The organism is Actinobacillus seminis (assembly GCF_002263215.1).
Classification (GTDB): domain Bacteria; phylum Pseudomonadota; class Gammaproteobacteria; order Enterobacterales; family Pasteurellaceae; genus Actinobacillus_B; species Actinobacillus_B seminis.
Genome location: NZ_NLFK01000003.1, coordinates 1 through 114,677, shown reverse-complemented (window position 1 = coordinate 114,677; position 114,677 = coordinate 1). Strand labels below are relative to the sequence as shown.

The window sequence follows — 114,677 nt, the reverse complement described above, 5'->3', positions numbered from 1 at the left end:
AAAATCTGCAACATCTACATAGTTCCAGTTAGAGCCGTTCCATTTCACCAATTGACGTTTCGGGTTCCAAGGATTGCCCGCTAAGTCAGCTGATGCACGGTTATAAATAATACGACGGTTCATTGGCCATGCGAATGCCCAGCCTAGGGTATTTCCTAAGTTTGACGGATCGGAATTATCACGGTTTACCATTTGGTTACCTTTTTCTGTCCATTGACCGGTATAAATCCAGCAAGAACCGGAAGTGGTACCATCAGCGCGCATTTGCGCAAAGCCGGAAAGTAATTGACCTTTTTTCAACACTACATTACCGTTGGCGTCAAGTAAATCTTCCAAGGCATAACCATTGATTTCTTTGGCAATTTCTTCCGCTTTCGGTTCAAGTGGATTTTTATAATTCCATGCCATTGCTTCTAACGGTTCAAGTGGCGCTTTGCCGCCTTCTTTGTGGTAAAGCTCAATTAATGCCGCACGAAGCTCGGAAAGAATTTCACCGTCGGTTTTCGCTTCACTGGGCGGCTCAGCGCCTTTCCAGTGCCATTGCAACCATCGACCGGAGTTCGCAATTGACCCCTCTTCTTCCACAAAGCAGGTGGTTGGTAAACGGAATACTTCGGTTTGAATTTCTTCCGATTTAACATCGTTATACTCACCGTGATTTTTCCAGAATTCGGAGGTATCCGTAATCAACGGATCGAAAATCACTAAGTATTTTAATTTACTTAATGCTTTGATAATTTTTTGTGAATTTGGATAAGAGGCAACGGGATTCATTCCTTGACAGAAGAAACCGTTAACTTTGCCTTGATACATATTTTCGATGTATGACAGCTGATCCATACCGCCTTTTGGTAATTTCGGCAGGAATTGATAGCCAAATTCATTGTCTTTCGTTGCTTTATCACCATAGAATGATTTCAACATACTGACCACAAACTTCGGTGTATTACCCCAATAGTTAACTTGGTCTTTCAGCATTTGTTTTGGTGTAATGCGCGCTAAGAAAGACTCTAATGAAGTATCATTTTCGCTTGGCAACGGAATATATGCGGGTAAACGATTAGGGAATAAACCTAGGTCGGTAATCCCTTGTACGTTAGAATGTCCACGTAATGCATTGACACCACCGCCAGAGACTCCAATGTTACCTAATAACAATTGGATCATTGCCATGGTGCGAATATTTTGTGAACCTACAGTATGTTGTGTCCAACCTAAGGCATATAAGAAGGTTGCCGCTTTTTCTGGCGCTGAAGTTTTTGCTACTTCTTCACAGAAAATTTGGAAATCTTTTTGCGGTGTACCGGTGATACGTTCTACCATTTCAGGGGTATAACGCTCCACGTGCACTCTTAACATATTCAATACGCAACGAGGATCTTGTAAGGTCATATCACGTTTCGGTTGACCTTCTTCGTCGAATTGGTAACTCCAAGTAGAACGATCGTAAGTTCGTTTTTCCGGATCATAGCCGGAGAACAACCCGTCTTCAAATTTGAAGTTTTCGTTTACCAAGAATGTTGCGTTGGTATAGTGTTTTACATATTCGTGTTGAATTTTATCGTTTTTCAATAAATAACGAATAACGCCGGAAAGAAAAGCAATATCCGTGCCTGAACGAATAGGCATATAATGATCCGCAACTGCCGCAGAACGATTAAAGCGCGGGTCAACAACCATTAATTTCGCACCGTTTTGTTTTTTCGCTTCAATTGCCCAACGGAAACCCACAGGGTGAGCTTCAGCGGCATTACCGCCCATTACAATAACTAAGTCGGAGTTTTTAATATCAACCCAGTGATTTGTCATAGCACCGCGACCAAATGATGGAGCAAGACTTGCTACCGTCGGTCCGTGTCAGATACTCGCTTGGTTATCGGTAAAAACAATGCCGAGCGCACGTACGAATTTTTGTGTTAAAAGTCCCGTTTCATTACTGCAGGCGGAACCCGCCAAGAAACCGGCAGTTAGCCATTGGTTGACTTCTGTACCTTGCTGATTGTGGGTAATAAAATTTGTATCACGGTCGTCTTTCATATGACGTGCGATACGCTCAATCGCTTCATGCCAAGAAATACGTTTCCATTCATTAGAACCCGCTTCTCGCACTTCCGGATAGCGGACTCGACGATCACTGTTGACATAATCCAAGGCGCCGGCGCCTTTAGGGCAGAGCGCACCGCGACTGACAGGATGATCCGGGTCACCCTCGATATGAATAAGTTTACCTTTTGAATTTAATGAACCGTCGCCTAGGCTATAAAGTAGCATACCACAGCCTACAGCACAGTAAGTACAGGTGTTGCGTGTTTCTTTGGCACGTAATAATTTATATTCGCGTGGTGCCGCTAATGCCGTTGCCGGAGAAAAACCCAACATCGCAGCAGAAGTTCCCGCCATACCGCCTGCACAGATCTTAAAGAATTTTCTTCTACTGACCTGCATAGAAATACTCCTTAAATCAACAACTATTTATTGTGTTGATCACATTGTAGTAGTAAATTTAGATTCGTTTATGTTTAGAAAAGTTAGTGTTGATAATATAGATTGTTATCAAATTGTATTACAATTCTCCCCTCTATAAATCCTGTATAGGATAAACTTTTTTAGGGGCTAAATCTATAACCAATATGAAAAATAAGGGGAAAGACTTTGATCTCTGTCATAAAAGCAGGAAGTTTTTTTTACAAAAAATTAACAGCCTTGCAAAATGAAAAAACGCCGGTATTGACACCGGTTGAAGAAATGTTGGCCTGCGAAATTCCGGTAGCGTTGGTGTATAACGGAATTGCGCATACTGTCATGATGTGTTCGCCGCAAGATTTAGAAGATTTTGCTCTCGGTTTTTCCTTGACCGAAGGGATTATTGAACATCCCAATGAAATTTATGGTGTGGATATTGTTGAAGTGTGTCATGGGATTGAGGTTCAAATCGAATTGGCAACCCGTTGTTTTGTCAAACTAAAAGAACGCCGACGAACCTTAACCGGTCGCACCGGTTGTGGGATTTGCGGATCGGAACAATTAGATCAAGTGACCCGAAATTTGCCAACTTTAGACCGCACTTTGCAGGTAAATTTGGATAAATTAAATGCTTGTTTGCAGAAATTGCAAGCGGCGCAAGTTTTGGGCAAACAAGTGGGTTCAACTCATGCCGCTGCCTTTTTTGATCCGCAAGGACAGCTACTCGCAATTCGAGAAGATGTCGGGCGACATGTGGCATTGGATAAATTATTAGGCTGGCACGCGCGACATGGTAAACCGCAAGGATTTGTGTATGTTACCAGCCGAGCCGGTTATGAAATGGTGCAAAAAACCGTCGGTTGTGGCATTGAAATGCTCGTGGCTATTTCTGCGGCGACAGATTTTGCAGTTAACATGGCAGCCAAACATCAATTAACCTTACTGGGTTTTGCTCGTCAAGATAAAGCCACGGTTTATTGCGGAAAAGAGCGGTTAATTTTTTAATCGTTTTCGGATAAATCGGTTGACTTTAATTTACGGTCAAGATGTAGACAAAAATTCGTTAAACCCTCCACTATCGCTTTGCTTATTCGGTTGCGGAAAAGAGGTATAAAAAACGCTATTTTCATCACGGATACCGTAGTGAGCAATGCCAATCGGTTGTTGAAATTTAAAGTAAATCAATAAATTAAAGTTCGTGTAGCATTTTTTCGATTTGTTTTAAACCGTTTAATCGGGTGCTACTTAAACGTTGTGCGATACCAAGTTGGCTAAAATAGGCGGTTAAGTCAAATTGGTGCAATTGTGCAACGTTTTTATTTTCAATTTCTTGCAGCAAAAGCCACAGCAGCCCGTTGATAATACGGGCTTCGCTATAAGCGGTAAAGTGAAAAGTGCGGTCGTTTTTGGCGTCGATTTTAAACCATACTTTTGCTTCGCAACCTTGTAATAAGGGCATTTGCGCCAATTGCGCATCACTCGGTACAGGTAGTTGTTTTCCGCACTGAATGATCAAACGATAGCGGTCTTCCCACTGTTTTGCTTGTTGTAAGCGGTTTTTGATGTCTTGCATATCCATTTTTATCAATCTATTTTTATTAGTCCGCTTGCAATAATGCCAGACTGTTGTCCAAGGCGGCAAAAAAGGCGGCTACATCTTGTTCCGTATTATAAGGCGCAAAGGATAAACGCAGGGTGGAGGATTGCCCTAAACGTGCCAAATAAGGTTGGGCACAATGTTCGCCGCTGCGCAGCGCAATATTTTGCTCCGCAAGCAAGGTCGCTAAATCGGAGGTGGCAATATCGCTAAAAATAAAACTGACAATGGAACTTGGCTGCGGCGATAAAAAAAGTTGGCAATTTGAGTAATTTTTTAACCGCACTTTGACTTGTTCGGCAAGTTGTACCGCGTGGCGTTCCGCTTGTGCTAAATCCCATTGTTGCAGCCATGCCAAGCAGGCGTTAAAGCCGATTACCGCGGCGATATTGGGTGTGCCGGCTTCTAAGCGATAAGGCAAGTCGGTGAAGGTAATTTGGTTTTTTGATACCCTATTAACCATTTTGCCGCCAAAAAACAGTGGGCGAAGTTGCGAAAGTGCGGTTATTTTTCCGCTTAAAATGCCCAATCCGTTGGGACCGTATAATTTATGGGCGGAAAAAGCGAGAAAATCGGCGTCCAGTTGGGAGAGATCAATGGCAATGTGGCTAATCGCTTGCGCCGCATCGACTAATACCAAGGCTTGACTATGTTGGCGGATCAGATGAATTAGGCGGGCGACGGGTTGTTCGGTACCGGTTACATTGGAGACAAAATTAAGCGCAACCAATTTAGTGTTGGCATTGAGGGTGTTTAATAAGGCTTGTGCATCAATTAACCAATCATCAGAGATTGGTAGTACATGAATTTTCGCGCCACGTTGACGGGCAATTTCGTGCCAAGTGACAAAATTGGCATGGTGATCCGCTTCGCTGATAATAATTTCATCTTGTGGGCTAAAAGATAATCCATGTGCGACAAGATTGATGCTGTGAGTGGTGCCGGCGGTCCAGATAATCGCTTGTGGTGAGGAGGCATGAATAAATTGCGCTGCCCGAACGCGCGCTTGTTCATAAAGTGCGGTCTGTTTTTCGTCATATTGACTGCGATGTACCGATCCTGCCGATTGATAAAAATCGCAAGTAGCTTCAATTAAGGCGGCAGGTTTTAAGGCGGTGGCGGCGCTGTCTAAATAGACCGCGGCGTCCGTTTGTTGAAAATAGGGAAATTGTTGACGAAATAAGAAGGCATTAAAGTCCATCATGTATGCTTTTCCTTGTTAAATCCACATAAGATTAATGTTTATGACGTTTTTGTTTACGCCAAAGGTGTGGGGCAATTGGATGCGGATCTTGCCAAAGACCTCTTTTTTGGCGCTGTGCTTGTTGTTGCGCTTGTAGGTAGCGAGGATCTTGCACATATTGTGCATACGCCCAAGCCATGCCCAGTTGTACCATCTGTAAATTAATATTGTGCCCAGATTTGTTATAAACAGTCGCTAACGCACGTTGATAGCGATCGTAACCGGAAATGGCGAGTAGCACCACTTTTTTATGCACCAGTGATGCCAAGGTTTGACGGGCACGTTGTCCGAAAGGTTGCATTTTTTCAGGCGCATCAATTTCGCTCAGGCGCACTTTAAGGGATTTATTTGTACGAAGCAGGCAGGTTAACGTGTCCCCATCTGTAATGGAGATAACCCGACAAGTGACTTTACGGACCGCCTTGTGCTCAGCTTTATGTTTGGTTTTATATCCTGTGGCGGTCGCTGTCGGTAAATATAAAAACAATAAGATCAATACTATGTAATATTTTTTTAACATTATGTTTAAGTTAAATGAAGTTTCATTTATTGTACCGAAAAAAACGCCACAACACGATCGAAATACGAGTAAAATAAACTCGCATTTTTTCAAAAATAATTGAGTGAACTGATGTTGCAAAAAACGGTTCAATTAGAAGGTTCATTCGCCATTCTTTATTCGAGACTTTATTGCCAAAATCCGTAACAATTCCGATTGCAATGGCAATATCGGATTATCTATGAGCGTAATGTCCCCTCGCTTTTTGGAACCGTAAGTTGCATGGAAAATGATCAACGCGCCGATAGTTACAGTTCAATTTCCTTGGTATTATATGGTATTATCAGTTCATTATTGACGCCTTTGGTATTTTATTTGGTGTATATGCTGATGAATTAGGAGGCAAAATTTAACGGACGGTGACAATGGTGCGCGCGAAAACTCAACTTAATCCTCTTCAAATTAATCCCTTATGGCAGGCTCGTTTTTTGGAAGATAAACCGCGAGAGAAAGATCATCGTCCACCATTTTCCCGTGATCGCGGTAGAATTTTGCATTCCGCCGCTTTTCGTTGCTTACAGGCAAAAACGCAAATTCATGCGGTAGGAGAGAATGATTTTTATCGCACGCGCTTAACTCATTCCTTGGAGGTCGCCCAAATTGGCAGCAGTTTAGTGTCGCAATTGCGTTTTATTGATGCCTTTGAGCATTTATCGCATCAATTGCAAATGGATAAAAGCGAATTACAAAAACAGCTAAAACCTTTGCTGCCAAGCAATGATTTGATTGAAAGCTTATGTTTTGCCCATGATATCGGACATCCGCCATTTGGACACGGTGGCGAGATTGCCTTAAATTATATGATGCGTCACCATGGCGGTTTTGAGGGGAATGCACAAACTTTTCGGCTGTTAACCAAACTGGAACCTTATACTCCGCAATCCGGCATGAATTTAACGCGCCGAACACTGCTCGGTATTGTTAAATATCCCACTATTTTAGATATTGCCTCTCCGCAGTATGGAGAATTCACTTTGGCGGGTAATGCCGATCCTCGTTATATAAAAATTGCCGATTGGAGACCGGGGAAAGGTTTATTTCGCGACGATTTGGCAATGTTTGATTGGTTATTATCACCATTAGATGACGCCGATCGCGCGCTATTCGGGCAATTTAAACAAGCACGCCAACAACCCGCAGACAGTTTAAAAACGCGCTTTAAATCCCTTGATTGCAGTATTATGGAGTTGGCGGATGATATTGCTTATGGTGTGCATGATTTAGAAGATGCTATTATGGTTGGCGTTGTGCATCAACAACAATGGCAGCAGGCATTACAAGAATTGAAAAACTGCCAATCGGAATGGATTCAAAAAAATATTGAGCTTATCAGCCAGAAATTATTTTCCGAATGGCATTACGAACGAAAAAATGCTATCGGCGCGCTGGTCAATTATTTTATCACTAATGTCCACTGGACGATTACCGCTGATTTTCACGAACCGCTCTTACGTTACAACGCGGAACTGCCAAGGGAAGTTATTGACGTTTTAACCGTATTTAAAAAATTTGTTTGGCAGTATGTGATTCGGGATGTGGATACGCAACGGATTGAATACAAAGGTCAACGCATTTTAACTGAAATGTTTCAAGTATTTGAAAGTGACCCGCAACGCCTCCTCCCTCGCAACACGGTCAAACGCTGGGAAAATGCTGCCCCGGAAGGAAAAAAACGTGTTATTTGTGACTATATCGCCGGAATGTCGGATGCTTATGCATTAAAGGTTTATCATCAGTTTTAATTCCTTCAAGTCGGCTCAGTTACTGATTAAAAGGAATAACTGATTGGATGGTATTATGTTGATTTATTGCCTTGTGAACAAAAATAACAACAGTGTGAATGATTTTTCTATTGAAGTAATTAAAGCGCGATATTTCATTATACCGGAAATTTCGCCTTTCACCGTTGCAATAAATTGTGATAAAAACAAATCAAGAGAAACCTAACCGTTGATTCTGCCTTATTTTTAGCGCTTTTTCATTTATGAACATAACGTACTTCAATGAAGTATAGAGATGTTAAAAAAGGGAGGAATAAAATCTAAATTGTTATTTAGATGATCTTGCTTTTCCGTCAAATTTTTCTTTGTATAAGGAATGATTAAAACTTCATTTTTAGGTATAATAATCGTTCTCATTTACTTTTATAAAATAGAGGAGGTTTATTTTGAAATTTAAATATTGCGTTATTACCAATCGATTATTCCTTTCGGGCTGTTTGATGTTTCCTACATTAAGTCTTGCGAATTCGGTTTCAACACAAGCAACGTCAAATAAAGTGACTGATTTGGGTGAAATTTCCGTTGTTGCAACGGATGTTCAGCCTATTTTTTCTTCTACCCAATCGTCAGAACAATTACGTAAAAATATGGTATCTAATGAGCGTGATTTATTTCGCCATGAGGTAGGAATTGGGGTGCCTGAAGCTGGTAGATCCGGCAGTAACGGGTTTGCTATCCGTGGTGTGGATAAAGATCGTGTGGCGGTCATCGTTGATGGAATACCGCAGGCGGAATCAACGATGTCAACTTCCGCACGGTATTCCACCGAACGTCATAATGGCAATATTAATAATATAGAGTACGAAAATATTAGTTCGGTAAGTGTGCAAAAAGGGGCGGATTCCGTGATGTACGGTAGTGGTGCCTTGGGGGGGGCTGTGGTGTTTACCACGAAAGAGATTGAGGATTTTGTCGATCCGGACCGCACTTTCGGCTTTTTATCCAAAACAGGCTATACCTCAAAAAACAGAGAATGGCGTGAAGTCATCGGGGGAGGGGTAAAAGGGGAACACTTCTTTGGCTTTGCTCAACTCACCAAACGCTGGGGACACGAAACCGTTAACAACGGTAAAGGTGCAGATATTCTTGGGGAACATCGCGGTAAACCTAATCCGCTCAATTATTATACTACATCGTGGTTAAGTAAAGTCGGTTATGATATTAATAACACGCATCGTTTTACGTTATTTTACGAAGATCGCAATGAAAAGAAATTTACTGAAGAAAAAACATTAGGGCTTAGTGATGCCGATCGTTTTGCCAATGATAGTACTCCTTATCGACGTTATGGCATTGAATATCGGTATAATGGATTATCTTGGTTGGAAACGGCTAAACTTTTTTTTGCAAGACAGAAAATCGAACAGCTTTCCGACCTTAACGAGTTTAACAAAAATAAACCCGAGAAGTTAGACGCATTTTTATCGCTTCGCTATTTACAAAGACAGGATATTGTTCAGGGGGATTTTTCAACGCGTCCTTTACAATTGGGACCGACTCATCATCGCTTATCTGCAAAGATTGAGTTTCGGGATAAGTTCCTAGAAAATACGAATAAACATATTACGTTTCGGGCGTGGCAAATAGAAAAATTTAAAAGAGAAGGGCGGGATAATTATACTGAAATTGTTCCGGTAAAATCCCGTGTGATGTCCATATCGTTGTTGGATGAAATTGCCTTAACCGATGCCTTGAAAGCTACTATCGGTGGGCGTTATGATCGCTATGATTATGATCCCCAAAGACAGGAAAAACAAAAAGTTAACGGTGCTATTGTCAACTTCCCTCAAAGAAAGTTATCCCATCTTTCGTGGCAACTGGGTGTAGAGTATCAGTTACACCCCTCTCATCAAATTGGGTATCGCCTCAGTACGGGTTTTCGCGTTCCTCGTGCTGAAGAGTTATATTTTGTAAGCCGCTCTGAAGGTGCCGATATTGAGTATATTCCGAATCCGCTTTTGCAACCGGAGACTGCGTTGAATCATGAGTTAAGTTACCGTTTCCAAAACCAATATGCCCATTTTAGCGTCGGGCTTTTCCGTACGCGTTATCATAACTTTATTCAAGAGCGTGAAAGATGCAAACCAAATCCATACTGGAATCCGGATCCTACGAAAAGTTATGGGAGCGAGTGTTTGCATAAGTCATTGGTTCAGTTTGTTAATGAACCTGAAGCCGTGATTAAAGGAATTGAGATAGGCGGCGCCATTAATGGTTCTGTATTCGGGCTTTCCGACGGTTTAACGTTCCGTCTCAAAGGAAGCTATAGCAAAGGGAAAAATCATGACGGCGATCCGTTAAAATCCATTCAACCTTGGACAGTGGTCGGGGGAATTGATTACGAAACCGAGCGATGGAGCGTGAGTTTAACCGGACGCTATAGTGCGGCTAAAAAAGCCAAAGATGCGATAGAAACGGAATACACATATGATAAAAAGTTTGTCAAACAATGGCCGCATTTAAGTCCTTCCTACTTCGTGGTAGATTTAACGGGGCAAGTCAATCTTAGCAAAAACGTTATTTTGAATCTGGGGGTGTTTAACCTGTTTAATCGTGATTATATGACGTGGGACAGTGCTTATAACTTGTTTACCCGAGGGTATACTTCCCGCTCTGTGAGTCGTAACAGCCCAGGTATTAATCGTTTTACTGCACCGAAACGTAATTTTGCCGCCTCGGTGGAAATTCGTTTTTAGTGTAACCTGATTTATTTTGTCAATACTGTGTTTTTTTATGGAAAGATAAAACGATCTGCGTAAAGCAGATCGTTTTTAATGTAAATTAATCAAATAAGGCATCAATTTGTGATTTTGCACTGTTTTGTGCGTTCAAAACGGCTTCTTCACCTAATCCAATTCTTTCGGTATAAACAAAATTGATGTGATTGACGATGTGCAATAATATCAGTTGAACTTGTCGGGATTGTACCGGTAACAGTAACTTTTTTATTATTGTTGGCAGCCTCGTTCTTTAGGTTGGAAGCTCTAATAAAGTAATCGCGTTTAAATCGGAATAGATGAAAAAAATACTAATAAAATAGGCGGTAAGATATTGGTGACGAATCCAAAACTGATAGCAAATGGGACAACTTCGATGCCGCCGGCGCGTTGAATAATCGGCAGCGTGCAATCTAAGGCGGTAGCGCCGGTGATACCTACTGCGGTGGAGCGGTGATTTAGCATAAAAAGCGGGATAATAAAGAGGCTGACAATTTCGCGCGAGAGATCGTTAAAAAAAGCAATACTGCCAAAAACTGCTCCCCAAGCTTCGTTGATGACGACGCTGGATAAAGAATACCAGCCGAACCCGGAAGAGATGGCAAGCCCTTGTGTGATCGGCAATTTGAGGATGAGAGCGCTTAAGATACCGCCGATTAATGATGTCAAAACAAAGATAACGCCCGTTGCGATACCGCGTTTGTTAAATAGCACTTCGCGTAAGGAAATACCGTTGTTGCGCAATTGTAAGCCGACCAAAAAAATTAAAATAACGAGGGCATATGTGCTGATTCCGAAGGGGAATGCCAGCCAACCTTTGGCGAAAAAGCCGACGATAAAACCGATAAATACCATAGAGCATAATTTGAAACTGTCTAATAACATTTTCCAACGCGGAGGAATATTTTGTCCGGTATTCGCTAAGGGCGCCGGTGAGAGACGATCGTAGGCGATTAAGCCGATAATATTTAAGCCTTGAGTGAGTAATGCAAATGTTAATGCAGAAGTTGCAATAACCGGCAGTTGGATTGCCAAATCATCAAGTTGTCCGAGGGAAAAACCCATGAGTAATAAAATCACATAAACTAGGAACATAGAAATTTTAGCGGCAATATGCAAAAGTGCGGTGTTTTTTGTCTTAATTAAATAACCGAGAAACATAGGACCTAAGATAGTCAATAATCCTTCCAACATGATCTGTTTTTTCGCTTTAAAGTTAATATTGTTATATGGTACTTTAGGATAGCACAAGTTGAAACTGAAAGGAAATCGCTATGTATTTACGTCAATTGGATATTGTTGGGTTTCGTGGAATTAACCGTTTGTCGTTGAATTTACAACCAAATATGATGTTGATTGGTGAGAATGCGTGGGGTAAATCCAGTTTGCTTGCGGCGTTAAGTTTAATTTTTAATGCGGAGCGGCAACTTTATCAATTTACTACCGTGGATTTTTATCAATTGCGCTATGAGCATGAAAAAAGTAGGGGGATTACGATCTTGTTTACTTTTTGTGAAAGTGACGGAAAAGATCAGTCAGTGCCTTATGACCACTTCTGTCAAGATGTATTCGTGGCACATCGCGACGGGCATGATCGTATTTATTTACGCGTTACCGGCGAAAAGCAAGGTGATCAAGTTGTGACCGAATATTCTTTTTTAGATGCTAAGGGCGACAAAATTTCGTTGTCGAATGCGGAAGATATTGTAAAAGTATTGATTTATCGCCATCCGGTTTATCGTTTCCGAGATGCTCGTTTGAGCCGACAACGTTGCGTGATTTCGCACTCCGCCATTTTACAAGCGAAAGCTAAAGAAAGCGAGGTGGAAAAAGATATCCAAGCGGTGACTATTTTGTTGCAATATTATTTTTTAAATCACCAAAATGGCTTTGAGATGGCGCAAGATACTTCTGTGTTGTGGGAGCGGGCAAAATCCTTGTGTTTGAAATTGAAACAAGATAAAGATCGCCTGTTACAACGGGAATTATTTCGCCAATTGTGCTCTTTATTTTTAACCCATGAAGAAATTCGGCAAAATAAATTTATTCGTCCGATTGTCTTGTTTGAAGATCCGGAGGCACGTTTGCATCCGCGTATGGTGGCGATTGCTTGGGAATTGGCGAGTTATTTGCCCATTCAACGTATTAGTACCACCAATTCCGTCGAGTTAATTTCGCAGGTACCTTTGCGTTCAATTTATCGCTTAGTGCGTTCCGTGGATCGGACAAAAAGTTTTCATTTAGGACACCGAGATCTCGGTAAAGAAGATCTGCGTCGTCTCACCTTTCATATTCATCATAACCGCAGTTCGGCTTTGTTTTCTCGAATGTGGCTATTGGTTGAGGGCGAAACGGAAGTTTGGATTTTAAACGAATTAGCGGAGTTACTCGGCATTGATTTGGCAATGGAAGGCATTCGTATCGTGGAGTTTGCCCAATGCGGATTACGTCCGCTGTTGAAATATGTCAAAGCCATGGGGATCGAATGGTATGTATTGACCGACGGTGATGAAGCCGGGCGTAAATATGCGGAAGTGGTAAAATTTTTACTGGGAGAAGATGACAATGTGGCAAATCGGTTAACGGTGTTGCCCAAACGGGATATTGAACACTTTTTTTATTTTTCCGGCTTTGAGCAGGTTTTTATTCGTTTATCACGTTGGCAAGTTGCGGGCAATCATTATCCCGCTTCAAAAATTATTCAACGCGCTATTCAACGCACCTCTAAACCGGATTTAGCAATTGCTTTATCATCCGAAATTGCCAAACAGGGTGTACAATCTATTCCGATTTTATTTAAGCGTTTATTTTCAAAGGTATTAAATTTAGCGCGCAGTTAAAAACACTGTTTATTTATCCAGTTTTATATGTTAAAGTGCGGTGAAATTTTCGCACTTTTTTATTTTTATGAACGCTTATTCTCGCAAAATTATTCATATTGATATGGACTGTTTTTATGCCTCCATTGAAATTCGCGACAATCCGAGTTTAGCGGATAAACCCGTGGCAGTGGGCGGCAGTGCGGCACGACGTGGCGTGTTGACTACGTGTAATTATGTTGCCCGCCAATTTGGTTTGCATAGCGCTATGCCGACTGCACAAGCCTTAAAACGTTGTCCGGATTTGGTGTTGTTGCCGGTGAATATGCCATTGTATAAGCAAGTATCGCAACAAATTCAGCGAATTTTTTATGATTATACGCACTTGGTGGAACCCTTATCGCTGGATGAAGCGTATTTGGATGTAACGGATTGCACGCAATGTCGAGGTTCGGCAACTTGGATTGCACAAGAAATTCGGCAAAAAATCCGCAAGGAAGTGCAATTAACCGCGTCGGCAGGTGTGGCGCCGTTGAAATTTTTAGCCAAAATTGCTTCCGACCAAAATAAACCGAATGGGCAATTTGTGATAAATCCGCATGAGGTCGCGTCCTTTATCCACGCATTACCTTTAAGTAAAATTCCCGGTGTTGGAAAGGTGACAACGCAACGTTTGTTACAAATGGGGCTGCATACTTGTGCTGATGTACAACGTCTGGAGCGGAGCGTTTTATTTCACCGGTTCGGCAAAATGGGACAGCGGATTTGGGCGTTTAGCTATGGTATTGACGAGCGAGAGGTGCAACCGTATCGCGAACGAAAATCCGTTAGTGTAGAACGTACTTTATTAAATGATATTCAAGCGTTGGACGAAGGAAAGGCGGTCGTTGCCCATTTGTATCCGGATTTGTTACGGCGTATTCGACAATCTGATCCAAAATTAAATATAGAAACATTGCGTAAAATTGGTGTGAAACTGAAATTTGACGATTTTCACGTAACGACCTTGGAAAAAAGTGCGATGCAATGTAGCGAAGAACAGTTTATGTATTTACTGGAAGCCATTTGGCAACGTCGTCAAGGTCGTCGCATTCGTTTAATTGGGTTACAGGTAAATTTACCGGCGCCTAAAGTACAGCAACAGATGAGTTTGTGGTGATAGAGGCGTATTGATGGGGTAGAGTGGCGAAGATTGGATAAAAGTGCGGTCAAAATAATAAAAATTTTTTGCCTTATCCCTTGATATTCCGCTTTTTATAACTATTATTAGGGAAGGATTTATCCTGTGATTATTTATTTTTGCGCGTAAGTTGAGGGACTTTATATGATGCGAATTTTATTATTTTTAGCCACGAATATGGCGGTTTTAGTTGTTTTTAATATTATTTTGAGTCTTACCGGCATTCAATCACAAGATGCAATGGGGTTGTTGATTATGGCGGCGTTATTCGGTTTTTCCGGATCGTTAATTTCGCTATTTTTATCTAAAACCATGGCATTACGTTCGGTTAACGGTCAAGTGATTGAACAACCGCGCAACGAAAGTGAACGTTGGTTGGTAGAGACAGTGCGTTCGCAAGCAGAACGTGCGGGGCTTGCAATGCCGCAAGTGGCGATTTACCATTCAGCGGATGTGAATGCGTTTGCAACCGGTCCGAGCAAAAATAATTCGTTGGTGGCGGTGAGTACCGGATTGTTAAATGCGATGACACGTGATGAAGCGGAAGCAGTATTGGCGCACGAAGTCAGCCATATTAAAAATGGTGATATGGTCACAATGACTTTATTGCAAGGTGTGTTAAATACGTTCGTGATTTTTATTTCTCGTATCATTGCCAAGGCGGTTGCGAGCAATCGTGATGGAGAAACCAGCCAAGGGATGTATTTTATAGTGTCCATGGTGTTGGAGATCGTTTTCGGTATTTTAGCCAGTATGATTGCTATGTGGTTCTCTCGTTATCGTGAATATCGTGCGGATGTGGGTGCGGCAAATTTAGCCGGTAAACAAAAAATGATTGCCGCGTTGCAACGTTTGCAAGCACTACATGAACCGCAAGAGATGGAAGGTCAATTAGCCGCTTTTGCGATTAATGGAAAACGTGGTGGACTTGCGGCGTTATTTATGAGTCATCCACCGTTGGAAAAACGTATTGATGCGTTAAGAAATGCGGATAGTTTGAAATAATAACAAAACTTTTTTAAAATAGAGGGGCTTACTTGCCCCTTTTTTTCTTTATCGTCATAACAATAGCACAAAATAACCGCCTAAAGTGCGGTACTTTTTTCAATATTTTTGGAGTAATCAATGGCTGAAATCGAACATCAATTGGAAGATATTATTTCCATTTTTAATCAATGTTTTGAACAAGAATATAATACCAAATTAATCAAAGGCGGTGACGAACCGATTTATTTGCCGGCAAATGAGGACTGTCCGTACAACGCTATTTATTTTGCACACGGTTTTTATAGTAGTGCGTTGCATGAAATTTCCCATTGGTTGGTTGCCGGGGAAGCGCGAAGAAAATTGGAGGATTTCGGTTATTGGTATGAGCCGGATGGGCGTTCGGAGCAACAACAGCGCGAGTTTGAAAAAGTGGAGGTTAAACCGCAGGCAATTGAGTGGATTTTAGCCACCGCCGCCGGTTTTCGCTATTTTGCCAGTGCAGACAATTTAAACGGTCAAGCGGGGGATACCAAGCCGTTTAAACTCGCTGTATATGAACAGGTTAATTACTATGCACAAAAAGGATTGCCAAAGCGGGCGGAAAAATTGCGTAAAGCCTTGGCAGATTTTTATGGTACGGAAGACAAAATTGACTTAGCAAAATTTGATGTTGAAAGAATTTAATATGAACGCATTAGAAATTAAAAACCTTACGAAAGCGTATAAAAATGGAGTAAAAGCCTTACATGGTATTGATTTGACTGTGCAAGAAGGGGATTTTTATGCCTTGTTGGGACATAATGGTGCGGGAAAATCGACTACGATCGGGATTATTTGTTCTTTGGTGAATAAAACCTCCGGTACAGTTAAGGTGTTCGGCGAAGATTTGGATCAAAATCCGGCACAATTAAAGCAATATATCGGCTTGGTACCGCAGGAATTTAATTTTAATAACTTTGAAAAAGTCATTGATATTTTAACCAATCAAGCGGGCTATTACGGGATTGACTACAAAGAAGCGGTAAAACGGGCGGAAGTTTGGTTAAAAAAATTAGATTTGTGGGATAAACGTGATCAGCAATCCCGTCGTTTATCCGGTGGGATGAAACGTCGGTTGATGATTGCGCGTGCCTTAATGCATCATCCGAAATTATTGATTTTAGATGAACCGACTGCCGGTGTGGATATTGATTTGCGTCGCGCCATGTGGCAGTTTTTGCAAGAATTAAATTTGCAAGGTACCACCATTATCTTGACCACTCATTATTTAGAAGAAGCGGAAATGCTTTGTCGTCATATTGGGATTATCCGGCAAGGACGCTTGGCGGTAAATATGACAATGAAAGATTTGTTGGCAAAATTGGAAACGGAAACGTTTATTCTTGATTTGGCGCCGAAAAGTCCGTTGCCTTGTATTCAAAATTATAAAATTTTACAGATTGACACCAATACGATTGAAGTAGAAGTGAGACGGGAACAGGGATTAAATCAACTTTTTACGCAATTATCCGTACAAGGTATTCATGTGTTGAGTATGCGAAATAAATCCAATCGCTTAGAAGAGTTGTTTGTGTCAATGTCGTTAAATAAACCAATGGATAACGGGAGTGAGAATTAATGTTAGCTTGGGTCTCTTTTAAAACTATTTTAGCTAAAGAAGTACGGCGATTTATGCGAATTTGGGTACAAACCTTAATTCCACCGGTGATTACCATGACCTTATATTTCGTAATTTTCGGGCAACTTATCGGCTTCAGAATCGGTGAGATGGGTGGTTTTACTTATATGCAATTTATCGTACCGGGATTGATTATGATGTCCACCATCACCAACTCTTTCGCGAATGTTGCCTCCTCTTTTTACGGTACCAAATTTGCGCGTAACGTGGAAGAATTGCTGATTTCGCCAACCTCGTCGCATATTATTATTCTTGGCTATGTTGCGGGCGGAATGGCGCGCGGGATTTTTGTCGGTGTGCTGGTGACGATAGTTTCCTTATTTTTTGTTTCATTCGAGATCTATTCTTGGTCAATTATTGTGTTGACCTTGTTGATGACGTCCGCTACCTTTGCATTGGGCGGGTTAATTAACGGGGTATTTGCTCGTTCTTTCGACGATATTAGCATTATTCCAACCTTTGTATTGACACCATTAACCTATCTGGGCGGTGTGTTTTATTCTATCGCATTATTGCCTGAATTCTGGCAAGCGGTGTCCAAATTAAACCCGATTGTTTATATGATCAATGGTTTCCGATACGGTTTTCTCGGCATCAGTGATGTGGGTTTAGTTCACACTTTCAGCGTGTTAGCTCTCTTTATCAGCGCGCTTTATTTATTAGCCTATTACCTGATTAGTCGCGGCGTTGGGTTGAGAAGTTAAATTACTTCAACGTGAAATGTTATGCGGGATGCCAATGGTGGCGTCCCTTATGATGGATTGACTTAAAGATAATGGAAAAAGTGCGGTGGTTTTATCTCTCGTTTTAACGATTTACTGTATTTAATCCATTACTCCTTTCCGCAATGACACTTCCCCCGCATTAAACCGCAGATATTGATCCTGTGCATTTTTAATTAATAAAAAGCCTTGTTCATCAATGCCTTGTGATATCCCGCAGAGGTTTTTTGGGGCAGTGATGATGTTGACGGGCTGTCCAAGAAAATGATCTAATGCCAGCCAGCGTTGGCGGAAAAATGCCATACCATATTGTTCAAATAAGGTTAAATTTTGCGTCAGATTGCTGACCAATCGTACAATAATGGCTTCCCTTGATACTTGAGGTAATGCCGCTGAAAGATCTGCCCAAGCTTGATCGATAGAGTTGGTAGATGGAATGGAAACATTTATCCCTATCCCAATGATAAGTTCAAGCAATTCTCGTCTTTTAGGCGCGATTTCAATTAAAATACCGGCAAGTTTTTTGCCATTTAATAAAATATCATTAGGCCATTTTAGGCTAATGTTGAGGATATTTTCAGCCATTAATGTTTCGGCGATCGTAATGCCGATCACTAAACTTAATCCGTGCAAGGGAATTTGTGCAGGGAGCGTCCAATATTGGCTAAGGATAATTTGTCCGGCGAAAGGCGATTGCCATTGTCGTCCGCGGCGTCCGCGACCGGCTAATTGATATTCGGCTAAGCAAAGATCGCCTTGTTGGCATTGTGCGATATTATCCAGTAAATATTGGTTGGTGGAGTGAATTACCGGTTGCAAAATAAGGCGATAAGGCGCCAGTTGCGCTTGTAATCTTGCTTGATCTAATAGCGGTAATTGCGGTTGTAATTGAATTTCTTGTGGCGTTTCAATTATCGGCAAACCTTGAGCAACGAATTGCCGAATTTCGCATTGTAGCGCGCCGGCATCAAGGGCGAAAAGGGCGGTCAATTTTTGGCGAGAATGCGCTTTTCCGTCGCTCAAATAGGAAAGAAGATCTGATGTCACAAAGGGTATCCTGTCCATGTTAAATTTTGTAGCGTTTATTTTACTCCGAATAAAATAGTTGTAAAAAGGGATTTTCAAGTTTGTATAAACTCTGTATAATCCCACCGCAATATTTTTTATCTAAAATTTCAACGAAGAGAGAATATTGCAATGCTACGAGTAATTAAAGAAGCCTTAACGTTTGACGACGTTCTTCTTGTCCCGGCACATTCTACTGTGCTTCCTAATACTGCCGATCTTTCTACCCAATTAACCAAAGATATTCGTTTAAATATTCCTATGCTTTCCGCCGCAATGGATACGGTGACGGAAACTAAATTGGCAATTTCTTTGGCACAAGAAGGCGGCATTGGATTTATTCATAAAAATATGAGTATCGAACGCCAAGCAGATCGTGTGCGTAAAGTGAAAAAATTCGAAAGCGGTCTAGTCTCCGACCCGATTACGGTTTCGCCGGAGTTAACCTTGGCGAAATTAAGCGAATTAGTTAAACAAAACGGATTTGCCAGCTATCCGGTGGTGGATAACGAGAACAATCTTGTGGGGATTATTACCGGTCGCGATATGCGTTTTGTGGACGATATGAGCAAAACGGTAGCGGAATTGATGACCCCGAAAGCGAGATTGGTTACCGTTAAACGTGATGCCAAACGGGAAGCTATTTTTGCATTGATGCACCAACACCGCGTGGAAAAGGTGTTGGTAGTGGATGATGAATTTAAATTAAAAGGCATGATCACCTTAAAAGACTACCAAAAAGCAGAAAGCAAACCTAATGCCTGTAAAGATGAATTTGGTCGTTTACGCGTTGGTGCGGCGGTTGGTGCCGGTCCGGGTAATGAAGAACGTATTGAAGCCTTAGTAAATGCCGGTGTGGACATTTTATTGATTGATTCATCACACGGACATTCCGAAGGCGTGTTGCAACGGGTACGTGAAACGCGTGCTAAATATCCGAATTTACCGATTATTGCGGGTAACGTAGCGACAGCCGAAGGAGCGATTGCTTTGGCAGATGCGGGAGCAAGTGCGGTCAAAATCGGGATTGGACCGGGATCAATTTGTACGACGCGTATTGTCACAGGGGTAGGCGTACCGCAAATTACGGCGATTGCCGATGCGGCAGAAGCGTTAAAAGATCGTGGTATCCCTGTTATTGCCGACGGCGGTATCCGTTATTCCGGCGATATTGCCAAAGCGATTGCGGCGGGGGCTTCTTGCGTAATGGTCGGTTCAATGTTTGCCGGTACGGAAGAAGCACCGGGTGAAATTGAACTTTATCAAGGTCGTGCATTTAAATCTTATCGCGGAATGGGATCTTTGGGCGCAATGTCAAAAGGATCTTCCGATCGTTATTTCCAATCCGACAATGCGGCGGATAAATTAGTGCCGGAAGGGATTGAAGGACGTATTCCGTACAAAGGCTTTCTAAAAGAGATTATCCACCAACAAATGGGCGGTCTGCGTTCTTGTATGGGATTAACCGGTTCAGCTACTATTGAGGATTTGCGTACCAAAGCGCAATTTGTTCGCATCAGTGGCGCCGGTATTAAAGAAAGCCATGTACATGATGTAACAATCACCAAAGAAGCGCCGAATTATCGTATGGGTTAATTTCGACACGAGGTAAGTTGAAAGTGCGGTGGAAAAATGCCGAGTTTTGCCGGATTGTCGCAAGGGTAAAACAGGCGGATTTTTGACCGCATTTATTATTTAGGAGAGTGAATATGATCAACTGTACGCATTATTTAAATCAACTCGGTATTGCTTCTCCGTTGTCGGTAAATTTAGTCATGCTGAAACAATTGCAAAAACTGTATTTGGAACGCAATACTTTCCAATGCCTTTCTTCGGTGTACACCATCCCATTTTTTTAGATGAAGATAAAAGGGCATTGTGGAGAAAAAGGGCGGTTATTGCTTTGAGCTGAATTTATTGTTGATGCATTTATTGCGTCATTTGGGCTTTGATGTGCAATTCCATAGTGCAAAATTTGTGCATAATAACGATCCTTTTACCAAACACGTTTATACCCATGGTTTTTTATTAGTGATCTTGCACGGGCAAGAATATGTTATTGGATATGGTGGCTTTAATTGATCTGCTCCCAAAAATTTACAACAGAAATCCGTATAAAGTGCGGTTAATTTTATTAAAGTTTTGATAGAATTGGACGATGACTATGGACATTCTGAATTTGTTGCTACAACGGGGCAACAAATTGAAAACAATACTAAAATCTTATCTAAGGAGTATAAAATGAAAAAATTAGGGGGTATTTCAGTATTATTATTGACGAGTTGTGGTATTTTGGGACCTGGTTATTCAGGACAAACTACAGCGGGCGCTTTATTAAAATCAGATACAGAAAGAAATATTAATTTTATTTTTAGAGCATTGCACCAATGCACCCCTGAAAAAATTCATACTCAAATTAATAGTGTAAAACCTGCTACGCCAAATTCTGTTGAACAAGCGCAAGAAACTTGGACGGTTACTGGGTGTGGAAAAACAGAAGTTTTCGACCTCAAATATGTTGGAGATGGCGTTGGTGGAACCTATATTAATATGACTAAGACTAAGAAAAATTAATCATTGATTGGAAACAAAATGACAAACATTCACAACCATAAAATTTTAATTTTAGACTTCGGTTCACAATATACGCAACTTATCGCACGTCGTGTACGTGAGATTGGGGTTTACTGTGAGCTTTGGGCTTGGGACGTCACGGAAGCTCAAATCCGTGAGTTTAACCCGACAGGGATTATTCTTTCGGGTGGTCCTGAAAGTACCACGGAAGAAAATAGCCCGCGTGCACCGGAATATGTGTTTAATGCCGGGGTGCCGGTATTAGGGATTTGCTATGGTATGCAAACCATGGCAATGCAACTCGGCGGTTTAACTGAAAATTCCGATCATCGTGAATTTGGTTATGCAGCGGTTTCTCTCAAAAATTCGACCGCACTTTTTGCAAATTTAAATGATGATCTGACTGCTTGCGATCCAAAATTGGACGTTTGGATGAGTCATGGCGATAAAGTCACAAAATTACCACCGCACTTTTCGGTAACCGGCGTAACGCCAACTTGTCCGATTGCAGCGATGTCTGATGAAACGCGTCGTTTTTATGGCGTGCAATTCCATCCGGAAGTGACACATACAAAAAGCGGCTTGGCATTATTGAAAAATTTCGTGGTTGGCGTTTGTGGCTGCGAAACGAAATGGACTGCCGAAAATATTATTGAAGATGCCGTCGCGCGTATTAAAGCGCAAGTAGGTGATGACGAAGTTATTTTAGGCTTATCGGGCGGCGTGGATTCTTCCGTGACTGCGTTACTTTTGCACCGCGCGATTGGCAAAAACTTGCATTGTGTATTTGTGGATAATGGCTTGTTACGCTTAAACGAAGGCGATCAAGTGATGGAAATGTTCGGCGATAAATTTGGCTTGAACATTATTCGTGTGAATGCGGAAGATCGTTTCTTAGATGCACTGAAAGGTGTTGATGAACCGGAAGCGAAACGTAAAATTATCGGCAAAGTGTTTGTTGACGTGTTTGATGAAGAATCACACAAACAAACCAGCGTAAAATGGTTAGCGCAAGGCACGATCTATCCTGATGTGATTGAGTCTGCGGCAAGCAAAACCGGTAAAGCTCATGTGATCAAATCGCACCACAACGTTGGCGGCTTGCCGGATTATATGAAATTAGGTTTAGTGGAGCCATTGCGTGAATTATTCAAAGACGAAGTGCGTAAAATCGGCTTGGCATTAGGCTTACCGGCGGAAATGCTCAATCGTCATCCATTCCCCGGTCCGGGATTAGGCGTGCGTGTATTAGGTGAAATCAAAAAAGAATACTGCGATCTGGTTCGTCGTGCGGATGCAATCTTTATGGAGGAACTCCACGCTTCAGGCTGGTATTACAAAGTTAGTCAAGCATTCACCGTATTCCTGCCGGTAAAATCCGTCGGTGTAATGGGGGATGGGCGTAAATATGATTGGGTAGTTTCGCTGCGTGCAGTGGAAACAATTGATTTTATGACCGCACATTGGGCGCACTTGCCATACGATTTACTCGGCAAAATCTCCAATCGAATCATCAACGAAGTGAATGGCATCTCGCGCGTGGTGTATGACGTTTCAGGAAAACCACCTGCAACCATTGAGTGGGAATAAAAATTTCACATTTCACTACGTTTCATAACGTTTCAAAAATCACTAAAAGCCTTGTTAATACAGGGCTTTTTCATTTCATAACGTTTCATAATATTTCAAGTTAGTTCATATTTTTGACGGTATAAATGACGGTATTAACTTGCATACTCTTTAAAAAAGAGTGAAAATACCGTTATGATGATGACGGTATTTTTGGCGGTATGATATGCTTACAGATACAAAGATTAAATCACTGAAACCAAAGGAAAAAATCTATAAAGTTGCCGATCGTGACGGACTTTATGTCGCTGTTTTGACATCTGGAACAATTATTTTCCGTTATGACTACAGAATTAATGGAAGACGAGAAACTTTGACCATTGGCAAATATGGAACGGATGGAATTAACTTAGTTGAAGCTCGTGAGCGTTTGATGATTGCGCGTAAGCAAGTGAGTGATGGCATTTCTCCGGCAAGTATAAAGCGTAATGAGCGGAATAAAATTCGTAATGCTGATCGTTTCTGTGCGTTTGCTGAAAAATATCTTGCTGATGTACAGCTTGCTGATAGCACCAAGGCTTTACGTGTTGCTACTTATGAGCGAGATATAAAAAATACATTCGGAAATCGGCTGATGACGGAAATCACAACAGATGAAATCCGTACTCATTGCGAAAAAATCAAAGATCGTGGCGCACCATCTACTGCTATTTTTGTGCGTGATTTAATCGCTAACGTTTATCGTTATGCTATTCAACGTGGACACAAGTTCGCAAATCCTGCTGATGATATTTCTAATTCATCTATTGCTACCTTTAAAAAGCGTGAACGTACCTTAACCCCAAGAGAAATTCACTTGTTCTTTAACGCTCTTGAAGAAACACAATCAGATTTTGGGTTAAAGAAAGCGGTAAAATTTATTTTACTTACTTTGGTTCGTAAAAGTGAATTAATTGATGCTAAATGGAATGAAATAGATTTTAAAAATAAAGTTTGGACCATTCCAGCGGAACGAATGAAAGCAGGGCGTGCGCATAATGTTTATTTATCTGAGCAAGCAATTGATTTAATCGTAGCATTTCAAATTTATTCCGAGGGGTCTCCATATTTATTACCAGGAAGAATAAATCGTCAACAGCCTATAGCAAGAAGTTCACTTAATAGGGTTATTGCAAATTGTATTAAATACATTAACCGTGATGGACAATTAATTGATGATTTTACGGTTCATGATTTGCGACGCACTGGCTCAACACTATTACATGAAATGGGATTTAATTCTGATTGGATTGAGAAAAGTCTTGCCCATGAACAGCAAGGTGTCCGCTCCATCTATAATAAAGCAGAATATTCAGAACAACGCCGAGAAATGTTGCAAACATGGGCAGATAAGATAGATGAATGGATAAATGGGGATTATAACTAACCGATATTACTAAATATGTTCAGCAAGCCATTTATCTATATCCTCTTTACGCCAAGCTACACGACGCATAGAGGCTTTCACGCTTTTAGGAAATGTACCTTGTTTCATCATACGCCATATTGTCGTTGAACTTAAACTTGTTATTTCGATTACTTGTGTTCTGCTCAATAATGTTGTTTGTCGTTCCATATTATATTTACCTCCAATAAAAAACCTAGCTTTAGCTAGGCTTGTTCGTTTTTTTCTAGCCAACAAAGGAATTTAATATCTTCATAGCCTAAGGTTGTACAAATTCCCTGAAGATGAGAGAGAATTTTGGCAAATTTTTCTGCTTCTAATCGCATAAATCTTCCTCTTTAACATACACACCATCTATCATTTTTCCCTTGCGGTCTTTGATTTGGCGGTAAGCATAAATAAGGGATGTATGTACGTCTGTTTTGTAAAATTTAGTAATAAGCTCAAGTTGATTTTCAAAGCCACTTAAGTAATCTTCTAATCGAGGTACATCACAGTTTTTAGCCAACTCATTTGCAATATTTCCTAAATCAATATTAGCCTGTACAATCTGAGCAGCGACTCCACAATTAAAATTGGTGTTATCACAATGACTAATACTAAATAGCTTTTCCATTTTGAGCTGTTTACGCATAATTGTACAAACAACAAGACAATCCCCAATACTATCTAAAACAGTTTCAAAGTCATTAGTTGATACTCCATAACAGAGTTCTCCAAACTCTTCCATCAGTTTAAGCATTTGTTTTTGTGGCGTTGAGCCTTTAATCAGGTTGCGAGCTTCCGCCCATTGTTCGATTTGTTGGATAAGTTGTTTCATTGTTTTTCTCCATAGTTAAATAATCTTGTAGTCTTAGCCCAATCCATTTCATGACCGGAACCGCCATTGAATTTCCGATAGCTTTATATCATGTGTTTCCCCTTTTTTCTTTTCGCGCTAAAGCGAGGGCGTTTTACGTTTTCATCCGCCATTTGCTTGCATTTAATCTTAAGGCGGATTATTTCCTCGTTCGTTTGTTTTAATTTTTCTTTTAAATCTTCGTGACGGTTTAATGCAGTGTTAAGTGCATTTTCCATTAATTCATTTTCTCGCGTTTGGTCACGGAGCTTTTCTTTTAATTGTTCAATTTCATTGAATAATTGGCGTTTGGTTTTAAAGTAATTAAGTATCATGATATTTCCTTTTGGTAATAAAAAACCGCCCATAAAGAGCGGTCGGTTTTGATTAAAAGTTTACTAAATAACTAATTTTTTGAATGTCGGGTCAAATTCTCGGACGTATTTTAATACGCGCCAGCTTGTCATCGGGTCGCAATCAAATTCTTTGGTAATCCGTTCAAGGATTTTGTGAGCTGATTGTGCAGTGTGGCTATATTCAAAACCCTGTCCGTAGATTTCGCCAGCCATATTTGAGCCGAGTTTTTGAAACATCGGGTAGATATAGCGGAAAGTGTGAATACCTCGCACGAAAGCGAACCAAGCCCATACGAGGCTTTGGAGTTCATCTTCGGTAAAGTCGAAGGTATATTTCTTTTCCGGCTCCGGTAGGGTAAGTTGTTTTGGTTGTTCAACTTGGTTTAAAAACGCACGCAAAACCACAAGATGAAACTGTGGGCTGATCCACGCTGCATAGGCAATTACGATTTCTTTGCAGGCGTATGTGCCAATGCCATTTTTGACAATTAAAACTGAGCTGTGAGATTTCTCACAGGTTGGATTTTCGCTTTCAATCTCTGCAATTAGAGCTTTTGTTTGATCATTTCGCAAAAAATAAGTAGGACGATGTTTTGGATCGTTTCCACTTGCCCTATGAAGATCTGCTAATGAATAAAGATTATTTAAAGTACGAATTGAGTTATTAAGAATTGCTAAATTAGTCATTTTGACTGCTCCTATTGGTTTTCTGAAATTGACCAGTTCTGACACTGGTGCCGAGAGGTTCAGAACCCTCCAATAGGTTAGGGTGGACGTATTCCCCGAAGGTATTGTATTAGTCGCCCTCTCGACGTTGCGAGATATCGGCATAAAAAAAGATCGCTTTTGGCGATCTGCTTACTACCGCCTATTGGAAAAGGTTCTGACACCTTGAGGCAGATAGTAAGATAAAAGGGTGGGGTTTGTCAATAAAAAAGCCTGTGTTGTAAACAGGCTTTTTAAGAATTTTTTAATGTTTAGCGGCTTGGTTGGCAAAATATGCCCAACCTATCATTACTACGGCGAATACCGCTAGTCCGAATGTTAATCCCATTATTGTATCTCCTCTTTCATTTTTCTGAATTTACGCCCAGCAAACAACCCACCATATACCCCAATACCAAGTAAAACGGCATTGATGATTTTGATTATTATCGGGTCTTTACCGTAAAGGATAACAGGAATTGCTAAGATTGCAACCTTTGCAACATCTACTGAAAGTTTTGCCCAGTCGTCTAAGGTTTCTTTCTCAAAAGGGCGTTTAGTGATGTTCCACATCAATTTGCTCCTTTAGTGTGTTAAGAATGGTTAAATTTGACATTTTACTGTCTCCGTTTGTTTAGTTAGTAATTTGATCACTTAGTGGGTGATCGGGCTTCAACTACCGCAAACGGGCGGCGGAACTTATTTCCGTGAGGTATTGTATTAGGTTCTCTCGACCCGACCTTAGATTTTCTAATTACCCAGATCTGGGCAATTAGCAAATTTTAGGTACAAAAAAACCGCTTGCTGTCGGGTGCGGATAACCGCCGTTTGTTTAGTAGTGCGGTTATCCTATCCGTTGTAAGTGGTGTTGTCAATAAGAACTTACTCTGTTTCTGAAATTTTAAATTGAACAGCAACGAGAGAATAATCGTCAGTAGGTGATTTCTCTATTCTTTTTTGTAATGCTGCCGAAAATTTCACAATGCTGTTTATTGTTTTTTCAGAGAAGCGTGGACGATGTTCCCAAAAATGATGAGCACCATCTGACATAATGTAGATGGAAACTTCATTATTCTCATCTTTAAGTTCGGACATCGGAATAAAGAATTCATCCGGTTTCATTTCGACTTGTGTTGAAATTGCGGTAGTGATGATATTTTTCCCCGAAAGTTCTTTTAATTCTTTCTTAGTATAAATTTTTTCATCCAGCAATTTTTGATGTGTCGTATGATCTTTGGTTTTTTGGATAAGTTTTTTCCCGGATTTAATATATAAGCGGCAATCACCAATATGACCTACATATAGACCTTCTTCGGTTAAATAACCAAAAGTTAAAGTGGTTGAGGCTTGATGATATTCCGGTGCAAGTTGCTTAATTTCAGCTAAGCTGGCAGAAAATACATTGTTGTGAGCAGTCTCTAAATTTTGGATTGCAATTTTAGAGGCTATCTCTCCGCCTTTATAGCCACCAACACCATCAGCAACGGCGAATAAATAGCCTTGATTGTATTTTGTGCAAGCGAGTATGCTATCTTGATTTTGTTTTTCCGGTATTTTAGAAAAGGAAAAAGAGGATGAGCTAAGTAAGTGAATCATTGTTCCTCCAATAGGATATTGAGGTGATTGATAATTAATTGATATTTCGAATAGTTTACAACCTTAAGGCTAGTATAACAATGTTCCTATACATTCAAAACGGAATATCATCATCAAAATCTCGTGATTCTGAATCTGTCATTACGTGGTTATATGGATTGGTTGGTGGTGGGTTTCCTGCCGGTTCGGTTGCCCAATTATTATTGCTGTTTCCGCTGTTTGAGCTACCGAGCATTTTTAGCCGGTCGGCGATGATTTCGGTCGTCCAGCGGTCTGTGCCGTCTTGGGCTTGCCATTTGCGAGTGCGTAGTTTGCCCTCAACATAGACTTGTGAGCCTTTTTTCAGATATTGACCGATGATGTCGGCTAATTTGCGAAAGGCGATAATAGTGTGCCATTCCGTATTTTGCTTTTTCTCGCCTGTATTCTTATCGGTCCATTCTTCCGATGTTGCAACGCTAATCTTAGCGACTGGATCGCCGTTTGGTAGTGTTCGCATTTCAGGATCGTTGCCTAAACGTCCGACGACGATAGCTTTGTTTACGCCTGCCATAATTAGCCCTCTTGATTATTGATATTGAGTTTACGCACTTCAATAGCTTGAATTAGCTCCGATAACAGTTGCGGATATTCAACGAATTTTTCATCCACATATTTACGCATTTCTTCAATACGCTCATTGGTGTCAGCTTCATTAATCTTTTCAAGCATTTTATCTTTGTGAGCCTCCGCTTTTTTCAAACGTTCCAGCTCCAAATCCACACCGCTCTCTAACCATTCCACGAGCTTTTGCCCTGTTTCAACGGATAGTCTGAACGGATTGCCGTTAGGTGGAAATAACCCTGTACGGTCCTTGCTTGGTTGAGCAAAATTACCGTCGTGGATTAAATCTAACACGGTAGTAAATTCATACTCAATACCGTCATTTTGTTCCGCTTTCATTCCCAGCTTTTGAACCTGTTTGCGACCGTTTACTTCTGCTTGAGTGGTTTCAGTTTTACTTCGCATTGTTACAATGATGTGAGCAGGGCAAGCAAGCAGATCATCAATTAAAGCACGATGGCGTGCTTTGGTTTCACTCCACGCACTCCACGTATTCCCTTTGAATTTTGCCTTGGCGATTTCGTCATTTAACTCTAAACAACCGCCAGCCCCCGACCATTCGTGCGTGATACTGTCGATAATAATCACGTTAAAGCCATTATTTACGGCAAGTTGCACCGCTTGGCGGTAGCGTTCAGGTGTATAAGGGGCGGAGAGTTCTAAGACATCAAAATCGACGATGTCAGAATAAAGGGAAGCACTCCCTTTTTCTGTGTCAATCACGGCAATTCTGCCGCCAATGCCTTTTGCAGTAAGCAATGCACCGTAAGTTTTCCCTGAACCGCTAGGACCGGTTAAAGCCAAGCGAAGTTTGGATTTTTTGCGTTCTGCTTTTTGGAATTGCATTGTGATTACTCCGTAAAAGTCATTCGTTTGTAGATTTGGCGGACACGCTCAACATCTTTCGCACAGTATTCTGCTACTTCGGCAATTTTGCCGTCTTGAACGTATTGCCATACTTTTGAACCGTCAATATCGCCTTTTTGCTCAACATCTAGCACTTTACATAATTTATCAAGTGATACTTTGTTACCGTATCCTGCCCATTCCGTCATTGTGTCGTAGATATTGTGACGACTGGCGGTGTAATAAGGTTTTACACCGTTAATTACCGAACGTTGGAAAAGAAAACGGTCATCAAATTTGGTAATGTTATGCCCGATGAATTGTGGAACGGTATTGCATTTATTCGCTTTTTCACGCAGGAAGTCGTTAAAACGTGCCAGAATATCTGCTTCACGGTCTGCTGATTGCCAATCTTCACGGTAGAATAGCACTGGCGGTTCGTCATTGATTGCTACACCAATTACAGCAATTTCGCCAAAAGTGCCGTCTAGTGCGGTTTTCGCCACCGCTTCGCCTTTGTTCTGCTCAAACCATTTCGCAATGGTATCTTCACTTTTGTAGTTTGCTGGTGGTTTCAGCGTTTCCGTTACATAGGCTTGGAAATCGGCGTTTTGAGTTGGGATTGTTTCAATGTCTAAATAGATTTTCATTTTGTTGCTCCTTGTTAGTTTTTTTTGATTTTAGTTTGCGTAAAAATCGGTTGATGTTATCGCAAGTTTTAAATTGAGAATGTGGACTGAATACGCCGTGTTTTGGGTTTTCCCATTCTGGTTGTTTGTCAACATCTAGCATTGTTAACCTCTCATTGTTTGTTTCCAGTAATCACTATCATCATTCTCTGCTTTCGCATAAAAAATTGTGCCTTGATCACTTTTTCTATAGCTTGTTGTCTTGTTTCGATAATATCCATCATCGCACCGCTCCCAAGTGCGATATGGTAATCTTCGCTATTGTCTAACTCATCATAAAATTGGCTGTAAATTTGGCTGTTTGGATCTTGTAGTTCCATCAAAACTTCGGTACGCACTCGTTTAAATTCCAAACTATCCTCAATGTCTTCACCAAAATATGCTTCTGCCATATGGTCAAAATGTCTATCTACCGCTTGAATTAATTGCATATCGTTCATTTTTTCTTTCCTTTTAAAAGTAGCGTTTTTAATTTTTCAATAGAGGCTAAGTCAAAGGTTAATACGCTGTGATGTCTTGTTTGGCGATCTAACTTAATAGATAAATTACCCTCTTCATCAAATTGACAATGTTGAACCTTGTGTATTGGTTTACCTCGCTCGCTCTTGATTACCGCACTTAACATTGGATTTTTCCATTCAATAGCCGGAACGCCCAGTTTCTCCTGAAGCATAGGTAGTTTCTTTATCCCTTTTAATTCTTTTGTCATGTTGATGATGTCGATTGCTTTGTTTGTCGCTTTAATGGCGATGATTTCGCTCATCATCGGATTGCAAGTGCAGTACTCTCTCACATCATCTATCCAAACTTCCCCATAAAATTTTTTACTGATTGGATTTTGTAAAATTTGGATTTTGTAGCTATTCATCTTCATTTCCTCTCCTTGTCATACTGTGCTTGTAGTTGTTCGGTGTATTTTTGCATGTAGTCTACATCGGCTTGGGTAGGCGGTGGCGGTATATCGCCCTTGCGTGAAATCCATTCAATTCTTGCCATTTCTTCATCGTAAGCAAGTTGTGCTTCGGGGGAGAGTTTTCCATATTGAGCAAACGCTGGGTGAAAATAGGCAAAGACAAGTAGAGTGCTAAGAAAAATAGCCACGATAAGAACGATAAAGCCAAGCCATCTGTAAAATGAGATTAATAATTTATTCATTTTTTGTTTCCTTTTTGGTCAATTTACTGAATTTAGGTTGAGTGTTGCCACCGCACTTGAGCTGTTGAAAAGTGCGGTGAGTTTTTAGTTAATTTTTAAAAACGAGGCAGAGCGAGTTGCTGGTGCTGTTTTAAAATTGCTTCACCTTGCTGTAGCCACGGATTAAACTCATGAGCAACGTCATAAGACAATGCTCCAATATCGTTTCGAATGTGGCGTTCAAGTCCGAGCATTAAAAAGAGTTGACGATGAAAGATTTCTGTTTGTTCAGCAAGCTTTTTAGCTAGTCGAGTATGTTTCATAATTGCTTCGAATAAGTCTACAGAAAGAATAACTTCATTTTGACTGACTGTGCGTGTTATGGTTAACGAGGTGATGTACGTCAATACTTCATTAAGTTGTGAGCGTTCGATTTGTTCATATTTAGCAACTTTGAATTTGTTTTTAGTTCTCGCCCAAATTTCGCCATAGCTTAAGCCTGTTTTTTCGTGTGTAGCTTTAACCGCATTTTGCACCATATATTGTTCCTCAGGTGTGAGGGTAGTTGGTGCAGGAAGTGCGGTTTGTTCAGTTTTTTGCGAATTTTCCAACTGGTTGAGGAAGGCTCGCAAAACCACAAGATGAAATTGTGGCGAAATCCACGCAGCGTAGGCGATGACGATTTCTTTGCAGGCGTATGTGCCAATGCCATTTTTTGAAAGAATTGCTTGATTATTCGGGTCTTGCTTTTGAATTTCTGCCACAAGATCTTTAGTTGTATCTAAGCGAATAAAAAATGTTGGTTGATGTTTGCTTTCACTGCCAGAAAGTTTGTGCAGTTCGTTTAAGCTGAATAAATTGTCAATTTGACGAATGGTTGTGTTTAGAATTGTTAAGTTTGACATTTTTATGCCCTTTCTATGTGATTTAAGTTAATCCGATCATTAAGTAGGTGATCGGGGTTCAACTTACCACACATAGTTGGCGGAGCTTATTCAGATGTATTGTATATCGCTCTCTCGCCCCGATCATAATTCGGATTTTCTAAGCTCTGCAGATCTGCAGAGGTAGATTTTAGGCATAAAAAAACCGCTATGCTATCGGGTGCGGATAACCGCTATGTGTAAGTAAGTGCGGTTATCTTAGCCGTTGTAGGCGGTGGTGTCAAATTATTTTTGCGTAATAGCTCGCCTAGATAGCGAGTTAGTTAAGAATTCTGCTTTTAGCAACCTCAATCAACAGTTTGTATTCATGATGAGTTTTGTCATCGTGGACTTCTTTTGATTTTAAGAGAAACTCGTCCATCGTACCTGTAAAGCAACCTCGAGTAACAATTAATCCATTTTTTCCATTAAATACGGTGAGCGTTCCATTTTCTGAGCCAATGTTGCTTGCCAAAAAAATCATTTTTCGTTCAGAGATAACCGCAAAAGATTTCACCCGAGCATCACCGAACACCTCAGCATCACCGTACACCTGAGCATCACCGAACACCTCAGCATTACCGTACACCTGAGCATCACCGAACACCTCAGCATCACCGTACACCTCAGCATTACCGTGCACCCAAGCATTACCGCACACCCGAGCATCACCGCACACCCGAGCATCATCGAACACCTCAGCATCACCGTACACCTCAGCATTACCGTACACCTGAGCATCACCGAACACCTCAGCATCACCGTACACCTCAGCATTACCGTGCACCCAAGCATTACCGCACACCCGAGCATCACCGTGCACCCAAGCATTACCGCACACCCGAGCATCACCGCACACCCGAGCATCACCGCACACCCGAGCATCATCGAACACCCAAGCATTGCCATCATGATCTAAATTTTTCTCTGTCTCGATATAACCACCTAATTCGCCTACAGAAACCACACCAAATGTAATAAGTGCTTTTATACGGTAGAGTGTTCTGCCTAGATACTTTATTTTGTATTCTTTGAGTAGTTCATATTTCTTTTGTGTTTGTTCTGTCATTTTGTTTCCTTATCTTGGATTAGATAAATTTGGGTTAAAAAGCCCTCACAAGGAGGGCAAAGGAGTACTATGTCAAGTACATAGTAGTAGCAAAATCATTCAGAACGGCATTCAGTTCTGGCTTGTTATCTTTAAATGGTAACCGTACGTGTTACCGGATCTTTGGCGGAACACTGAATGCTGTTTTGAATGAACAGTGATTTTATACCTGCCACTGTTCAAGCAAGTTACAAGAAACTTGCGTTCTTTTTCTCTCTTAATAAACCGCACTTAGCAAGGATGAAAAAACCACAATTCAAAACATAAGGATTAAATCGCTAAATGCGGTTTATTGAAATTCTTGTCTCTCCAAGTGTCACGCGTTTAGCTGCGTTTGCTGTTATACCTGCTTGCTTCCACTTTCGGCAACTGCACCGTTTTTCACTGGCTTCTGCTTCTACAGATATTCAAAACATGGCGTTACTAAGTAGGTTAGGGCTTTCAATCTAACGACCGCTTAGTACCGTTATGCGCCATGTTTTTTTAAATGAATTTTTAAAGAACGTTGAGCTATTGGGTAGCTCGTTTTGATGGGCTTATTATCACGTAAAGTGATTTAAATGTAAATAACAAAATGTGATATTTTTTTAGTGAAAATATCACTAATTGTGATAAATCATTGATTTCTAAAGGTTTAGGGGGGGGATTTAATCGCCTATTTTTTAAACGATCAAAGTATAATTATTGAGATTGCGAGCTTGATCACAGACCGAAAACCACGCTTTTGAGAAAATAAGAAAGGATTTCTATGGAGGTTATATGAAAAAACTACTGATGACTTTATGTTGTTTACCCGCTTTTGCTTTAGCTAACGAAACAGGGGAAAGTTGTACTAAGATTGAGGATAGTACAAAACGCTTGGAATGTTACGATAGTATCTTTGTAAAAAAAGATGCCGGTAAAGAGGAAGTTACCGCTGAAAAATCTAAGTGGGAATATGAGCAAGAGAAAGATGAACTGCGTAATGCTACAACTTATCTTGCGAGAATAAGATCGACTAATACAATAGATTTTGGTTTTCCGTATGATTCATCCGGACTGAATTTAATGCTACGCAAAGACCCTAAATATGGCAATGATATCATTTTCAGTATTCATGGGCAGTTTAATGGCTGTATGATTGATAGTTGTAAAATTACGGTGAAGTTTGATGATGGTAAATTGGAAAGTTATCGAATGGTTGGAGCAGATGGCGGCAGCAATGATGCACTTTTCATTGAAAATGCAAAAGCGATGAAAACTTTTGTAGATAAGCTGAAAAAATCTAAGAAGCTGATTGTAGAAGCGAGCTTTTACAATTATGGCAAAGGGCAATTTACCTTTGATACACAAGGTTTAGAATGGAAACATTTTTAATCGGGAAAAAGCTACGTAGATGCGTAGCTTTTTTGATTAGATATGTTGGGGCAAAATAACTATTTCAGCCTCAAAAATTTGTTGGTCGAAGAAAATTTGGCGTTGCCAAATAAGTGCTTGTGAAAGCTGACGAAACACAAATCGTTCAGGTGCTATTTTTTGTAGTGCTAACTCAAATTGCTTGTAAGTTTTTTCTAAATTCTCTAGTGCGTGCGTTGGTTTCTTAGCAATTCGCTTATTCCAAACCACTTCTTGATGATACAGCCGATTTCTAAAACGCATAATTTGCTTTAATGTATTGTATAAATCCTTAAAATTACTAAATCTATGTCCAAAAATAGGCTTTAATACACTTTGCCAGTAGGCAACATGTTGATTACGCTTTATATCATAATTAAACAGATTTACCCAAAATCCAAAAGAAATGTGAGAAATGATATCATTTTCATTGTAGTTACGCCCACATTCACTAATGGCTTTTTGTAGCTGGCGTTTAGATTCTGCATTAAGAGGAGCATTACTATCATTCGCTAGAAAATGAAAGAATTCGTATAAATTATGATTAGGTGCAGCAAGGCGTAACAACTGACTGACTTCATTTCTTAGTGCCACCTCTATTTCTTGAATCAATGAAAAATAAATTCCTGTTCGATGTTGCAAGGCAGTATAAATTGCAATCGCTTCTTTCTGTTTTGTGGGATCATTTCGGAAAAAGCAAAATAAATATGTACTCAGCCGACTTTCTGAAATGCTTATCACTTGTTTGGACAACATATTTTCCTTTACTCAAGTTTAGTTTAATGTAATAATGCTTGTACTGGCAACGGACCCGAAGCCCCAGACGTAGGAGCTGGATCGCTTTGTAAAGTGTGAGAATCGCTTGTTTGCGGTTCAGGAAAGGTAGGTTTTTTAAACCTACCTTTTCTTTATCTACACTGTTCTTCCAACCATTTCTTAAATGTTTCTTTTTTCCAACGAGCTTTCCCCAAAATATATAAATCAGGTTTAGGAAATGAAATATTCTTTTCTAATTCTTGATGGACTAACTCAATATGAGTCTCATACATTCTTCTTGTATTATACACAGTAGCACCTAGCCCTCCATTTATACGCAAATGATGGTTAGGCAAATTAACCAACTCTTGAAACTCATCTGCCCCAATACCTAACCTTTGGATAATATCATTTGCGGAAAGTAATTCGGCAGAACCTTTCATTATACTGTTGATCATTTTATCCTTTGGTGTTGATGCAAGTTGTGCCTCAACGATAGCCTGTTTTACATCTTTAAATTCTGTCATATTTATTTCCCCTTATCTCTTTCTGCGATAAATACGATGTTCTACCATTGTGCCGATAATTCTAATTTCTTGCTTTAGCGTTGATAATTTATGGTAATCCGGATTAAGAGCGATAAGCTCAAAATGTTGTCTTCCGTATTCGTTTAAGTCTTCTAACGGGCGGTATTTTTTGAAAGTAGCCTCATAATCACCATTAATTGCAGCCACAAACTCACCGGCGTGCGGTTGTACATCAGGATCAATAATTACTCGGTCTCCTTCAATAAAATCAGGCTCCATCGAGTCCCCTTTGATTTCTAGGGCAAAAGCATTTTCAGACACATCAAGATCAGTCAGGATATATTCATAATCGCCACAGGTTTCACGAAAATCATCAATACCCGTCCATTGTCCAGCTTGGATATAGCTAATGATAGGAACTTTAGTTGTTCCAATAGTAGCTGGAATAATATTACTCGAACCAAAAGCAAGATCGGAAGGTTCAATATTTAATACCGAAGAAATAATTCGGATATCTTCTAAATCAGGCATCCTTGTTCCTGTTTCATAATTACCAATCCTTGATTGCCCCCATTTACTTGCTTTTTCTCTAGTATCTAGCTTGCCACAAGCTTCAGCAAAGTCTTTCTGATTCAAGCCTAGAGCCATTCTAAACTTTTTAATACGTTCACCAAGTGTGTCCATAAAGCACCTCTCTTTGAGTTTTATCTAATAATATCACGCTACGTTATATCTATAAAACACAATTCGCAGTTTACATTTATCACAAAAAGTGATTTAATTGATAAAAAATTATCACAAAGAGAATTTATATGAATAAAATCGCAGATTTCAGAAAAGCACTGAATGTAACACAAGCCCAACTCGCTGAAAAAATTGGTTGGACTCAGCCAAGAATAGCTAACTATGAAACAGGTCTCCGAACACCAAGCCTACAAGATGGAAGAAAAATTGTTAGAGCTTTAAATGCTTTTGGTCTAAGCGTTAGCTTTGATGATGTATTTCCAGATGATAAACAATAAAAAAACACCGTTGCAGCGGTGGTTAATCAATAAGTAACGAAAGGTAATTCCGATGAATCAATTATTAAATATTTCAGAACAAAAATCAAGCATTACGATGAGTAGTCGTGAAATTGCTCTTCACGGCAAAGAACCGTTTTTTGCATATAAGCCTGTACTGCTGCGTAAAGGGGCGGCCAAACTTTACGAGTGGTACATCAAAGGCGAATTGCCAATGAAGAAGAACTGGAACGGCGAATTTACACAAGATAAGGTGGTAGGGTTATGAGTAAATTTATTCCTAATTCTTTTCAAGTGCCAAATGCGGTGGTTGATGAACTGATGGCAGAATTGTCAGGGGCTGAATTAAAGATCTACCTGTTTGTTTTACGCAAAACCAAAGGCTGGAACAAAGAAGCTGATGCTATTTCGGTTTCTCAATTTATGGAAGCCTGTAATTTATCCAACCGCAAGGTAATTGATGGCTGTAATCGTCTCGTTGAATTAGGACTTTTAGCACAAGGAACTGGCTCTCGCGGTACGAAGATTTTTAGTGTTAAAAATTACACCTGTGAAGAAAGTTCACTAGTGAACAAAGTTCATAGCACCTGTGAAGAAAGTTCACTAGTGACTAGTGAAGTAAGTTCACACACAAAATACCAAGTTAAAAACACTACTAAAAATACAAATATTAAGATCGATCCTGATGAACATCATCAGGCATTTGCTGAATTTTGGAAAGCAGGTTTACCTAAAATTGGAAAGGACAGAGCGTTTGGTTTTTTCCGCAAAGCTTGGGTTAAACATAATCAATCTTCGGAAACTAAACTTACTCTTGGTGAATTTGCATTAATGCTGATAGATGACATCAAGCAGCGGTTGCAGAGAGGACAATTTGGATTTGATAAATTGCATCCGTCCACTTACCTGAATCAACAACGCTGGCAGGATGAAAAGCCGTCCGTTAATTTACTCAACCATCAGGGAAATTCTCGACCAAATCAAACGGGCTTTGCTAATAAAAATTATGGTGAAACTATTCTGCCAGAATGGGCTAAGGACTTGCAATGAAACTTGATGAATTACTTGAGAAACGTAAGGCGCTTCAAGCCAGCCTTGAGAGTACTAAAGGCTTTCGTAAGCCCTTAGATGGAGCTGTGGATAGTGCCGAGTCTGCTCAATGTAACCAGCACGGTAGTTACACTAATTACAAGCGTGTGATTACTGTTTTAGGACAAGAGAAAATTTTTAATACTCCTTGCCCTGAATGCGTGAAGTTGCAATTGGAAGAGCTAGAACAACAGATTTCAGCGATTGAATTAGGTAAAAAAACCGAAAAATTAACCGCTTGCGTGCTAATTCTGGCATTCCTGCACGCTTTGTTGAAGCTAGTTTTAGCAATTTTGAGCAAACGACTTATAACAGTCTAGCCTTGAGAACTTGCCAGCGTTATGCGGACAAGTGGTTAGATAGAGCCAAAAGTGGCGGCGGCTTGGTGTTATGCGGTCGCCCCGGTACTGGTAAAAATCATTTGGCCTGTGCGATTGCCCACCAAATTATTGAGCAGCATCAGGCGGAAGTGTTTTTAACTACCGCAATGCGGATCTTGCGTAAGGTGAAATCTACTTGGAACAAGGCAAGTGAACAAAGCGAAGATGAAGTGATTCGGTTCTATTCTAAGCAGGATTTATTAATCATTGATGAAATTGGTGTGCAGTTCGGTAGTGAATCAGAACAGATGATTTTGTTTGAAATTATCAATAATCGATATGAGGAAATGCGTCCAACCATTCTAATTAGCAACTTGCCTGAAAGTGAACTAAGTGCATTTATTGGTGAACGAGTACTAGATCGTATGCGAGAAGGGCAAGGAGCGGTAGTTAATTTTACTTGGGAGAGCTATAGAAAATGACAGACCAACAATTTGACAAAGACACTTACCCTACATCGCTCTCGGTATTCAATCCAATCAATGATGAATTTGGTTTTACCGTTGATGGTGCGGCGTTACTACATAATGCCAAGTGTGAAAAGTTCATTACGCCAGAGATGAATTTTCTGACCTATCCTCTAGAAAACGAGCGTATTTTTATAAATCCACCATTTAGCGATCTGCTCAGTTTTATCAAGCGTGCAGTTGAGTTATTTGAAAATTATAACTGTTTGGTTGTGATGTTGCTACCAGTAGATATTAGCACCGAATGGTTCTATCTCATTACACAGAAAGCAACGGAAATTCGTTTTATTGTTGGCGGCCGTATTAAATTTTTAAGCCCTGATACCAACAAATGGACAGATGTGTGCCGTGGCAATCACTTGGCGATATTTGACCCTAAGCATCGCAATATGGGGCAAGTTATCCGCCACGTTCATATTGATGATTTCGGAGCATTGGAATGGCGAGCAAACAGCAGAAAAAGACAGTAATCCACGCTGTTAAGTATGCTAATGGTGCTGTAGTAGCTGAAACGGATTATGACCGCAATTTACTGAAAAATCTGCCGATTGGGAGTGCCGTCAAAATTACCCCGATTGGTAACAACCGAAATTATCAACATCACAAAAAATTTTTCGCCCTATTAGATGCAGGGTTTGAGTATTGGCAGCCTGAATTTAGTGTATTAACTCAAGCGGAAGAATGGATAGCACAAGCTGTCGCAAGAGAAATTGCCGTTGCTGCAAATGATGAAAATCTCTACCGGAATGTAACAAAGCCCATTGCAGAGCGTGTGTTAGCCAAAGTACGTTCAAATCGTGAAGCAAAATTGGATTATGAAGGAATGAAAACCCTTGAAGCCTATCTCGATCACGTTATGAAAAAAGCTGGCTTTTACGATATTAAACCTACACAAGATGGTGGCACAACGAAAGAGCGCTGGTCTATCTCATTTGCGAATATGCCCCAAGAAAAATTCAATGATGTTTATAAAACGGTGTACGGCGTAATTTGGAATGAAACACTTTGCAACATTTACAAGAATGAATGGGAATTAGATAACAAAATAAATCAATTAATAGGGTTTTACTGATGAATAACAATGCAAGTTTAGTTAAATGCCCCGAATGTGGAGCAGATATGAAAGATTGGCGGAGCTATTCAGCAAAAGATGAAATAGACAAAATCAAGCCGTTTGAATGTACAGGGCTACGTTGTGGGAAGCGTTGGAGTGAAGAAGAATTGGGAGTAAGTAATGAAAGTGAATTTGAGAAAAGAAGCTAAAGGTAGAGATTGTCAGGTGCGTTTACCGGGCATTTGTAATTTTAATCCTGAAACAACTGTATTGGCTCATTATCGTATGGATACAGGCATTGCGAAAAAGCCGAGCGATAAACGAGGTGCTTGGGCCTGCTCTGCTTGCCACGATGAAATTGATCGCCGTACTCGTATATTAGACTATGATTTCGTAAGACAAGCTCACGCTGATGCTGTTTTTAGAACGCAAGATATATTAGAGGCTGAAGGTAAGCTATGAGTGATTGGCTTGAAATTGCATTACCCTATCCACCAAGTGTAAACCATTATTGGCGACATACCCGAAACGGTAGACATTATATTTCAGAGAAAGGACAAGCATTTCGAGAGCAAGTAGTAGAAATTTGTAAACAGTTCGATCCATTTAAAGGTGCAGTACAAACAGTATTGCAGGTTTATTATCCAGATAAAAGACGAAGAGACCCAGATAATCTAGAAAAGGCTTTATGGGACGCATTAACCATTGGCGGTTTGATTGAAGAAGATCACAATCAGATTTTAGTCGATAAGAGAATGATTACAGCAGGATTTAAAAAGGGCGGAATGATTATTTTAAAAATTAGGGATTATGGAAATGCGTAAATTTAATGAATTAACACTAACAGATAAACAGGAAGAGTTTGTTGATGAATATATGTATAAATGGGGAGCTTGGATTCGTAGCGGTCGAATTGATAAACCCGGCTTAAACATTATTGCTAAATTGATGCAATCTGCTATTCCGTCAGAGCCAAGTGAGCCAATGTGCGATGATGAAACAGGTATGATGATTAGTCAGACCATTGAGCAATTCTTCAAGAAGAATGACAGTTTGTTGCATTTCATTGTATTTTCATATTACGTAAACAAGCGTACAGTAAATTTTATATCGGTTAAATTGCGTGAGAATTGCGGAGAAATAAAAATGCAACCGTGTTCAGGTAAGTCAAATATTCGGGTCCCTAGCTTAAAAACAGTTAAGCGTAATGTAGAAAAAGACTTAAAGTTAGCAAAAGCAATAATTCACGAACTGTTGGTAACTGGTTTCGTTCTTCTTCGAACAGGTAATGAAAAATCAAAAAATATCAAAATAATGTATTGACGAACTTGTCATCTTGTCCTATCATTTCAATATATGGTGGTCGTCGTGTAAGTGATGTTCACCGAGTGAATTTTATAGCCCTGATTGGTTTCCCAGTCGGGGCTTTTTTATTCCCCAAATTCCAGGGGTAAGGTAATAAATAAAATGTTTAAAGACCCTGGCAATCAAAGTTATTGGTGGGCTGGCATTGGTGGTTTCTTCTCGTTGATGTCTGCCCAAGAGTTACTGGCGTTAATCAGTTTAGTTATCGGTGCGGTAACAGCCGTTGTGAATTTAGTTGAGAAATATCATCTGCGTAAGATTAAAAAGCGTGAAGAAGAGCGAGCTGAGCAGATCCATCAATTAAAAGTGAAACGTTTAGAACAGGGGCTTAGTGATGAGTAGTAATAAATGGGGAACGCTTGGCAAAGTTGGTGGTGCTTGTTCAGTGTTAACAATAATCGCTATTATGATGGCTAATTATGGAGATGAATTTCGTACAAGTGTAGATGGGTTGGAAATTATCGGTAATGCAGAGGGGTGTCGTCGCGAACCATATAAATGCCCTGCTGATGTTTTAACGGTGGGGGTTGGTAGTACAGCGGTTAGCGGTGAAGCAATTGAAGCTGAGAAGATTTACTCAGATCTTGAAATTGCTCGTCGTTGGAAGAGTGACATTGTGATTGCTGAACGTTGTGTTAATCGCTTGGCGAATGGTAAGCAAATGCCGCAATCTGTATTTGATGCGACAGTATCAATTACTTTTAATGTGGGGTGCGGTAGGTTATTCAAATCAATCTTATTCCGTAAAGCGAACGTTCGTGATTGGCAAGGTGTGTGTAATGAATTACCACGATGGGTATATTCAGGCGGTCGTAAGTTGAAAGGCTTAATCATTCGCCGAGAAAAAGAAAAGGCATTGTGTTTGTCAGGTTTGTAGGATTAGTAGTGCGCTTATGTTTGGTAAAAATATTGGAGATGGCTTAACGTGGTTGTTTATGATGTGTTGCCTTGGTGTGGCTGTCGTTATCTTTGGGTTAGGTGGTTGGGCTTACTATCAGTCAAATAAGATTGATAACTTAAATGCCGAAATCGAAATGCACTTAAAAACGATTAATATACAGAGCAATACCATCACACAGCTCAAAGCAGATGTTGAATATAACAGACAGTTGACACTTGAACTAAGCAAAGCTGAATCAGATGTAAGGAGTAAGACAAATGAAATCGTTAAATCTATTTCAAGACAAGTCAAAGATAGTGAAGCTTTTAATGCTGATGCTCCTAACAGTGTTATTGAGTTCTTGCGTAAGTAATGAGCCTGAAGTAAAAGCTTGTCCACAATTACCGGTGGTATTAATTGCTAATTTAGACAAGACGCCATTTAATGGGCGTACATATGGTGATGTTACGCAATACGCAGTGATACTCAAACGTGAGCGTGATATGTGCTTGAACAGAATTGATAAGATTCGGGAATGGCAAACAGAAGATTTAAGCAAATAGGATTATGTATGATGGGTGGTGATGATAACTGTGGTTGATATTGCTGTTGGTTGTACGTGATACACCAATAGTAGCCATTACTTTATAAGGTGAGCAATGCTCACCTTTTTTATTTGGTACATATATGAGTCGTGATGATTGGCATTATTTATATAACCGTAAAGCGTGGAAACAATTACGCCTGGACCATTTATCGAAAGAACCTTTGTGTGTTTTTTGTCAGAAAGATGGAAAGCTCACCCCAGCAACTGTAGTGGATCATATCAAAGCGCATAAAGGCAACTTAAATTTATTCTTTGAGACTAATAATCTTCAATCGCTTTGCAAATTACACCACGACAGTACCAAGCAAAAAGCTGAATTAAAACAAGTTAATTATATTGGTTGCGATGAAAACGGTTTGCCTATTGACCCTGCACATCCTTTCAATTTGGGGAGGGGTGGGTAAAAAGTTCAGATTAAAAGCTCTGAATACCGCTTCGGGAACTCCATTTTATCGCTATTACAGTTTTTCTACCCTTTTTTAACACTTTTAGGAGGGCTTTTATGAGTAAACGAAAGTTACGTGCTGATAGCTCGACCGCTAAGATGTTAGCCTCTCAAGCTGCACAAAAAACTCTCGAACCGCCACAAAAATTAACAGCAAATGAGATGCGGTATTGGGAGAGTATTATCACAAGTCGAGCGTTAGATAGCTGGACACCCATTGATCAGCAGAGAGCAGTAAAACTTGCTAAGTTATATGTTGAAATTGATGACTACGAAAAAGAATTAACTACACAAGTACGTCGTTGGATAAAAACAGACACAGGCACAATGAAGATGCATCCATTGCATTACATTGTTGAAGATTTGTACAAGCGTGAGATTCAAATGTGTCGTAGTTTACAAATCCATAGTCGAGCAACAAATGGCGAAAGTCGTGATCAAGTTAAAACCAATCAAATTTACCAAGAAGCGCGTAATGCTATCAGTGATGATGACGATTTAATTGCAAGGATTATTAACTAATGACAACAGCAGAAAAAGTGATTGCATTTATTGAGCGTTACTGTTTTGTGCCTGAGGGGGCGTTAGTTGGTCAGCCGATTAAGTTAGAAGATTTCCAAAAAATTTATATCTATGATGTATACGACAATCCTAATGGTACAAGCCACGGTATTTTATCTATTGGTCGTAAGAATGGTAAAACAGCATTGATTGCATGCTTATTATTGGCTCACTTAGTTGGTCCCGTTGCTATTTTGAATAGTCAAATTGTAAGCGGGGCATTAAGTCGAGAGCAAGCGGCGCTCGTGTTTAATCTTGCAGTAAAAATGATTCAACTTAATCCTAAATTGAATGCACTGGTTGACATTAAACCGAGTGGTAAACGTTTAATTGGGAGACCAATGCATGTTGAATATAAGGCTTTAGCTGCTGATGGCAAAACAGCACAAGGTTTATCACCGGTATTAGCTATTCTTGATGAAGTTGGACAAGTTCAAGGGCCACAATCAGCGTTTGTTGATGCGATCACAACTGCACAGGGTGCTCATAAAAACCCATTGCTACTAACAATCAGCACTCAAGCAGCAAATGATGGCGATTTACTCTCAATTTGGATTGATGATGCAATAAATAGTCATGATCCACATACGGTTTGCCACGTTTATAGTGCTGACAAAGCGTTAGAAATTACTGACCCTAAAGCGTGGAAACAAGCAAATCCCGCATTAAGCATTTTCCGTAGCGAAGATGATATTCGTAAACTTGCTGAAAAGGCTAATCGTATGCCAAGTTTTGAAAATACTTTCCGTAACCTAAACCTTAATCAGCGAGTAAGTACAGTTTCAACCTTTGTCAGCCTTGATGTATGGAAAGAGAGTGGCAACGAACAACAAAGCCCTAATGGTTTAACGGTGTATGGTGGTTTGGACTTATCAGCTCGTACAGATTTAACCGCTTTAGTGCTGACTGCTAAAGGTTATGATGGCAAAGTCAATGTTTACTCATTTTTTTGGACGCCTGAAATAGGTTTGGAAGATAGAGCGAAACGAGATCGCGCTCCTTATGACGTTTGGGCAAAACAAGGTTTTATCCGAACAACACCGGGAGCAACCGTTGATTATGCCTATGTGGTACGTGATATAACGGAAATTTTAAGTGATTTTGATATTGCTGCAATCGCTTTTGACCGTTGGCGGATTGATATTTTCAAAAAAGAAATGGAACTACAAGGGATTAACTTACCTTTAGTACCATTTGGTCAAGGTTTTAAAGATATGTCCCCGGCAATAGATATTTTAGAAAGTGATTTGCTCAATGGTCAGCTATGTCATGGAATGAATCCTGTTTTAACAATGTGTGCGGCAAACACCGTATTAACTAAAGACCCGGCGGGGAATCGAAAATTTGAAAAGTGCAAAGCAACGGGACGAATTGACGGAATGGTTGCTTTAGCAATGGCTAGAGGTATCTCGGAAACAACCGAAACTCTACAAGATATTGATTTATTTTTACAGGATATGATTATCGGATGAATACATTAAATGATACAGGTTGGTGGTCACGTTTTTACGAGCGCTGGTTTGCAGGAAGTAAACGCTTAGATAAAGGTTCAATAACAGCCCCCTTTATTAGCCAATCAAGCGATTCCGGCAGTCAGGTAACCGCCGAAAATGCTTTAAAGTTAAGTGCAGTTTGGGCGTGCGTGCGCATACGTAGCCAAGCTATCTCATCTTTGCCATTACATTTAAGAGACAGTAATCGAAAAGCGGCAACGGAACATCCACTCTACAAAATTATTCATGATGCGCCCAATGCGGATATGTGTACGAGTGAGTTTTGGGAAGCGGTTATTTCTAACCTTGATTTATGGGGTAATGCCTACTGTCGAATTAACCGTATTGGTGAACGAGTGGTTTCGCTTGATTTATTCGATCCGCAGTATATGAGTGTGAGACGTGATGATAGCGGTGAGATTATCTATAAATACACCAAAAATAATGTGGATGGTGGCGAATATCTGGAAAGAGATATTTTACATTTCCGTGGTTTCACTCTTGACGGGTTGATTGGTCTATCGCCGATTGGTTATCAAGCGCAAGTAATGGGGCTACAAATGGCGGCAAATAATGCAGCATCAAAAGCTTTTAAAAATAATTTAAAAGCAGGTGGCTTTCTTAAAACGGGTGAACGAGTATTAAATGAAGATCAGCGTAAACGAGTTCGAGATGGACTAAATGAGTTTGGTAAACCTGAAAATGCGGGAAAATGGATGGTGCTGGAAGCGGGAATGGAACCGGCGAATATGTCAGGTGCCTGGATTAATCCACAAGATGCACAGCTCTTAGAAAGTCGTTATTTTGGCATTGATGAAATATGCCGAGCTTTCATTGTTCCACCGCAGTTAATTTATAGCACAAGTAAGGAATCTTCTTGGGCATCATCATCTGAGCAAATTAACCAAAACTTCTTAACTTACGGATTAACTCCAACGCTCAAACGAATTGAGCAAACCATCTCACGCAAATTATTAAAACCTGATGAACGAACAAAGTTCTATCCCCGTTTTAGTGTAGAAGGTCTACTTCGTGCTGATAGTGCTGGGCGTGCGAGTTTTTATACTGCAATGCTCCAAAATGGTGTAATGACTCGTAATGAAGTTCGAGCATTAGAAAATCTTCCACCTGTAACTGGTGCAGATCAGCTAACTGTTCAACTGAATTTAACGTCAATCGATAAAATTGGAAAGGAAACAGACAATGACAATTGAAGTTAAAGACCTACTTTTCAAAGCGGAAGCCGTCAAAGATGACGGCTTTTTTTCTGGCTATTGTAATGTTTTTGATGTGAAAGATGCTTATGACGAAATTGTTCGTCGAGGTGCATTCACGGAGTCCATTCAAGGTTGGAACGCACAAAACAAAATGCCACCTGTGCTTTGGAACCATGACCGAAATCAGCCTATCGGCGTGTGGACTAAGCTTGTTGAAGATGACCGTGGTTTATATGGCGAGGCTCGCTTGCTCATTAACGATGTAGCTCGTGCTAAAGAGATCCACTCGTTAATGCTTGCAGGTGCCATTGATGGGTTATCTATCGGGTATCGACTTAGTAAATGGGCATATAACGAAAAAGAAGATGCATTGGAATTACTGGCTATCGACCTAAAAGAAATTTCAGTCGTGACATTCCCCGCAAATGAAGAAAGTCGTGTTGATATTGTGAAGTCTGCTTTAGCTAAAGGCAGTTTACCAACTCTCGCAGAGTTTGAGAAAGCCTTGAGAGATTTAGGGTTTTCAAAAAGCCAAGCGGTGACTGTTGCTAGTCATGGCTTGAAAAAACTTATTCAGGGCGAGCCTGAAAAAAATCAAATTAGCAACGCATTAAATATTATCAAATCAATTACCGGAGAACATTAATATGTCAGAAGCAGAAAAAACAATTGAACAGCTCGCCAACGAGTTTAAAAAAGCGACCGACCAAGTAAAAGACTTAGGTGAAGAATTACAAGGAAAAATGGCGAATAACGAGAAAGGCTTAGAGGGCTTGAAAGAAAAAGTTGATGAAGCGCTTACTTCAATGGATGATGCTAAAAATCGCTTAGATGAGTTGGAGCAAAAAGCCGCACGTCGTGGTGGCGGCGAGCAAATGGAAAAAACTATTGCTCAGAAATTAATGGAAACGGAGAGTTTTAAATCCTTTGCCTCTGATCCTCGTAAAGGTAAATCAACTTACCTATCCATTAAGGCTACCATTACAAGTGCAACAAGTCACGCTGCGGGTTCCGCAGGTGCATTAATCACTGAACATCGCTTACCGGGTATTATTACGCCACCACAGACTATTTTAACCTTGCGTGATTTATTAGCGCCGGGTACAACCGCAAGCAATGCGATTACCTATGTGCGTGAAACAGGTTTTACGAATAATGCTGCACCACAAGTGAAAGAGGGTGATAAAAAGGCGCAATCTGATCTTCAATTCAGTGATGAAACCACACCGGTAAAAACCATTGCTCACTTTATCAAAGCCTCTCGTCAAATTTTAGATGATGCACCAATGCTTGAAAGTCATATCAATGGCCGCTTGATTTACGGTCTTAAATTAAAAGAAGATCGTATGCTGTTAAACGGTGATGGTTCTGCGGGCGGGTTAACAGGATTGATGACCAAAGCAACAGCTTTTGCCGATCCGGCAAGCTTAGCAAAATACACCATTATTGACCAATTACGCTTGGCGTTATTACAAGTCGTCCTTGCAGAATATCCATCTAACGGTTTTGTACTTAATCCGATTGATTGGGCAAAAATTGAGTTAGAAAAAGATGGTCAAGGTCGTAATATTATTGGCAATCCACAAAGTTTAGCCCAACCCACCTTGTGGGGTGTACCGGTGGTACAAACTCAAGCAATGACTGCAGGGCAATTCTTAACAGGTGCTTTCAGCCTTGGCGCACAAATTTTTGACCGCCAACAATCCGGCATTGCCGTATCAACAGAGAATGAAGATGACTTCGTGAAAAACTTAGTCACCATTCTTTGCGAAGAACGCTTAGCTCTTGCAATTTATCGCCCGGAGGCTTTCATCAAAGGAACATTAGTTGCTAAAACAGCCGGAAAATAATCACAAGCCCCTTAACGGGGGCTTTTAGGGGAAATATATGCTAGTCGATCTTGAGCTAATTAAACAGCATTGTCGCATTGATCATGAAGATGAAGATAAATTACTAAGCCAGTATGCACAAGCAGCTAAAGAATATATTGAGCAGAAAATTGACCGCACTTTGTATATCGATGCCTTGCCGGAAGATGAATCAAATGGGCTAATCGTCAACGCAGCAATCAAACAAGCTATGTTGATGACTATCGCACACTGGTATGAACATCGCGAAAGTGTTATCGTGGGAACTATAACTTCAACAGAAATTGAAGAAGGTGTTTGGCGGCTTATCCAGCCTTACCGAATTATGGGGGTATAAATGGAAATTGGAAAATTACGCCACCGTATCACATTGCAACAACAAATTAACGCCCCAAATGATTACGGAGCTTTTGTTACAACATGGCAGGATATAGCGACCGTATGGGCAGAAATCAAGCCGATTTCGGGGCGAGAATATTTTTCAGCTCAACAGGTACAGTCAGAAGTAACTACACAAATTTGGCTCAGATACCGTAAAGATATTAAGCCTACAATGCGAGTAGAACATAACGGCAAGTACTATGAAATTATCTCAGTGCTAAATTACCGAGGACTAAATAAAACACTTCAACTGATGTGTAAGGAAAAATCCAATGGTCAATTTAAGCGTTAAAGTAACCGGCTTGAAAGAGTTAAAGCAACGATTAAGTACTTTAGAACGTAAAGCAAAAAATCGAATTGCAGTGAAAGCAATGCGACGTGGTGGCATAATTATCCGAGATCAAGCAAGGGAAAATGCCCCGTTACTCAAAGAGAAAGTACCACATCGTAAACGTGGTACGCTGAGAAAGTCAATCGTAACTCGTACTAAACTACAAAAAGATGGCTCAGTTCGCACTGTTATTTTTGTTCGTACGCTTAAAAATAGCAAGATACTTGAGTTTAAGAGCAAAACAGGTAAAAGCGGAGCCTATAACCCTAACGATCCTTTTTATTGGCGTTTTCTTGAGTTTGGTACATCCAAAATGCCGGCACAGCCATTCTTACAACCGGCTTTTTCATCTAAAAAAGAGAAAGCCTTACAAGAAATCATTTCAACCTTAAGAGATGAAATATCAAAAGAGGCAAAAAGATGATTCAGCAACAACTCTTTAACGCCTTGAAGCCGTTGGTTTCAGGGCGTTGTTTTTATGAAGTCATTCCTGACACCAACAAGGAATACCCTGTTCTTGTTTATCAGTTTCCAACCATCACGCCTAATTCAGCCCTTGAAGATGGTGATCTTGATGATTTTACAGTACAGATTGACATTTACAGTCCCAATCCTGATGACATCTTCGCTTTACGTAAACCGATTTTTACTGTCTTAACAGAAAACTTTGATTTTGCTGAGCGTGTGAATGATTTCAGCGATTACGAACTCGATACAAAACTACATCGTCGAGTAATTACTTATCAAATTGCTTACGGAGAATAACCATATGGCAACACAAACCACCCCATTTCAGGGAACAAAATTCTATATTGGTACCGGTTTAACGACTGAAAAAGCCATTACAGCTTGTACAGTTTCGCCGGCTCCAACCATTACAGCAACAGGTCACGGAGCTAAGGTCGGTGATTTTGTAAAAATTACAGGCTTAGGCTCGCTTGATGGCTATTACCCTGTAAAAACAGTAGCAACAGATGTTTTGACATTTGCTGATGAAGTGAACTGGACAGCACAAGATAAACCTACTGATTTTTCTACTGCGAAAGTAGCCGTTGTGAAATGGTCATCAAACTTCTGTGCTATTAAGAACATTGAAGGCGATGGCGATACGTTAGGTGAGGAAGATATCACTACAATGTGTTCGGAGGGGACTGAAACAGAAGCGGGCGAAATTGAATATGGCTCAATTAAACTCACCTTTTTCTATGCTCCGGCTACCGCAATGCAGTCAGATCTTCGCAAAAAGTTCTTTGCTAAAGAAACTTTCCCTTGGATGATGATACTGAAAAACAAACAGGGTTCATTATATGGCACCGGTTTCATTCAAACCGGCCCAAACTTTAGCGGTGAAGTCAAAGGAAAATTTGAATCAGGCGTAACGATTAAAAAATCAAAACGCGATTACTTATTGCCGGTACAAAGTGCGGTGTAATTTTAAAATCTTCTGTAGTAAAAGTTATATCCCCCCCTATATAGGGGGGATATTTTTTTAGGGAGAATATATACCGCACATGGATATTTATACACAATTATAGGTTGGAAGACATAAATGAATTTACGTAAAAAACTCTTAAAAAATACCCCAAAATTAACCGCACTTGAAATCAACGGTGAGAAATATTTTATCCGCGAATTTACTGTTGGCGAACTTAATAAAGCCCTTTATGGTCAACAACAAGAGTTGATCCGCTTAGCACAAGCACAAGGTATTGAATTAAATTTCAATGATGAAGAAGAGTTAACCAAACAACTGGCGCAAATTTACGATCCTTATCGTATTGCTCGAAATATCGCTGCTCGTCTTTGTGATGAAAATGGCAATAACCTTTTTGATCCAAATAAAAAAGGAGATTTAGATGCGTTATCTAAGCTGGATAAATCGACTTTTGAGCAATTCAGTCAAGCATTAGTAGGTATTACGCCAAAAAACTCACCAACCGGCGCCGATTTCAATTAAATCTCGCATTGGCGCTGGGTAAAACTTTACAAGAAATTGACCAACTTCCGGAGCGAGAATTGAGCGAATGGGAAATATTTTATCAAGAACAACCCTTTGGTCTATGGCGTGAAGATTATCGTACGGCACAAATTTCACATCTTTTAGCGGCAATCCATCGAGATCCAAAACAAAAAGCTACTACATTAACAGATTTAATGCCTTTTTTTAACAATAAGAGCGGTAGTGAAAATGACGAAGATGACGAAGATGACGGTTCAGTGGCCTATTTGGCAAATCGTTAAATTCTCTATTGCTTCTGTATTTAATATAGATTAAAATCTATCTTAAATAATAAGAAAGGTAATAGCTGAATGAGCGTGAAATTGAAAGATCTGATGAATAATCTTCCGGCTGAAAAGCAAGCAAAAGTGAACGCTATGGCGGATGATATGCGAATGGAGTTACAACTTTATCGCATCCGTGAAGAATTAGCGCTTTCACAAAAGCAAATGGCAGAAGCATTAAGTATCTCTCAGCCATCAGTTGTTGCCCTTGAAAAACGTGGCAATGATATTAAATTATCATCAGTTAAGCGTTACATTGAGGCAATGGGGGGTGTGTTAAATTTATCAGTTGAATTACCAACAGGGAAAACCGTTACTTTCAACTTATAGGATGACGGGTCGGAAACTTATTTGGCAAATAGAAATAATTTCGTACACTAAGTAAAAAATATAAGGAGGGCATATGTTTAGAGAAGAAATCGGAATGATCGCTTGGCTGGCTAAATCGTTTACCTCCGTAATTGTTTTATTTATTATCATTCCTATTTTTATCCTTTTAATCTTAGCAGGTGTGATAACAGGTATAATTTGGAAGGTTATTCTTGGTGTGCTTGCAGTCGTGGGAGGCAAGGCACACAGGGGATAGGTTTTTTTTTTTTTTTGGCCTTGCCTCCCACGACTAGATAAAAAGCTCGCATATTGGCGAGCTTTTTATTTTGGAGGATATAATGTCGCTAGGCTCTCTGTCTATCAACTTGAATTTGGAAACAGTCCAATTTCAAAATGCGTTAAACAAATCTAATCAACAAACACTAAAATTTGCCAAGCAATTTGAAGTTAACTTATCGAAAGCACAAACAAAAGCTCGACAATTTTCAGAGCGCACTACGCAATATTTAAGTAATATCGAAAAAGCAGCGAATAACATTAATTCAACGACAAAGTGGGGGTTTCGTTTTGAGAATTTAGGAAGAATACAAGAGTTTGCAAGACAAACTATCGCGATGATGGACGGTTACACCGAATTACAAAACCGCATGCGCCTTGTGACAAATTCTCAACTTGAAATGGCAGCAGCTACGGAAACCGTATTTGATATTGCTTTACGCACTAACCAATCATTAGGGTCAACGTCGGAAGTATATCAACGCTTTGCTAAAAATGCACAAAGATTAGGAATATCTCAATCTGATGTGGCAGAACTAACTGAAACTGTAGCAAAAACAGTTGCAATGTCAGGAGCTAGTGCGGCGTCAGCTCAAGCATCATTAATGCAATTTGGGCAGGCAATGGCTGCGGGACAATTACGTGGTGAAGAACTCAATTCCGTAATGGAACAAACACCGGCACTTGCGCAAGCTATCGCTGATGGTTTAGGCGTGAGCGTTGGTGCTTTGCGAGACATGGGAAAAAATGGCAAACTTGAGATCTCAAAGATTATTGACGCGCTAAAAAAAGTAAAAACATCTATCGACAAAGATTTCGAGAAACGTGTCAAAACCGTTTCTATGGCGTTTACCACCTTAGAAACGTCAATGACAAAGTTTGTTGGCGAAGTCGATAATAGCTATGGTGTAACGCAAAAGCTCGCAGATACTATTGAGTTGGTCGCCAATAATTTAGGAACATTAATCACTGTTGCATCAACTTTTGGTGGTGCGCTAGCTATTGGTCAAGTCTCCAAATATTCTTATGAACTACTTAAAACCGGTGTTAACAGTGCGAAAAATGTAATCGCTCATACTCGTGAGGCTCAAGCTATTTTAGCCAAAGCAACAGCAATACGAACTGCTGCACAAGCAGAAATGGCAACTTTGAATGCACAATATCAGTTGGCACAATCTGAAAAAAACGCGTGCGGCTATTCGTGAGCAAATGAAAGTACAGGCAGCGCAAATTATTACATTGAACAACGCAGAAGCCGCCGCAAAACGCAACCTTGCGACCGCAACGAATTTAGCCGCGACAGCCGCACGTGGATTGCGTAGCGTCATGGCGTTATTGGGCGGTCCGGCAGGTGCTGCAATGATTGCCGCCACAGCATTAATGTATTTTAGTAATAAAGCTCATGATGCTAGACAATGGGCGTTAGATACAGCAAATGCTAACCAGCTCTTAGCAGAAAGTTACGATCAGCTTAGTGAAGCTGCATTGTCTCTAAAAATTACAGAACAGCTTGATAACATCAAAAAATACTACGCTGAAATTGAAAAAATAAAAGCAGGGATTGCGACTAAACAAATCGGAACGGATTTTGAAGGTTTTCAAGTTGGCGGCGAGATAGATGAACAAGAACTTGAAAAGTTAAATAACCAAATTCAAACCGTACAAGAAAATGCGGCAAAAGCCGAAGACGCATTAGAAAAAATGCTTTCTCCGCTAGGCGAAAAAATGTTGCGTTCAGGTAAAACTTTAGATGATGTTCGTCAAAAATTTAAACTACTTGGTGCTGATGCGGACGTCGCTGAACGCATTATTGCAAATTTACCGACATCTTTTGATAACACTGCAAATAGCACTAATACAGCAACCGTCGCCGCACTTGATTTTGATAAGGCGATCAAACAGCTGAAAGAACGTTCACAAACCATGCAACAACGCCTTGAAGTGTTGACATTGAAGAATAAAGGACATGCTAAGGCAAGTTTCATTCTTGCAGGGTTGTATGACACCTTGGGAGCAGCAGGTTCAGAATATTCAAAAGTATTAAATGCGATAGCAAACGGTGATGTGGATGCAGCACAAAGCGCCGCACAGGCTATTAATTTATCTGCGCAACAGCTACAAACCATGCTGGATATGGGTAAACAGCTGGATGCCATGTTTGCCACGGAGCAGCAAACCCAAACCTTTGAAAAAACCGGGAGTTCACGTCAAGAAAGCAGCCGTGATAGTTTCTTAAGTTTTTATGATGAGCTGGCGAAAAAAAGCCAATCTACTTATCAAGAAATAGAAGCGGAAGAACGGCGTACCTTAAAACGCTTGGCTGATTACGCAAAATCAGGTGTAGCAACGCAACAGGAAGTCGAGCAGGCTAAATTACAAATTGCTAAAAAATTTCAGCAACAACGCCAAGAATTAGCGGATAAATACAGCCCTGAAAAAGCGGCAACGCATGCTCTTGAAAAAGAACTTGAAGTGATCAGGCAACTGCAAAATGCAGGGATTTTGAATATCCAAGAAGCGCAGAGGGCGGCACAAAGTGCAGAAATTCAATTTGCTGAACAACGTTCACAAAGTGCGGTCGATCCGGTGGCACAAATTCGCGGACGCTATGATAAAAATCAAAATCTTGAAAATCAACAAACGCAAGAACTGGCATTTTTACAATCTATTTACGAGCAAAAACTCATCAAGGAAGAAGAATTTCAGCAACGTAAAAGCCAAATCATTGCTGATTATCAAAACCGCCAACGTCAGACAGAATTAGATTATTATTCCCAATCAACTTCAATAATGAACAGTGCATTTGGTGAAATGGCTAATATCATGGCAGGTTATGTTGGTAAGCAGTCTACTTCTTACAAAGCAATGTTTGCCGTATCAAAGGCTTTTGCGATTGCCGAAGCGAGTGTGAAACTTTCACAAGCGATTGCCCAAGCTATGGCTGATCCTACCGCACTTACGCCGGTACAGAAATTTGCGAATATGGCTTCAGTTGCCGCTGCCGGTGTGAATGTGCTTTCTCAAATTACCAGTGTTGCTTTTGCGAAAGGTGGTCATGTTCAAGGACCCGGAACCGGTACAAGTGATTCTATTCTTGCCAGATTATCCAATAACGAATTTGTGATGACATCTCGTAGTGTGGATCATTATGGTGTAGGTTTCTTAAATGCGCTTAACCAAAGACGTTTGCCAAAATTCGCCGGTGGTGGTCACGTTGGCGGTAAATCAGGCAGTTATGATGGTTTGTTCAATAGTAGTAACAACACTCAAAGTAATGAAGTATCGATTACGATCAACATTGACAGTAACGGAAATGAAAACATTACAGCAGAACAAAAAGCGGCACAAGGGAAAGAACTTGCTATGGCTATTCAGGCTAATGTGCTTGAAGTATTGAAAAAGCAACGACGTCCCGGCGGTTTACTCGCATAGGTGGTCAATATGGCATTAAAAACGCTGTCGTGGTGTCCTCAACCGGGTTATACCGTGGAAGAAGAACCACGACGAAAAGTGCTGAAGTATGGTAACGGCTATCAGCAACGAATGGAAGATGGAATTAATACACTACTGCGTAAGTATTCCGTAACCTACAAAATAAAAAACAAAGAATCGGCACAATTCCGCAATTTTATGAAAGAACACGGCGGAGTTCGTGCCTTTTATTTTAAAGATATCGCTCTTGGTGGCGAGTTAGTGAAGGTGGTATGTACTAAATTCCCTCGACAAGTGGGGAAAACACACACAATATTTACTTGTGAATTTGAAGAAGTTGTGTAACCCACGAATAAAACAATCCCAACCCGATCAGAAATGGTCGGGTTTTTTATTATCTAAATTTTACAAAAGGACAAATTATGCAATTAGCAAACCCTGAAAATTTTAAACAGTTCATTCAAGTTAAAGACCGCAAAGCAGTTACCACATCAGAGATTGTGGCAAAAGTATTTGGCAAATATCATCACCATGTTATCCGTGATATTCGTGAAATTCTTGAAAATGGTGACGAGGAATTTAACCGAACCAATTTTGGTTTGGTTGAATATATCGACAAAAAGGGTGAAAAACGCCCAATGTTCGAGATGACCAAAGACGGCTTTATGTTGCTGGTAATGGGCTACAAAACCAAGAAAGCAATGGCGATTAAGATTTCTTACATCAAAGCCTTTAATGCAATGGCGGAACAAGTGAGTCAAAATGGCTTAACCTTACTTGAACAATACTATCAAGCCATTGGCGAACATAAAGCCGAAAAACAGCTTGCGAGCTTTTGTGGTAAAGCCTTGAATGAATGGAAAGGCAAAAAGCCGGTATTAGAAGGTGTGATCCGCATTATGGAAGATAAAATGCAAATTGAATTACCGCTTACAGAACTACCAAAACTCACACAAATCTAACCGCACAAAGTGCGGTTAGTTTTTACTGGCAGTCAGTTTGAATGCCATATTTTTCAGCGTAAAGCAAAATAGCCTCAGTAATCATTGCATTTTGAGCAAGACCCCGTTCAAGGCTAATTTTTTCGACGAGATCGAAAATGTCTTTTTTAATTTTAAAGGATTTGGTTTTTACGCCACGCTTATCATCAGAGCGTTTTTGAATTTCAGCGGTTGACTTTGCCATAAATATTCTCCATAATTAATTTTGAAGAACGAGAGAGGTTTCCCCCTCTCGTTGAATTATCATCAAATTAGTACGCTGGCAGGCTAATGACTAATAAGATGATAACTAGGATAATGTATTTAAACATTGTGTTATCCTCTTCAAAGTTGGGTGGATTGAAGGTCGCACCCAGCTCGTTTCCGCAGTATTGCGAAAACAAGAATATTATAGGTCGTTTTATATTTCTGGTCAAGGAATAAAACGACCTATTTTTTATTTGACTTTTAAAAATTTCAGTAGTAATATTCTTCTCAAGGCGTAGAAACCTAAACAAACAGCGGCAATCCGCACCCGTCAGACAAGCGGTTTTTTTGTGTCTAAATTTTGCGATCTTTTTCCTGCCATTAGAAAAAGATTGTACAGGCTCAATGTCGAGAGGGCGGAGAATACAATACCCTTTGGGGAAATAATCCCGACCGTCTGTTTGCGGTTTTCTAACCTCTCGGCACCCTATAAAATAGGGTAAAACTTAGAAAAAAACAAACAGGAGCAGACTTATGTCTAATCAAATCACTACTCAAACAATCTCTTTTCACGGTTCAGATCTTATTACTTTAAAAGTCGAAGATATTATCTATACTGCGGTTAAACCTATCGTTGAAGCTATGGGATTAGACTGGGGCGGACAACAACAAAAACTCAGTAAATCAGGTAATAAATTCGGGTGTAGAGATATCTCTATGCCTACAAATGGCGGATTACAAAAGATGATTTGTATGCCAATCAAAAAACTCAACGGCTGGCTATTTAGCATTAACCCCGAAAAAGTGCGGGCAGATTTAAAAGAAAAAGTGATCCGCTACCAAGAAGAGTGTTTTGAGGCACTCTACAACTACTGGCACTTTGGCAAAGCAGAGCGTAAAACCACAGTAGACCAAAGAACAGGATTGCGAAATGCAGTAAATATGCTGGTGGGTAAAAAGGCGTTAATGTACAACGAAGCATACAATCTTGTTCATCAACGTTTCAATGTGGAAAGTATCGAAGATTTAACCGCTGAACAACTTCCGCAAGCGGTCGAATATATCCATAAAATTTACCTTGAGGGCGAGCTGATTATTGATGAGCCGAAAGCCAATAACGATATTCAAATTTCTGCAGACGTATTTGAAGCCATAATGAAACACACTAGATTGGCGAAACGACTTGCGGAACAAGTCGAGCCATTCCACCGACAACTACACCAAATGCTAGGTTTGGAGCGTTGGCAGAAAAATGACATCGCTTCACTGGCTTACGGTGTGAGAGTCGAATTTAATCATTGGCTAAATAAGGGCGAGAAAGTGCTAGAAAGCCATTATCGCCTTGCCTTACCAAATTAATTTTGAAAAAAATTGACCAAATCCAACCGCTTGTAGCCAAGAATTACAAGCGGTATTGGTGCTGCAAACAATTTGCCCTGATGAATTTCATCGGGGCTTTTTTATTGGAGAAGAATATGCCAAAAGATCTACCGTCAAAAATGGCTCAAGAATTGCCAAAACTGGAACAAGGGGCATTGATTGAGCTATGGGAAATTGATTTACGCCATATTGCCAACGGCAATGGCAATAGCGGTGAGTTGTATCGATTCCATAATGGTGTAAGTCAAAGCCGTGCGAATATTTGGTGGCAAGGCAATGAATACCAAGCTTATCCAATTAAGGCTGACGGATTCGAAATCAACGGGCAAGGTCCAAGTTCACGCCCTACGCTTACAGTTTCCAACTTGTATGGCATTATTACCGGCATTGCTGCCAACTTTGGGCAAGGCGTTGGCGGTAAAGTCACTCGCCGCTTGGTGTATGCTCAATTCCTTGATGCTCGTAATTTTACAGGTAACAAAAACAGTAAAGCTGATCCGACACAAGAAGCAGTAAGTTACTTCATTATTGAGCAACTTAAAAGCCTTGATGATGAACAAGCGACCTTTGAACTGGCTTCCCCAGCGGAAACCGATAACGCCAAAATTCCGCTACTAATGATTACTTCTGATGTGTGTATTTGGCAATATCGCTCCGCACAATGCGGTTACACAGGCGGTCCAGTTGCAGATGAATTTGATAAGCCAACCACCGACCGTAAAAAAGATAAATGCTCACATTGCATTCGTGGCTGTAAGCTGCGTTTTGGCGAAAATGCCGTCTTACCCTTTGGCGGTTTCCCTAGCACCACACAATATGGAAATTAAAATGCAAATTGATGACCGATTAAAAAAAGAAATTCTAGCTTACTCCAAACAATATGAACCGCAAGAATCTTGCGGTTTTGTTGTTTCTGAATATATGTATGGGCAGTTGATTTATTTCCCTTGTGAAAACGTAGCAGATGATCCGATCAAGTTCTTTGAAATTTCGCCGGATGACTTTATTCAAGCTAAAGATCTGGGGCATATTGTGGCGTTGGTTCATTCGCACCCCGATTCCGCAACAGAAAAAGGCTTGCCGTATTTATCAACAGCAGACAGAGAATGTCAGCTCCGTACACAATTAGATTTTTGGCTGGTAGTAGATAACGATATTAAACAGTTCCGCCCTATTGAACCGCTGATTGGTCGTCAATTTGAAAATAATAAACAGGATTGCCGTAATATCATTCTTGATTGTTATATGTTGGCAGGTATTGAATTGCCCGATCAATCCACTTACGAATTTGAGTGGTTTGATCATGCTAATTTATATGAAGAGGGCTTGGCTCGTTGCGGATTTGAAAAAATTCCTTTTGATGAAGATCCACAGCTTGGCGATATCATTTTAATTCAGGTAGGAGCGGATGTAGGCAATCACGCCGGCGTTTACCTTGGTAATCAAATGATGATTCATCACAGCGAGGGGCGATTATCAGCACGAGTGCCTTATGACGGCTTTTGGCTTAAATCCACACACTCAATTTGGAGACATTCACAATGGCAAAAATTACATTTCACGGCGATCTCAAACGATTTAGCGATCGACCATTCGAACTTGAAGTAAGTAACTTCCGTGAATTAATGAGTGGGCTGCTTACCCAAATTCAAGGTTTGCGTGAACATTTACGTAATGGTTATTACAAAGTGCGGATTGGTAAGAATTACTTAAACAATGATCAGCTACAAACTAACCCGATGATTGACCTTGATGACAGATCTTCCATTCATTTCACACCGGTGATTGTTGGAGCCGGTAAAAATGTTGGAGGAATTGTGAATATCGTGGTTGGTGTTGTGCTTGTTGCTGCTTCTTGGTATGTAGGCGGTGCCGCTGGTTGGGCTTATTTCGCAGCGGGTGCTGCAATGATGGCCGGCGGTGCAGTTACATTACTCTCTAAAACACCTGAAATGCCTAGCGGAGTGAACGAAGGTGAGAAAAAACAAAGCACATCATTTAGTAACATCCGTAACTTAACTCCGCAAGGCAGACCGATTCCTTTACTTTACGGCAAGATGATGACAAGCCTTGTATTGATTTCACAAGGGATCGAAACCTTTGATGATGTTTAAACATTAAATAATTAGCAAAATTCTGAATAAATTTGACCGCTTGTAAGCATTGTTTACAGGCGGTTTTCTGTTTTTAAGAGGTATGTATGGGCGGTAAAAAACAAGGTTCAGCACGCACACCACACGAAGCACCTGATAGTCTTAAATCAGCACAGCGATTACGTGCGATTGGCTTGATTTCATTAGGTCCGATTAAAGGGCCGGTAAACAAATGGAAATCAACCTATTTTGACAATACGCCAATTCAAAATGAAAATGGTATTGATGATAACGATGAAGCCAGTTTCAACTTTAAAAATACCGAAGTGTCATTCACATTAGGCACACAAGACCAAGCCCCATTACAAGGCTTTGAAATGTCAGAGCGTGAAGTATCGGTTAACACCGAAGTGAAATACACTACGCCAATTACTCGAACCGTTACCGATCCTGACGTTACCCGTTTGCGTGTAACTTTGGGGGTAAATGCTCTCTATGAGCAAAACGATAAGGGGGATACTAACGGCACATCGGTTTGGTTCCGTATTTTGATCAACGGATTGCCGCGTGCAACTTATGAAATTAACGGTAAATCATCATCTCGCTTTTATCGAAGCTACATTGTTGATCATTTACCTGAACGCCCTTTCACTATTACTGTAGAGCGCACAACAACGGATTCTAAAAGCCAACGCTTACAAAATACAACAAACTGGGTAAGTTATACCGAAATCATTGATACCAAATTGTCATATCCAAATATGGCATTGGTTGGCATTAAAACCGATTCCCGCTATAACCCAACTTTTCCAAATGTGAATTTCTTGCTTTATGGGCGTTTGGTTAAAGTACCCGGCAATTACGATCCTGAAACTCGCACCTACTCGACCGCACTTTGGAAAGGCGATTGGAAACAAGCGTGGACAAATAACCCGGCTTGGGTATTTTACGATTTAGTAACCGACCCTTTGGCCGGATTAGGTAAGCGTGTGGGCGATTATGGCTTAGATAAATTCCAGCTCTACCAAATTGCCAAATACTGTGACGAATTGGTTGATGACGGTTACGGTGGCAAAGAACCGCGAATGACGGCTAACTTATGGCTGACCGATCAACGTTCCGCCTATGAAGTGCTTTCTGATATGGCATCGGTATTTCGCGCGATTGCCTTATGGAACGGCACGCAATTCACGGCAATTCAAGACCGTACAACCGATCCGGTTTGTACTTATAGCCAAGCAAATGTTATCGACGGTAAATTCTCTCGCCAGTATGCGGCGATGAAATCTATCTATACTGCCGTAGAAGTCGAATATGCTGATGAACGCAATATGTATCAAAAAGCGGTGGAATATGTCGCTGATGATTTAATGATTGACCGTTACGGCTACAACGTCAAAAAAATGACCGCTTACGCCACAACAAGCCGAGGGCAAGCCCACCGTTGGGGTAAATGGATTTTAGCCACATCGCTACTGGAACAATGTACCATTACATTTAGCGTTGGTCGCCAAGGTTTATTACATTTACCGGGGGATATTATCGAAGTCGCTGATAACGATTACGCAGGAAAAACGCTTGGCGGTCGTGTAGTAGCGGTTAATGGTAAAGTGGTTACGCTTGATCAGCCTATTGAAATTTCAGGTAATAGCTATTTGAGCTACCTCAACGATGAAATGAAAGTTGTAAAAGTGGCAATTTCCAGTGTAGATAGAAAAAACAAAGCCGTAGTTACCTTGGCAACAGTTCCAACAGGGCTTGAGCCAATGAATGATTGGGTACTAAAAACGCCAACCGTTTCTACTCAGCTTTACCGTGCGATAGGCATTACTGAAAATGACGACGGCAGTTATAGCATTACAGCTCTTCAACACGAACCGCAAAAAGAAGCGATTGTAGATAAAAGTGCGCACTTTGTGCCGACGACTCAAACCGTCTATCATGCGCCACAGATTAATGATGTTAGCGCTAAGACCGGCTATGACGGTAAATTATATGTAACTGTTGATGTCGGTTCCGGCGACGGTGAAGTGGCATTTGATGTGCGCATTTTCAAAGACGGTAATTTCTTTGAATATCGACGTGGATTAACTGATCCGAATATTTCTTTTGAGAATTTACTGAATGGTGCATATACCGTAACCATTTACGCTAAAAACAAAAATGGTCAAATTGTTAGTGAGAAAACAACCGCTTTTACCATTGACAAACCACCGGTACCAACCGGCGTTTTAGTTACTGGTGGATTAGGTGAAATTACTATTGAGTGGGACTGGGTAGATGATGTCACCTACACAGAAATCTTTGCCAGTGAAGACACGAATTTTGCCAATGCAACCAAAGTCGCTAAAGTGCTGAGTAAACTCTATTCACATTCGGTCGGCGCACAGCAAACGCGCTATTATTGGCTACGTCATGTGCGCGGTGTGAATAATGGACCATTCTATCAAGAGCAAGGAATTAAAGGCGAAAGTGCGGTCGATTTAGACGCAAGATTAGAAAAATTTAATGAAGAATTGACTAAAAATATCATTGACGAAGTGATTGATAGCGCCTTGCCGGCGCGCCATCTCGAGATGATAAAAACTGTTAACGGATTGGATGTTAATACCTTTCTAGGCTATCGCCAAGTACACAACACCGTAGATGGCAAGTTGTACACATGGAATGGCACGGTTTACGTTGCAGATAGTGGAGAAGTCTTTGCCAATGAGATTAAAGGTATTATTCAACCGGAGCAACTCGCGCCAATACCGACTACCAATTTAGCCGGTAAACTGACCGATGAACAAATTCAGTCTATTAATGCGACTAAAGTCATTGGTACGCTCTCATTAACAAATATGCCAACCATTCCTACCAGGAAATTAAGGGGTCAATTGACAGACAGTCAATTACAAGGAATTAGCGCAAATAAGATTACTGGTACAATTGCAGTATCACAATTAGCGTCTATACCTACAACAAAATTAACCGGTACGATTTCGGCTAATCAGATTTCAGCTAATAGCATCGGTACGAATGCAATACAAGCTGGAGCAATTGGGGCTACACACTTACAATCTGGAAGTGTAGGGGCAAGCCAAATCCAAGCTAATGCTATTAGTTCAAATGCAATTCAGTCTGGAGCTGTTGTTGCAGGTAAAATTGCAACTAACGCTGTTGTAGCTGATAATATTGCGTCAAACGCTATTACCGCAGTTAAGATTTCAGCAGGTGCTATCACAGCCGAAAAATTAAGTGCAAATAGCGTAGGTGCAAATGCAATACAAGCTGGTGCCATTGTCGCCGGTAAAATAGCCGCGAACGCAGTTACTACCGCCACTATTGCAGCAGGAGCAATCCGAGCAAATCATGTTGCAGCCGGGGAATTAACGGCGGATAAATTGGCGATAGGGCTAGGTGGGAATTTACTATTAAATCCGATATTTGCCAATCTAGCTTACGGTTGGGAAAGCTCAAACGGGAACTATAACGGCGGTAAGATAAAGCGGAGGTGTGTAAAACAAGGAGACGAATCTTGGACGCTTAAAAACGCCTTGAGCAGCGAAGAGCGGTTAATTAAATTGACCTTTGTTGAAACCATCAGCCAAGCTAAAAATCAATGGGCTGATGTATGTCGTCAAAAAATTCGTTTAATTCCTAACCAATGGTACATTTTTAGTGCCTATGTGAATTCTTACCGGTGCGGAGCAATGTTATTAGTTGAAGAACTTAACACTACAGGTGGTTATGTTAAAGCTGTTGCAAGCAAAAGCATCACTAACGCAGGTTCATTTGAACATGGAGTAAATCAAAGTTCACGAAATTTTGTTAAATTTCGCTGTCCGGAAAGCGGTTATGTGGAAGTGATCGTCAGGGCAAACCAACAGACGCAAAGCAACCCTGAGGTTTATGTTGCCCGCCCCATGCTCGAAGAATGCACGCAATACACCAAAGAACCTAGCGCATGGCAGAATGCCGGCGTGACAGCGATACACGGTGGCTCGATTGTTACTAACACTATCACTGCACAACAAATTGCAGCCAATACGATAACCGCAAAGGAAATCGCCGGCGGCGCCATTGCTACGCGGCATTTGTCTGCTAACTCGGTCAATGCGGAACATATTGTGTCTAAGTCGCTCACTGCGGATAAATTAAATATCAACAGTTTATCCGCGATTAGTGCGAATTTAGGAGCAGTGACCGCGGGGAGTATATCCGGTACAACGATAAATGGGGGAACGATAAGCGGAACAACCATTAATGGGGGAACGATAAGCGGAACAACAATAAAAAGTGCATATTTCGAGTCTGCAACGGGTAAATTTACCGGAGCCTTGGAAGTAACACAGTTAATTGGTGGGAATGTATTTGAGAGAGCTGTTTTTAAATCTAAAGAAACTGGAAAATATGATACTTATCGTTATGAGGAAACTCATTACTATTATGAACATGTTATTAAATTTAAAATCAATCCGGCACCGGTAGATCGTTATATTTACATTGAAGATACTATTCCGGATGGTTATTACGAAACAAAATCATCTGGAAAAAACGGAATATACTATAAATACCATAAATCGAGAAATGTTGTACGTACCATAACACCAAATGTTCCCGAGGTATTTGAAGATGGTGGAGTATTAAAAAAAATACAGAATATACATTAAATGTTTCTGCTTATTTATCTAAGCGTTATAATACATATCCTAGACATTATCCTCAGTTTAAGCTAATCATAGAATTGATGATGTTATCAAGCAAAACGATAACGCCACTCTAAAAAACAAACCGCACTTTCAAAGTGCGGTCAGTAATTAAAGAGTTTGTAATTCAAGCAAAGTTTCAGGGTGACCGGCAATTTTAAGTAAAGTTGCAGCTGAACCGGAAAGCAAATGGCAGAAGCATTAAGTATCTCTCAGCCATCAGTTGTTGCCCTTGAAAAAGGTGGCAATGATATTAAATTATTTCAAACAAAGGAAAATCTTATGACAACATTTAATAAAATTTTAAACCCAATGTATTCAACGATTGCTACATATTCTATTCAAGATGATGGCGCGATTAATGCAAAATACGTTATCGGCACAGGAGTTGATGAGGAGGGTCAAGTAACCGACTTCACACCGATTATCGAAAGTTACAAATGGATCGACAGCGAAAATGCGAAAGGCATTCTCGAGGCTCCGCTAACCGAAGATGATTTAGGGAAAACGCCGACACAGATCATGCTGGATAGAATTTATCGACATTTAAAAGAGAAAGGGGATATTGTGGTTTAGAAGTAAAGGCGGGCAGTCCGCCTTTTATTCTCAAAGTAAACCCTGTCACATTACAGATGCGTTATCATCAACTATATGTTATTATTAGGAAAATTTTTGTTAATTGCAATTGTTATTATAAATATAATGCACTTTGTGTTAATGACGGTAAAATTGACGGTAAATTATAAGTTTTTATTTTATTAATTTTTATAAATCAATATGTTATGAAGTTAATCAACCATTGAGTGGGAATAATTGCGTTTTTTGATGACTCGGCGGATAACGCTGTTTAACGATTCCACCGCATTGGTGTATAAATCACTTTGCGGATATTCGGAGGATAGTCTAAATTCTTCAAAATTTTTAAAATGTTTATTTGTCCTTCTCGGTTGTCAGGTATCTTTAAAAAATCATAAGGATTATTATCTTGTTTAAGGGATTGGGTGAGTGTCATATTTAATTTTTTTATAACAATGACGATAGAATATAAGATAAGTTAGGCAAGTACACATATCACTATCGCTATGCGGACTTGCAAGGATAATTCCCTTGACTTTTTTGTAGTTTAGACTTATCTCGCGATAGCTACGAGAATTAGCGGATGCTTAATTTTATGTCGTGTAATCTTTCTGCAAACTATTTTTTGACTTTGAAAAATCGGTTACAAAGGCAAAAAATACTTAGTTAAAGGCTTGCTGAATATAGGAATTTTCATTAGGCTGAAAAGCCTTGAAAACATGATTAATGGGGCGAAATAGATTGTATGAATTTGGATAAAAAATTATGGAAAACAAGAACGCTATTCTCGCCAATAATGTACATTGCGGGATTATTGCTTCCATTTTCGGCGTTATCAGCACCCAATGAACCTAATTTCACTCAAATTGATGTCCATCACCAAACCGAACAGCTTTAGAACATCAAATCTTTATACCGTTTTAATATTGGCTACACCTTTTAAATCACTTATTTCAAGATGAAATTAAGGACAAAACATGAACAAAAATAAATTCCGAGTCATTTTTAACCGCACTTTATCGCGTTTTGTCGTGACATCTGAGTTGGCGAAAACAGCGGATAAATTATCACAGGCAGATGATGTCAATGCGATTGATGTAAAAAGTGCGGTGTATTTTTGTTCTGTTTTCCCCTTAAAGATGTTGAGTTTTAGTTTGTTCCGTGCCTTGGGTATTTGTCGTTGGTAACTCCACAAACTGCCTTTGCCAATCTTGAAATCCGTGCCGATAAATCTGCACCTGTCAATCAACAACCTATCATCCTTTCTACCGCAAATAGCATTCCGCAAGTTAATATTCAACCCCAAAACAGTAAGGGGCTTCCCTATAATAAATATGCCCAATTTGATGTGGATACCAAAGGCGCTATTATCAACAACAGCCACAGGCTCACCTAAACCCAACAGGGCGGTTTAGTCACAGGTAACCCCTATTTAGCGCATGGCGAAGCGCGTGTGATTTTAAATGAAGTCAACTCGTCCAACCCAAGCCAATTAAAAGGCTATGTGGAAGCGGCGGGTAAAAAAGCGGATGTAATTATTGCCAACCCTAGTGGCATTCATTGTGCGAGTTGTGGCGTCATTAACTCGGGGTGTACCACCTTCACCACAGGCAAACCCCATATCAAAGACGGACAGGTAGATAGCTTTACCGTTGAAAAAGGTCTTGATGTTATATCAAATATTGCTACAGATTCCAATTTAGAATGGATACAACAAACCGGAACAAAAGGAAGTTTATATACTAAAAAGGTGTTCCAAGTCGATTCAAAGTTGATGGGGTTGTTGATGGTGTCAAAATTAGAGTGATAGTAGAACCTATGGGCGATGGTGTCATTACAGCATTCCCTGTTAAATAGGGGGGATATGTTAATAAAAAAGAAATTTGAAAAATTACTTCCTTTACTTAACTTAATATTGCCCTCAGAAGATTTTAATAATGCTATAGAACTAACTAATTAATTATGATGAGTATGGAGTCACTATTGAACTAATATGTATTCAGTTATATGAAAATTATATTTCGATAACTGATGAAATAAAAAATGATTTTAGATATTATTACTGAAATGGATTTAGATCTGGAACTTATTGATGGAATTAAGGTAATCTGAGCATTTTCATTACCGAAAAGGTAAAATATTATGAAAAAAGCTTTTAGAATATACTCTCAAATATACTTGATGGTTTTGTTTATCTATACTAGTTATGATGGAACTGGAAAATATAGACCAGCATCAGTAAAACATAAATCTTCTTATGCAATAACAGGTGTTCAGGATAATTTTGAAAGAATTACAAAAGTATTTGATTCTAGAAAGGGAAAATATGTAGAACATTCTGAAAGTAATTTGCATCTTAATATTAAGGAGTAATAAATTATGGTTACTGCTGATTTAAAAGCGATGAGCTATTATGGCGTATCATCAAAATATGAAGCTCAATTATTAATGCTTGAACAAACGGGATATAACTTGAAATTATCTTTGACTATAGGTGAAAAAGGAGAATGTGGAGGAGATTACTTTACAGTAGATGTATTTAATATTGATTTACTTAAAAATACAAAATGCTTTTAGTCTCTAAGAGCTTTGTTGTTAATGATGATATAGAATTGGAACTTCAACATTGTGTTAATAGCATTACGGGTAAAGATTGGAATGAAGTGCTAAATAAATTAAGGCATTACTTTGATTGGGAATATGAAAATCATAAATTTGTTTAAATTTTCTGAAAAATATTTAACCTAAATTCAATGCGAATTCAAATATTGAAATCCAACCGCACTTTCGCGGATACTGAAACGGCGAATGAGAAAGTTGCGTGTTATGATTTAGCGAAAGTTCAAGAAAAACACGAAATCGCCAACCTCACTAGCCAAAATTGGCGCAACGTATGTGGGCGACTTAGCGAAACAAATGGATTGGGAAGATGGCAGTCCACAAAAAGTTGCGCTTCATGGTTTAGTGGGGCTCTTATCTGCTCAAATGAGTGGAGGAGGGGGATTATTGGTGGTGATCTTGAAACGGTAGCACAAGGTGCAGCAACGGCGTTAAGTGCGGAAAAATATAATCGACAACTACATCCTAATGAGTTACAGTGTATTAAAGATCTTGCCAATGGTGACAAAGAAAAAGAAGCTCGTTTCACTGCTGCGGCTTGTGCTTTAGTACATTGTTCTGCACAAATCTCAAGTGATGATCCGGAGTATGCAGAAGCCTATGCGAAAGCATTGGAAGATCTTGGTAATACAGCTGAGTTTGCCTCTGAACGTGAGTTACTATCCCGTCAATATGAGTTTTATGGAGGTTATGATAATGGAGCTAAAAAATTTTTCACATATATAACAATAAATGAAGACTGGGAACGATTTATAAAAGATGCTGTGTATCTGAAAGAATATCCTAAAGGTAGAAAATCTGCCATTTTTTAAAGATGGAGAGCGAGCAATTTATAGACTTAGTAAAGCAGGACCTATGACTATTGAATTACAACGTCCGGATAGACAAAAAATTATTGAGGTTCGTTATGATAAGTGATAATTTTTTTTTTTTTTTCCTATCCCCTGTGTGCCTTGCCTCCACGACTCAGTTGAGAAATAAATAATATTATTACGCATTACAATAAAGTAATAGATTTTCATTCAATGAAATATAACTATAATGAAATATCTAACATGAATCTATTTGTTGACTTTATGGAATTTGATTATGGTAATGAATTAATAATTGAAACATACATCAAATGCTTCATTGATAACTATCAGGGAGCTTTGTATGCAGTGCCGATAGTTTTTATCGAGTCGGAATTTCATAGTATTTTATATGATTTCAAACCATCTTTACTTGCTAAAATAGCCTCTTGTTTTGAGGAATATAGCTTATGTTATAAATCCTTGATTGCTGATTACAGGGGTGAATTTATAATATGGTATGACGACTTATCTTCTTTTATGATTACCAAAAATGGACATTTTTGTCTTAGAGCTATGAATACTACTGCTCTAATGTCCTTGAATAATTGGACAAAATTATCCAATAATGAATTGGAAATGTATGATTATGATTTGGATATATTGCACAATTTCCAGAAAGTATTGCACAAAGTCGGCGGTATCCCACAAAGTATGCTGTCTATAAATTGACCTGTTAAAAATCATGAAAATTAAGACTTCTTAGTTGTCATATTTTTTAATAATATACAAATAGAACATTGGAAAAAGACAAACGGTAATTTATGGTTAATATTGTACAAATTTTGATGGTAAATCTACTGCGGATATTGGATATGAGTCAACCAAGCGTAAAAGTGCCTGTCAGCGTTGGCGCAAGTCAATCTAAACAAGAAAGCCATACCACTCAAATCACCCATAGTGGTAGTGAAATTAGCGCAGGAAATATTCAGTTTAAAACCACCAAAGAGGATTTAGATATTATAGGCTCAAGCGTAAATGATGCACAAATTGCCCTGGATAGCGCAAGAAACCTCAATCTCGAATCAGTGCAAGAGACTTATCAAAACCGCACTGACAGTAAAAACAGCTGTTGGAGTGGGGCGTATTTTTAGGAATGAATGGCAATAGCTTTGGATTGGAGATTGAAGGATCAGCACAAGCGGGTAAAGGCAGAGAAAACACGAACGGTATAACTCAATCCAATACCCATATCAACGGTAAGCAAGTGACGATTTCAAGCCAAAATGACACTGCCCTTCGAGGCACACAAGTTAATGCGAACAGACTGGATGCGGACATCAAAGGTAATTTAACCCTTGAAAGTCGGCAGGATAGCAACTCAATACAACAGCAAACAAACCCAAGCCGGCGTGTCGGCATCCGTTGCGATTTATGGCACAGGCTCAAGCGCATGGCAAATTACTCTCAAAACCAAGCCAAAGTAAATTACACCCAAGTGGAAGCACAATCGGGCTTTCATGTGGGTAACGGTGGAATGAACTTCAAGTCTATATTAATGCGGGCTTAAGTATATTGGACACAAAAGATTCTGCTGATTATGGCTGGAATGCTTTGGCTGGTAACGAGTAGTTTAGGTGGAGGACTCTCATCTAAAAGCAGATAAGTTTGCAACCCTAATAATATCAGGGTATACAGGAGAGTCTTTAGGAGATTCGGATAAAGTTAAAAATACTCTAAAAAATTTATATGATACTGTTTATGAAGCTAAATAATTTTTATCTATCTAGATTTTTGTATTTTTTTTATGTATTTATTTGACCCTTTTATCTAGAGATTTACTTGTTGTGCTTTACTTATATAACAAGAGGTTTTTTATACTGGGAGATTATAGGGTTTAGAGATTTTTATTGCTGCACTAATTATTTTTGTACTAATTGTATAGAAGAATTTAGCGAAAGAAAGGAAAAGAGAGAGAAGAAAAAGCAGAACCCTTTTTAAAACCGTTTTAAATCGTTTTAATTTGTTTTAAAAATTTTTCTTCGACAAATTCACCGCTTAATAAAATAACGCCTTAGCACGCGATTGAGGCAATATTATCGGCTATTTGATTAAATCCCGAAAATAGGACTGAATATCGTCTACTAAATCCTCTTCATCTTGCGAAGTTAACCTTAAGAATGGACGGGCGGGAATCTCCACTTTTTTACCGCGTCTGGCTTTGCCGCCAAATTGATGAATTGCCGCATAAGGTTCGTTTGTTCCCACGACAGCATTCTCTTTATCATAATAGCCGGTAATACTCCCCATAAGGTTTTCCGTATCGATAAGCGGTTTTCCTTGGCGATATTTTAATGCCTCCCATGCCGGACGCCCGCCGCTTTCAAAGTTTTGCAATACCGCCTTTTCCATGGTGCCGGCAAGTTTATGCATCAGCGGCGATAAATCGCTGGTGCCCTGCGCCAATTCGTCTAATAAGTGGGAAATTTGATCGGCGTTATTGATTTTAATTTCAATAGGATTATTCATGTTTATTTTAAATTACTCCCTATGGTTGATAAAAAAATAAAAGGGCGTATATTTCAAGTACGAGGTTGTGATATGAAAGTGGTGAAACTTCCTTCCACGGGGCGAACGGTTGAAATAGAACGGGGACTCTGAATGTAGGTGTCCTTTCCTTTAGGACGCGGAAGACCTACCGCACAACCTCGTATTTTTTAGCTTCTGAACGCAATTTCTTTTCACTTGTCCATCGAGCAGAAATTAAAAAACTTTCCTTTTTATTTGGAAGATATTTAAATATAACCTCAAATAATCTCCCATCAATATTTTTAATCACAATTAATCGCCCATCATCTCCTCGATAGATATTATCGGCAGAAAATATCGCTTCTGGAACCCATGCATAACTATCAATATTAAATTTGGGATCCCCTAACCGACTTTGATAAGAGATTGATCAGAGAACCAAACTGTTGCTGTACTCATTTTTAATAGAGATACATCCTTATTAGATAAGCGCCCAGCTGCAAAATGGAAATTCATAGAAGCAAGATTTTGAATTAAAATAATTTCTTCTTTATCTTTGATTTTTTCCATCTTTGTAAATCCTAGTTTTTCTTTTTCAAGAAAATAAGCATTTTCAAAGCGTTTATATTCTAATTTAAACTCCTCCTCCGAAATTTCCGTTTTCGCAAATTGATGGGCTAATTTTTCCGGATATAAATCCAAGTTCGGGCGATAAGATAAGCGTCCGATATTATAATCAAATCCTTTATCCGCAACACGCACTGAACCGTCCGGCAGTTTAAAACCCATGGTTTTTTCGCGCCCCCCGTTTTTGTCTGCCGGACGTTCCACTTCGGTTAAAAATGCCGAACTCTCATCCGGCTTGCTCATCCCTTTGCGTTTTAAATCCCGTTCATCTAACGCAATCACGGTACAACGACAATTAAACCCGTTCGGTGGATAAAAGGTTGACCAAAACGGATCGTCATAGCGATAAATTTTCCCGTTTAAGGCTAAATGCGCCGGACGGGTACGTGAGTCACCGACCGCGCTATATTGCCAATAAGGGCGATTATCCACATTATCCCGTAGACGCTGATAACGCGCCGCAGAGTAAGCCGCTTGCATATTCACGCGATAAATGGTGTTAAGACGTCGCGGCGTGCCAAAATATTCGCCGGTTTTCGGATCGGCAAGTAAATTGCCGTCTATGCCGCGACTGACCTTTTTATCATGCGTAAACACCCAGCCCTTGCGCTTAAATTCGCCCATTAACGCTTTTTTCCATTGGTGAAACGCCTTGCCTTCACGTAGGGCATTTTCCAGAGATTGATAAATATCTTTGGTCATCTCAAGACTTGATAAACAAGCAATGGTTGTCGCTTTTGCCAAGGCGCTTCGGTGCAACTCTTTCTCGAAAATGTTGACCGCCAGCATTTTCTTTTGACGCAAATTCGTTGTTTATCAACACACCAACGGAAGACCGTGCAAGGAATATCATATTACCCTTGATATGGGCAAAGAATTAGGCATGGTCGAACGCAACGAAAAAGGCAGAAAAATCCGCCGTTAAACGGTTCGATCTGCAATAAACGTCGTGGCATTGCCGGATCTTGTCGTGGTTTGTTTAATCATTAAAAAGCTTGCGGGAATATCAATTTCTTTATCCGACCATTCAATCATTGCCTCATCAACAAGATTGTGAACTTTTAAAACAAGTTCCGTTTTAACGGTCGGATCGTAGGTAATCGGAACCGCTGCGCGTCGGGCAAATTCCTTAATTTGTTCATAGACGCCATAGCCGACGCCGGTTGCGTCAATGCCGATATACGTCATTTTATATTTTTCAAACAATCGTTTAATTTGCGCCGCTTGATATTTATAAGAAAGCCCTTGCCACTGGTGGCGTTCTAAAATGCGATATTTTTCATTAGGCAATGCCGGTGGCGCAATCACCACAAAGCACGCCGCATCGCCGCTGTGTGCCGGGTCGTATCCGCCCCAGACTTCCCGCCCGCCTATCGGATTTTCACTATCGGGATCAAAGTCTTTCCATTTATCGCCGCTCCAAAAGGCATAAGACGGATGGAATTTTGAAGAAGGTGTAGAAAAATAAGTTTCGCGCCATTTTTTATGCGTCGCCATGGCGGACGAAACATCATGAAAGTGGTTGAAGTCATGGATCCATGCATATTCATCGCCATAAATATGACCTCTATCGACCGCAAACCGAAGAACAACTATTGCAACTTTTAAAACAACGCTAAGAAATCAAAAAGTTAATTGCTAACGGGAAAATCATTAAGCAACAAATAAGAACAAATGCCAGCCAGTAACTTGCTAATAGGGTTAATTTTAAATCACGTTTAAAAATAACGAAGTAGCCGGAAATCCCGAAGCAGAGCATAATAACTAAAATTTTTATAGCGTAAAGTAGCGTAAAAAACATTAAGATCCTCATTTATGGATTGATAAACAAGTCTACATTGTAGCAACAAGGTTAAATCGGAGCTATTTTTTTTACTCAAGGTGAAATATGTGGAAAAAACAATTATTAAAACTTTCCCCACAAGCAAAATTAGCCATCGAGAACAATGCTAAGGGAATTAATTCCCCTTTTGTTTTATCGGCGAAAGGCACAAAAATCGGTGTGCATAATTGGTCGCACGGAGTGAAGGAGCAATCAAATTATTATTTATCGCCACGAAATACAATTAAGGTTTTTGCGGAAAAATTAACGGATTATTCTGATCCGCAGCGCCCACAAGGAGAACAAGAGATGATTGCACTGATGGTGACCAGTGGCGATATTGATGAATTTATTGCGAAACTGGAAAAAAGTCAGGGGACTGTTAGCTGAACCCGCCTTTAAACAAGCGTTAGATTATGCAAAATCCTCAAAATCATTACAGGAAACGAAGATGATTAAAACGCCTACGATCAGTTATCCGGCGTTTGGCGGTCAGGCAGATATCACGCCAAGCGCTAATCGTGCCATGCAAAGTATTTTGCGTAATTCCGCGTCGAGTGTGAGCGCGAAAAGTATTGCGGATCCAATGAATGCGATCCGAAGTTTGTTGCAGAAAAAAGCGGAACGGGAAAAGCAAAATCAGCAAAAAATAACGCAGATGCTTACTACCTCCGTTGAGGTTTATGCTTTTATGACGCGCGGACGCCTTGAGCAGGCGGCAATAGAAATGCAGTCAACTATTCCAAGCGATAGTAATATTTATACTGCTTGTGTGTTGTTTATAAGTAGGGATTTATCCGGCATTAAGGGGATGTTATTCGATGTTTATTGAGAAAAAGCAAGCGCCTTTACAAAATAAAAGTCATCCTAGCGTGCAACTGGCGTTAAATGGAAAGCCGATTTATTTAAATAATATCTTAATTTCTGTTTCCTTGCGGCGTGAAGAAAAAGACATGTCAGGACAAAAATCAAGTACGAAAAAATCCGATAAGGGTGTAAAAGCGAAGGTGTTATCCGTCAGCGGTCTGATCCCTTACAATCGTCGCGAGTGGTTGACCGCGCTTTTTAAGTTAGCCGAGGCGGAAGATAGTAAGGGAGAGCAAGAAAAATACCGTGTTTCTTGTGTGACCGCGGAGACGGTGAACATGAGAGAGGTTCAATTTAGTGATACGATTTCCGCGCAAGAGTTACAAGACAAGTTAGCCTGGCAAGTCTCTTTTACTTTGCGTGAAATTAATTCTATCGCCGAGAAAAAAGAGCAGCGGAAAACCAAGCCAAAAGCCAAGGTGCAAAGTGAAAATGCAGCGAAAGCCAAGGCAACCGCGCCAAGCGAAAATTCCGCTGGTGCAACCAATTCCACACCGCAAGCGGAAGAAGATAATTCATTTTGGGGAAAAGTAGATAAGGCGTTAGCATGAAAATTATAAAAACGTGTTTAATTAATGGAAAGGAAGTAGCGCTAGCGAAAGAGGATATTATTTTAGAGTTAAATAATACCGGTCGTGGCTTTGTTACGGTCTTAACGGATGAGCATTGCGTTGGGAAAAGTGCGGTGTTTGAATTGGGCGAATACGATCATTATTATAAATGGTTTGATGGCTTTGTCGAACGGGAGCAGGATGAGGACAACGGATATAAAAAATTATTTATTCGTGAAAAAGTCGCGATTTTCGAGCGACAATTAAATTGTTCACACCGCCATATCACCTTGCGCGATCTCGCCTCGTGGCTTACGCAACAGACCGGAATTCCGGTTAAAATTCCGCAAGCCGACTATGCCGATCGCCCAATCCCGTTGTTTACCCATACCGGCAGCGGCTACCAGTTGTTGCATAATATTGGGCGACAATTTGAAATTAAACATTATATGTGGCAACAATCGCCGGATGGATCCTTGTTTATCGGGTCGCATGATGATAGTCGCTGGTTCGGGAGAAATGTTGACATTGAAAGCGGTGTGACGTTAACCGGTGGCAGTAATGAAATGACTATTCCTATTGCCGCGGCGATAAGACCGGGAGCAATGATTAACGGGAATAAAATTAAAACCGTTGAATTGGCAGGAGATGATTATATCTTAACTTGGGATAGCCTTGATAAAAACGGAAAGCCGCTACAAAAAACACCGGAGCGCCGACAAATAGAAAAACATTTCCCGGAGCTTGCCGGCGGGTACCATTTGCCGAAATACGCGAAAGTGGTTGGCGTAGCGGATCCATCAAGTGGCGGAGATATTTCCGATCCTTTTCGTCCGAAGTACGCGGTTGAATTACAATTGCTGGATGAGGATGGAAATGACGATAAAAGCATTCCGGTTTATCCGGCGGTTCCTTTGCCGGTTACGTCCACCGGATCGCAAAGTGGTGATTTTGCTTTTCCGGAAGTGGGGACGATTGTCGAGGTGGGATTTGCTTATGGTCGATCTGATAAGCCTTTTGTGCGAACCTTGCTTGCGCAAGGTAAAACCGTTCCGGCGGTCGCCATTGGTGAGCAACTGAAACAACAGCGTCCGGAGGTGTTTGAGCGAACTGATGCGGCGGGAAATAAAACTAGAGAAACCGATCAGAATATTACCGACCGATCCTTTAGTCGCAATATTGAAACGGATGAGGAAATAAAAACGATCGGCACGTCGAATGTCAACATTGATGCGGATAGCACAGAAGCCATTGGCGGCAATAAAACAACGCAGGTTATCGGCAATATTAGCGAAGCAACCGCAAGTAATAAATCCGTCGGTGTTGGCGGTGAACTGTCGGAGCGTATCGTTGGACTGGCAAAGCGCGTTTCAGATGAAGAAAATAAATTTATTGCGCCACTAAGTTATATGGGAACGGAGGGGCAGAATATATTCAGGATCTTAGAGGAAGCGATACAGATAATTGCCGACTTGGCGAATTCAGTGAGTAGTCACACTCATAACGGTGGACCGCGACCCGATCAAAGCGGAACATTTGCTAGTCAGTCGAGTAAAGCCACAAGCGCAAAAGAAAAACTGACGCCAATTATTGAGTAATGTTACCCCGCAATTTAATAAAATACCCTATCAACAAAGCCGCATAAACGCGGCTTTTTTCTTATGCGCTCTTCTCTTTTAATAATAACTAATTGATTATTAAATAAAATATAATTTATTTCAAAATGAGATTTACCTGGAAAATTCCCGCAAAATGTCCGGGTAAAAATCCACGTAAAAATTTCACGTAAACATCTACGTCACGAAAAATCCGCTTCCTCCCCCGCGAAATTTATAGCGAAAAATTGACGTTTTTTCAGTTAAGCAATTAGGTAAAAAATACAATGAAGCCAGTAAGTAAAAGGGATCTCATGAGGTGTTAAAAAGATCTTAGGTGAAAACATTTCAGTTAATTACAAGAGTTTTCAGTCAAAAAAGAGCAGTGTTTTGTTATGGAATTCATTATCTGTATGATTTTAAATGAAAAAATAGATTTTACGTGCGTTTTTATAGGGGAGTAAGATGTTGATTTATTGCGTTTTAACATTGCTTTATACCGTGTTTTTAGCGGTAAAAAATCTGCCATTTGGTGGCTGTACAGCCACCGGTGGATGCAATTGAAATTTGTGTATAAAAAACAAACAGCCACTTTACAGCCACCAAACAGCCACCAAGTCACATTTTGAGCAAATAGAGGGAGGGAAACTCAAGCATAAAAAAGTCGCATTTAGCGACTATCTTATTGAATTTATTGATATTTTAATGGTGCCCGAAGCCAGACTTGAACTGGCACGCCTCGAAAGGCGAGGGATTTTAAATCCCTTGTGTCTACCGATTCCACCACTCGGGCTAGACGTTATAAAATGGAGCGGGAAACGAGGCTCGAACTCGCGACCCCGACCTTGGCAAGGTCGTGCTCTACCAACTGAGCTATTCCCGCATTTGTAAGGGTTGTTGCTTAACAACCAGGTGCATTCTACGGATTTTTAGCTATTAGTCAAATACAAATTATCAATTTTTTATCAAATGTTTAAAAATAGATCAATTTCCGTTTTTTTATCGTTCAATGCAAAAGTGCGGTTATTTTGACCGCACTTTTATCGACAAATACAATCGGTTTTACCCCTTTAATAGCGTATCTTTTGCTGCACGAAGATATTGCAGCATCGACCATACCGTGAGAATTGCCGAAATATAAAGTAACACAATCGCAGCAATTTCCATTAATACATTATAACGCCATAATAAACCGCCTAACGCTAACATTTGTGAGGTGGTTTTCACTTTTCCCAGCCAAGATACTGCCACTTTGCTACGTTCGCCAATTTCTGCCATCCATTCGCGCAAGGCGGAAATAATAATTTCACGAGAAATCATGACGATCGCAGGTAATGTCACCCAAAATGAATGTTGATATTCGACGATAAGTACCAAAGCTGCCGCGACCATAATTTTATCGGCGACCGGATCCAAAAATGCGCCAAATGGCGTACTTTGATTCCATTTTCGCGCCAGATAACCATCAAGCCAATCCGTGACCGACGCGACAAAAAAGATTGCCGTGGTCAACAGTGGCGCCCAAGTAAAGGGCAAGTAAAATGCGATAACGAAGAAAGGAATTAATACAACTCGAAAAAGTGTTAGGATCGTTGGGATATTTAGTTTCATAGCAGTACAAATCTGAAGTGAATAATCTGTTATCATTCTAAAACATATTCATGCCAATGAGAACGAATTTTTCATAAAAAACCTTTTTACCAAAAGGGAAAAAGAAAAAGTGGATCGCAGTCCACTTCTGTACTGATTAAATTTGATCATTTACTCCACTTTAACAATCCAACCTTCCGGTGCTTCAATATCACCAAATTGGATTCCGACTAATTCGTTGTAGAGTTTTTGTGTGATTTCCCCGACTTCTGTTTCGGAATAAAAGACATGGAAATCGTCGCCATATTGAATACCGCCGATTGGCGTGATGACTGCTGCGGTTCCGCAAGCGCCGGCTTCTTTAAACTGATCCAATTCATTAATATACACATCCCCTTCGATTGCTTCCATGCCTAAACGTTCTTTTGCAAGATAAAGTAGAGAATATTTAGTGATACTTGGTAAAATTGATGGTGATAATGGCGTTATAAATTTATTATCTTTGGTAATACCGAAAAAGTTTGCCGATCCGACTTCTTCAATTTTGGTATGCGTGACCGGATCAAGATAAATACAATCGCTGAAGTTATTAGCTTTTGCTTGTTTACCCGGATATAAGCTGGCGGCGTAATTTCCGCCTACTTTGCCGCGCCGGTTCCGTGTTTTTTTTTTTTTTTACCACCTTTGAAATATGCTCCAACTGGACAGCAGAAAATAGAGAAAATGTATTCCGGCGCCGGATTTACGCCAACATTATCACCAACGCCAATTAAAAACGGACGCAAATATAAGGTCGCGCCGGTACCATAAGGCGCAAGCCATTCTTCATTCGCTTTGACCACTTTTTTACAAGCGTCAACAAACATTTCGGTCGGAATTTCAGGCATCAATAAACGACGACAACTGGCTTGCATACGTTGCGCATTTTGATCCGGTCGGAATAAATTAATTGAACCGTCTTTACAACGATAGGCTTTTAATCCTTCGAAACATTGTTGACCGTAATGAAGTGCGGTGGATCCTTCGCTAATATGTAAAACATTGTCTTGCGCTAACTCGCCTTTTGACCATTTTCCGTCTTTCCAGTACGCAATATAGCGATAATCGGTTTTGATATAACTGAAACCTAAATTTTTCCAATCAATATCTTTACTCATCTCGTTTTTCCTTTAATTTAGTGATTTATAAAAAGTGTTTTTTAATCTACAACATTCTGGGGTGCTTGCAAATAATTTAGTGATAAAAATATTTACTTTTTATACAATTAAGTAAAATGACCGAGATTAAAAAGGCAATTTGGTAGAGATTGTGATAGAATTCGGCAGATAAAAAAACACCGCTTCTTTGAAGCGGTGTGTAACCTAATTAGGTTTTAAAATATACAGGAAGTGAAATGAGTAACTTAATCAGTTACTCCGTTCGGGCAATCTTGCCGAACAATATGCAAACACAACATCATACTTAAGTCCGAAACTCTTTAACCAGTAAGGAATTACCAATCATTAAGTATGTGCGCATTGTAGTGAGATCGGTAAGGTTGGACAAAGGATATTTTTTTATCTGAAAGATAAAAAAACTAATCCGAACAAAATCTTGCTTATTATAAATGAAATTTTAGCATTGGGAAGATTTATGTATAAACGTTTGCCTCCCTTAAATTCACTGAAAGCTTTCGAATGTTCCGCAAGGCATTTAAGCTTCACAAAAGCGGCGGAAGAGTTATTTGTTACGCAGGCCGCCGTGAGCCATCAAATAAAATTATTAGAAGATTTTATAGGCATGGAGTTGTTTAAAAGAAAAAATCGTGCCTTAGAATTAACTGAAATCGGACAAGCTTATTTTATTGATGTTGCCAAAATTTTACGTAAACTCGCCGAAGCGACGGATAAAATCGCGGCACAAAAAAATGACAAACATTTAACTATTAGCGTTCCACAAACCTTTGGAATGCAATGGTTAGTACCGCATTTAAGCGAATTTAATCGTCGTTATCCCGATATTGAAGTGCGTTTAAAAGGCGTGGATCAAGATGAAGGTGCGTTAAGTAAAGATGTTGATATTGCGATTTATTATGGACGAGGATATTGGGATAATTTATATGTAGAAAAATTAGCGGAAGAAAAATTGCTTATTTTAGCTTCGCCAAAATTACTCGAGAACTCGCAGGTAGAAAATGCAGAAGATTTGAAAAAACATACACTTATCCATATTCATACGCGCGATAACTGGCAAAATATGATCAATCATTTGCAATTGGAAGGCATGAATATTCAACATGGTCCGCTCTTTAGTCACACCTTTATGGCATTACAAGCGGCGGTACATGGACAAGGTATCGTATTGGCAAATAAAATATTAGCGCAGCAAGAGATTGATAATGGCAATTTGCAAGTCGTTTTGCCGAGCAATTTGTCCGATCCGAAATCCTTTTATGTGGTCAATCATCTTGATCAAACGACTAACGAACGTATTGTGGCGTTCAGAGATTGGATCACGAACTCCATTACACAGGATAAAATTGATGAATAAATTAGCATTATATTGCCGCGCTGGTTTTGAAAAAGAAGTGGCGGTAGAAATGAACGAAAAAGCGACCGCACTTGGGATCTTTGGATTCGCTCGCGTAGTAGAACAATCAGGTTATGTAATATTTGAATGCTATCAAGCGGGCGAAGCCGATCGCCTGGCGCGTGAAATTCCTTTTCATCAATGGATTTTTGTGCGCCAACTGGTTGTCGTTTCCGATTTATTACACGATATGACACCGGAAGATCGCATTTCGCCGATTGTGCAACAATACCAAGTACTTGCGCATCAGATCGATTTAACTTTAAGTGATGAATTACTCGTTGAAACCGCCGATACGAATGAAGATAAAGCCTTATTGACCTTTTGTCGTAAATTTACCGTTCCGTTGCGCCAAGCCTTGAAAAAACAAGGTTGGTTGAATACCCGTGGAGGGAAAAAGTGCGGTCTAACTTTACACATTTTTTTCATTAATGCAACCGGTTGTTATGTCGGATATTCTTATAATCGCAACCATTCAGCCTATTTTATGGGCATCCCTCGTTTAAAATTTCCAACAGATGCCCCAAGTCGTTCAACCTTAAAATTAGAAGAAGCCATTTTAACCTTTATTCCCAAAGAGGAAGAAGCGACAAGATTGAATGATACAATGTATGCGGTTGATCTGGGTGCTTGTCCGGGTGGCTGGACTTATCAATTGGTGAAACGTGGTTTGTTTGTATATGCCGTCGATCATGGAAAAATGGCGGATAGTCTGCATGAAACCGGAAGAATTGAACATTGCCCTGAAGATGGGTTTAAATTCCAACCGCCTAAAAAACAAAAAATAGATTGGTTGGTGTGTGATATGGTAGAACAACCGAGCCGCGTCGCCGCGTTAATTAGCAAATGGTTTATCAACGGTTGGTGCCGCGAAAGTATTTTTAATCTGAAATTACCGATGAAAAAGCGTTATGTAGAGGTTCAACAATGTTTACAACGTATTGAAGACGACTTATTGCAACAGGGACACGCCTGTTTTATTCGCGCCAAACATTTATATCATGACCGCGAAGAAGTCACGGTTTATATTCGCTTGAAAAATAAAGGGTGATTTGGTGGCATAAAAGATTGTAATAATCTCATTGTCAAAAGTGTAAATTTTATGGATATTGCTTGGTTTTTTATACGCTAAGATTTAGAATGAGCCATTTTTCTTATCTTGCAAAGAAGCCAAGCAAGGCGATTTTCAAGTATCCTTTTGATGATAAAGTAAGCGTAAAAATGAATAACAAGTTAACCTTATTAAAATCACAATTAAGCCAAATTTGTGAATTAATCGATGATAAAAATGATGTTATGTATTTTGATTATCCACTACATACCAATGTAGGAGATTTATTAATTTATTTAGGAACCGAACAATTTTTCAAAGATTATGATATTAATGTGCGTTTAAGAAGATGTATTCCCACCTTTGATATTAACGAAGTCAAACAATTAATTACTCCAAAAACCACATTATTATGCCATGGTGGCGGCAATTTTGGCGATCTTTATCCGGATCAACAAAAATTACGAGAAGATTTAGTAGTTCATTTTCCAAAAAACCGAATTATCGTGCTACCGCAAACTGCCTTTTTTTCAAAAGCAGAAAATTTAAAAGCCTCTTCCGATATTTTTCAAGCGCATCCTCAATGTTATTTATTTGCGCGTGATGATATGACGAAAGGCATTATGTCTGCTTTTTCAAATAATGTATTTTTATCGCCGGATATGGCGCATCAATTATACGGTTCATTGCCAACCAAAACTCAAGAACCGAATAAAAATAATACCTTGTATTTTTTGCGTAAAGATATTGAAGCCAGTGATATTGAACGAAATGTTCAAGCAACATTAAGTGCACAAGATATCGTCCGAGATTGGGAAGATGTGATTAATTTCCAAGATAGAGTAGTTCTGAAATTAAGTAATGTGCTATCGGTAATCGGTAAAAAATACCAATCAAAATGGATAAAAGATATAGTTAATACAATTTGGTTTAATCATTCAAATCGTATTATCAATAGAATGATTAAGCTATTTTCTTCTTATGATAAAGTAGTGAGCAGCCGCTTGCATGGACATATTTTTTCCTGCTTATTAGAATTACCTAATGAAGTTTGTAATAATTCATATGGCAAAAATTTCGGCTATTATGAAAAATGGACTTATGATGTGTATTTTGCTAAAAAATACCGGCTTGAGAATAAAGAATCCGTTTAATAAATAAAAGGCTGAACCAAAATGGAAAATTTTTTTTTTTTTTTTTGTGTGCCTTGCCTCCCACGACTGGCTGAACCAAAATGGAAAATTTAACTGTTTTTATTATTAATTTAAAAACCTCTGTTGATAGACGTAATTATATGATTATGTTATGTCAAGAAAATCAAATTGATCCGATATTTATCGATGCAGTTTATGGTAAAGATTTATCGGAAGAGTATGTGGCTTCTGTTTATGCTGATACGGCAGCGCAGCAAAAAATTCAGCGTAGCTTAAAAAGAGGTGAAATTGGTTGTGCATTAAGTCATAAAGCAATTTATGAATATATGTTGATACATAATATCGAGCAAGCATTGGTATTGGAAGATGATGTAGCCTTTGAAAAAAATTTCAAAGAAGCCATTGCGTTAATTGATAAATTCCCTTCTCATTGGGATTTAGTTTTATTAGGACATTACGCGGATTATATCGGCACAAAAGAAGTACAATCGCCAACCAGTTTTTGGGATCAACATAAATTAAATGATACCTTTAAATTATGTCGTTTATCAGATTATGGTTATGGTACACACGCTTATTTAGTTAATAAAAAAGGTGCAAAAAAATTATTAAAGGCAATTTCGCCAATAAGTATGCCGATTGATTTATATACGGGAAGCGGTGAGTTTTCTAATGTCTATGCCATGATTCCAACGCCAATTAAAGTGGTGCTCCCTTTTGGGTCTACCGTCCGTAATAAGGAAGAAAGGGTAATTGAAAATGTGCGTTTTTATTATTTGAAAAAATTAATCGGACCTGCCGGTAGAAAAGTATTAAAAAAGCCTATTTATTTTTTAAATCCTTATTACCCGTAAAAAAATATGATAAATAAACCTTTTATTTCGATTATTATTCCGGTGTACAACGTTGCGCCCTATATAGAGCGTTGTTTAACCTCTTGTATTAATCAATCTTTTTCTGATATTGAAATTATTGTGATTGATGACAAAGGAAGCGATAATTCCATCACTTTGGTGCAATCTTATGCTGCCCAAGATACAAGAATAAAAATCTTGGATAATCAAGTTAATAAAGGCGTTTTTCATTCTCGGCAACAAGGAACCTTATCCGCGTTGGGCGATTATATTTTATATGTTGACGGAGATGATTTTTTAGATAAAGATTGCTGTCAATTTTTGTATGAAAAAATCAAACATCAACCGGAAATTGAGTTATTTCACTTTGCCGGTGAAAGTTATCCCCACCCTGATGGATTAATTTATACCGGTACTGAAAAAACTTGCCAACATAGCGAAATTATATCGGATGTTTTCTCACATTCGTCACACTTAATTTGGACCATATGGGGAAAATTAATTAAAACGACGGTAGCAAAAAATACATTTAAACAATTACATTTTATTGAACAGCGTATTATTTGTTCGGAAGATTTGTTATTTTTATTTGCATTAAGCATGAATGCAAAAAATAGCCAAGGCTCATTGAAAAAACCTTATTATTTTTATTTTAATAATGTAAATTCAATGACAAGAGAAATCGAAGAAAATAAAATTCAAGCACGAATTTACTCGAATAAAAAAGTAATTGATTATTTAAATCTAATTGAAAGTCCGACATTTGATCAAAATATTTTAGCCAAATATCGTAAAAAAATGACCGCACTTTTATATTATTATATTCACTTTGATGCCCGACAACTCAAAGGTCAATATTTTACCTCCATGCTGGCTTGTTTGTACTATTATCCTAGAATAAAGAATGTAGTACGATTACTGCTTTTTATCGTTAGTTTGGGCAAAATAAAAAATAGCCGATATGAACTCAAGGTGCAACAATTTGTACCTTTTTATTGCACTCAATACAAAAACCACATATAATCAGACTGTATAAAAAAACAGTGGCAAGCAAATGGATATTTCAGAATTACTTGACGGATTAAATGATAAACAACGGGAAGCGGTAGCCGCGCCTTTGGGCAATTATTTGGTTTTAGCCGGTGCCGGGAGTGGGAAAACAAGAGTATTGACCTATCGTATTACGTGGCTGGTTGCGGTCGAAAATATTTCAGAAGGCAGTATTTTAGCAGTAACCTTTACTAACAAAGCGGCTGCCGAGATGCGTTCTCGTATAGAAAATACCCTCGCTAAATATTCTTCCCAACGCTTATTCGGAATGTGGGTAGGCACTTTCCACAGTATTGCCCATCGCCTCTTGCGCGCACATCACTTAGATGCTGGATTGCCGCAAGATTTTCAAATTTTAGACAGCGAAGATCAACTTCGTTTAGTCAAACGCTTAATGAAATCTCATCAGTATGATGAAAAAATCTATCCTTACAAACAAGCCTGCTGGTACATTAATAACAAAAAAGAAGAAGGTTTGCGCCCGCATCAAATTGATGACAATAATGATCGTGAAGAACGGGAATGGATTAAAATTTATAAAATTTATCAAGATGCTTGTGATCGTGCCGGTTTGGTTGATTTTTCCGAATTATTATTGCGAGCCTATGAATTATTCCTAAAAAAACCGCTGATTTTACAACGTTATCGACAACGATTTCAGCATATTCTCGTGGACGAATTCCAAGATACCAATAATATTCAGTATGCATGGATTAAATTATTAGCAGGTGCACATGGCAAAGTGATGATTGTCGGTGACGACGATCAATCCATTTATGGTTGGCGCGGTGCGAAAATAAAAAATATCCATCGTTTTCTACAAGATTTTTCTCAAGCGCAGACGATCCGCTTGGAACAAAACTACCGTTCAACCGGTAATATTTTGCAAAGTGCTAACCAATTAATTGCCAATAACTCTAATCGGTTAGGGAAAAATCTTTGGACTGCCGGTGAACAAGGCGATCCAATTGATATTTATGCTGCATTTAATGAGTTGGATGAGGCGCTATTTGTTTCCGGTCAAATTAACCGCTGGCTTGAAGATGGCGGAAAGTTGGATGACTGTGCGATTTTGTATCGCAGCAACAGTCAATCCCGCGTACTGGAAGAAGCCTTAATTCGCGCCAATATTCCCTATCGGATTTATGGCGGAATGCGCTTTTTTGAACGTCAAGAAATTAAAGATGCGCTGGCTTATTTGCGCTTAATCGCCAATCGACAAGATGATGCGGCTTTTGAACGAGTGGTCAATACACCGGCACGCAGTATCGGCGATCGCACTTTAGATATTTTGCGTAATGTCGCCCGTGAGCGACAATTAACCTTGTGGCAAGCGACCCACGTTGCAATTCAAGAAAATATGCTGGCGTCTCGTTCCGCAACCGCCCTGTTACGCTTTATTGAATTAGTCAATTCCTTGCAGCATGATACGGAAGAAATGCCGCTGTTTGAACAAACGGATTTTGTGATCAAACATTCCGGTTTGTATGTGATGTATCAACAAGAGAAAGGTGAAAAAGGCGAAGTGCGCATTGAAAACTTGGAAGAATTAGTCAATGCGACTAAAGAATTTATTAAACCGGACGAAGCAGAAGAGATGACGGATTTGATAGCATTTTTAACGCACGCCTCGCTGGAATCCGGTGAAGAACAAGCCTCACCACATCAATCTTATGTCGAAATGATGACCCTACACTCCTCCAAAGGGCTGGAATTTCCACGCGTGTTTATCGTAGGAATGGAGGAAGAAATTTTTCCAAGTAGTCGTTCCATGATGGATATGGATCGTCTGGAAGAGGAACGTCGCTTGGCTTATGTTGGCATTACACGAGCCAAACAAAAATTGACCCTATGTTATGCCGAAAGTCGTCGTTTATACGCTAAAGAAGAACGACACTTTCCTTCTCGATTTCTCAATGAATTGCCAAAAGAATGCGTGCGCGAAGTACGTATTCGAGGAACCGTGACTCGTGCCTATAATCAGGCAATGGTTGGACAATTAAAACAGGAAGCCTTGTTATCGGATAGCGGCTGGCGTGTCGGGCAAAAAGTCAAACACGAAAAATTTGGTCAAGGGACGATTATCAATATCGAAGGTGCTGAAAATAATACCCGTTTGCAAATTGCTTTTCAAGGACAAGGGATTAAATGGCTCATTGCTCATTTGGCTAAGTTGACGCTAACAAATTAGTAAGGATAAATTATCCATGCATGATTTGACCCAAAGTGCGCTCAAATTTTTTCATGTTTTAACAAGATAGTTTATCCCTATAATCAATGTTATACTCTGCTCCATCATTGATGGAGCGCTTTCCAATAATTAACGCGCTTCTACGTATTTAAACAAAAACAAGCATTCCGAGACAACCTTATGTTATTAAATAAAGTCACCCAATCTTTGCTCGCACCGAGCCAACTTGCGCTACAAGATTTATCCAATATTTTCGATCAACTTTCTCATCGGCATTTAGATTATGCAGATCTCTATTTTCAATTAAGCCAAGATGAAAACTGGGTACTCGAAGATAGCATCATCAAAGAAGGTGGATTTCATATTGATCGCGGTGTTGGTGTGCGCGCAGTAAGTGGCGAAAAAACGGGATTTGCCTATTCTGATCAAATTACACTCGCAGGATTACAACAATGCGCCAATGCAGTCAAAGGTATCGCTCAAATCAAACAAGGGAATATCATTACGCCAAATGCCTTTAATCCAGTAGCTCCTATCTTGCGCTACCAAGCCATTAATCCGCTAGACAGTTTAACCAAAGAGAAAAAAATTGAATTGCTACATTTAGTAGATCGCGTGGCACGAGCCGAAGATCCTCGAGTGATTCAAGTTTCCGCCAGCTTAAGTTCCGTATATGAAGAAGTCTTAGTTGTTGCTACCGACGGTACGCTAGCCGCCGATATTCGCCCGTTAGTGCGTTTGTCTATTTCCGTACTTGTGGAACAGGATGGAAAACGGGAACGCGGCGGTGCCGGATTGGGGGGACGTTTTGGCTTAGATTGGTTCCTTGAGTCTTATCAAAATGAAATAAGAGCGGTTTATTTTACCAAACAAGCGGTACGTCAAGCCTTAGTAAATCTTAGCGCTGTGCCTGCTCCTGCCGGTTTAATGCCGGTAGTATTGGGGGCGGGCTGGCCGGGTGTCTTATTGCATGAAGCGATTGGGCATGGTTTAGAAGGCGATTTTAACCGCAAAGAAAGTTCATTATTCAGCGGAAAAATTGGCGAATTGGTTACCTCACCGCTGTGTACTATTGTTGATGATGGGACGCTGCCAAATCGTCGCGGCTCCATTACCATTGATGATGAAGGCGTACCAGGTCAATGTAACACATTGATTAAAGAAGGAATTTTGCAAGGTTATATGCAAGATAAAATGAATGCTCACTTAATGGGAACCCAACCAACCGGAAACGGACGTCGCGAATCTTATGCCCATTTACCGCTGCCACGGATGACCAATACTTATATGCTGGCGGGAAAAAGTAAATTTGATGATTTGGTCGCGTCTGTAGATCTCGGCATTTTTGCACCGCACTTTGGTGGCGGTCAAGTGGATATTACTTCCGGCAAATTTGTTTTCTCCACCTCTGAAGCCTATCTTATCGAAAAAGGTAAAATTACCAAACCGGTGAAAGGTGCAACGCTTATCGGCAGCGGTATTGAAGTTATGCAAAATATTTCCATGGTCTCGGATGAAGTAGAATTGGATCATGGCATTGGAGTTTGCGGCAAAGAAGGACAAAGCGTACCGGTGGGCGTAGGTCAACCGGCGTTAAAAATTGAAAAAATCACCGTGGGCGGCACCAATTGATTGAATTTTTATGCGTTTATTTGATTAATTATTCAAAGAGAGTATACTGCTTCATAAACTACATCATACTGAATAAAAGGATAAATTATGCATCAGTACACAAAAAGCACTTTTGAAAAAGTGATGGTACAAAACTATGCACCGGCGGATTTTATTCCGGTTAAAGGAAAAGGGTGTCGCGTTTGGGATCAGGACGGTCGTGAATATATCGATTTCACCAGCGGCATTGCGGTTAACGCTCTCGGACATTGTCATGAAGAAATTGTTGCAGTATTACAACAACAATGCCAATTGTTATGGCATTCCAGCAACTGGTTTACTAACGAACCGGTCTTGGCGTTAGCAACTAAATTAACGGAAAAAACCTTTGCCGATCGCGTCATGTTCGTCAACTCCGGCGCAGAAGCCAATGAAGCGGCACTAAAACTCGCTCGTCGTTATGCAGTAGATCATTTTGGCTATCAAAAAAGCAAAATCATTTCTTTTAAACAAAGTTTCCATGGTCGCACTCTCTTTACCGTCAGCGTCGGCGGACAAGCAAAATACTCTGACGGTTTCGGCCCCAAACCGGCGGATATTGTTCATGTCCCTTTCAACGATCTTGATGCAGTCAAAGCCGTCATTGATGAGCATACTTGTGCGATAATCATTGAACCTATTCAAGGAGAAAGTGGCGTCATTCCGGCAAAAGCGGAGTTTTTACAAGGACTACGCGAGCTTTGTGACCAATACAACGCGCTGCTGATTTTTGACGAAGTGCAAACCGGACTGTCTCGTACCGGCTATTTATACGCCTATATGAAATATAACGTTATCCCGGATATTTTGACATCTGCCAAAGCGCTTGGTAACGGTTTTCCTATCGGTGCTATGCTAACCACCGATCATATTGCTAAAAGTTTTGCGCCGGGCGTACACGGAACCACCTTCGGCGGTAATCCGTTGGGGTGTGCAGTTGCCGGAAAAGTAGTGGATATTTTATCTGATCCACAATTCTTAAAAAATGTTCACCGCACTTCCGCTTATTTCCTTGAAAAGCTACACCGGCTCAACCAACGTTATGCAATATTTAAACAAATTCGCGGCGAAGGATTATTGATCGGAGCGGAATTAGTGGACAAATTCCATGGAAAATCCACAGAATTTGTCAAAAAAGCTGCTGATCAAGGCTTAATGATTTTAGTTGCCGGTTCCAACGTACTTCGCTTCGCTCCAGCCTTAAACATCAGCCAAGAAGAATTGGCTCTCGGTTTACAGCGTTTAGAAAAAGCGTTGAGCTAAATTGGTTATCTTTAGGCGGGGTTCCCTCGTTCTACGGTTCTTTGCCTGCCAAACTGCAGACTTGCGAAAAAACTCCTTCAGCGACAATAAAAAGTGCGGTGATTTTAACCGCACTTTGGTTAACAATCGGGATATAAAGGCGATCATTAACTCCAATCCATATTATTGATACTGTGATAAATCGCCCAAATAAAAAGTAAGCCGATAAATACGAGGCTCCCTTTTTCCCATTGATTAAGTTGCAATTTTTTGCCTAAAAATTGGTAACGTGAATAAAGGAAAAGTCCAATTCCCGGGACATAAAGCAACACAGAAAGCAATAAATAATCCAATCCGGCAGCGTATAGAATCCATAATCCATATAATGTGGCTAGAAAACCGGTGAGTTTAATATGCCATGCTGCGTTTTGCACAATGGCTAATTTAAGTAAATAAGCCGCGATCAGCAAGTAAGGTACCAAGATCATGGAAGTAGAAATAAGCAATAAGGTTTCGTAGCTTTTGCCGGTGAGCAATACTAAGAATAAACAAAGTTGTACCACCACTCCGGTGAACCACAGGGAATTAATCGCCACGTCGTTTTGGTTCAGTTTATTCAATGCTTGCGGGAACGCGCCATTTTGTGCGCCGCGATAAGGCACTTCAGAACAATACATCGTCCAGCTAATATAAGAGGCGAGTACGGAGACAATTAAGCAAAGGGTGATGATGATTTTTCCGCCGGATCCCGTCATTTTTTCCAATAAACCGGCCATGGAGGGATTAGACATTTCCGAGATCACTTCGCGCGGTAAAATCCCTAAAGATAAGACTGTAATTGCGACATAAAGAATTAAGGCGATTAAAATCCCCAACACCGTTGCAAGTCCGACATCACTTTTCTTTTTCGCATGGGCAGATAGCACGGAGGCACCCTCTACGCCGGTAAACACCCAAAGGGTAATTAGCATGGTGTTTTTGACTTGTTCGGTGACGGTATTATTTAAACCGGTGCCTTTCAGATCTTGGCTGAAGGTTTGCGGTGAAAAATACCACAATGCCAAACCGATAAATAACACTAACGGAAATACTTTAACGAAGGTCGCAATCAGATTAACTGATGCCGCCTCTTTGACTCCGCGCGCGATCAAAATATGTACCAACCACACGATAATGGAGGAACCAATAAAGGACGCGATAGTATTACCTTGCCCGAAAATCATTTGGTTTTCACTGTCGGTAAAGGTGCCGATACCTTCAAAGGCGACCACTAAATAGCCGACAATCCCAATGGTTGCACAAAGCCAATAACCCCAAGCAGACATAAACCCCATCAAATCGCCAAAGCCTTCGCGGGCGTAGGTATAAATCCCACCGTCTAACTCCGGTTTTAGGCGCGAAATATAAAAAAATGATAATCCAAGGAAAATAATACCGACGCCGGTAATTGTCCAACCGATAAGTAAGGCTTCGGAGCCGGCAACGGCTGCCATATTTTGCGGTAAACTAAAAATTCCCGATCCGATCATGGAGCTTAATACTAAAGCGGTAAGCGAAATGAGACCAATTTTTTTATTTGACATAACAATCCTTAATGTTGCCGGTTATTTTAAATGCGTCGATAAATGTTGAATATATTCCACGCCGATCCCGCAGCAGCCACCGACAATGGTCGCACCGCAGTTCACCCAGTTTTTTTGCCCATAGCAAATAGCTTTCAGGATCCAAATCTTGTCGCACTTCATCCAATCCGTCATTAGCGGTAGCATCTTTGGGTTGAGGCGCAAAGGCGTTAGCATAAGCGCCGATACGAATATGTTGCGCTTGATGTTCAGCTAAGGTGGCTTGTGTTACTTGCAAGGCTTGCTCAATGACTTCCGGTTGGCAACAATTAAACAAAATTGCTTCAACGCCCAATTCAAGCATTTTTTCTACCGCACTTTTCACACTTTCGCCGGAACGCAGTTGTGGCTGCGGTGTCGGTTCGTCGTCGGTGAGCGTAAAAGACACCCAAAGCGGACGATTATCCGGCAACAATGGTTTAATAGATTGCGGCTCAATGATTGCACTTTGCGTTTCACACAACCAAAAATCCACATAAGGCGCCAATCCGTCAATAATCGGTTGCGCAATTTCTTTCACCCGTTTGGCATCAAATAAATCCGGACGATAAGATCCGAAAAGTGGCGGCAAGGAACCGGCAATTTGGGTGGATTTGCCGCTATTTTGCACCGCACTTTTCGCCAAACGTCCGGCAAGATCTGCCAGCGTTTTCCCGTCGGTGGTAAAACGTTGTTCCCCGATATGAAAAGGCACTACCGCATAGCTATTGGTGGTGATCACTTCTGCGCCATGTTGAATAAATTCTTCGTGTACCAGCTGTACCGCACTTGGTTTTTCATAAAGCGATAATGCCGACCATTCCGGTTGACGAAAAGGTGCATTTAAACGCATTAGCTCTCGGCTCATCCCGCCATCAAGGATTGTGATTGTCATTATTTTTCCTTATTTTTCCTTCTTTTTGATAAATAAAAAAGCGAAAAAGGTTTTTTGTTTTTCGCCTTAGCGTAAAACTGAATTCTTTCGATTTTATAAAAAAATAACCGCACTTTAAAGAAAGTGCGGTAGGATTTTTCAACGTTTTTAAGAATAAATCGTGATAACTTAGTGCATTTGCTTAAATGAATTACACATTAAAACGGAAATGCATGACATCACCGTCTTGAACCACATAATCTTTACCTTCCAAACGCCATTTGCCGGCTTCTTTGGCACCGTTTTCGCCTTTGTATTGGATAAAATCTTCATAGGCGATTACTTCGGCACGAATAAAGCCTTTTTCAAAGTCGGTGTGGATAACCGCGGCGGCTTTGGGTGCGGTTGCGCCGACGGAAACTGTCCATGCACGCACTTCTTTAACGCCTGCGGTAAAGTAAGTTTGTAAATTTAATAATGCATAGCCCGCGCGAATTACACGGTTTAACCCCGGTTCTTCAATACCTAAATCTTGTAAAAACTCCACTTTTTCATCATCATCCAATTCGGCAATTTCCGCTTCGATAGCGGCACAAACAGGGACGACCACCGCGCCTTCTTTTTCCGCGATAGCGCGTACTAAATCCAAATATGGGTTATTTTCAAAACCGTCTTCATTGACGTTGGCAATGTACATAGTGGGTTTTAAGGTCAAAAAGTTATAGCTTTTGATCGCCTGCAATTCTTCTTTATCCAACCCGATAGAACGAATCATGCCGGCATTTTCTAGCACGGGCAAGATTTTTTCCATCACTGAAAGTTCAAATTTCGCGTCTTTATCGCCGCCTTTAGCACGTTTTTGCAAACGTTGAATAGCGCGCTCACAACTGTCTAGGTCGGCAAGTGCTAATTCGGTATTGATGGTATCAATATCTTCGGCAGGATCGATTTTGCCGGCAACGTGAACAATATCATCATTTTCAAAACAACGAACTACATGACCAATCGCATCAGTTTCACGAATATTGGCTAAAAATTTATTGCCCAAGCCTTCACCTTTGCTGGCTCCGGCAACCAGACCGGCAATATCCACAAATTCCATAGTGGTTGGTAATATACGTTCCGGTTTGACAATTTCCGCCAACGCATCCATGCGCGGATCCGGCATTGGAACAACGCCGGTGTTGGGTTCAATGGTACAGAACGGATAATTTGCCGCTTCGATACCGGCTTTGGTGAGTGCATTAAAAAGGGTCGATTTGCCTACGTTAGGTAAGCCTACGATACCACATTTAAATCCCATAATTTTTTCCTTTTGCTATTTGCTATGCTTTAAAACTGTTTAAACGATTAGTAGCTTTGGCAATACCGTCTTTGAGTAACACCTCAATACAAACCGCTGCTTCATCCAAGGCTTTATCAATTAACTGCCCGTCGGTTGGCGAGGGTTTGCCTAATACATAAGCCGCCACTAGATTCTTATCACCCGGGTGACCGATACCAATTCTTAAACGGTAAAAATTTTTATTGTTGGCAAGTTGCGCAATGCTGTCACGCAATCCGTTATGCCCGCCATGCCCGCCACCTAATTTGATTTTAGCCACGCCGGGCGGCAAATCCAATTCATCATGTACGATTAAGATTTGCTCAGGGGAAATACGATAAAAGGTTGCTATCGCGCCTACCGCTTTGCCGCTTAAATTCATGAAGGTGGTTGGAATTAAAAAACGGACTTCATTACCAGTAATCAGTGCGCGTGCGGTTTTGCCAAAGAATTTACTTTCTTCTTTAAAATTCAAATTAAATTGACGGGCAAGGCGTTCAAGTAACCATTCGCCGGCGTTATGGCGGGTTTGAGCATATTTTTCACCGGGATTGCCCAAGCCGACAATTAATTTAATTTCTGACATATCACGATATTCCGAAGATAAAAAGGTGCGATATTGTAACGGAAATATGCTACCAGCTCAAATGATAACGCATGGATAACCGGCTTTTCTTGCGGATCACCACGCCAAGTTTAGCTAAAATGGCGATTAAGCCGCCGAAAAATACCGAACCGACCGCAAACCATATCCAATTCATATTTCTTCCTTATTTTGACCGCACTTTTCCGTTATAATACACAAAATGTCAATTTAAAATAAGGCTTATTAGCAATGCCAACAGTAAATCAACGGGCTTTAGTGGCGTATAGCGCCAAGCAAATGTATGACTTAGTCAATGATTATGAACGTTATTCTGAGTTTGTGCCGGGCTGCGTCGCTGGGCGTACATTGATGTGCGAGGCACAACGTCTAACTGCCGAATTGGTCATCAGCAAAGCCGGCATCAGCCAAAAATTTACCACCCGAAACCAAATGCAACCCTATCATTCCATCAAAATGCAATTGGTCGAGGGGCCGTTTAAATTTTTACAGGGCGAATGGCGCTTTGAAGAAGTGGACGAACAATCCAGTATCATCTCCTTAGATTTATCGTTTGAATTTTCCAATCCGGTTATTTCCTTTGCTTTCGGACAAATTTTTACCCATTTAACCGGTAAAATGGTGGATGCTTTTAAACAACGCGCAAAGGAGGTTTATCATCGTGGCGCTTATTAATATTGAAATTGCCTATGCCTTGCCACAGCGTTATTTTTTGAAAAAAATGACGGTGGATGAAGGAACCGTGATCCAAGCGGCAATTCTGCAATCCGGTATTTTGCAACAATTTACCGAAATTGATTTGCGTGAAAATAAAGTGGGCATTTTCAGCCGTCCGGCAAAATTAACCGATCAGTTGCATGATGGCGATCGGATTGAAATTTACCGTCCATTGCTGGCGGATCCGAAAGAGATTCGTCGAAAACGTGCCGAACAGCAGCAAAAAGAAGCACAATTGAAAAAAGAGGCGGAAAAAGCCTTGAAAAAGCAACAAAAGGAGCAAGCCGGTGACTAAGTTTTGTTTACCTGAACATATCAGCGACGAAGTATTTTTGCGTGAATATTGGCAAAAAAAGCCTTTGTTAATTCGTAACGGGCTGCCGCAAATTGTCGGACAATTTGAGCCGGCAGATATTATTGAACTTGCACAAAATGAAGATGCCACAGCGCGTTTGGTGAAACAATATTCTGAGGACGATTGGCAGCTTAAACGCAGCCCGTTAAGCGAAGCGGATTTTGCCGATTTACCGGAAAAATGGTCCGTATTGGTGCAAAATTTAGAGCAATGGTCAGTTGAATTGGGGCAATTATGGTCTCAATTTGGGTTTATTCCACAATGGCAGCGCGACGATATTATGGTGTCATACGCGCCGAAAGGCGGCTCCGTGGGTAAACATTATGATGAATATGATGTTTTTTTAGTGCAAGGTTACGGACACCGACGTTGGCAGTTGGGCAAATGGTGCGATCCGAATACCGCCTTTAAGCCCAATCAGCCGATCCGCATTTTCGACGATATGGGCGATTTGATTTTTGATGAAGTGATGGCACCCGGTGATATTTTGTATGTGCCGTCCCGTCTGTCGCATTATGGCGTGGCGCAAGATGATTGTTTGACTTTTTCCTTCGGTTTGCGTTACCCGAATTTAAGCGATTTATTGGAAAAAGTACAAAAAGGTTTTTGCCACCAAAATCCGGACATTGATTTAACCGAATTTACTTTGCCACTGCGCCTGCACCCGGATGTGCAAGCCTGTGGTAAATTGGATCGCGCCATGGTGCAACAAATGAAGGTGCAATTGTTGGAAACACTAGCCACGTCGCCGGAATTTGATCGTTTATTTGAACAAGCGGTCGCTGCGGCGGCAAGTACCCGACGTTACGACATTTTGCCGACCGAGGATATGATGGATTTGGACGAAGTGCGGTCAATTTTAGCCGAAGAAAATGGGCAATTGACGCAAGATAATAATTGCAAATTGTTGTATTTAGAAAATCCATTGCAAATTTATGCCAACGGTGAATGGTTGGATGAACTAACGCCATTGGAAAGTCAATTATTAAAACGTTTGGCAGATGGCGAATGCGTGGTTTATGCCGATTTAGTCGCATTAACGGAAAAATGCGAAGATCAGGAGACCGCTTTAGCGTTGTTGCTTGATAGTATTTGTAATTGGATTGATGACGGTTGGGTATTATTGGATTAATGATGAACGATAAGATTTATTCCGTGTCTCGGCTAAACGCTTCCGTGCGCCAATTATTGGAGGGGCAGTTAGGCGTGGTGTGGTTAACGGGCGAGATTTCCAATTTAACCCAACCGGTATCCGGACATTGGTATTTGACCTTAAAAGATGAAAATGCGCAGGTGCGTTGCGCCATGTTTCGCATGAAAAATATGCGGGTTGGGTTTAAGCCACAAAATGGTATGCAAATTTTGGTGCGGGCGTCGGTGAGTCTTTATGAACCGCGAGGCGATTATCAATTAATCATTGAAACCATGCATCCTGCCGGTGAGGGCTTGTTGCAACAACAATTTGAGCAGCTCAAAATGAAGCTGGCGGCGGAGGGGTTGTTTGCGCAAAATTTGAAAAAAAATCTACCGCACTTTTGCAAAGCGGTGGGAATTATTACCTCCAAAACCGGTGCGGCGCTGCAAGATATTTTGCACATTTTACAACGTCGTGATCCGAGTTTAAAGGTGGTGATCTATCCAACCGCGGTGCAAGGCAATGAAGCGGTGGCGGAGATTGCGCAGATGATTGCCATTGCGAATGTGCGCAAGGAAGTGGATGTCTTAATTGTCGGGCGCGGCGGCGGTTCGCTGGAGGATTTGTGGTGTTTTAACGAGGAAGTGGTGGCACGTGCTATTTTTGCTTCCCATTTGCCGATTATCAGCGCAGTAGGACATGAAACCGATGTGACTATTGCCGATTTTGTTGCCGATTTGCGCGCTTCGACCCCATCTGCCGCGGCGGAATTGGTTAGCCGCAATCAACAAGAATTGATACAGCAATTGCAACAGCGTCAACAACATCTCGAAATGGCGCTGGATCGGTTGTTTAACCAAAAAATGCAACAGTTGCAGCGTTTGCGTTTGCGCTTACAGCAGCAACATCCGCAAGCCCGTTTGCGCACGCAATATTATATATTAGCGCAATTGCAGCAACGTTTGCATTGGGCGATCGCACGTTGCAGCGAAAAAAATCAGCAAAAACTGACCGCACTTTCGCAGCGTTTGATGCGCAATCCGCTGCCTTATCGGTTGCATCAACAGCAACAATATGTACAGCAATTGCGCGCTAAATTGAATTTTAGTCTCAAGCAACATTTACAAGCGCGCCAACATCACTTAGCGCATTGGTGTGGCAAATTAGATAGTTTAAGTCCGCTCAAAGTATTGGCGCGGGGATATTCCATTGCGGAAAATCCGCAAGGCGAAGCTGTACGCCAATTGGCACAGGTGAACGTTGGTGAATTATTGACCACGCGAGTGGGAGACGGTTGTATTATTAGCCGAGTTGAGAAAAAAGTGCAAAAATAAGCTAAAATTAACAGCACTTTATTCTTTTATAAAACAAGGGGTTAATACAGGATATGCCTAAATCAACCTAGGAAAATCAAAATGATAAATGGATGTTAACCTAAATAAAGGACGTTTGAGCGTCCTTTATTTTGAACTTAACCGCGTGCGGCATGTTTCATAATGCGATCTTTGGCTAATTTCCATTCGCGATCTTTAATATCTTCCCGCTTATCGTGCAATTTTTTCCCTTTTGCCAAACCAATTTTCACTTTTGCCCAAGGTCCTTTCCAATAAAGTGCAAGAGCGACGATAGTAAATCCGTCGCGATTGGCTTTGCCGAATAAGGAACTTAATTCTTTTTGGTTAAGTAACAGTTTGCGCGTACGGGTTGGGTCGCACACAATATGTGTGGACGCCACGCTTAACGGTTGAATGGCGGCACCGAATAAATAGGCTTCGCCTTGGTTAAAAATAATATAGCTATCGCTGATATTGGCTTTGCCGGCGCGCATGGATTTGACTTCCCAGCCTTGTAAGGAAAGTCCGGCTTCGATTTCTTCTTCGATAAAATAGTCATGTCTGGCGCGTTTATTTAAGGCGATCGTATTGGACGCCGGTTTAGCTTTTTTCTTTGTCATAATAATGGATTACCGTTATGGAGATTTCGCTAAAAGAATAGGTGCCATTCTATCGAATATTGCAACGGATAGCAAAAAACCTTGCATTGCCGAATATTCTTGATAACAATATCGGAATTTATTAATCATGGGTGAAATAATGATGAGATATAAAAACTTACGTGATTTTATCGCGTTGTTGGAAGAACGCGGGGAACTTAAGCGAATTAGCCAAGAAATTGATCCTTATTTAGAAATGACGGAAATTTCCGACCGCACTTTGCGTGCGGGAGGACCGGCATTATTGTTTGAAAATCCGAAAGGATTTAATATGCCGGTGTTGTGCAATTTATTCGGTACGCCAAAACGAGTAGCAATGGGCATGGGGCAAGAAGACGTTAGTGCATTGCGTGATGTGGGCAAATTATTGGCATTTTTAAAAGAACCGGAACCGCCGAAAGGTTTTAAAGATTTGTGGTCTACGTTGCCGCAATATAAACAAGTGCTCAATATGCCGACCAAAGTGTTGTCGAAAGCCGATTGTCAGCAACGGGTTTTGTCCGGCGACGAGGTGGATTTGTACAAATTGCCGATTATGCAATGTTGGAAGGATGATGTTGCTCCATTGGTAACTTGGGGATTGACGATCACCAAAGGTCCGTATAAAAAGCGGCAAAATTTAGGGATCTATCGTCAACAATTGATTGGCAAAAATAAATTAATTATGCGTTGGTTATCTCATCGTGGCGGCGCCTTGGATTTTCAAGATTGGAAACAAACTCATCAGGGGCAGCCATTTCCTGTGTCAGTGGCATTGGGCGCGGATCCGGCGACCATTTTAGGCGCGGTGACGCCTGTGCCGGATAGTTTGTCGGAATATGCTTTTGCCGGATTATTGCGTGGCAATAAAACAGAGGTGGTGAAATCGGTGAGTAATGAGTTGGAAGTGCCGGCGAGTGCGGAAATTGTGCTGGAAGGTTATATTGATCCGCAAGAAACCGCGTTGGAAGGACCTTATGGCGATCATACCGGTTATTATAACGAGCAGGATTATTTTCCGGTGTTTACCGTAACGCATATGACTATGCGCCAAGATCCGATTTATCATTCCACCTACACCGGACGTCCGCCTGATGAACCGGCGGTCTTGGGTGAGGCGTTAAATGAGGTGTTTATTCCGATTTTGCAAAAACAATTTCCGGAAATTGTAGATTTTTACTTGCCGCCGGAGGGGTGTTCTTATCGGCTTGCCATTGTGACCATGAAAAAACAATATGCGGGTCATGCTAAGCGCGTGATGATGGGGGTTTGGTCGTTTTTACGCCAATTTATGTACACTAAATTTGTGATTGTATGTGATGATGACGTGAATGCGCGTGATTGGAAAGATGTGATTTGGGCGATCACTACCCGTTGTGATCCTGCGCGTGATACCACGTTAGTGGAAAATACGCCGATTGATTATTTGGATTTTGCTTCGCCGGTGGCGGGATTAGGATCGAAAATGGGCATTGATGCTACCAATAAATGGGCGGGTGAAACACAGCGGGAGTGGGGCGTGCCGATTACCAAAGATCCTGCGGTTACCAAAAAAATTGATGAAATTTGGGACAGTCTAGGCATTTTTCCAGCTTAATCTTGTCAAAATATCAATAGAAATGAGCGCACTTTTCCGGGTAAAAAGAGGAGTAAAGTGCGGTCATTTTTGTGTATTTTAGGTGAGATTATTTCGTTTCTACTTCCAGGCGACCTTGCTCGACTTTAATTCCTTTGGCGAATTTTTTGATGAGCATATCGCGCGTTTTGCTGTGGTCTAAGGTGTAAATTGGTATATTGTTTAACAAGACGGAAAGGTTATTATTCAAAAAGGGCATAATAGTTTGCAATTCTTGTTCATATTTTCCGTCAGTACTTGACCGGTTTAAAATCCGAATATCGCGCAAGTAAACTTCGCCTTTTTCCGGGGAATAATACGGAATGATATCCATGGTTAAATTTAATTTGGCGGGAAAGCGTTTTCCTTGCAATTCAAATAAACCGTCTAATAATCCGCTCACTTCGACGCGTTTTTCCGCAGTTTGTCCAATTTTAGTAGATAAATTTAGCACTTGGTAGCTTAAGCCGAAAAGTCCCGGCAAACCAAATTGTCCCTTGATATTTTGTTGTTTTTTCAATTGGCGATTAATGTCTTCCTCGGAGACGGAAAAGGGGGTGGCATAACCGGATGAAACGGAAAGGAAAAGTAAAAATGAGAATAAAAAGTGGTAAAAGCGCATTGGATTTCCTTGATATTAGTTTTAAATAGGTAGAAAAGGCGTTAGAATACGCCGTAAAATGCGGGATATTTTCCCGTTCATCATAGATAAAGTGCGGTCGATTGTAAGTGAATTTTGGCGAATGTCAATTTGCAAACGGGTAAAAATTTGAGCGCACTTTAATGGACAATAATATGATAAATCAAGATGTAGCTGAGTTTTCAAAACGGATTGAACATTTATTGCAAGTTAATCCCAATAAACGAATTTTGCGTTTTGAATATAAGGGGCAAATTTTTTGGTTAAAACAACCGGAAAAATTACGCGGAATTTGGAATTTATTGAAGCCTAACCCTCAAAAAGCGTTTGTTAGGGAAACGGTAATTTTGCAAAGATTTATGCAAATGGGCGCACCGGTACCGAAATTAGTGTTAAGCGGTGAGCATTTTTTTGTGTTGGAAGATGGTGGGTTGACAATTGCTGATTGGCTTGAGGATCCACAATTATCTGAGGCACGAAAAATGCAAATATTACGGGATGCCGTTCAAGCCTTGATTGATTTACATCACTGTGGTTTTGTACATGGGCGACCGGCGTTGCGCGATATGACATGGAAGGCGGGCAAGGTATTTTTTATTGACTTTGAGTCTCATTCCCGCAGTCAAAATTTGCTGAGGAAACAGGTGTGTGATGGATTGATTTTTATTCACAGTCTTGGGCGTTCAAAGGTGTTAAGCGATAAGCAAATGCGCGCGGCGGTTGATTATTATGCACAGCATTGTGAGGCAAAAATTTGGCAAAAAATCATTGATTTTATTGCTAAATGGCGTTGGCTTTATCGCTTTTTATTAATGTTTAAACCAATAGCAAAAACGGATTTAATTGCCATTTATCGCGTTTTTGAACATATCTTGCCTGATTTGAGGAAAACGCTTTCCCGGGGCTCTAGGCATAGCTAAAATTTAAAGACGTGCGATGAAAAATATAAATTGTTAATTATTGTTGTGATTTTATTTGTCGGTTATGGTGGTAATAATAGCGTCGGATGTGGTATTGAACTGGGTGTGAAACATCCGTTGTTGCTTATTTTTTGGTAAAGTGCGGTTATTTTGGGTGATGTTTTTAACAAAATAAAATAAAAAAACTTGCTATTTTTTTATGAAGCGTATAATCTCGCCATATTTCGGACGCGGGGTGGAGCAGCTTGGTAGCTCGTCGGGCTCATAACCCGAAGGTCGTCGGTTCAAATCCGGCTCCCGCAACCACTTTACAAACAAGTTCAGTAAAGAACCCCAGATTTGGGGTTTTTTTATACGGGCAATTTAGATGTAGAACTGGGCTGATTGCCCTTTTTTTATGTCTTAATTTTGAGTTTAGGGGGTTGTTTTGGCAACTTTAGAGGAAAAATTACAAGCTTTATTACAAGGTTCGGTTGAGGATTTAGGGTGTGAACTTTGGGGCGTTGAATGTCAGCGTGCCGGTCGTTTTTTAACCGTGCGTTTATATATTGATAAAGAAGGCGGCGTGACCGTGGATGATTGTGCGGATGTGAGTCGGCAAGTCAGTGCAATATTGGATGTGGAAGATCCAATTGCGGATAAGTATAATTTAGAAGTATCGTCACCGGGATTGGATCGTCCATTGTTTACGTTGTCCCAATTTGTGCGTTTTGTTGGTGAGGATATTGCGGTGCATTTGCGTATTCCTGTGCAGGATCGTCGTAAATGGCAAGGAAAATTGGAAAAAATTGAAAATGATATGTTGACGCTAATCGTTGACGGACAGCCGCAAGTTTTGGTGTTTGGTAATGTGCAAAAAGCCAACGTCATTGCAAAATTTTAAATAATACAGGAGCAAGTAAAGAATGAGTAAAGAATTGCTATTGGCCGCCGAAGCGGTGTCGAATGAAAAGTTATTACCGCGTGAGAAAATTTTTGAAGCTTTAGAAAGTGCAATTGCGCTTTCTACGAAAAAGAAGTATGAGCAAGAAATTGATGTGCGTGTGGTAATCGATCGCAAAACCGGTGAGTTTGATACGTTCCGTCGTTGGTTGGTGGTAGAGAATGTGGCTAATCCGACAAAAGAAATTACCTTGGAGGCGGCACAATTTGAAAATCCGGAAGTGCAATTAGGTGACTATATAGAAGATCAAATTGATTCGGTCGCATTTGATCGGATTACAATGCAAACCGTGCGTCAAGTGATCAGTACCAAAATTCGTGAAGCGGAGCGTAATAAAGTAGTTGAACAATTTATTTCGCACGAGGGATCGATTGTGACCGGCACGGTGAAAAAAGTAAACCGTGAAAATATTATTCTAGATTTAGGTCAGCAAGCTGAAGCGGTTATTTTACGTGAAGATATGTTGCCACGTGAAAATTTCCGTCCCGGCGATCGCGTCCGCGGTGTGCTTTATAAGGTGAACCCTGAAAGTAAAGGGGCGCAACTTTTTGTTACTCGTGCTAAACCGGAAATGTTGATCGAGTTGTTTCGTATTGAAGTACCGGAAATCGGTGAAGAGTTGATTGAAATTAAAGGTGCGGCGCGTGATCCGGGATCACGCGCAAAAATCGCAGTGAAAGCAATGATAAACGTATTGATCCGGTTTTTTTTTTTTTTTTCCTATCCCCTGTGTGCCTTGCCTCCCACGACTATTGATCCGGTGGGGGCTTGTGTGGGGATGCGCGGGGCGCGCGTGCAGGCAATTACTAATGAATTGGGTGGTGAGCGTGTTGATATTGTGTTATGGGATGATAATCCGGCACAATTTGTGATCAATGCGATGGCACCGGCTGATGTGAGTTCTATTGTCGTGGATGAAGATACTCATTTGATGGATATTGCAGTGGAAGAAGCGAATTTAGCACAAGCTATTGGACGTAACGGACAAAATGTGCGTTTAGCAACCCAATTAACCGGTTGGACATTGAATGTGATGACGACTGATGAACTTAATCAAAAACACCAAGCGGAAGATAATAAGGTATTGAAATTGTTTATGAACGCTTTGGAAATTGATGAGGAATTTGCGCATATTTTGGTAGAAGAGGGGTTCTCTACTTTGGAAGAATTGGCTTATGTGCCGGTGAGCGAGTTGGCCGCCATTGATGGGTTGGAAGACGAAGATTTAGTAGAAGAATTGCAAACTCGAGCGAAAAATGTGTTAACTGCACAAGCGCTTGCTGAAGAAGAAGCGTTGAAACAAGCACAAATTGAAGATCGGTTATTAGATTTGGACGGGATGAACCGCCATATCGCACTAAAATTGGCTGAAAAACAAATTACGACCCTAGAAGAGCTTGCTGAGCAAGGTGTTGATGATCTCGCGGATATTGAAGATCTTACTTCAGAACAGGCTGCTGATTTAATTATGGCGGCACGTAATATTTGCTGGTTTAGTGAATAAGGAAAAGGAGTAAGAAGATTATGACAGATGATGTAAAACAACCCGCAGCGCCTAAAAAATTGAGTTTACAGCGTAGAACGAAAACAACAGTAAACAGTACAACGACAACAGGTAAAAGCAAAGAGGTTCAAGTTGAAGTGCGTAAAAAACGCACAGTGCCGACCGAAGCGGCAAGAAAAGCGGAGGAACAAGCTCGCTTGAAAGCCAAAGCGGAAGAAGAAAGAAAAGCGGCGGAGCAAGCGAAGATAGCGCAGGCAGAAAAGGAAGCACAAGAAAAAGCGCGTGCACAAAGCGAAAAATTAGCGCAAGAAAGAGCGGCAAAAGCCCTTGATCCGGAAAAAGAAAAGCGCAAAGCGGAAGAAGCGGAATTACGTCGTAAAGCGGACGAGTTAGCCCGTCAAAAGGCAGAAGAGCAAGCGCGTCGTGCTGCCGAAGAGGCAAAACGCTATGCTGAATTGGCAGATTCTGACAACGATGATACAACGGAAGATTACACTGATTATCATTTAACCTCCAGCTATGCTTTGGAAGCGGAAGATGAAGAAGAACGTCGTAAAGAAGGTCGTGGTCGCGGTAAAAATAAAGTCGTGAAAGCGAAAAAAAGCGGTCGTGATGATGAAAATACCAAAAGTGAACGTGAATCTAATCGCCGCAATCAAAAAGATATAAAAGGAAAAGGCAAAAACGGTAAGAAAGGCAGCAGTTTACAACAAAGCTTTACCAAACCTGCGGCGCCGGTTAACCGAGATGTGGTGATCGGTGAAACGATTACGGTTGCCGAACTTGCCAATAAAATGGCGGTAAAAGCCACGGAAATCATCAAAACCATGATGAAAATGGGCGAGATGGTGACCATTAATCAGGTGATTGACCAAGAAACTGCCCAATTAGTGGCAGAAGAAATGGGACATAAAGTCATTTTACGAAAAGAAAACGAGTTGGAAGAGTCCGTATTGGAAGATCGTGATGTCAATGCGGAAAAAGTAACGCGAGCGCCGGTCGTGACGATTATGGGGCACGTTGACCATGGTAAAACCTCGTTACTTGACTATATTCGTAAAGCGAAAGTGGCAGCAGGTGAAGCCGGCGGGATTACTCAACATATCGGTGCCTACCACGTTGAAACCGAAGACGGTAAGATGATTACCTTCTTAGATACACCGGGACACGCGGCGTTTACCTCTATGCGCGCGCGCGGTGCGAAAGCGACGGATATTGTGGTTCTTGTGGTGGCAGCGGATGATGGAGTGATGCCGCAAACAATAGAAGCAATTCAACACGCGAAAGCCGCAGGTGTACCGATTGTGGTAGCGGTGAATAAAATTGATAAACCGGAAGCTAATCCGGATCGTGTAGAACAAGAATTGTTACAACATGAAGTGATTGCAGAAAAATTTGGCGGTGACACGCAATTTGTTTATGTATCGGCGAAAAAAGGAACCGGCGTTGATGAATTGTTGGATGCGATTTTGTTGCAATCTGAAGTGCTTGAGCTTACTGCGGTAAAAGAGGGTATGGCAAGTGGTGTGGTGATCGAATCTTATTTGGATAAAGGTCGTGGTCCGGTGGCGACAATTCTTGTGCAATCAGGTACTTTACATCGTGGTGATATCGTACTTTGCGGCTTTGAATACGGTCGTGTGCGCGCCATGCGTGATGAAGACGGAAAAGATATTGATGCGGCAGGTCCATCAATTCCGGTGGAGGTACTTGGTTTATCCGGCGTTCCTGCCGCAGGGGATGAAGCAACAGTTGTGCGTGATGAAAAAAAAGCGCGCGAAGTGGCGCTGTATCGTCAAGGTAAATTCCGTGATGTGAAACTTGCTCGCCAGCAAAAAGCGAAGCTCGAAAATATGTTCAGCAATATGGCAGAGGGTGATGTAGCGGAATTGAACGTTATCGTTAAAGCGGACGTTCAAGGTTCAGTCGAAGCGATTGTTCAATCCTTACAAGAACTTTCAACTGCTGAAGTAAAAGTGAAAGTAGTGGGATCCGGTGTCGGTGGAATTACTGAAACGGATGCGACCCTTGCAGCGGCTTCAAATGCGATTGTCCTTGGCTTTAACGTGCGTGCTGATGCTTCAGCACGTCGTATTATCGAAAACGAAAATATCGATTTGCGTTATTATTCAATTATTTATGAGTTATTAAACGAAATTAAAGCAGCAATGAGCGGTATGTTGCAACCTGAATTTAAACAGGAAATTATCGGTTTGGCAGAAGTGCGCGACGTATTCCGTCATCCGAAATTCGGTGCGATTGCAGGTTGTATGGTCACCGAAGGTGTCGTGAAACGTAATAACCCAATCCGTGTATTGCGTGATAACGTGGTCATCTTTGAAGGCGAGTTAGAATCTCTCCGTCGTTTCAAAGATGACGTTTCCGAAGTACGTAACGGTATGGAATGCGGTATCGGCGTGAAAAACTACAACGATGTTAAAGTCGGCGACCAAATCGAGGTATTCGAAGTGGTTGAGGTTAAACGTAGCATTTAATGTTTACGGAGTGAATATAGGGGTGCCACGCTTGGCGTCCATAACATAAATTTCACTCCGTTTTTGAACGGACGCCAGTGTGGCGTCCCTACAATGACTTCGAATGATTATCTACAAGCGGTCAACACCAAGCAGAAATTTGTAGATTTTGTTTGGATATTGACCGTTTAATTTTTATAAAGCAAAGAATATTAAGTAATGGTTATTCAATAACTAATTTATGCATTAAATTTACTTAATTTCTTGGATTGTTATTTATAATTAAAAGCTGATCCGGTAAAATTCACTTGACAGTTATTTTTCTAGGATCACCATAATGCACAGCACAACAGCACAACAGCACAACAGCACAACAGCACAACAGCACAACAGCACAACAGCACAACAGCACAACAGCACAACAGCACAACAGCACAACAGCACAACAGCACAACAGCACAACAGCACAACAGCACAACCTTGCCAACTTTTCACTTAAAGATCAACAACTTTTGCAATTAAAATTGCTTTTACCTGAAATTTTCAGTGAAGGTCAAATCGATTTCGATAAATTCAAACAGCTTTTTGCTGATAATATTTCCACCGATCCGGATCGCTATCATCTCAATTGGGCTGGTAAGTCTCAGGCTTATCAACAGCTTCAAATCCCAACCCACAAAACGCTTACACCTTGCGTAGAAGAAAGCGTAAATTTCGAGCAGACGCAAAATATTTTTATTGAGGGTGAAAACCTTGATGTATTGAAAGCGTTACAAAAATCCTATTTCAATTCGGTTAAAATGATCTACATCGATCCGCCTTACAACACAGGTAACGACTTTGTTTACAACGATAATTTCGCTCAAAGCCAAGCGGATTATCAAACCCAAACAGGCGAAATCGGTGAAGATGGTTTGCTTAAAAAAGCGTTTCGCAAAAATAGTAAAGAAAATGGGCATTATCACAGCAATTGGCTGAATATGATGCTTCCACGTTTACATCTCGCTCGCAATTTGCTGAAAGATGACGGCGTGATTTTTATCTCCATTGACGATAACGAACAGGCACAGCTGAAATTATTGTGTGATGAAGTGTTTGGGGAGGAGAATTTTGTTTCGTCACTTGTGTGGGCTTTAGGTACAGGGACACAAGCAGGACATTTTGTAAGAGCTCATGAAACTGTTTTAGTTTACTTTAAAGATAAGAAATTAGTTCCAAATTTTTCTGGTGGAGAAGGTATTATTGAACATTCGGCATTAAAAAAAATTTCAGCTAAAAATCCAGCAAGTGAATTTTCTTTTCCAAAAGGAACACGTTGGGACGCGCCTGATGATTTTGAGCTAACAGGCACATGGGGAAATTCTGAAAAGACAACTTTGATTAAAGGAAGAATGCTCTGTAAAGATAAAAAACTTGTCGAAGATGTGGTATTAAGCGCTGGTTGGGCTCAAAAAGGACAGATGAAATCCTATTTTTCAGGACAAGAAACTATTGATAGTAAAGGGCAAAAAGTTTTAAGTTTTTATTTTAATAAGAGCGGTGTATTGCGATATGAAAAAGAAAGAAGAGTTGTGAATCCCGCAACTTTATTACAAGGTATTGCTAGCACTAAAAATGGTAGTGACGAAATTAATGAGCTTTTTAGTGAGAAGATTTTTGATTATCCAAAACCAACAAAATTATTAAAATTCTTTGTAACGTTAGCTACTGATAAAAATGACCTAATTTTAGATTTCTTTTCTGGTAGTGGTAGTATTGCAGATGCAATTATGCAATTAAATGCTGAGAATGAAGATAGCCATCGTTGTTTTATTTCTGTTCAATTACCAGAGGACTTAACAGAAACTATTAAAACTGTTTCTGCTGATGGAAAGAAAACATTGGAAAATGCAATCCAATTTTTGGAAAAAATAGGTAAGCCAGCATTAATTTCTGAAATTACAAAAGAACGCATTCGCCGAGCAGGTTCACAAATTTTGCAAAAAAATGATGAAAATCGACCGCTTGATATTGGTTTTAAGGTGTTCAAACTCACCGATAGCCATTTCAAACAATGGCAATCGCCAACAGAGGAAAACCTTGCGGAGCAATTGGATATGTTTATCGACAACGTCAAAGACGGAGCTGAACCGCACGCGATGTTATATGAAATTCTGTTGCGTTTAGGGCTAAAATTAACCGCAAAAGTGCAGTGGGAAAATAGTGTGTTTTGGATTGAAGATGAAAAATCACAACATTATGCGATTTTATTGGAACGTATTGATGAAGCGTTGTTGGCAGGTGTGATTGCTCAACAACCGCTAAAAGTGGTGGCGTTAGATCGTCTTTTTGCGGGTAACGATGCGTTAAAGAAAAATGCTGAATTGCAGATGAAAGATGCAGCAGTGGCATTTTTTGTGATTTAGAAAACTCCCCTCTTTGCTAAAGAAGGGGAGCAGATCCGGTAGAGAAAAATTTAAAATGAAACTCCAATTTGAAACCTTAGATTATCAACAGCAAGCAATCCAATCGGTGCTGAATTTGTTTATTGGGCAACCAAATAGCAAAGCGGATCACTTTCAATTAGCCCAACATTGCCAATTTTGCCCCAACGCAGAATTGGCAACGGATTTGCCCTTGGCAGAAAATCTTGCCAAACAGCAAAATAGTCAAAAAATTGGCCGCACTTCGTTGCGTGATCACGGTTTAAATTTTACCGTTGAAATGGAAACAGGCACGGGCAAGACCTACGTTTATTTGAGAACCATTTTTGAGCTAAATGCTAAATATGGTTGGCAAAAATTTGTGATCGTGGTGCCCGGTGTGGCAATTCGGGAGGGCGTGTTACATACATTGGAAATCACTAAAGCGCATTTTGCCACGCTGTTTGATAATGTTAGCGTGAACTCCAAATTTGAGTATAAAAGCAATCAACTTTCACGCTTAAAACAGTTTGCACAAAACCATCATATTGAAATTTTGGTGATCAATATCGACGCATTCGCCAAAGATAGCAACGTGATTAATACCATTAACGAAAGTGGTGAAGCGCCGATTTCCTATATTCAACAAGTGCGTCCCATCGTCATTATTGACGAACCGCAAAATATGGAGACGGAGATTCGCCGTAAAGCGATAGAAAGCCTTAATCCGCTGTTTACCTTGCGTTATTCAGCCACCCATAAAAATGCTTACCACCCCATTTTTAGTTTCAACCCTGTGCAAGCCTATGAACAAGGTTATGTGAAACAGATCGAAGTGGATAGCGTGTTGGCAGAAAATGAAGTGAATGGGGCTTATATTGCGTTAAAGGAGATTAAAACAGGGGCGAAAAGTTGGTCAGCAAAGGTTGAGATTCTGTTTCATGATAAAAAAGCAATGAAGAAAAAAGTCGTTTCCATCAAGCCAAATCAAGATCTGTTTTTGCTTTCCAATCAAAATGAAATGTACTGCAATGGTTATTTATTGAGCGAAATGGACTTTGACGCACAAATGATTAAGTTTGTTAACGGTGTGCAAGTGTTTGTGGGAGCGGATAATTCAGTATTGAAAGCGGATTTACAGAAAATGCAAATTCGCCGAACTATTGCGGAACATTTGCAAAAAGAGCAGAAATTCCGATCTCTTGGAGTAAAAGTGCTGTCGCTGTTTTTCATTGATAAAGTGGACAATTACCGCAATGGCGGCAAGTTTCATCAGTGGTTTGAAGAAATTTATCGTGAATTAACAGGGGAACCCCCTGACGGCGTGCATAACGGCTATTTTTCGCAAGATAAAAAAGGCGTGGCGAAAGATACCAACGGTACCACGCAGGCGGATCACGACACTTATCAGCTGATTATGAAAGATAAAGAACGTTTGTTATCGTTAGATAATCCGTTGCGATTTATTTTCTCTCATTCTGCCTTGCGTGAGGGTTGGGATAATCCAAACGTGTTTCAAATTTGTACGCTAAATGACACCGCAAGTGAGCTGAAAAAACGACAGGAGATCGGGCGTGGGCTTCGTTTGCCTGTCAATCAACAAGGTGTGCGGTTGCAAGATAAAAGCAAAAATATCCTGACCGTGATTGCCAATGAAAGCTACGAAGAATTTGCTTCAAAGCTTCAGCGAGAAATCGAAGAAGATTGCGGCGTGGCTTTCGCGAAAAGCAATATCAAAAAGCACGAAGATCGCAAAGCGATGCGTTATCGTAAAGATTTTAGCCAATATCCTGCTTTCCAAGCGATTTGGGAGCGAATTAAACATAAAACTACCTATCGAGTGGCGTTTGATCATGAAGCCTTGATAGCAAGTGCGGTGGAAAAAGTCGCTAAAATGCAAAATGTGGAAGCCACGAAAATTTCGCATACCAAAGTGAAATTGGAGATCAACCAAGAGGGTATTCAAACCGCATTGCGAAGCGTAGGCAGCCTGCATTCAAAAACGGCGTGGGCAATTCCTGATGTGCTTAATGAATTGCAAAAGAAAACAGGGCTAACCCGAGTAACGATTGGTAAAATTTTGCAAAAATCAGACCGCTTGCCAGAGATTTTTGCCAACCCGCAACGTTTTATCGATTTAGTGGCGGAGAAAATCAATCTTGCTTTACAAGAAATGATGGCGGACGGTGTGGAATATCACCGCATTGCAGGTAAAACTTACGAAATGACCTTATTTGAAGATTTCGAGTTTTACCCGAATGACTTTACCTTTGAAGTACAAGATCACGTTAAAACCATTCACGAAGAGTATATTTCGCTTGATTCAGGGACGGAAAACAGCTTTGCTCGAGATTGTGAACATAGTGAACAGGTGGAATTTTATTTTAAACTGCCAAAGAAATTTAAAATTCCAACTCCGTTGGGCAATTACAACCCCGATTGGGCGGTAGTGTTCAAAGGGCAACATAAAATCTACTTTGTCGCCGAAACGAAAAATACGGGCAAAGGCATTCAGGCAGGCGTGGATGAAAATTTGTTAGACCGATCGGAACAACTGAAAATTGCTTATGCACGTAAGAATTTCAGCTGTCTCCGACGGAATTTTGATGATTTGGAATATGAGGTCGTACAAGAAGTTAAAGAAATAACGGGTAAATATCGCCTGTAGCAGCCATACAAGGCGTCAGTTTTTAGAAAAAATTTACTTTGTGGTTGACCTTTGTCGTCCTTACAATTTTTTGCTTTTTTTGTTCTAAATAACAGAGAAGTAGAAAGTGCGGTAAAAAATGAGTTATTTTTTCACCGCACTTTTTTATATATGTCATTACTTTCGTTGTAGATAAGCGATAGTTTTTGATAAACTAATCTTAATTTTTTATTTCAAAAACTAGGCGATTTAATGAATAAACAACAACTGGCGGCAACGCTTTGGGCTTCTGCAAATGATTTGCGTGGCAAAATGGACGCATCTGAATATAAAAATTACATTCTTGGTTTTCTTTTCTATAAATTCCTGTCTGAACATCAAGAAAATTATTTCTTAAAAAATGGCGTGAGTCTTGAGCAACTTGATAATGATCCATTTAAGTCAATGCGAGTAGAAAAATGCCAAAGTGATTTAGGTTATTTTATTGAGTGGAAAGATTTATATCGCACTTGGATGGCGAATATCGGCGAAAAAAAATGGAAATTGTCGCACGTTACAGAGGCGATCAATCACTTCAATGAAAGTCTTTATCCAAGTCAAAAAGAGGATTTTGAAGGGGTCTTTTCTGACTTAAATCTTACCTCTGAAAAATTGGGCAAAACTATTGCAGATAAGGAAAGTGCGGTCAAAAAATTGATTGAATTATTAAATGGAATCAAAATTACTGACAATTCGGAGTATGACGTTTTCGGTTATATTTACGAATATCTGATCGCTCAATTTGCTATGGCTTCGGGTAAAAAGGCGGGCGAGTTCTATACGCCACACCAAGTTTCTCGCATTATGGCGGAAATTGTGGCTGAGGAATTACGTCATAAAGATAAATGTGATGTTTATGATCCAACAGCAGGATCGGGTTCATTGTTATTAACCGTAAGCGAGGCAGTAAATCGCAATGAATATCGAGATAATATTCGCTTTTTTGGGCAGGAAGAAAACAATACAACTTATAACATTGCTCGAATGAATTTGTTAATGCGTGGTGTGAAGCCTGCCAATATGATTTTACGCAATGCCGACACGCTAAAAAGCGATTGGCCTTATGGTGAAGTTAATGGCGAAGATAACCCGCTTTTTGTGGATTGTGTGGTCGCCAACCCGCCGTATTCAGCTAAATGGAATACAGAACGTGAAGACAAAGATCTTCGCTTTAAAGAATATGGCATAGCGCCCGCTACCAAAGCAGATTATGCTTTCTTGCTCCATTCACTTTATCACTTAAAAGCAGACGGTATTATGGCGATTGTCTTGCCGCACGGTGTACTTTTCCGTGGTAACGAAGAAGAAAAAATCCGTACAAAATTACTCCAACGCCGTCAAATTGATGCGGTTATCGGTTTACCGGCAGGGATCTTCACGAATACAGGCATTCCAACCATTGTCATGATTTTACGCAAACAGCCAAAACACAATAACGTACTGTTTATTGACGCATCACAAGGCTTCCGCAAAGAGAAAAACAACAACGTACTGCGTGAGCGAGATATAAAGAAAATTCTTGATGTGTATCGTAACCGTGAATCTCGCGCAGGGTTTAGTCATCTTGCCGATCCGGCAGAAATTGAAGCGAACCGGTTTAATCTGAATATTCCGCGCTACATTACGCCAATCACTAAAAATGAAAGCCAAAATATTGACGCACATTTAAATGGCGGTATTCCAAATGAAGACATTGAGCGGTTTAGCGATTTTTGGCAAGCATTCCCAAAACTCAAGACAACCTTGTTCAGTCCTTTGCGCCCACACTTCTCTCGGTTAAATATTTCTGCAGAAGAGGTTTTCAGTACCATTGAACAAGATAGCGATTACCAAGGGTTTATTGCTGCAACGCATCAAGGTATTGAACAGTGGAAACAAGAGGTGATTTCGCAATTATTAGGTGAAAAGCCGGTAACAAGCAGTGAGATTTTACCGATTTTTGACAAATTGGAAATGACGCTTTTTCAACAATTTGCGATATCAGCCTTTACCGATCCTTACGAAGCGTATCAACTTTTTGTAGATTGTTGGAACGGGATTATCGAAAACGATCTTGATTTACTGGCGGAAAATGGCTTCGAATTTGCCCGCACTTTAGTGCCGAATATGGTTACCAAAGGTAAGGAAGAAGTGGAAGATGGCAAAACAGGGGCAATTTTCTCGAAAGCCTTGATTGCCGATTACTTCTTTGTGGAAGATAAAAACAAGTTAGAAGCCTTAAAACAGCAAATCAGCCAAGATGAAGAAAGTTTAGCGGAGCATCAAACCGAACTAACCAGTGGATTTGAGAGCGAAGAAGATATTGGCACATTGGAAAGTATTGTAAAAACAGCAAAAACTAATGCCAAAAAGGCAATTGATACGCTTACCGATTGGGCTACACTTGCAACAGATTGGAGTGAAAGCGAATTACAGGAAAAATCTGACCGCTTGCAACAAATTCAAATATTGGCTTTGGCAATTAAACAAACTAAAGATCAACTGAAAAAAGAAGCGCCACTATTTGATGCCAAAGTAGAAGCTCAATTTGAGCATTTAACAGGCGAGGATATTTGTATCTTGCTCGCACAAAAATGGTTAACTACGTTAGTTGGAGATCTTGAAAAGATTGCCCATTCTTATTCAAGAAAGGTAGCCAATCAGCTTAAAGTTTTAGATGAACGCTACAAAGAAACCTTGAGCGAAATCCAAACGCAGCGTAAAGAAGTCGAAGAGGCATTTTGGGCAATGGCAAAATTGTTGGGGTAGCGGCTATGATAGAACAAAAAAAATGTGTACCAGAAATCCGCTTCGCAGGATTTACTGATGATTGGGAACAGCGAAAGTTGGGGGAATGTTTTTCTGAAAGAACAGAACGCTCCGCAGTTGGCGAATTAATTTCTGTGACAATGAATTCGGG

General features: G+C 40.3%; 120 protein-coding genes, 3 tRNA genes and 9 pseudogenes (1 of these 132 running past the window's edge). 93 read left to right on the top strand and 39 right to left on the bottom strand.

Going from position 1 to position 114,677, the window contains the following annotated elements; translation table 11 throughout:
* Positions 1–2,445: the 5' portion of a formate dehydrogenase-N subunit alpha gene (gene fdnG, locus CFY87_RS04010; protein ID WP_143226161.1), read on the bottom strand. It extends 621 nt beyond the left edge of the window; the window shows 2,445 of its 3,066 coding nt (coding positions 1–2,445); its start codon is at positions 2,443–2,445; its stop codon lies beyond the left edge, outside the window.
* Positions 2,446–2,652: 207 nt separating this feature from the next.
* Between fdnG and fdhD the strand changes: the two genes are divergently transcribed.
* On the top strand, positions 2,653–3,468 hold the full coding sequence (gene fdhD / locus CFY87_RS04000; RefSeq protein WP_419670244.1) for a formate dehydrogenase accessory sulfurtransferase FdhD: 816 nt from the start codon (positions 2,653–2,655) through the stop codon (positions 3,466–3,468).
* A gap of 184 nt (positions 3,469–3,652) precedes the next feature.
* On the opposite strand, the gene CFY87_RS03995 is transcribed toward fdhD, so the two are convergent.
* Genes CFY87_RS03995 through CFY87_RS03985 form a run of 3 tightly spaced genes read right to left on the bottom strand, consistent with a single transcriptional unit; the run spans position 3,653 to position 5,790 of the window.
* Positions 3,653–4,036, bottom strand: coding sequence for a SufE family protein (locus CFY87_RS03995; protein WP_172539990.1), 384 nt, complete (start codon positions 4,034–4,036; stop codon positions 3,653–3,655).
* Between the two features lie 25 nt (positions 4,037–4,061).
* Positions 4,062–5,261 (bottom strand): cysteine desulfurase, encoded by a 1,200-nt coding sequence (locus CFY87_RS03990; protein WP_094946102.1) that lies wholly within the window; start codon positions 5,259–5,261, stop codon positions 4,062–4,064.
* A gap of 34 nt (positions 5,262–5,295) precedes the next feature.
* Positions 5,296–5,790, bottom strand: a complete 495-nt coding sequence (locus tag CFY87_RS03985) for a thermonuclease family protein (RefSeq protein WP_236757348.1) — start codon at positions 5,788–5,790, stop codon at positions 5,296–5,298.
* A 264-nt stretch (positions 5,791–6,054) separates the two neighbouring features.
* Here CFY87_RS03985 and CFY87_RS11495 point away from each other — a divergent pair.
* From CFY87_RS11495 to CFY87_RS03975, 3 genes and pseudogenes are all read left to right on the top strand, one after another.
* Positions 6,055–6,201, top strand: a pseudogene (locus tag CFY87_RS11495) (CidB/LrgB family autolysis modulator); the annotation flags it as partial.
* A gap of 26 nt (positions 6,202–6,227) precedes the next feature.
* Entirely contained in the window at positions 6,228–7,604 is a 1,377-nt protein-coding gene (locus CFY87_RS03980; protein ID WP_094945980.1) for an anti-phage deoxyguanosine triphosphatase, read from the top strand.
* A 425-nt stretch (positions 7,605–8,029) separates the two neighbouring features.
* Positions 8,030–10,339 (top strand): TonB-dependent hemoglobin/transferrin/lactoferrin family receptor, encoded by a 2,310-nt coding sequence (locus CFY87_RS03975; protein ID WP_094945979.1) that lies wholly within the window; start codon positions 8,030–8,032, stop codon positions 10,337–10,339.
* Positions 10,340–10,645: 306 nt separating this feature from the next.
* On the opposite strand, the gene CFY87_RS03970 is transcribed toward CFY87_RS03975, so the two are convergent.
* Entirely contained in the window at positions 10,646–11,554 is a 909-nt protein-coding gene (locus tag CFY87_RS03970) for a LysO family transporter (protein WP_094945978.1), read from the bottom strand.
* A gap of 80 nt (positions 11,555–11,634) precedes the next feature.
* On the opposite strand from CFY87_RS03970, the gene CFY87_RS03965 reads away from it, so the two are divergent.
* The 6 genes from CFY87_RS03965 (at position 11,635) to CFY87_RS03940 (ending at position 17,728) form a co-directional block, all read left to right on the top strand.
* The gene (locus tag CFY87_RS03965) at positions 11,635–13,200 is read left to right on the top strand and encodes an ATP-dependent nuclease (protein ID WP_094945977.1); all 1,566 of its coding nucleotides are present in this window, start codon (positions 11,635–11,637) and stop codon (positions 13,198–13,200) included.
* 67 nt (positions 13,201–13,267) lie between these two features.
* On the top strand, positions 13,268–14,338 hold the full coding sequence (dinB, locus tag CFY87_RS03960) for a DNA polymerase IV (protein WP_094945976.1): 1,071 nt from the start codon (positions 13,268–13,270) through the stop codon (positions 14,336–14,338).
* A 165-nt stretch (positions 14,339–14,503) separates the two neighbouring features.
* Positions 14,504–15,364 carry a protease HtpX gene (gene htpX / locus CFY87_RS03955; protein WP_094945975.1) on the top strand — a complete coding sequence of 287 codons (861 nt, stop codon included), beginning with the start codon at positions 14,504–14,506 and terminating at the stop codon, positions 15,362–15,364.
* A 129-nt stretch (positions 15,365–15,493) separates the two neighbouring features.
* Complete coding sequence (locus tag CFY87_RS03950) at positions 15,494–16,030, top strand: elongation factor P hydroxylase (RefSeq protein WP_094946101.1); 537 nt, start codon at positions 15,494–15,496, stop codon at positions 16,028–16,030.
* A 1-nt stretch (position 16,031) separates the two neighbouring features.
* A complete protein-coding gene (locus tag CFY87_RS03945; protein ID WP_094946100.1) occupies positions 16,032–16,964 on the top strand; it encodes an ABC transporter ATP-binding protein in 933 nt (310 codons plus the stop codon).
* Positions 16,964–17,728, top strand: a complete 765-nt coding sequence (locus CFY87_RS03940) for an ABC transporter permease (protein ID WP_094945974.1) — start codon at positions 16,964–16,966, stop codon at positions 17,726–17,728. The genes CFY87_RS03945 and CFY87_RS03940 overlap by 1 nt, the downstream gene beginning before the upstream one ends.
* Before the next feature lie 120 nt (positions 17,729–17,848).
* On the opposite strand, the gene birA is transcribed toward CFY87_RS03940, so the two are convergent.
* On the bottom strand, positions 17,849–18,793 hold the full coding sequence (birA, locus tag CFY87_RS03935; RefSeq protein WP_236757347.1) for a bifunctional biotin--[acetyl-CoA-carboxylase] ligase/biotin operon repressor BirA: 945 nt from the start codon (positions 18,791–18,793) through the stop codon (positions 17,849–17,851).
* Between the two features lie 150 nt (positions 18,794–18,943).
* Here birA and guaB point away from each other — a divergent pair, with 150 nt between their 5' ends.
* From guaB to CFY87_RS03910, 6 genes are all read left to right on the top strand, one after another.
* Positions 18,944–20,407: an IMP dehydrogenase gene (gene guaB, locus CFY87_RS03930; RefSeq protein WP_094945972.1), complete on the top strand. Its 1,464-nt coding sequence runs from the start codon at positions 18,944–18,946 to the stop codon at positions 20,405–20,407.
* A gap of 113 nt (positions 20,408–20,520) precedes the next feature.
* The gene (locus tag CFY87_RS11655) at positions 20,521–20,670 is read left to right on the top strand and encodes a hypothetical protein (protein WP_158216607.1); all 150 of its coding nucleotides are present in this window, start codon (positions 20,521–20,523) and stop codon (positions 20,668–20,670) included.
* A gap of 19 nt (positions 20,671–20,689) precedes the next feature.
* A complete protein-coding gene (locus CFY87_RS03925; protein ID WP_094945971.1) occupies positions 20,690–20,893 on the top strand; it encodes an arylamine N-acetyltransferase in 204 nt (67 codons plus the stop codon).
* Positions 20,894–21,052: 159 nt separating this feature from the next.
* Complete coding sequence (locus CFY87_RS03920; protein WP_094945970.1) at positions 21,053–21,385, top strand: hypothetical protein; 333 nt, start codon at positions 21,053–21,055, stop codon at positions 21,383–21,385.
* A gap of 18 nt (positions 21,386–21,403) precedes the next feature.
* The gene (guaA, locus tag CFY87_RS03915; protein ID WP_094945969.1) at positions 21,404–22,975 is read left to right on the top strand and encodes a glutamine-hydrolyzing GMP synthase; all 1,572 of its coding nucleotides are present in this window, start codon (positions 21,404–21,406) and stop codon (positions 22,973–22,975) included.
* 205 nt (positions 22,976–23,180) lie between these two features.
* Positions 23,181–24,380, top strand: coding sequence for a tyrosine-type recombinase/integrase (locus tag CFY87_RS03910; protein WP_094945968.1), 1,200 nt, complete (start codon positions 23,181–23,183; stop codon positions 24,378–24,380).
* Positions 24,381–24,389: 9 nt separating this feature from the next.
* Here the strand turns inward: CFY87_RS03910 and CFY87_RS03905 are convergent, their stop codons facing one another.
* From CFY87_RS03905 to CFY87_RS03830, 14 genes are all read right to left on the bottom strand, one after another.
* Positions 24,390–24,569 carry a helix-turn-helix transcriptional regulator gene (locus CFY87_RS03905; RefSeq protein WP_094945967.1) on the bottom strand — a complete coding sequence of 60 codons (180 nt, stop codon included), beginning with the start codon at positions 24,567–24,569 and terminating at the stop codon, positions 24,390–24,392.
* 145 nt (positions 24,570–24,714) lie between these two features.
* Positions 24,715–25,218 carry a MazG-like family protein gene (locus CFY87_RS03900; RefSeq protein WP_094945966.1) on the bottom strand — a complete coding sequence of 168 codons (504 nt, stop codon included), beginning with the start codon at positions 25,216–25,218 and terminating at the stop codon, positions 24,715–24,717.
* A gap of 83 nt (positions 25,219–25,301) precedes the next feature.
* Positions 25,302–25,604 carry a hypothetical protein gene (locus CFY87_RS03895; protein WP_143226160.1) on the bottom strand — a complete coding sequence of 101 codons (303 nt, stop codon included), beginning with the start codon at positions 25,602–25,604 and terminating at the stop codon, positions 25,302–25,304.
* Positions 25,605–25,634: 30 nt separating this feature from the next.
* On the bottom strand, positions 25,635–26,279 hold the full coding sequence (locus CFY87_RS03890; RefSeq protein WP_094945964.1) for a P22AR C-terminal domain-containing protein: 645 nt from the start codon (positions 26,277–26,279) through the stop codon (positions 25,635–25,637).
* Between the two features lie 366 nt (positions 26,280–26,645).
* Positions 26,646–26,870 carry a hypothetical protein gene (locus tag CFY87_RS03885; RefSeq protein WP_094945963.1) on the bottom strand — a complete coding sequence of 75 codons (225 nt, stop codon included), beginning with the start codon at positions 26,868–26,870 and terminating at the stop codon, positions 26,646–26,648.
* A 309-nt stretch (positions 26,871–27,179) separates the two neighbouring features.
* Complete coding sequence (locus CFY87_RS03880) at positions 27,180–27,893, bottom strand: PP2C family protein-serine/threonine phosphatase (RefSeq protein WP_094945962.1); 714 nt, start codon at positions 27,891–27,893, stop codon at positions 27,180–27,182.
* Between the two features lie 94 nt (positions 27,894–27,987).
* Entirely contained in the window at positions 27,988–28,446 is a 459-nt protein-coding gene (gene ssb, locus CFY87_RS03875; RefSeq protein ID WP_094945961.1) for a single-stranded DNA-binding protein, read from the bottom strand.
* 2 nt (positions 28,447–28,448) lie between these two features.
* Entirely contained in the window at positions 28,449–29,342 is an 894-nt protein-coding gene (locus tag CFY87_RS03870; RefSeq protein WP_080549937.1) for an ATP-binding protein, read from the bottom strand.
* Between the two features lie 5 nt (positions 29,343–29,347).
* Positions 29,348–29,992: a ribonuclease H-like domain-containing protein gene (locus tag CFY87_RS03865; protein WP_094945959.1), complete on the bottom strand. Its 645-nt coding sequence runs from the start codon at positions 29,990–29,992 to the stop codon at positions 29,348–29,350.
* A 152-nt stretch (positions 29,993–30,144) separates the two neighbouring features.
* On the bottom strand, positions 30,145–30,471 hold the full coding sequence (locus CFY87_RS03860; RefSeq protein WP_012341674.1) for a hypothetical protein: 327 nt from the start codon (positions 30,469–30,471) through the stop codon (positions 30,145–30,147).
* Positions 30,468–30,899 carry a hypothetical protein gene (locus CFY87_RS03855; protein ID WP_236757346.1) on the bottom strand — a complete coding sequence of 144 codons (432 nt, stop codon included), beginning with the start codon at positions 30,897–30,899 and terminating at the stop codon, positions 30,468–30,470. The genes CFY87_RS03860 and CFY87_RS03855 overlap by 4 nt, the downstream gene beginning before the upstream one ends.
* A 2-nt stretch (positions 30,900–30,901) precedes the next feature.
* Positions 30,902–31,186 carry a hypothetical protein gene (locus CFY87_RS03850; RefSeq protein WP_094945957.1) on the bottom strand — a complete coding sequence of 95 codons (285 nt, stop codon included), beginning with the start codon at positions 31,184–31,186 and terminating at the stop codon, positions 30,902–30,904.
* Positions 31,187–31,281: 95 nt separating this feature from the next.
* Positions 31,282–32,070 (bottom strand): KilA-N domain-containing protein, encoded by a 789-nt coding sequence (locus tag CFY87_RS12150; protein ID WP_174904590.1) that lies wholly within the window; start codon positions 32,068–32,070, stop codon positions 31,282–31,284.
* A 298-nt stretch (positions 32,071–32,368) separates the two neighbouring features.
* Positions 32,369–33,157: a hypothetical protein gene (locus tag CFY87_RS03830; protein WP_094945956.1), complete on the bottom strand. Its 789-nt coding sequence runs from the start codon at positions 33,155–33,157 to the stop codon at positions 32,369–32,371.
* 798 nt (positions 33,158–33,955) lie between these two features.
* Between CFY87_RS03830 and CFY87_RS03825 the strand changes: the two genes are divergently transcribed.
* A complete protein-coding gene (locus CFY87_RS03825; RefSeq protein ID WP_094945955.1) occupies positions 33,956–34,552 on the top strand; it encodes a hypothetical protein in 597 nt (198 codons plus the stop codon).
* Positions 34,553–34,588: 36 nt separating this feature from the next.
* Here CFY87_RS03825 and CFY87_RS03820 read toward each other — a convergent pair whose 3' ends face one another.
* From CFY87_RS03820 to CFY87_RS03810, 3 genes are all read right to left on the bottom strand, one after another.
* The gene (locus tag CFY87_RS03820) at positions 34,589–35,326 is read right to left on the bottom strand and encodes an Abi family protein (RefSeq protein WP_094945954.1); all 738 of its coding nucleotides are present in this window, start codon (positions 35,324–35,326) and stop codon (positions 34,589–34,591) included.
* Positions 35,327–35,478: 152 nt separating this feature from the next.
* Positions 35,479–35,853, bottom strand: a complete 375-nt coding sequence (locus CFY87_RS03815) for a hypothetical protein (protein ID WP_094945953.1) — start codon at positions 35,851–35,853, stop codon at positions 35,479–35,481.
* Positions 35,854–35,865: 12 nt separating this feature from the next.
* Positions 35,866–36,537: a LexA family transcriptional regulator gene (locus tag CFY87_RS03810; RefSeq protein ID WP_094945952.1), complete on the bottom strand. Its 672-nt coding sequence runs from the start codon at positions 36,535–36,537 to the stop codon at positions 35,866–35,868.
* Between the two features lie 128 nt (positions 36,538–36,665).
* Between CFY87_RS03810 and CFY87_RS03805 the strand changes: the two genes are divergently transcribed.
* The 34 genes from CFY87_RS03805 to CFY87_RS03650 all read left to right on the top strand — a co-directional run bounded on the left by CFY87_RS03805 (position 36,666) and on the right by CFY87_RS03650 (position 56,296).
* Complete coding sequence (locus tag CFY87_RS03805) at positions 36,666–36,875, top strand: helix-turn-helix transcriptional regulator (protein WP_094945951.1); 210 nt, start codon at positions 36,666–36,668, stop codon at positions 36,873–36,875.
* Between the two features lie 52 nt (positions 36,876–36,927).
* Positions 36,928–37,143 carry a hypothetical protein gene (locus tag CFY87_RS03800; RefSeq protein WP_236757345.1) on the top strand — a complete coding sequence of 72 codons (216 nt, stop codon included), beginning with the start codon at positions 36,928–36,930 and terminating at the stop codon, positions 37,141–37,143.
* Positions 37,140–37,925: a replication protein gene (locus tag CFY87_RS03795; RefSeq protein ID WP_094945950.1), complete on the top strand. Its 786-nt coding sequence runs from the start codon at positions 37,140–37,142 to the stop codon at positions 37,923–37,925. Before CFY87_RS03800 ends, CFY87_RS03795 begins: the two co-directional genes overlap by 4 nt.
* Positions 37,922–38,284 carry a hypothetical protein gene (locus CFY87_RS12145; protein ID WP_143226159.1) on the top strand — a complete coding sequence of 121 codons (363 nt, stop codon included), beginning with the start codon at positions 37,922–37,924 and terminating at the stop codon, positions 38,282–38,284. Before CFY87_RS03795 ends, CFY87_RS12145 begins: the two co-directional genes overlap by 4 nt.
* Before the next feature lie 2 nt (positions 38,285–38,286).
* A complete protein-coding gene (locus CFY87_RS12140) occupies positions 38,287–38,766 on the top strand; it encodes an ATP-binding protein (protein ID WP_236757344.1) in 480 nt (159 codons plus the stop codon).
* Positions 38,763–39,281 carry a DNA N-6-adenine-methyltransferase gene (locus CFY87_RS03785; protein ID WP_094945948.1) on the top strand — a complete coding sequence of 173 codons (519 nt, stop codon included), beginning with the start codon at positions 38,763–38,765 and terminating at the stop codon, positions 39,279–39,281. Before CFY87_RS12140 ends, CFY87_RS03785 begins: the two co-directional genes overlap by 4 nt.
* Positions 39,251–39,883 carry a DUF1367 family protein gene (locus CFY87_RS03780; protein ID WP_094945947.1) on the top strand — a complete coding sequence of 211 codons (633 nt, stop codon included), beginning with the start codon at positions 39,251–39,253 and terminating at the stop codon, positions 39,881–39,883. The genes CFY87_RS03785 and CFY87_RS03780 overlap by 31 nt, the downstream gene beginning before the upstream one ends.
* Complete coding sequence (locus CFY87_RS03775; RefSeq protein WP_094945946.1) at positions 39,883–40,074, top strand: hypothetical protein; 192 nt, start codon at positions 39,883–39,885, stop codon at positions 40,072–40,074. The genes CFY87_RS03780 and CFY87_RS03775 overlap by 1 nt, the downstream gene beginning before the upstream one ends.
* Positions 40,046–40,327, top strand: a complete 282-nt coding sequence (locus CFY87_RS03770; RefSeq protein WP_094945945.1) for a DUF1364 domain-containing protein — start codon at positions 40,046–40,048, stop codon at positions 40,325–40,327. Before CFY87_RS03775 ends, CFY87_RS03770 begins: the two co-directional genes overlap by 29 nt.
* On the top strand, positions 40,324–40,689 hold the full coding sequence (locus tag CFY87_RS03765; RefSeq protein WP_094945944.1) for a RusA family crossover junction endodeoxyribonuclease: 366 nt from the start codon (positions 40,324–40,326) through the stop codon (positions 40,687–40,689). The genes CFY87_RS03770 and CFY87_RS03765 overlap by 4 nt, the downstream gene beginning before the upstream one ends.
* On the top strand, positions 40,682–41,188 hold the full coding sequence (locus tag CFY87_RS03760) for an antiterminator Q family protein (RefSeq protein ID WP_094945943.1): 507 nt from the start codon (positions 40,682–40,684) through the stop codon (positions 41,186–41,188). The genes CFY87_RS03765 and CFY87_RS03760 overlap by 8 nt, the downstream gene beginning before the upstream one ends.
* Positions 41,189–41,332: 144 nt before the next feature.
* Positions 41,333–41,572 carry a hypothetical protein gene (locus CFY87_RS03755; protein ID WP_094945942.1) on the top strand — a complete coding sequence of 80 codons (240 nt, stop codon included), beginning with the start codon at positions 41,333–41,335 and terminating at the stop codon, positions 41,570–41,572.
* Positions 41,565–42,107: a lysozyme gene (locus CFY87_RS03750; RefSeq protein WP_094945941.1), complete on the top strand. Its 543-nt coding sequence runs from the start codon at positions 41,565–41,567 to the stop codon at positions 42,105–42,107. Before CFY87_RS03755 ends, CFY87_RS03750 begins: the two co-directional genes overlap by 8 nt.
* A gap of 16 nt (positions 42,108–42,123) precedes the next feature.
* Positions 42,124–42,483, top strand: a complete 360-nt coding sequence (locus CFY87_RS03745) for a DUF2570 family protein (RefSeq protein ID WP_094945940.1) — start codon at positions 42,124–42,126, stop codon at positions 42,481–42,483.
* Positions 42,464–42,673, top strand: coding sequence for an Rz1-like lysis system protein LysC (lysC, locus tag CFY87_RS11885; protein ID WP_419670243.1), 210 nt, complete (start codon positions 42,464–42,466; stop codon positions 42,671–42,673). Before CFY87_RS03745 ends, lysC begins: the two co-directional genes overlap by 20 nt.
* Before the next feature lie 124 nt (positions 42,674–42,797).
* The gene (locus tag CFY87_RS03735; protein WP_094945938.1) at positions 42,798–43,121 is read left to right on the top strand and encodes an HNH endonuclease signature motif containing protein; all 324 of its coding nucleotides are present in this window, start codon (positions 42,798–42,800) and stop codon (positions 43,119–43,121) included.
* Between the two features lie 98 nt (positions 43,122–43,219).
* Complete coding sequence (locus tag CFY87_RS03730; protein ID WP_094945937.1) at positions 43,220–43,684, top strand: hypothetical protein; 465 nt, start codon at positions 43,220–43,222, stop codon at positions 43,682–43,684.
* A complete protein-coding gene (locus CFY87_RS03725) occupies positions 43,684–45,195 on the top strand; it encodes a terminase large subunit (protein WP_094945936.1) in 1,512 nt (503 codons plus the stop codon). The genes CFY87_RS03730 and CFY87_RS03725 overlap by 1 nt, the downstream gene beginning before the upstream one ends.
* Positions 45,192–46,430: a phage portal protein gene (locus CFY87_RS03720; protein WP_094945935.1), complete on the top strand. Its 1,239-nt coding sequence runs from the start codon at positions 45,192–45,194 to the stop codon at positions 46,428–46,430. The genes CFY87_RS03725 and CFY87_RS03720 overlap by 4 nt, the downstream gene beginning before the upstream one ends.
* A complete protein-coding gene (locus CFY87_RS03715) occupies positions 46,420–47,079 on the top strand; it encodes an HK97 family phage prohead protease (RefSeq protein ID WP_094945934.1) in 660 nt (219 codons plus the stop codon). Before CFY87_RS03720 ends, CFY87_RS03715 begins: the two co-directional genes overlap by 11 nt.
* Before the next feature lies 1 nt (position 47,080).
* On the top strand, positions 47,081–48,283 hold the full coding sequence (locus tag CFY87_RS03710) for a phage major capsid protein (RefSeq protein ID WP_094945933.1): 1,203 nt from the start codon (positions 47,081–47,083) through the stop codon (positions 48,281–48,283).
* A 37-nt stretch (positions 48,284–48,320) separates the two neighbouring features.
* The gene (locus CFY87_RS03705) at positions 48,321–48,638 is read left to right on the top strand and encodes a head-tail connector protein (protein ID WP_094945932.1); all 318 of its coding nucleotides are present in this window, start codon (positions 48,321–48,323) and stop codon (positions 48,636–48,638) included.
* Entirely contained in the window at positions 48,639–48,974 is a 336-nt protein-coding gene (locus CFY87_RS03700; protein ID WP_094945931.1) for a phage head closure protein, read from the top strand. It abuts the gene before it with no gap.
* The gene (locus CFY87_RS03695; RefSeq protein ID WP_094945930.1) at positions 48,955–49,437 is read left to right on the top strand and encodes an HK97-gp10 family putative phage morphogenesis protein; all 483 of its coding nucleotides are present in this window, start codon (positions 48,955–48,957) and stop codon (positions 49,435–49,437) included. The genes CFY87_RS03700 and CFY87_RS03695 overlap by 20 nt, the downstream gene beginning before the upstream one ends.
* Positions 49,434–49,778: a DUF3168 domain-containing protein gene (locus CFY87_RS03690; RefSeq protein ID WP_094945929.1), complete on the top strand. Its 345-nt coding sequence runs from the start codon at positions 49,434–49,436 to the stop codon at positions 49,776–49,778. The genes CFY87_RS03695 and CFY87_RS03690 overlap by 4 nt, the downstream gene beginning before the upstream one ends.
* Positions 49,779–49,782: 4 nt before the next feature.
* Complete coding sequence (locus CFY87_RS03685) at positions 49,783–50,445, top strand: hypothetical protein (protein WP_094945928.1); 663 nt, start codon at positions 49,783–49,785, stop codon at positions 50,443–50,445.
* 117 nt (positions 50,446–50,562) lie between these two features.
* Positions 50,563–50,970, top strand: a complete 408-nt coding sequence (locus tag CFY87_RS03680) for a hypothetical protein (protein WP_094945927.1) — start codon at positions 50,563–50,565, stop codon at positions 50,968–50,970.
* A 59-nt stretch (positions 50,971–51,029) separates the two neighbouring features.
* Positions 51,030–51,254 (top strand): phage tail assembly protein T, encoded by a 225-nt coding sequence (locus CFY87_RS03675; RefSeq protein ID WP_419670242.1) that lies wholly within the window; start codon positions 51,030–51,032, stop codon positions 51,252–51,254.
* A gap of 69 nt (positions 51,255–51,323) precedes the next feature.
* Positions 51,324–51,626 carry a helix-turn-helix domain-containing protein gene (locus tag CFY87_RS03670; protein WP_094945926.1) on the top strand — a complete coding sequence of 101 codons (303 nt, stop codon included), beginning with the start codon at positions 51,324–51,326 and terminating at the stop codon, positions 51,624–51,626.
* A 73-nt stretch (positions 51,627–51,699) separates the two neighbouring features.
* Positions 51,700–51,882 (top strand): hypothetical protein, encoded by a 183-nt coding sequence (locus CFY87_RS03665; protein WP_094945925.1) that lies wholly within the window; start codon positions 51,700–51,702, stop codon positions 51,880–51,882.
* Between the two features lie 82 nt (positions 51,883–51,964).
* Positions 51,965–53,107, top strand: a complete 1,143-nt coding sequence (locus CFY87_RS12135) for a tape measure protein (RefSeq protein ID WP_236757343.1) — start codon at positions 51,965–51,967, stop codon at positions 53,105–53,107.
* Positions 53,055–55,334 carry a coiled-coil domain-containing protein gene (locus CFY87_RS03660; RefSeq protein ID WP_236757342.1) on the top strand — a complete coding sequence of 760 codons (2,280 nt, stop codon included), beginning with the start codon at positions 53,055–53,057 and terminating at the stop codon, positions 55,332–55,334. Before CFY87_RS12135 ends, CFY87_RS03660 begins: the two co-directional genes overlap by 53 nt.
* A gap of 9 nt (positions 55,335–55,343) precedes the next feature.
* On the top strand, positions 55,344–55,679 hold the full coding sequence (locus CFY87_RS03655; protein WP_032844556.1) for a phage tail protein: 336 nt from the start codon (positions 55,344–55,346) through the stop codon (positions 55,677–55,679).
* A 77-nt stretch (positions 55,680–55,756) separates the two neighbouring features.
* Positions 55,757–56,296, top strand: coding sequence for a Rha family transcriptional regulator (locus CFY87_RS03650; protein WP_094945924.1), 540 nt, complete (start codon positions 55,757–55,759; stop codon positions 56,294–56,296).
* Between the two features lie 22 nt (positions 56,297–56,318).
* Here the strand turns inward: CFY87_RS03650 and CFY87_RS03645 are convergent, their stop codons facing one another.
* Positions 56,319–56,519, bottom strand: coding sequence for a hypothetical protein (locus tag CFY87_RS03645; protein WP_041605059.1), 201 nt, complete (start codon positions 56,517–56,519; stop codon positions 56,319–56,321).
* A gap of 536 nt (positions 56,520–57,055) precedes the next feature.
* On the opposite strand from CFY87_RS03645, the gene CFY87_RS03640 reads away from it, so the two are divergent.
* The 6 genes from CFY87_RS03640 to CFY87_RS12665 all read left to right on the top strand — a co-directional run bounded on the left by CFY87_RS03640 (position 57,056) and on the right by CFY87_RS12665 (position 65,261).
* The gene (locus CFY87_RS03640) at positions 57,056–57,880 is read left to right on the top strand and encodes a phage antirepressor N-terminal domain-containing protein (RefSeq protein ID WP_094945923.1); all 825 of its coding nucleotides are present in this window, start codon (positions 57,056–57,058) and stop codon (positions 57,878–57,880) included.
* Positions 57,881–57,996: 116 nt separating this feature from the next.
* Positions 57,997–58,728: a phage minor tail protein L gene (locus CFY87_RS03635; protein WP_094945922.1), complete on the top strand. Its 732-nt coding sequence runs from the start codon at positions 57,997–57,999 to the stop codon at positions 58,726–58,728.
* Between the two features lies 1 nt (position 58,729).
* Positions 58,730–59,509 carry a C40 family peptidase gene (locus CFY87_RS03630; protein WP_094945921.1) on the top strand — a complete coding sequence of 260 codons (780 nt, stop codon included), beginning with the start codon at positions 58,730–58,732 and terminating at the stop codon, positions 59,507–59,509.
* Between the two features lie 17 nt (positions 59,510–59,526).
* A complete protein-coding gene (locus CFY87_RS03625; protein ID WP_094945920.1) occupies positions 59,527–60,015 on the top strand; it encodes a tail assembly protein in 489 nt (162 codons plus the stop codon).
* Positions 60,016–60,101: 86 nt separating this feature from the next.
* Complete coding sequence (locus CFY87_RS12130) at positions 60,102–64,649, top strand: TipJ family phage tail tip protein (RefSeq protein WP_236757341.1); 4,548 nt, start codon at positions 60,102–60,104, stop codon at positions 64,647–64,649.
* A gap of 225 nt (positions 64,650–64,874) precedes the next feature.
* Positions 64,875–65,261: a hypothetical protein gene (locus CFY87_RS12665; protein WP_419670241.1), complete on the top strand. Its 387-nt coding sequence runs from the start codon at positions 64,875–64,877 to the stop codon at positions 65,259–65,261.
* A 236-nt stretch (positions 65,262–65,497) separates the two neighbouring features.
* Here CFY87_RS12665 and CFY87_RS12660 read toward each other — a convergent pair.
* A pseudogene (locus CFY87_RS12660) lies at positions 65,498–65,595 on the bottom strand (transposase); the annotation flags it as partial.
* Positions 65,596–66,006: 411 nt separating this feature from the next.
* Between CFY87_RS12660 and CFY87_RS11650 the strand changes: the two are divergent.
* The 9 genes and pseudogenes from CFY87_RS11650 (at position 66,007) to CFY87_RS12560 (ending at position 70,241) form a co-directional block, all read left to right on the top strand.
* A complete protein-coding gene (locus CFY87_RS11650) occupies positions 66,007–66,159 on the top strand; it encodes a hypothetical protein (RefSeq protein WP_158216606.1) in 153 nt (50 codons plus the stop codon).
* Positions 66,160–66,238: 79 nt separating this feature from the next.
* The gene (locus CFY87_RS12655) at positions 66,239–66,448 is read left to right on the top strand and encodes an ESPR domain-containing protein (RefSeq protein WP_244911545.1); all 210 of its coding nucleotides are present in this window, start codon (positions 66,239–66,241) and stop codon (positions 66,446–66,448) included.
* Positions 66,436–67,068 (top strand): annotated as a pseudogene (locus tag CFY87_RS12650) (two-partner secretion domain-containing protein). The gene CFY87_RS12655 and the pseudogene CFY87_RS12650 overlap by 13 nt, the downstream one beginning before the upstream one ends.
* Before the next feature lie 335 nt (positions 67,069–67,403).
* Positions 67,404–67,634 (top strand): hypothetical protein, encoded by a 231-nt coding sequence (locus tag CFY87_RS03605; RefSeq protein WP_094945919.1) that lies wholly within the window; start codon positions 67,404–67,406, stop codon positions 67,632–67,634.
* A gap of 6 nt (positions 67,635–67,640) precedes the next feature.
* The gene (locus tag CFY87_RS03600; RefSeq protein ID WP_094945918.1) at positions 67,641–67,838 is read left to right on the top strand and encodes a hypothetical protein; all 198 of its coding nucleotides are present in this window, start codon (positions 67,641–67,643) and stop codon (positions 67,836–67,838) included.
* Positions 67,829–67,984: an Imm8 family immunity protein gene (locus CFY87_RS12645; protein WP_143226158.1), complete on the top strand. Its 156-nt coding sequence runs from the start codon at positions 67,829–67,831 to the stop codon at positions 67,982–67,984. Before CFY87_RS03600 ends, CFY87_RS12645 begins: the two co-directional genes overlap by 10 nt.
* Positions 67,985–68,014: 30 nt before the next feature.
* Positions 68,015–68,692: a hypothetical protein gene (locus tag CFY87_RS03595; RefSeq protein WP_094945917.1), complete on the top strand. Its 678-nt coding sequence runs from the start codon at positions 68,015–68,017 to the stop codon at positions 68,690–68,692.
* A gap of 213 nt (positions 68,693–68,905) precedes the next feature.
* Positions 68,906–69,403, top strand: a complete 498-nt coding sequence (locus CFY87_RS03590; protein WP_158216605.1) for a hypothetical protein — start codon at positions 68,906–68,908, stop codon at positions 69,401–69,403.
* Positions 69,404–69,495: 92 nt separating this feature from the next.
* Positions 69,496–70,241: pseudogene (locus tag CFY87_RS12560) on the top strand (hemagglutinin repeat-containing protein).
* A 533-nt stretch (positions 70,242–70,774) separates the two neighbouring features.
* Here the strand turns inward: CFY87_RS12560 and CFY87_RS03575 are convergent.
* The gene (locus CFY87_RS03575; RefSeq protein ID WP_094945913.1) at positions 70,775–71,200 is read right to left on the bottom strand and encodes a phage virion morphogenesis protein; all 426 of its coding nucleotides are present in this window, start codon (positions 71,198–71,200) and stop codon (positions 70,775–70,777) included.
* A gap of 166 nt (positions 71,201–71,366) precedes the next feature.
* Positions 71,367–72,631 (bottom strand): annotated as a pseudogene (locus CFY87_RS03570) (phage head morphogenesis protein).
* Positions 72,632–72,656: 25 nt separating this feature from the next.
* Between CFY87_RS03570 and CFY87_RS12415 the strand changes: the two are divergent.
* Positions 72,657–72,752, top strand: a pseudogene (locus CFY87_RS12415) (antA/AntB antirepressor family protein); the annotation flags it as partial.
* On the opposite strand, the pseudogene CFY87_RS03560 reads toward CFY87_RS12415, so the two are convergent.
* A pseudogene (locus CFY87_RS03560) lies at positions 72,752–73,393 on the bottom strand (phage terminase large subunit family protein); the annotation flags it as partial. The pseudogenes CFY87_RS12415 and CFY87_RS03560 overlap by 1 nt on opposite strands.
* A gap of 322 nt (positions 73,394–73,715) precedes the next feature.
* Here CFY87_RS03560 and CFY87_RS12555 point away from each other — a divergent pair.
* The 4 genes from CFY87_RS12555 (at position 73,716) to CFY87_RS03540 (ending at position 76,665) form a co-directional block, all read left to right on the top strand.
* Positions 73,716–74,039 (top strand): hypothetical protein, encoded by a 324-nt coding sequence (locus CFY87_RS12555; RefSeq protein WP_336595874.1) that lies wholly within the window; start codon positions 73,716–73,718, stop codon positions 74,037–74,039.
* 61 nt (positions 74,040–74,100) lie between these two features.
* Positions 74,101–74,481 (top strand): hypothetical protein, encoded by a 381-nt coding sequence (locus CFY87_RS12550; protein ID WP_336595873.1) that lies wholly within the window; start codon positions 74,101–74,103, stop codon positions 74,479–74,481.
* A complete protein-coding gene (locus tag CFY87_RS03545) occupies positions 74,471–75,067 on the top strand; it encodes a baseplate complex protein (protein ID WP_094945910.1) in 597 nt (198 codons plus the stop codon). Before CFY87_RS12550 ends, CFY87_RS03545 begins: the two co-directional genes overlap by 11 nt.
* A complete protein-coding gene (locus CFY87_RS03540) occupies positions 75,064–76,665 on the top strand; it encodes a hypothetical protein (protein ID WP_094945909.1) in 1,602 nt (533 codons plus the stop codon). Before CFY87_RS03545 ends, CFY87_RS03540 begins: the two co-directional genes overlap by 4 nt.
* Before the next feature lie 703 nt (positions 76,666–77,368).
* Here the strand turns inward: CFY87_RS03540 and CFY87_RS03535 are convergent.
* The 4 genes and pseudogenes from CFY87_RS03535 to CFY87_RS03520 form a co-directional block, all read right to left on the bottom strand.
* Positions 77,369–77,455 (bottom strand) — tRNA-Leu (locus CFY87_RS03535).
* A gap of 14 nt (positions 77,456–77,469) precedes the next feature.
* Positions 77,470–77,545: transfer RNA gene (locus tag CFY87_RS03530), tRNA-Gly, on the bottom strand.
* A 179-nt stretch (positions 77,546–77,724) separates the two neighbouring features.
* A complete protein-coding gene (gene pgsA / locus CFY87_RS03525; protein WP_094945908.1) occupies positions 77,725–78,273 on the bottom strand; it encodes a CDP-diacylglycerol--glycerol-3-phosphate 3-phosphatidyltransferase in 549 nt (182 codons plus the stop codon).
* 150 nt (positions 78,274–78,423) lie between these two features.
* Positions 78,424–79,409, bottom strand: a pseudogene (locus tag CFY87_RS03520) (branched-chain amino acid aminotransferase).
* A gap of 475 nt (positions 79,410–79,884) precedes the next feature.
* On the opposite strand from CFY87_RS03520, the gene CFY87_RS03515 reads away from it, so the two are divergent.
* The 8 genes from CFY87_RS03515 to CFY87_RS03480 all read left to right on the top strand — a co-directional run bounded on the left by CFY87_RS03515 (position 79,885) and on the right by CFY87_RS03480 (position 90,033).
* Complete coding sequence (locus CFY87_RS03515) at positions 79,885–80,781, top strand: transcriptional regulator GcvA (RefSeq protein WP_094945907.1); 897 nt, start codon at positions 79,885–79,887, stop codon at positions 80,779–80,781.
* Positions 80,774–81,871, top strand: coding sequence for a 23S rRNA (cytidine(2498)-2'-O)-methyltransferase RlmM (gene rlmM, locus CFY87_RS03510; RefSeq protein ID WP_094945906.1), 1,098 nt, complete (start codon positions 80,774–80,776; stop codon positions 81,869–81,871). Before CFY87_RS03515 ends, rlmM begins: the two co-directional genes overlap by 8 nt.
* A 170-nt stretch (positions 81,872–82,041) precedes the next feature.
* A complete protein-coding gene (locus CFY87_RS03505) occupies positions 82,042–83,025 on the top strand; it encodes a polysaccharide pyruvyl transferase family protein (RefSeq protein ID WP_094946097.1) in 984 nt (327 codons plus the stop codon).
* Positions 83,026–83,105: 80 nt separating this feature from the next.
* Complete coding sequence (locus tag CFY87_RS03500; RefSeq protein ID WP_094945905.1) at positions 83,106–83,879, top strand: glycosyltransferase family 25 protein; 774 nt, start codon at positions 83,106–83,108, stop codon at positions 83,877–83,879.
* A gap of 6 nt (positions 83,880–83,885) precedes the next feature.
* Complete coding sequence (locus CFY87_RS03495) at positions 83,886–84,902, top strand: glycosyltransferase family 2 protein (protein WP_094945904.1); 1,017 nt, start codon at positions 83,886–83,888, stop codon at positions 84,900–84,902.
* A gap of 31 nt (positions 84,903–84,933) precedes the next feature.
* On the top strand, positions 84,934–87,120 hold the full coding sequence (gene uvrD / locus CFY87_RS03490; RefSeq protein WP_094945903.1) for a DNA helicase II: 2,187 nt from the start codon (positions 84,934–84,936) through the stop codon (positions 87,118–87,120).
* Between the two features lie 180 nt (positions 87,121–87,300).
* The gene (tldD, locus tag CFY87_RS03485; RefSeq protein WP_094945902.1) at positions 87,301–88,752 is read left to right on the top strand and encodes a metalloprotease TldD; all 1,452 of its coding nucleotides are present in this window, start codon (positions 87,301–87,303) and stop codon (positions 88,750–88,752) included.
* A gap of 87 nt (positions 88,753–88,839) precedes the next feature.
* Positions 88,840–90,033: an aspartate aminotransferase family protein gene (locus CFY87_RS03480; RefSeq protein ID WP_094945901.1), complete on the top strand. Its 1,194-nt coding sequence runs from the start codon at positions 88,840–88,842 to the stop codon at positions 90,031–90,033.
* Positions 90,034–90,179: 146 nt separating this feature from the next.
* On the opposite strand, the gene CFY87_RS03475 is transcribed toward CFY87_RS03480, so the two are convergent.
* From CFY87_RS03475 to CFY87_RS12410, 5 genes and pseudogenes are all read right to left on the bottom strand, one after another.
* Positions 90,180–91,595: a basic amino acid/polyamine antiporter gene (locus CFY87_RS03475; protein WP_094945900.1), complete on the bottom strand. Its 1,416-nt coding sequence runs from the start codon at positions 91,593–91,595 to the stop codon at positions 90,180–90,182.
* Between the two features lie 21 nt (positions 91,596–91,616).
* Positions 91,617–92,508 (bottom strand): annotated as a pseudogene (locus CFY87_RS03470) (homocysteine S-methyltransferase family protein).
* Between the two features lie 190 nt (positions 92,509–92,698).
* Positions 92,699–93,790, bottom strand: a complete 1,092-nt coding sequence (gene ychF, locus CFY87_RS03465) for a redox-regulated ATPase YchF (RefSeq protein WP_094945899.1) — start codon at positions 93,788–93,790, stop codon at positions 92,699–92,701.
* Between the two features lie 22 nt (positions 93,791–93,812).
* Entirely contained in the window at positions 93,813–94,397 is a 585-nt protein-coding gene (gene pth / locus CFY87_RS03460) for an aminoacyl-tRNA hydrolase (RefSeq protein ID WP_094945898.1), read from the bottom strand.
* 49 nt (positions 94,398–94,446) lie between these two features.
* Positions 94,447–94,572 (bottom strand): hypothetical protein, encoded by a 126-nt coding sequence (locus CFY87_RS12410; RefSeq protein WP_272896436.1) that lies wholly within the window; start codon positions 94,570–94,572, stop codon positions 94,447–94,449.
* A 74-nt stretch (positions 94,573–94,646) separates the two neighbouring features.
* On the opposite strand from CFY87_RS12410, the gene CFY87_RS03455 reads away from it, so the two are divergent.
* Genes CFY87_RS03455 through xseA form a run of 4 tightly spaced genes read left to right on the top strand, consistent with a single transcriptional unit; the run spans position 94,647 to position 97,956 of the window.
* Positions 94,647–95,090, top strand: coding sequence for a type II toxin-antitoxin system RatA family toxin (locus CFY87_RS03455; protein ID WP_094945897.1), 444 nt, complete (start codon positions 94,647–94,649; stop codon positions 95,088–95,090).
* Positions 95,077–95,427: an RnfH family protein gene (locus CFY87_RS03450; RefSeq protein ID WP_172539975.1), complete on the top strand. Its 351-nt coding sequence runs from the start codon at positions 95,077–95,079 to the stop codon at positions 95,425–95,427. Before CFY87_RS03455 ends, CFY87_RS03450 begins: the two co-directional genes overlap by 14 nt.
* Positions 95,420–96,619 (top strand): ribosomal protein uL16 3-hydroxylase, encoded by a 1,200-nt coding sequence (locus CFY87_RS03445; protein WP_094945895.1) that lies wholly within the window; start codon positions 95,420–95,422, stop codon positions 96,617–96,619. Before CFY87_RS03450 ends, CFY87_RS03445 begins: the two co-directional genes overlap by 8 nt.
* A gap of 2 nt (positions 96,620–96,621) precedes the next feature.
* Positions 96,622–97,956, top strand: a complete 1,335-nt coding sequence (gene xseA, locus CFY87_RS03440; protein ID WP_094945894.1) for an exodeoxyribonuclease VII large subunit — start codon at positions 96,622–96,624, stop codon at positions 97,954–97,956.
* Positions 97,957–98,093: 137 nt separating this feature from the next.
* On the opposite strand, the gene smpB is transcribed toward xseA, so the two are convergent.
* Positions 98,094–98,576, bottom strand: a complete 483-nt coding sequence (smpB, locus tag CFY87_RS03435; RefSeq protein ID WP_094945893.1) for an SsrA-binding protein SmpB — start codon at positions 98,574–98,576, stop codon at positions 98,094–98,096.
* 142 nt (positions 98,577–98,718) lie between these two features.
* Here smpB and ubiD point away from each other — a divergent pair, with 142 nt between their 5' ends.
* Positions 98,719–100,191, top strand: coding sequence for a 4-hydroxy-3-polyprenylbenzoate decarboxylase (gene ubiD, locus CFY87_RS03430; protein ID WP_094946096.1), 1,473 nt, complete (start codon positions 98,719–98,721; stop codon positions 100,189–100,191).
* An 88-nt stretch (positions 100,192–100,279) separates the two neighbouring features.
* On the opposite strand, the gene CFY87_RS03425 is transcribed toward ubiD, so the two are convergent.
* Positions 100,280–100,831, bottom strand: coding sequence for a YceB family lipoprotein (locus CFY87_RS03425; RefSeq protein WP_094945892.1), 552 nt, complete (start codon positions 100,829–100,831; stop codon positions 100,280–100,282).
* A 173-nt stretch (positions 100,832–101,004) separates the two neighbouring features.
* Here CFY87_RS03425 and CFY87_RS03420 point away from each other — a divergent pair, with 173 nt between their 5' ends.
* From CFY87_RS03420 to CFY87_RS03385, 9 genes are all read left to right on the top strand, one after another.
* Positions 101,005–101,769: a BUD32 family EKC/KEOPS complex subunit gene (locus CFY87_RS03420; protein ID WP_094945891.1), complete on the top strand. Its 765-nt coding sequence runs from the start codon at positions 101,005–101,007 to the stop codon at positions 101,767–101,769.
* A gap of 229 nt (positions 101,770–101,998) precedes the next feature.
* Positions 101,999–102,075, top strand: a tRNA-Met gene (locus CFY87_RS03415).
* 121 nt (positions 102,076–102,196) lie between these two features.
* On the top strand, positions 102,197–102,652 hold the full coding sequence (gene rimP, locus CFY87_RS03410; RefSeq protein WP_094945890.1) for a ribosome maturation factor RimP: 456 nt from the start codon (positions 102,197–102,199) through the stop codon (positions 102,650–102,652).
* Between the two features lie 22 nt (positions 102,653–102,674).
* The gene (gene nusA, locus CFY87_RS03405; RefSeq protein ID WP_094945889.1) at positions 102,675–104,216 is read left to right on the top strand and encodes a transcription termination factor NusA; all 1,542 of its coding nucleotides are present in this window, start codon (positions 102,675–102,677) and stop codon (positions 104,214–104,216) included.
* A gap of 20 nt (positions 104,217–104,236) precedes the next feature.
* Positions 104,237–106,711 (top strand): translation initiation factor IF-2, encoded by a 2,475-nt coding sequence (infB, locus tag CFY87_RS03400; protein ID WP_094945888.1) that lies wholly within the window; start codon positions 104,237–104,239, stop codon positions 106,709–106,711.
* 316 nt (positions 106,712–107,027) lie between these two features.
* Positions 107,028–107,189: a hypothetical protein gene (locus CFY87_RS11645; RefSeq protein WP_158216604.1), complete on the top strand. Its 162-nt coding sequence runs from the start codon at positions 107,028–107,030 to the stop codon at positions 107,187–107,189.
* Between the two features lie 262 nt (positions 107,190–107,451).
* Positions 107,452–109,095 (top strand): site-specific DNA-methyltransferase, encoded by a 1,644-nt coding sequence (locus tag CFY87_RS03395; RefSeq protein ID WP_236757340.1) that lies wholly within the window; start codon positions 107,452–107,454, stop codon positions 109,093–109,095.
* A 55-nt stretch (positions 109,096–109,150) separates the two neighbouring features.
* Positions 109,151–111,760 (top strand): restriction endonuclease, encoded by a 2,610-nt coding sequence (locus CFY87_RS03390; RefSeq protein WP_094945886.1) that lies wholly within the window; start codon positions 109,151–109,153, stop codon positions 111,758–111,760.
* 231 nt (positions 111,761–111,991) lie between these two features.
* Positions 111,992–114,526, top strand: a complete 2,535-nt coding sequence (locus CFY87_RS03385) for a type I restriction-modification system subunit M (RefSeq protein ID WP_094945885.1) — start codon at positions 111,992–111,994, stop codon at positions 114,524–114,526.
* Positions 114,527–114,677 lie beyond the last annotated feature (151 nt).

What these genes read in the sequence shown, in the direction of transcription:
- CFY87_RS03825 (WP_094945955.1), top strand. Translation starts at nt 33,956, where the DNA reads ATGAAAAAACTACTGATGACTTTATGTTGTTTACCCGCTTTTGCTTTA.
- CFY87_RS03965 (WP_094945977.1), top strand. Translation starts at nt 11,635, where the DNA reads ATGTATTTACGTCAATTGGATATTGTTGGGTTTCGTGGAATTAACCGT.
- CFY87_RS03775 (WP_094945946.1), top strand. Translation starts at nt 39,883, where the DNA reads ATGAATAACAATGCAAGTTTAGTTAAATGCCCCGAATGTGGAGCAGAT.
- CFY87_RS03385 (WP_094945885.1), top strand. Translation starts at nt 111,992, where the DNA reads ATGAATAAACAACAACTGGCGGCAACGCTTTGGGCTTCTGCAAATGAT.
- CFY87_RS03700 (WP_094945931.1), top strand. Translation starts at nt 48,639, where the DNA reads ATGGAAATTGGAAAATTACGCCACCGTATCACATTGCAACAACAAATT.
- CFY87_RS11655 (WP_158216607.1), top strand. Translation starts at nt 20,521, where the DNA reads ATGATCAACTGTACGCATTATTTAAATCAACTCGGTATTGCTTCTCCG.
- ssb (WP_094945961.1), bottom strand. Translation starts at nt 28,446, where the DNA reads ATGGCAGGCGTAAACAAAGCTATCGTCGTCGGACGTTTAGGCAACGAT.
- CFY87_RS03995 (WP_172539990.1), bottom strand. Translation starts at nt 4,036, where the DNA reads ATGCAAGACATCAAAAACCGCTTACAACAAGCAAAACAGTGGGAAGAC.
- CFY87_RS03850 (WP_094945957.1), bottom strand. Translation starts at nt 31,186, where the DNA reads ATGAATAAATTATTAATCTCATTTTACAGATGGCTTGGCTTTATCGTT.
- CFY87_RS03805 (WP_094945951.1), top strand. Translation starts at nt 36,666, where the DNA reads ATGAATAAAATCGCAGATTTCAGAAAAGCACTGAATGTAACACAAGCC.
- CFY87_RS12655 (WP_244911545.1), top strand. Translation starts at nt 66,239, where the DNA reads ATGAACAAAAATAAATTCCGAGTCATTTTTAACCGCACTTTATCGCGT.
- CFY87_RS03800 (WP_236757345.1), top strand. Translation starts at nt 36,928, where the DNA reads ATGAATCAATTATTAAATATTTCAGAACAAAAATCAAGCATTACGATG.
- CFY87_RS12145 (WP_143226159.1), top strand. Translation starts at nt 37,922, where the DNA reads ATGAAACTTGATGAATTACTTGAGAAACGTAAGGCGCTTCAAGCCAGC.
- CFY87_RS03500 (WP_094945905.1), top strand. Translation starts at nt 83,106, where the DNA reads ATGGAAAATTTAACTGTTTTTATTATTAATTTAAAAACCTCTGTTGAT.
- CFY87_RS03630 (WP_094945921.1), top strand. Translation starts at nt 58,730, where the DNA reads ATGCAAATTGATGACCGATTAAAAAAAGAAATTCTAGCTTACTCCAAA.
- CFY87_RS11650 (WP_158216606.1), top strand. Translation starts at nt 66,007, where the DNA reads ATGAATTTGGATAAAAAATTATGGAAAACAAGAACGCTATTCTCGCCA.
- CFY87_RS03755 (WP_094945942.1), top strand. Translation starts at nt 41,333, where the DNA reads ATGTTTAAAGACCCTGGCAATCAAAGTTATTGGTGGGCTGGCATTGGT.
- CFY87_RS03640 (WP_094945923.1), top strand. Translation starts at nt 57,056, where the DNA reads ATGTCTAATCAAATCACTACTCAAACAATCTCTTTTCACGGTTCAGAT.
- CFY87_RS12645 (WP_143226158.1), top strand. Translation starts at nt 67,829, where the DNA reads ATGCTTTTAGTCTCTAAGAGCTTTGTTGTTAATGATGATATAGAATTG.
- CFY87_RS03690 (WP_094945929.1), top strand. Translation starts at nt 49,434, where the DNA reads ATGATTCAGCAACAACTCTTTAACGCCTTGAAGCCGTTGGTTTCAGGG.
- CFY87_RS03590 (WP_158216605.1), top strand. Translation starts at nt 68,906, where the DNA reads ATGAAATATAACTATAATGAAATATCTAACATGAATCTATTTGTTGAC.
- CFY87_RS03880 (WP_094945962.1), bottom strand. Translation starts at nt 27,893, where the DNA reads ATGATTCACTTACTTAGCTCATCCTCTTTTTCCTTTTCTAAAATACCG.
- CFY87_RS03890 (WP_094945964.1), bottom strand. Translation starts at nt 26,279, where the DNA reads ATGACTAATTTAGCAATTCTTAATAACTCAATTCGTACTTTAAATAAT.
- CFY87_RS12130 (WP_236757341.1), top strand. Translation starts at nt 60,102, where the DNA reads ATGGGCGGTAAAAAACAAGGTTCAGCACGCACACCACACGAAGCACCT.
- CFY87_RS03420 (WP_094945891.1), top strand. Translation starts at nt 101,005, where the DNA reads ATGATAAATCAAGATGTAGCTGAGTTTTCAAAACGGATTGAACATTTA.
- xseA (WP_094945894.1), top strand. Translation starts at nt 96,622, where the DNA reads ATGAACGATAAGATTTATTCCGTGTCTCGGCTAAACGCTTCCGTGCGC.
- CFY87_RS12550 (WP_336595873.1), top strand. Translation starts at nt 74,101, where the DNA reads ATGATTAAAACGCCTACGATCAGTTATCCGGCGTTTGGCGGTCAGGCA.
- CFY87_RS03810 (WP_094945952.1), bottom strand. Translation starts at nt 36,537, where the DNA reads ATGGACACACTTGGTGAACGTATTAAAAAGTTTAGAATGGCTCTAGGC.
- CFY87_RS12135 (WP_236757343.1), top strand. Translation starts at nt 51,965, where the DNA reads ATGTCGCTAGGCTCTCTGTCTATCAACTTGAATTTGGAAACAGTCCAA.
- CFY87_RS03505 (WP_094946097.1), top strand. Translation starts at nt 82,042, where the DNA reads ATGAATAACAAGTTAACCTTATTAAAATCACAATTAAGCCAAATTTGT.
- CFY87_RS03540 (WP_094945909.1), top strand. Translation starts at nt 75,064, where the DNA reads ATGAAAATTATAAAAACGTGTTTAATTAATGGAAAGGAAGTAGCGCTA.
- CFY87_RS03715 (WP_094945934.1), top strand. Translation starts at nt 46,420, where the DNA reads ATGACAATTGAAGTTAAAGACCTACTTTTCAAAGCGGAAGCCGTCAAA.
- CFY87_RS03780 (WP_094945947.1), top strand. Translation starts at nt 39,251, where the DNA reads ATGGCGAGCAAACAGCAGAAAAAGACAGTAATCCACGCTGTTAAGTAT.
- CFY87_RS03645 (WP_041605059.1), bottom strand. Translation starts at nt 56,519, where the DNA reads ATGGCAAAGTCAACCGCTGAAATTCAAAAACGCTCTGATGATAAGCGT.
- CFY87_RS03695 (WP_094945930.1), top strand. Translation starts at nt 48,955, where the DNA reads ATGGTCAATTTAAGCGTTAAAGTAACCGGCTTGAAAGAGTTAAAGCAA.
- CFY87_RS03940 (WP_094945974.1), top strand. Translation starts at nt 16,964, where the DNA reads ATGTTAGCTTGGGTCTCTTTTAAAACTATTTTAGCTAAAGAAGTACGG.
- CFY87_RS03685 (WP_094945928.1), top strand. Translation starts at nt 49,783, where the DNA reads ATGGCAACACAAACCACCCCATTTCAGGGAACAAAATTCTATATTGGT.
- CFY87_RS03885 (WP_094945963.1), bottom strand. Translation starts at nt 26,870, where the DNA reads ATGTGGAACATCACTAAACGCCCTTTTGAGAAAGAAACCTTAGACGAC.
- uvrD (WP_094945903.1), top strand. Translation starts at nt 84,934, where the DNA reads ATGGATATTTCAGAATTACTTGACGGATTAAATGATAAACAACGGGAA.
- CFY87_RS03680 (WP_094945927.1), top strand. Translation starts at nt 50,563, where the DNA reads ATGAATTTACGTAAAAAACTCTTAAAAAATACCCCAAAATTAACCGCA.
- CFY87_RS12665 (WP_419670241.1), top strand. Translation starts at nt 64,875, where the DNA reads ATGGCAGAAGCATTAAGTATCTCTCAGCCATCAGTTGTTGCCCTTGAA.
- CFY87_RS03920 (WP_094945970.1), top strand. Translation starts at nt 21,053, where the DNA reads ATGAAAAAATTAGGGGGTATTTCAGTATTATTATTGACGAGTTGTGGT.
- CFY87_RS12150 (WP_174904590.1), bottom strand. Translation starts at nt 32,070, where the DNA reads ATGTCAAACTTAACAATTCTAAACACAACCATTCGTCAAATTGACAAT.
- CFY87_RS03660 (WP_236757342.1), top strand. Translation starts at nt 53,055, where the DNA reads ATGCACAATATCAGTTGGCACAATCTGAAAAAAACGCGTGCGGCTATT.
- CFY87_RS12555 (WP_336595874.1), top strand. Translation starts at nt 73,716, where the DNA reads ATGTGGAAAAAACAATTATTAAAACTTTCCCCACAAGCAAAATTAGCC.
- CFY87_RS12410 (WP_272896436.1), bottom strand. Translation starts at nt 94,572, where the DNA reads ATGAATTGGATATGGTTTGCGGTCGGTTCGGTATTTTTCGGCGGCTTA.
- tldD (WP_094945902.1), top strand. Translation starts at nt 87,301, where the DNA reads ATGTTATTAAATAAAGTCACCCAATCTTTGCTCGCACCGAGCCAACTT.
- CFY87_RS03475 (WP_094945900.1), bottom strand. Translation starts at nt 91,595, where the DNA reads ATGTCAAATAAAAAAATTGGTCTCATTTCGCTTACCGCTTTAGTATTA.
- CFY87_RS03705 (WP_094945932.1), top strand. Translation starts at nt 48,321, where the DNA reads ATGCTAGTCGATCTTGAGCTAATTAAACAGCATTGTCGCATTGATCAT.
- CFY87_RS03760 (WP_094945943.1), top strand. Translation starts at nt 40,682, where the DNA reads ATGCGTAAATTTAATGAATTAACACTAACAGATAAACAGGAAGAGTTT.
- CFY87_RS03515 (WP_094945907.1), top strand. Translation starts at nt 79,885, where the DNA reads ATGTATAAACGTTTGCCTCCCTTAAATTCACTGAAAGCTTTCGAATGT.
- CFY87_RS11645 (WP_158216604.1), top strand. Translation starts at nt 107,028, where the DNA reads ATGCACAGCACAACAGCACAACAGCACAACAGCACAACAGCACAACAG.
- ychF (WP_094945899.1), bottom strand. Translation starts at nt 93,790, where the DNA reads ATGGGATTTAAATGTGGTATCGTAGGCTTACCTAACGTAGGCAAATCG.
- CFY87_RS03895 (WP_143226160.1), bottom strand. Translation starts at nt 25,604, where the DNA reads ATGGGCGGTTTTTTATTACCAAAAGGAAATATCATGATACTTAATTAC.
- CFY87_RS03720 (WP_094945935.1), top strand. Translation starts at nt 45,192, where the DNA reads ATGAATACATTAAATGATACAGGTTGGTGGTCACGTTTTTACGAGCGC.
- pgsA (WP_094945908.1), bottom strand. Translation starts at nt 78,273, where the DNA reads ATGAAACTAAATATCCCAACGATCCTAACACTTTTTCGAGTTGTATTA.
- CFY87_RS03980 (WP_094945980.1), top strand. Translation starts at nt 6,228, where the DNA reads ATGGTGCGCGCGAAAACTCAACTTAATCCTCTTCAAATTAATCCCTTA.
- dinB (WP_094945976.1), top strand. Translation starts at nt 13,268, where the DNA reads ATGAACGCTTATTCTCGCAAAATTATTCATATTGATATGGACTGTTTT.
- smpB (WP_094945893.1), bottom strand. Translation starts at nt 98,576, where the DNA reads ATGACAAAGAAAAAAGCTAAACCGGCGTCCAATACGATCGCCTTAAAT.
- CFY87_RS03765 (WP_094945944.1), top strand. Translation starts at nt 40,324, where the DNA reads ATGAGTGATTGGCTTGAAATTGCATTACCCTATCCACCAAGTGTAAAC.
- CFY87_RS03605 (WP_094945919.1), top strand. Translation starts at nt 67,404, where the DNA reads ATGAAAAAAGCTTTTAGAATATACTCTCAAATATACTTGATGGTTTTG.
- CFY87_RS03785 (WP_094945948.1), top strand. Translation starts at nt 38,763, where the DNA reads ATGACAGACCAACAATTTGACAAAGACACTTACCCTACATCGCTCTCG.
- nusA (WP_094945889.1), top strand. Translation starts at nt 102,675, where the DNA reads ATGAGTAAAGAATTGCTATTGGCCGCCGAAGCGGTGTCGAATGAAAAG.
- CFY87_RS03625 (WP_094945920.1), top strand. Translation starts at nt 59,527, where the DNA reads ATGAGTGGGCTGCTTACCCAAATTCAAGGTTTGCGTGAACATTTACGT.
- CFY87_RS03990 (WP_094946102.1), bottom strand. Translation starts at nt 5,261, where the DNA reads ATGGACTTTAATGCCTTCTTATTTCGTCAACAATTTCCCTATTTTCAA.
- CFY87_RS03795 (WP_094945950.1), top strand. Translation starts at nt 37,140, where the DNA reads ATGAGTAAATTTATTCCTAATTCTTTTCAAGTGCCAAATGCGGTGGTT.
- ubiD (WP_094946096.1), top strand. Translation starts at nt 98,719, where the DNA reads ATGAGATATAAAAACTTACGTGATTTTATCGCGTTGTTGGAAGAACGC.
- CFY87_RS03545 (WP_094945910.1), top strand. Translation starts at nt 74,471, where the DNA reads ATGTTTATTGAGAAAAAGCAAGCGCCTTTACAAAATAAAAGTCATCCT.
- CFY87_RS03750 (WP_094945941.1), top strand. Translation starts at nt 41,565, where the DNA reads ATGAGTAGTAATAAATGGGGAACGCTTGGCAAAGTTGGTGGTGCTTGT.
- infB (WP_094945888.1), top strand. Translation starts at nt 104,237, where the DNA reads ATGACAGATGATGTAAAACAACCCGCAGCGCCTAAAAAATTGAGTTTA.
- CFY87_RS03730 (WP_094945937.1), top strand. Translation starts at nt 43,220, where the DNA reads ATGAGTAAACGAAAGTTACGTGCTGATAGCTCGACCGCTAAGATGTTA.
- rlmM (WP_094945906.1), top strand. Translation starts at nt 80,774, where the DNA reads ATGAATAAATTAGCATTATATTGCCGCGCTGGTTTTGAAAAAGAAGTG.
- CFY87_RS03870 (WP_080549937.1), bottom strand. Translation starts at nt 29,342, where the DNA reads ATGCAATTCCAAAAAGCAGAACGCAAAAAATCCAAACTTCGCTTGGCT.
- CFY87_RS03865 (WP_094945959.1), bottom strand. Translation starts at nt 29,992, where the DNA reads ATGAAAATCTATTTAGACATTGAAACAATCCCAACTCAAAACGCCGAT.
- CFY87_RS03855 (WP_236757346.1), bottom strand. Translation starts at nt 30,899, where the DNA reads ATGAATAGCTACAAAATCCAAATTTTACAAAATCCAATCAGTAAAAAA.
- CFY87_RS03655 (WP_032844556.1), top strand. Translation starts at nt 55,344, where the DNA reads ATGGCATTAAAAACGCTGTCGTGGTGTCCTCAACCGGGTTATACCGTG.
- CFY87_RS03665 (WP_094945925.1), top strand. Translation starts at nt 51,700, where the DNA reads ATGTTTAGAGAAGAAATCGGAATGATCGCTTGGCTGGCTAAATCGTTT.
- CFY87_RS03725 (WP_094945936.1), top strand. Translation starts at nt 43,684, where the DNA reads ATGACAACAGCAGAAAAAGTGATTGCATTTATTGAGCGTTACTGTTTT.
- CFY87_RS03575 (WP_094945913.1), bottom strand. Translation starts at nt 71,200, where the DNA reads ATGAATAATCCTATTGAAATTAAAATCAATAACGCCGATCAAATTTCC.
- CFY87_RS03745 (WP_094945940.1), top strand. Translation starts at nt 42,124, where the DNA reads ATGTTTGGTAAAAATATTGGAGATGGCTTAACGTGGTTGTTTATGATG.
- CFY87_RS03600 (WP_094945918.1), top strand. Translation starts at nt 67,641, where the DNA reads ATGGTTACTGCTGATTTAAAAGCGATGAGCTATTATGGCGTATCATCA.
- CFY87_RS03595 (WP_094945917.1), top strand. Translation starts at nt 68,015, where the DNA reads ATGCGAATTCAAATATTGAAATCCAACCGCACTTTCGCGGATACTGAA.
- CFY87_RS03945 (WP_094946100.1), top strand. Translation starts at nt 16,032, where the DNA reads ATGAACGCATTAGAAATTAAAAACCTTACGAAAGCGTATAAAAATGGA.
- CFY87_RS03710 (WP_094945933.1), top strand. Translation starts at nt 47,081, where the DNA reads ATGTCAGAAGCAGAAAAAACAATTGAACAGCTCGCCAACGAGTTTAAA.
- pth (WP_094945898.1), bottom strand. Translation starts at nt 94,397, where the DNA reads ATGTCAGAAATTAAATTAATTGTCGGCTTGGGCAATCCCGGTGAAAAA.
- guaA (WP_094945969.1), top strand. Translation starts at nt 21,404, where the DNA reads ATGACAAACATTCACAACCATAAAATTTTAATTTTAGACTTCGGTTCA.
- CFY87_RS03650 (WP_094945924.1), top strand. Translation starts at nt 55,757, where the DNA reads ATGCAATTAGCAAACCCTGAAAATTTTAAACAGTTCATTCAAGTTAAA.
- CFY87_RS03390 (WP_094945886.1), top strand. Translation starts at nt 109,151, where the DNA reads ATGAAACTCCAATTTGAAACCTTAGATTATCAACAGCAAGCAATCCAA.
- CFY87_RS03820 (WP_094945954.1), bottom strand. Translation starts at nt 35,326, where the DNA reads ATGTTGTCCAAACAAGTGATAAGCATTTCAGAAAGTCGGCTGAGTACA.
- CFY87_RS03635 (WP_094945922.1), top strand. Translation starts at nt 57,997, where the DNA reads ATGCCAAAAGATCTACCGTCAAAAATGGCTCAAGAATTGCCAAAACTG.
- CFY87_RS03770 (WP_094945945.1), top strand. Translation starts at nt 40,046, where the DNA reads ATGAAAGTGAATTTGAGAAAAGAAGCTAAAGGTAGAGATTGTCAGGTG.
- CFY87_RS03905 (WP_094945967.1), bottom strand. Translation starts at nt 24,569, where the DNA reads ATGGAACGACAAACAACATTATTGAGCAGAACACAAGTAATCGAAATA.
- CFY87_RS03455 (WP_094945897.1), top strand. Translation starts at nt 94,647, where the DNA reads ATGCCAACAGTAAATCAACGGGCTTTAGTGGCGTATAGCGCCAAGCAA.
- CFY87_RS03860 (WP_012341674.1), bottom strand. Translation starts at nt 30,471, where the DNA reads ATGAACGATATGCAATTAATTCAAGCGGTAGATAGACATTTTGACCAT.
- guaB (WP_094945972.1), top strand. Translation starts at nt 18,944, where the DNA reads ATGCTACGAGTAATTAAAGAAGCCTTAACGTTTGACGACGTTCTTCTT.
- CFY87_RS03900 (WP_094945966.1), bottom strand. Translation starts at nt 25,218, where the DNA reads ATGAAACAACTTATCCAACAAATCGAACAATGGGCGGAAGCTCGCAAC.
- CFY87_RS03425 (WP_094945892.1), bottom strand. Translation starts at nt 100,831, where the DNA reads ATGCGCTTTTACCACTTTTTATTCTCATTTTTACTTTTCCTTTCCGTT.
- CFY87_RS03830 (WP_094945956.1), bottom strand. Translation starts at nt 33,157, where the DNA reads ATGACAGAACAAACACAAAAGAAATATGAACTACTCAAAGAATACAAA.
- CFY87_RS03670 (WP_094945926.1), top strand. Translation starts at nt 51,324, where the DNA reads ATGAGCGTGAAATTGAAAGATCTGATGAATAATCTTCCGGCTGAAAAG.
- CFY87_RS03970 (WP_094945978.1), bottom strand. Translation starts at nt 11,554, where the DNA reads ATGTTGGAAGGATTATTGACTATCTTAGGTCCTATGTTTCTCGGTTAT.
- CFY87_RS03815 (WP_094945953.1), bottom strand. Translation starts at nt 35,853, where the DNA reads ATGACAGAATTTAAAGATGTAAAACAGGCTATCGTTGAGGCACAACTT.
- CFY87_RS03480 (WP_094945901.1), top strand. Translation starts at nt 88,840, where the DNA reads ATGCATCAGTACACAAAAAGCACTTTTGAAAAAGTGATGGTACAAAAC.
- htpX (WP_094945975.1), top strand. Translation starts at nt 14,504, where the DNA reads ATGATGCGAATTTTATTATTTTTAGCCACGAATATGGCGGTTTTAGTT.
- CFY87_RS03735 (WP_094945938.1), top strand. Translation starts at nt 42,798, where the DNA reads ATGAGTCGTGATGATTGGCATTATTTATATAACCGTAAAGCGTGGAAA.
- CFY87_RS03910 (WP_094945968.1), top strand. Translation starts at nt 23,181, where the DNA reads ATGCTTACAGATACAAAGATTAAATCACTGAAACCAAAGGAAAAAATC.
- CFY87_RS03495 (WP_094945904.1), top strand. Translation starts at nt 83,886, where the DNA reads ATGATAAATAAACCTTTTATTTCGATTATTATTCCGGTGTACAACGTT.